The following is a 114,043-nucleotide window of genomic DNA, read 5'->3' on the forward strand; positions in this document are numbered from 1 at the left end:
GTGGGCCGGCATCATGACCGGCGACGAATCATATGCCGGTTCCCGCAGTTTCACGAAGTTGACGCAGGCCGTGCGGGACATGCTCGGCTTCGAATACGTATTGCCAACCCATCAGGGCCGGCCGGCCGAGCACTTCCTGTTTCGGACCCTCGTGCGCCCAGGCCAGGTGGTGCCATTCAACGCGCCGTTCGATTCGACCGAGGCACACGTATCGATTGCCGGCGGGACCGCGATACCGTGCGTCGCCGAAATCGGCTACCAGCCCGCTGTCGAGCACCCGTTCAAGGGCGACGTGGATGTGCAGAAGCTGCGCAACGTGATCGAAAGCGAAGGGCGCGACAATGTCCCGCTGATCATGGTCTCGCTGACGAACAACGCGGGCGGCGGCCAGCCGGTATCGATGGCGAACCTGCGCGCGGTGAGGGCGTTGGCCGATGAGTTTGCGATTCCGGTCTACTTCGATGCGGCGCGCTGCGCGGAGAATGCTTACTTCATCCAGCAGCGCGAGAGCGGCTATGCGAACCGGTCCGTGGCGGAAATTCTGAAGGAGCAGTTTTCCTATGCCGAGGGCTGCACGTTCAGCTGCAAGAAGGATGCGCTGGTCAACATCGGCGGCTTGCTCGCGACACGGTCGCGCACGCTCTATGAGCAGGTCGTGCCGTTGCTGGTGCTGTACGAAGGTTTCGTCACCTACGGAGGGATGGCGGGCCGCGATCTCGAGGCACTCGCGATCGGTCTGCGCGAGATGGTCGACGACCGATACCTGCAACACCGCGTAGGTCAGGTCGAACGGCTAGGGGACACACTGCTTGCCGGCGGCGTTCCGATACTGAGACCGACCGGTGGACACGCGGTGTACGTCGATGCGGCCGCCTTCCTGCCCCACCTGCCGCACTCGCAGTTCCCCGCCGAGGCGCTGGCTGCCGAGCTTTATCTGGAGGGCGGCGTGCGCGCCGTCGGTCTGGGCTCGTTGGCGTTCCTGAAAGAAGATCCGTCGACGGGCATGGTTAGCGCCCCGAGGCTGGAACTGCTGAGACTGGCCATTCCTCGCCGCGTCTACACCGATAGCCACCTCGCGGCGGCTGCCGCCGCGTTGATCCGGGTCTACCAACGACGCGATGCGATTCGGGGAATGCGCATCGTCTCGGCACCGTCGATGCTCAAGCACTTCACCGCGGTCCTCGCGCCGATCGAGGCCCGTGAGGGGATGCTCGCGGAGTCTCGGGAAGTTATGGTCTGAGGTGATTTCATGTCGAATGGTGTCTTCGAAACGCTCGAGCTCAAACCGCATGCTTATCCGGGGGTTCTGGTCACGTTGTGCGGTGTGGATGGGGCGGGGAAGTCGTCACTGACGGAAAGGCTCCAAAGCGCGTGCACGCGTGCGGGGCTCAACTGCGTGACGACGTTTACGCCGACCCGTAGGATCCGCAAGGATGCGCTGTTCCGGGATATGGTGGACAGCCACTGGCATACATCGAGCGCCGGTTCCGGACTCGACGTACACCGACGGCGCGTCGACATGCTGGGCATTCTGCTGTCCATCATGGGAGACCTCGTCCAGCATCTGACCGACACGGTCATACCGGCACTGGAACGCGGCGACGTCGTTTTCTGCGACCGTTACGTGTTCACCTCTCAGGCTGAAATCGGCACGCGTTCCGATCCCGCTGAGACTGCGCCGGTGCTCCGCAGCATCGCCGGTCATTTGCTGCGTCCCGACGTCGCCTTTGGTCTGAACGTTTCCGGCGCGACTTCACACCGTCGCGTGCGGGCAAGGAACGACGAGAACGACCAGCCGCCGCCGATGAGCTTTCTGACGCGTCAGGTGGCGGCCTATCGTGCCGTGTTCGAGGTCAACGGCGTTGTCGCGCTGGATGCGGAGCGCAGTCTCGACGAGACGTTCTGTCAGGCACTCAGTCATCTCGTGGCTATCGACCGTATTGCGGGGCGGTTGGGCTCTCTCGGGGCGGAATGTCCTACACGAAGCGTGGCGGCATGCTGAGGCTTCGACCTGCGCCCGGGAAGCCGGAATCGGGCATCGAGGTATGCGACAAAATGCGCGTCGACACGTTTTGATGAGCATCTATCCTTCGAGGAAGGACCATGATGCATGGAACATCAGAGCCAGGGAGACGACGATGCTTAGCCCACATGAGATCGCAACGCTCATGCTTCTCGAGACAAACCCCCGTCCAGAAAATTTCGATCCCGGCGATCTCGACGCGTTGTGCGGGCGCCAACTTGTATTTCTGGAAAAGCTCGCGTCCGGATGCGCGCGAGGGCGTCTGACCGCGCAAGGACGCTCGGTATTGCGGTCGGTCGGGAGGGTGAACTAGTGCCTCGCTCTGCATCGCCTGGGAGCTGTGACCTTCAGGAGCAATCACATGCAATACCCAGTCGCGCGGCGGGCGGTGCAGACAATGGTTCGCGAACATCAACGGCTGTCAGCGGTGGTCAACGGCATGACCCGGTTTGTCGCGTTATTGTCCGCAGGCGCGCCTGCGCCCGAACCGATGCTGATGCGGGCCATGCTTTGCTACATTCGGGAATATCCGGAGCAGGTGCATCATCCGAAGGAAGACAAATATCTGTTTGCGCGCTTGCGATCACGCACGGACGGACTGGACGACGTCATCGACGAACTGGAGGCGCAGCATGTCGCAGGCGAAGCGCGGGTACGTGATCTTGAACGCGCGCTGACCCGATATGAACTGACCGGGTATTCGGCGGCGCCAGCCTTGCGGACGTTGGTTGATGAATACGCGGCGTTTTACAGCCATCACAGGCGCCTGGAGGAGGAAGTGATTTTGCCGGCCGCGTTGCGTTTTCTTACTGCGGCCGACTGGATGGAACTGGACGAGGCGTTCGGCGCCAATCGCGATCCGTTCAGCGGCAGCGAGATCGAAGGTGAAATGGACCGTTTGTTTTCGTTGATCGTCAGTACCGTTTCCGAGTCGATTCAATAAGAGTGGGCAGCACCGGAATGTGACGGGCGACGCTCGCGCTCAGCGGGCTAGGCCGCCAACGGGACGGCGCCGGTACATTTGATTTCATCGAGGCAAACGCTGGACTTGACTCCGCTCACGCCCGGAATGCGCATCAGCGTATCCAGCAGAAACTCCGACAGCGCTTTCAGGTCTTGCGCCACGACCTTGAGCATGTAATCGATATCACCCGTTACGACGAAGCATTCCTGAACCTGGGTGAGTTCCGAGATCATTCGCTTGAACTTCGACAGGTCGCGGACATGGCCTCGCTCCATCGTCACCTGGATGAAGGCCACTACGCCAAAACCCAGCAGCTGCGCGTCGAGCCGCGTCTCGTAGCGTTTGATCACACCCATTTCCTCGAGCCGGCGATGCCGCCTCAGCGTTTGCGCGGGCGACAGTTTGATCGCCTGCGCAAGTTCGAGATTGGAGATGCGCCCCTGGGACTGAAGGATCTCCAGTAAACGCACGTCGATTCGGTCGATGTCGATTGCCTGCACTTTTATTTCCTCGTTCTCCAGTGAAATGAAATGTTAATGCACAAATCAGGGTTTGTCTGCGTCTGCAAGGAAATCCAATTGCGTCGATAAAAATTTACACTGAATACAAATGGCGCTGCGACGACGCCGGCAAATGCGTTGAGAGAGTGGTCCGAGGACGCTGCCTGCGTGGCGATTGGAGAAATTTGCTTTCATTGTTCCGACACCCGGCACCACTCGGTGCCGGGTGTCGGAACAAATCATTCACCCTCTGCTGAACCTGAGAGATCATGGCCGACCTGTTTGACAATCCAATGCAACTGATGGGCTTCGAATTCGTTGAATTTGCCTCGCCCGTACCCAATGTGCTCGAACCGCTGTTCGAGCAGATGGGCTTCACACTGGTGGCTCGCCACCGTTCGAAGGACGTGCTGCTTTACCGCCAGGGCGAAATCAACTTCATCGTCAATCGCGAGCGCAACAGTGCGGCCGCTTACTTTGCCGCCGAGCATGGCCCGAGTGCGTGCGGCATGGCATTTCGCGTGAAGGATTCGCACAAGGCCTACGCCCGCGCGCTGTCGCTAGGGGCTCAGCCGATTGAAATCGCAACCGGTCCAATGGAGCTGCGATTGCCGGCAATCAAAGGCATTGGCGGCGCACCGCTTTATCTGATCGACCGCTTCGAGGACGGCAAGTCGATCTACGACATCGATTTCGAGTTCATCGAAGGTGTCGAGCGGCGGCCGGCCGGTCATGGCTTGCGCCTCGTCGACCACCTCACGCACAACGTCTATCGCGGCCGCATGACGTATTGGGCCAACTTCTACGAGACTCTGTTCAACTTCCGTGAGCTACGCTACTTCGACATCGAGGGCGAATACACGGGTCTCACGTCGAAGGCGATGACGGCCCCGGACGGCAAGATCCGCATTCCATTGAACGAGGAATCTGGCAAGGGGAGCGGGCAGATCGAGGAATTCCTGATGGCCTTCAATGGCGAGGGCATTCAACACATCGCGTTCCTGACGGACGATCTGATCACGGTTATCGACAATCTGCAGATGGCAGGCGTGCCGCTGATGACGGGGCCCAACAGCTACTACTACGATGCGCTCGAGACGCGCTTGCCGGGCCACGGTCAACCGGTGGGCGAATTGCAATCGCGCGGCATCCTCCTCGACGGAACGACGGCAGACGGGTCGCCGCGCCTGCTGCTGCAGATTTTTTCCAAGCCGCTGCTTGGCCCTGTCTTTTTCGAATTCATCCAGCGCAAGGGTGATGAAGGTTTCGGCGAAGGCAATTTCAAGGCGCTGTTCGAGTCGCTCGAACGCGATCAGATCGAGCGGGGCACGCTGAAGGTTTGACGCGCGTACAACCCCGTTGATAGCCGCTGCAACTATACCTATTCCAGCAAGACACGGCACCGGCGCCACAAGCGCCGGCTGTGAGGCCTCGGCACGCTTCGCCTGCCCGACCAGAGCAGGCGAAAAGCGAGGCGTGGCGTCCAGAACCAACCGCAGGACACAGGAGACAACATCGTGGCACACCAGCAACAGGGCACGCTACAGCGCGGCCTGAAGAATCGTCACATTCAGTTGATCGCGCTAGGAGGCGCAATCGGCACCGGCCTCTTTCTCGGCATCGCGCAGACCATCAAGACGGCAGGACCGTCCGTGTTGCTCGGGTACGCGCTCGCGGGCATCGTCGCCTTCTTCATCATGCGGCAACTCGGCGAAATGGTCGTCGACGAGCCGGTTGCGGGATCCTTCAGCTACTTCGCAGGCAAATACTGCGGCCAATTCTCCGGCTTCGTGTCCGGCTGGAACTACTGGGTGCTGTACGTTCTCGTGTCAATGGCAGAACTGTCGGCCGTTGGCATCTACATGCAGTACTGGTGGTCCGGTCTGCCCACGTGGGTCTCCGCGCTCGTCTGCTTCTGCGTCATCAACGCGATCAACCTCACCAGCGTGAAGTCGTACGGCGAGCTCGAGTTCTGGTTTTCGATCGTCAAGGTCGCGGCGATCGTCGGCATGATCGGCTTCGGCGGCTACCTGTTGATTTCGGGCCACGCAGGCCCTGACGCGGGCGTGGCCAATCTCTGGCGCCACGGCGGCTTCTTTCCGCACGGCGTGTCGGGCCTCGTGATGGCGATGGCTGTCATCATGTTCTCGTTCGGTGGACTGGAACTCGTCGGCATTACGGCCGCCGAGGCGGAAGATCCTTCGCACACCATCCCGCGCGCGACCAACCAGGTGATCTACCGGATCCTGATTTTCTACGTCGGCGCACTCGGCGTGCTGCTGTCGCTGTATCCGTGGGAAAAAGTCGTTACGGGCGGTAGCCCGTTCGTGCTGATCTTTCACGCGATGAATAGTAACTTCGTCGCCAACGTGCTCAATGCGGTGGTGCTCACCGCCGCGCTGTCGGTGTACAACAGCGGCGTCTACTGCAACAGCCGCATGCTTTACGGCCTCGCAGGCCAGGGTAATGCGCCGCGCGCTCTGCTGAAGGTGAACGCCCGCGGGATTCCGCTCGTCGCGCTGGGTGTTTCCGCCGTGGCGACGGCTACCTGCGTGGTGATCAACTACCTGATGCCCGGCAAGGCATTTGAACTGCTGATGGGGCTCGTCGTCTCGGCGCTCATCATCAACTGGGCAATGATCAGCATCATTCATTTGCGCTTTCGCGGCGCGAAAGCGCGAGCCGGTGAGACGACCGTATTCCGCAGCCTGGGCTATCCGCTCACCAACTATCTGTGTCTGGTGTTCCTTGGCGGCATCCTGGTGGTGATGTGGCTGATACCGGATCTGCGCATGTCGGTCTACCTGATCCCCGTTTGGCTCGTTGCGCTGGGCGTCGGCTATCGCTTGCGCAATCGGCGCGCGGACGCCTCGGTACCGGTTGGTGTGCCGATGCGCTAGGCACCGCGTTTCTGCAATCATTTGGCCTAATCCAGGGAATCAGCATGTTTGAACACATCGATGCCTATGCGGGCGACCCGATCCTCACGTTGAACGAGAACTTCGCGAAGGATTCGCGCGACCATAAGGTCAATCTGAGCATCGGCATCTATTACGACGATCAAGGCCGCTTACCGGTGCTGCAAGCCGTACGCGAGGCCGAACGACAACTGCTCGCCGAGCTCGGTCCAAAGCCGTACCTGCCGATGGCGGGCTTCGCCCACTACCGCGATGCCGTGCAATCGTTGGTGTTCGGCGACGACTCGGCGGCGCGTACCGAGGGGCGCATCGCGACTGTGCAGACCTTGGGCGGCTCGGGCGCGCTCAAGGTCGGTGCGGATTTCATCAAGCGCTATTTTGCGGGCTCACGGGTATGGGTCAGCGATCCGACGTGGGAAAACCACCGTTTCATCTTCGAGCGCGCGGGATTCGAAGTCGACACATACCCGTACTACGACGAATCGAGCGGCGGGCTCAAGTTCGAAGAGATGCTATCGGCCATCGACGCGCTGTCGGCGCGCAGCATCGTCCTGTTGCACGCGTGCTGTCACAACCCGACGGGCGTCGATCTGAACGACGCGCAATGGGTGCAACTGATCGAGGTCATCAGGAAGCGGACCCTGCTGCCATTCATCGACATGGCGTATCAGGGCTTCGGCGCGGGCATCGACGCGGACGCATTTGCGATTCGTGAACTCGTGCGCCAGAACGTGCCGGCGTTGGTGGCCAATTCATTCTCGAAGAACTTCTCGCTGTATGGCGAGCGGTGCGGCGGACTGTCGGTGATTTGCGAGTCGCCGGATGTTGCCGGGCGCGTATTGGGTCAATTGACGAGCGCTGTGCGCGCGAACTACAGCAATCCGCCGACGCACGGCGCAAAGATCGTAGCGCGCGTGCTGACGACACCGGCAATGCGGCAATCATGGCAACAAGAGCTTGCATCGATGTGCCGGCGCATCATGCGTATGCGTGCGGAGATCCATGAACGCCTGCGCGGCAAGGTGCCGGACACGATGCTCGCGCGCTACCTCGAGCAGCGCGGTATGTTCACGTACACCGGGTTGTCGGCCGACCAGGTCGACACGCTGCGCGAACGGCACGGCGTCTACTTGATCCGGTCCGGGCGCATGTGCGTCGCCGCGCTCAATGACAACAACGTCGCGACGGCTGCGGAGGCCATCGCGAGGGTCATCTCGCGGGCAGGCGATTGAGACTACTGCCGCAAGCCTGGAGCCGCGGCTGGACGCGCGATCGGTCCGGCTAACGTGCGCGCGATGGCGGATCGGTTCCAGACCGACGTCGAAGCCGTCGCTAGCGCTCTCGACGCGGTGCGCGGCATGGAAATCGTCCTTTTCAGTTTCGGCGCGCGCTCGCGTTGCCGCTGTGCTTGAGCGTCGGATCGAGCAACGAACCCTTGACGTCGAGCGAAGACGCTTGCCCGAGTTTCGCGTAGTCGTTCTCGAGCCATACGTTCGCCACTTCGCGGCCACGCTCGAAGAGCGTTTTGAGCAATGACCACGACGTGCTGCTCTTGGAAACAAAACCGAACTTCGCGAGAAAATCGTCGTCGCGAATCAGGTGAAACCTGACGGGCTTGAAGCGGCTTTTGCGCGCCGCTTCCTCGCCGACCGAGTCGAGCACACGGTTGACCGCTTCGATCGCGTTGATCTCCAGTACGACGGACGCGTTGAAACCGATTTCATTGAGCCGGTCGAGAATGCCGCGCGCGTCTTTAGGCGGCATGTCGTGGCGCACGAACGGATTCGCGAGCACGAGAATCAGGTCCTGGGCATGGGCGATCAACGGTGCCAATGGTGGGTTGCCCAGATAGCCGCCATCCCAGTACGGTATGCCGCCCACGCTGACGGTGCGAAACTCGCTCGGCAGGCATGCGGATGCGCGCAACACGTCAATGGAAATCTCGGGGCGGGTGAAGATTGCGCGTTGGTTGGTTCGTACGTCGGTTGCGCAAATGAACAGTTGCGGGCCATCGCGCGTGGTATTGAGCGCGGCGAGATCCTGTTCGGGGAGGGCGGAACGAATCACCGGCCCGAGCGGATCGCGGTAAAACGGATTGCCGTAAGGCGAAGCGACGAGTCCCACGGCCTCCAGCATGATGGCGGCGGGATTCCAGTCGATATTCCAGCCGCCGAATGGGCCGGGTTCGGAAAAGCCGAGGAGCGCGTTGCCCGCCAGCGCACCGGCGCGCGATACCGCTTCCCAGAAGGCGCGCAGCATCTCGCGTGCTTTCGGTGCGCCGCTGGTTGCGAGACCCGCCGCGCACAGCGTCGCATTGATTCCGCCCGCGCTTGCGCCGCTGATCGCCGCGATATCGAGCGGGGTTGCCTGCGACGAAGCCTCCAGCAGACGGTCGAGCACACCCCACGTGAAGGCGCCGTGCGAACCGCCGCCTTGCAGGGCAAACGCGACCTTGGGGCCGTTCTGTCGCGTCGGGTTCCGGGGTTGCTCCATCGCCATGGCTCCTTCGCGTCTTCATCGCGTTCCCGGCAATCTTACGCGCACGCGAGGATACTTGCGTCGGAAACGTCGAGCCTTTAATGGTTCGTCCTGTCCCGCATGCCATGGCGGATCGCCCTGGATGCTGCGATACTATTTATAGTCGCTATAGTCGCGCGCTGCGTAACCTACTAAAACGATCCATGACAAAGAGGTTGACTGACACAAACCGGTGTGCCGGGACGGCATCGCGGGCTCACAGCTTTCGTTCGGGGGTACCTGGATGAAACGGCATCTCGATCTGGATTCCCGAGGCGCGATCACGCTAAACGGGCTGGCGCGCAGGCTGGGGCGTACCCGTGAGCAACTGATGCATCGCTGGATCGCCGAGACCTCGGAGCAGGCCGCGCACGCCGATGCGGACAGCGGGCAGGGACTCATGGGCTGTTTCGCCTATATGCTGGACGAAGTATGCGCTGCCCTGCTGGTCGCCGAGAGCGACGCGCCACTATCCGTGCATGTGGCTGTCGCGCACCCCGGCAGGTTCTGGCCAGAGGGCTGGCGGGTCACGGATCTGTTTCGCAACATCGATCTGATGCAGCGCTTTCTGAAAGACGAGATCCGCGCGTATTTCGGTCCGGTTGCGACTTCCGTCGAGGTTCACATGCGGGCACACGACATCGTCGAGCGCACATTTCGCGCGATGATCGAAAACGCCATCGAGGCGCAAATGCAACGTCAGGCCGCCGAGGTGGCGGCGGCGCAGGGCAGCCTCCACACGGCGCTGACCGCGCTGAAGCTCACCGAGGAGCGGCTGCGTGTCGCGACGAGCGCGGCCGGCATCGGCATCTTCGAGTGGTGTGGCGCCTCGCGACAAGGCGTGTGGGAAAACCGCCAGATGTACGACATCACCGGGCAGCCCGAGGAGAGGGGACCGTTGACGGAAACCGAGTTCATGACGTCGGTCGTTCATCCCGACGATGTCGAACTGCTGAAATGCCATTTTCAGTCCCGGCTGGTCTCCGGCGAGCCGGTGCATGTCGCGTTCCGGCTGCACCGCGTAACCGACCGCGCGCTCAGGACCGTCGAAATGTTCGGGTATCTGCGTCCGCCCGCTCAGCAGGACGATTACACGTTCATTGGCAGCTTGTGCGACGTGACGGAGTGGACCGACGCGGAGGCGAAATTGCAGGACGCCGATCGCCGCAAGGACATCTTTCTGGCCACGCTCGCGCACGAGCTGCGCAACCCGTTGGCGCCCGTGCGTAACGCCGCGCATCTGCTGGGCCACGGCGCGGGAGCCGATCCCGCCAAACGTGAATGGCTGCGCAATGTGATCGAACGCCAGACCGGCCACCTGTCGCATCTGATCGACGACCTGCTCGATGTATCGAGGATCACCACCGGCAAGATCGAGTTGAAGCGCGAGGTCTTCGATATCAGGCTGGCACTCGACCACGCTCTCGAGATCACGATGCCGGCTGCGTCGCAGCGGCATCACGACATCGTGCGTCTGCCGCTCGCGCACCCAGTGTACGTCCACGGTGACCCGGCGCGAATCACCCAGACATTTGCCAATCTGCTGGATAACGCGATCAAATACACCGACGACGGTGGCCGGATCGTCGTATGCGCGACGCTCGTCGGTCAGGAGGTATCCGTTACCGTGTCGGACACGGGCACGGGTATTTCGGGCGACGCACTGCCTCACGTGTTCGATCTGTTCGTACAGGGTTCCTGCCACGGCGAGCCGTCCAGGGGCGGTCTTGGGATCGGGCTCTCGGTGTGCAAGACGCTGACCGAGATGCACGGCGGGACCATTGTCGCCAGGAGCGAAGGCAAGAACAGAGGCAGTGAATTCGAAATACGTCTACCCGTTTGCCGGGGCAGCAACCAGCGGGCGAAGGACGGTGCCGAAGCAGGTCGACCGCCGTCCGATCCATTGCGTGTTCTGATCGTCGACGATAACAGCGATGCCGCGCTCTCGCTCGCAATGATTCTCGACGCGCACGATGTGCGCACCGCACACAGCGGGGAAGAAGCGCTTCAGATTGCCGCTGCCTTCGAGCCGCAGATCGTTTTCCTTGATCTTGGTCTGCCGGGAATCAGCGGCTATGAGGTTGCGCGTCGGCTGAGGGATCGTCAGGCGGCTGGCAAGCGCCTTGAAATCGTCGCCGTGTCGGGCTACGGACAGCCCGAGGACGTGGCTCGCTCAGCGGGAGCGGGGTGTGATAGTCATCTCGTCAAACCCGTCGATATCGAAGAACTGCTTGCGATCATCAGGCGAATGACCAGCGAAAATCCGTCCACCGCGTAGTTTTCGATCGACCCTCTTTGTGCGAGGCGGCGTTCTGGGGCGACGACGAAAAGCACTGTTAGGATTTCCCCGCTTATCAGTCGACTTCCCTCGCGGGAACGACGTGGTGGGCGAGGGCGTCGGCGGTTTCGCGCCCGGAGACGAGGTCAATGTGATCCCGTCGTTCTCGATGAATCGGTACTTCACCTACGGCGAAGTCATCATCGTGCCGGACCATGCAGTCGTCAGGCACCCGAAATCTCTTTCCTTCGCCGAGGCCGCGTCGGTGTGGATGATGTTCGTCACCGCATATGGCGCGCTGATCGAAGATGCGAAGGTGGGCGCCGGCGACTATGTCGTCATACCGGCCGCTTCGAGCAGCGTTGGACTGGCAGCGATCCAGCTAGCGAATTACGCGGGGGCGACGTCGATCGCGGTCACGCGCCATGCTGGCAAGCGGCAGCAGTTGTTCGACGCGGGTGCCGCACACGTGGTCGTGACGGACGAGTCGGACCTTGTCGAAGCGATCATGCGGATCACGGATGGAAAGGGGGCTCGCGTCGCTTTCGATCCGGTCGGCGGCCCGAACTTCGCGAAACTGGTCTCGGCGCTGTCCTTCCAGGGGATCGCGTATCTGTACGGCGCGCTAGACGAACGTGCCACGACGCTGCCCGTGCTGCCGATGATCGACAAAATGATTTCCGTGAAGGCGCACAACATCTGGCTGACGAGTGGCGACCCAACGCGCCGAAAGGATGCGGTGGAGTTCGTGCTCAAGGGGCTCGAAAGCGGCTCGCTGAAGCCGGTCATCGATCGCACCTTTGGGTTCGACGACATCGTCGACGCGCACCGCTACCTCGAAACCAACGGGGAGGTGAGGCAACGCGCTGCTTTTCCGCTTGATATTGTCTTTCCGCGTTCGCTCAAGCGCGGCCATCGCGAAGTGCTGAGGTCCAGTTCATGCAGCATGTGGCGGCATTGGGGTAGCGCATGACATGGCGATTCTTCGGTCGGATCGCCCATGCCGGCGTTGGTCTGGCTGTCGCGCGACCTTCATCACGGGCCCATCGGTACCGTTTCCACGCGTGCCGGACCCACGCGAGTCAGGACACCACATCGGCCAGCGGCCGCCTCGGCGCATGACTGACGCGCGGGCCGCGGCCGACGCGGAGCAGAAGCTGCGGAATCGCCTCCGTTCCCAGCAGTGTCCGGAGCCGCTCGCGCAGCGGGTCCACTTCGATCGGCTGGTTCAGGTAGGAAGCGGTCAGTCCCGCGGATGCCGCGACCAGCAGCATCCGCTCGAGCGCCTGTCCCGCCGCGAGCCATGCCTCGCGGTCGTCGCGCATCGTGGCGATGCCGACCATCAGCGGCGAGCCTTGCACGAGGTGCTGATGCGTAGCGGGCTGTCCCGCGCCCACATCGAATACGCGGACGGCCAGGCTGACGAGCGGCGCCGCGAAGTCGAGCAATGCTCCGACGGCGGTACCGTAAGCCGGCATGCCATCGTCGCGCCGGCGCGGGTGGATCCAGCTGGCGAGCTCGCGCCGGAAGCGTGGGTCCGCGAACTGCGCGTCATCGGCGTCGGCGATCAGTTGCGCAAGCGCCTCGCGCGCGGTCGTTTGCTCCACGCAACAGGCAATCGCGCCCTCGTCGTCGCAGGCGTCGCTGAGCTTGCGTTGCAGTGCCGCCGGAACGGCTTCGTCGACGAACGGCGCACGCGTCGTCACGCGCGCCGTCAGCGCGTCGAAGAGTTCGCGCAAGTGCGGGTCGCGGAGCCCGTCGCGCGACACGCGCACGAGCGCCACGATGTCGGGGTCGGCTTCCGATGGAAACAGCGTGATCGCATAAGCGAGACCGAGACGGCACAGCGCCACGCGAAGATTGAGCAACGCCGCGCCGCAGCTCATCAGAAGTTCGCGATCGAAAGGATCGACCACGGGAAGCGCGCGCATGCGGTCGGCGCAGATCTGTACGGTCTCGCCGTCGACGATGAACCGCCACGGTTGCGTGTTGTGATTCGACGGCGCGAGCACCGCATAATGCAGCGCAAAGCGCAGCTGCTGTTCCAGTGGCGTGGAGGCGTGGAAGTGCGGTTCGCCGATTTCCCACGCGTCATGTTGGGCGGCATCGTTCATCTCGAAGTCTCCTTTCGGATCGTTCCCGCGAGCACGCGGTTCGTGTCGTCATCGTGTCGCCGGGTACCGTGGCAGGTTTGTGGCAGGTCGACGTTTCAGATGTCTCGCGTACGCTTGGCGCGGGTCTCGCAGCGGAGAAGCGCTACAGGTCGTTTCCGTCGTCGAACAGCTTATGGCGGATCGCATAGCGAACCAGCCCGTTCTCGTTCGGCATCTGCATTTTTTCGAGGATGCGCGTCTTGTGCGTGCTGATCGTCTTCACGCTGACGCATAGTTCGTTGGCGATCTCGGTGATGCTCTGGCCTTCGACCAGGCGCCGGAACACGTCGAATTCGCGATCGGACAGCCGCTGGTGCGGCAGCGCGTCGGCAGGCTCGTTCAGGTTCTGGGCAAAGCGTTCGGCCATCGCGAGGCTTACATAAACGCCCCCTGACGCGACTTTCGTCACCGCGCCGACCAGTTCCGCGCTCGCGCTTTCCTTGGTCAGATAGCCGGACGCGCCCGCCTTGAACGCGCGCACCGCGTATTGCTGCTCGGCGTGCATCGTCAGCACCAGAATCCGCAGGTCGGGTTTTTCCTCCTTGATCTGCTTGATCAGTTCAATGCCATTGCGCCCCGGCATCGACAGGTCGAGCACGAGCACGTGGGCCTGCGTCGCGCGAATCAGCGCGATCGTCGTCGCGCTGTCGCAAGCTTCGCCGGCCACTTCGAAGCCGCTCGCCTGCTGCAGGATATGGCGCAGTCCGTCGCGCACGAGCGTGTGGTCGTCGGCCAGCAACACCTTGATCATGGGGTGATCTCTCCCGGTTGCATCCATTGCCAGGGAAACCTGACCGCAATCGCGAAATCGGCGCTTTGCGCTGTATCGATCCGCATGGAGTCGCCGAGCATCGGCGCGTGTTCGCGCACGCCGATCAATCCGAACGGTATTTCGTGACTGCTGGCTCCAACCGTCTCGCGATCGGCGTCTCGTTCACGATCCATTATCCGCTATCCGTGGCGGGCAGTCGGGCCGTTTGTGTGAGATGTCACTTCGGCCGTGTTTCGCCTTCGCATGGCGGCGACCTTATTCAGCGTTTCCTGAACGAGGCGGAAGGACGAGGCTTGGCCGGGATTCATTAAAAATCCGCCACATCTCAATCTAAGCTGCTGATTTGAATGCAAAATCAATCGATGGATCGAGCGGTGGGACGGAGCGCAAGAGATCCAGCAGATAGTCGCCGAACCGGTTGATGTGCTCGCGCCGGTACGGCGACAGCACCTTGAGGACCTCGGCATCGACCGGATGCCCCTTCTCCTGCAGTTCCTTCAACTTGCGCGACATCCATTGAACTGCTCGCTCTTGTTGGTCGCCGCGTGAATCGTGCGCCGCAGGTCCGGTTCGTTGAGATATTTCAGCAGGAACAGCGTCCGGATCACGCGCCCCAGTTCCCGGAATGCGAAGTAGAGCTTGTTTTTCGTGCTCTCCGATCCTGGGCGGCGCAGGATTGTCGACGGCGTCATCTTGCCTGCCTGGATCGACACTGCAACGCGCATCATGTCGGTACCGTGACGTTCGATCAGTGCCCAGTCAATCGCCTGACGGCACAAGCTGTCGATGTGCTGGTGTTTGCGCCGCCGGTCAGCCTTGTACAGCACGAGATCCTTGATGTTGCGCATGCGCGGCATCAGGTTGATACCCACCACGTACGACAGACCGAAGACCGGACCGCTTTGCGATGGGCCAGCAGGTAAAGTTGATGCCGGCGAAGTTCGTCAAGGCGTTTGATATAAGGACAGATGCAATGTGCTCGCGGACTCATTCGTCCGCCGCTGAAAAATTCTACGATCTCGCAATATAAGTACGTCGCATATCTATTCCGCTCGCTCGTTGAGTCTTACTGCAACAAAGCCATCAGAGTTTCTTGATGCACCTGTCAATTGAAATGCGCTTTTCCTGAATTTGATCTGACGTCGGGCCGGGAGCGATGACGATGATCCCCAGCCTCTGAAGCAGCCAGTAGAATCGCTTCATCGGATCGATTTCGCGGTCGATCGCCGGCGACAGTACACGCGGAAAAGCATGATGATTGTGATGCAGCGTGGCGCCAAGGGTCAGCGGAGACAGGAACGGCAAATTGGTCGACGCCCCCCCGGTCCGGAATTTGGCGGATCCGACTGCGTGACACAGACCATTGACCACAAATTCCGTGAAGAAGTACCCGATGAAAACGCGTAGTGCCCCGAAGTAGGCAAACCATTTCACCCCGAGGTCGACCCGCCAGGGATGCATCCGAGTAGGAACGGCAAAACGAAGCCGCCATATGACAGGGCAACGAAGTGCTTGTCGTACCAGCGCACGAGCGGGTCGTCCAGCAAGTCGCTCGCATAGAACCGTTTTGCCGTCAGCACTCGGTCGAACTTCCATCCCATCGACGCCCACCATAATCCGATGGTTAGCACCGTCACACGCCCGCAGCCAAATCGTCTAGGCGTATGGGGATCTTTGCCAGGAATATCGACATGACGATGGTGCCGCTTGTGATTGGCTACCCATTGCACGATCGAGTCTTGGCAAAGGAGCGTGCCGACCATGGCCAGAAAGCCGCGAACGAACGGCGTTGTCGTGAACGACCGATGCACGAAGTACATGTGATAGCCCGTGTTCGCACCGAGCGCGGTGGCGATAAACGCAACCGGTAACACGTATAGCGCGTCCCATGGCGACAGGGCGAGGCGTTGAATGGCAACGCCGGTGCCGGCCAGGACGAGTGCAATAGTCAGCCCAAAGTAGGCGATACGTCCCAGATAAGCGCGTCCACGCAGGACAATGACTTCGCCATGATCGAAGGTTGTGTCATTTGTCACAGCACGCTCCAGATCAACATGGGTAAGGTGACGGACACGGCAATGACGGACAAGATCGAAGCAGCGATCTGTAGCCAATAGACTGGCGCGGTGCCAGGTTCACTGCGGTCGTCATCCCAGGATTTGTTGAGCCATCCGCTTAGCGTGCACGCGATGAAAAAGCAGTACGCCGACAGGGCGAACGGCGCCAAGATGTAGCCGGCGTTGCCGCCGAAAAGCCGTGGTAGCGCCATCGCCAACGCAAGCACGGAAACGCCACCGACACAGGTGGACAGATGCGCGATTCGCCAAAGCTCGGTGTTCTTTGCGTCACCCCGGCGTTTCGAGCGCCCGTGGGGAATGCCCAGCAGCGTGCCTGCGCAAAAAAGCACCAGACCCGAGCTCAGGTAGATCTGTTCCGATTGAGTTATTGTCATCGAGTTGCCTAGACTGTCACGAAGTTTGGCAGACCGGCTGGGCGACAAAATCGGCGACCCGTTGCACGACACGCTCGTCCTGCAAAATGCGCATATGTCCCAAGGTTCGGGTACGGACCAACTCGGCACCGGCGATGCTGCGTGTGACTTTCTCGCCATCGGTGATGGGGATGTACTTGTCGGATTCATCGTGGATCAGCAGGCAGGGCGTCCGCAAGTCGGGGCCAATAGTATCGAAGGACAGTTCGGTCTCCGCGTAGTGATGGAGGCCTTGCATAATCGGGTACATCTTCTCGTGCGAGCGCCCCGGCAAGCGGACGAATCGGGCAAAGCCGCCAACCACGTGCCGCAGCGAAAACGGGCACGAGATCAGCACGGCCCGCTGCGCCTGAACGCCTTTTCGCATGGCGATCGCAACGGCTGCCGCGCCGAACGAATGTCCGACGATGCCATGAAGCGGACCGTATTGGCGGGCTGCGTGCTCGACGGCCTCGGAAAATTCGACTAGGGTCGTCCGCTTCTTGGCTGACGAGCCATGCGCCGGCCCGTCGAAAGTCACGACCCGGTAGCCCCTATCTAGCAGTTCGAGTGCGATTTTTCCGAGCTGGCCGCGCCGTCCTTGCCAGCCGTGAACCAGTAGCACTGTGGGACCTTTGCCTTCCCAGATCGTGGCGTCCAGCTGTTCGCCGTCGAACCGGAGACTATCCGGCTTGCCAGATGCGCTCGCCGTACTCTCCCACTTCGCTGCTGGATAACGTCGCGGCGTGTAGAAGACGGAAACAGCCAAGCGCGCGGCTAAGCGCGGAGAAAGCGCGTCGAGAAGAGCGAAAAGCAATCGGAAGAATTTGAGTTGCATTAGCGTCTCCGAAGAAACCTGGTGAATGAGTCCAGCGTGAACAGCGTCACGTTCCAAGGGCCGCCTTCCGCAGCGCAGGCCAGCGCGCAGTTGGTCGGGGGAGGCAGCGAAACCGCGAGCCAACGAGCATGTTCCACATGCACAATGTTCTCGTCGGAAGGAAGGGGCGGTAGCGTCGCCAGCCCTTGGAGCCCGGTTCCGAGCGCTTTCAGGAGCGCCTCTTTGCGCGTCCAGCACTCCCAGACTTGAAGCGGCGAAGTCAGCGCACGTTCTGACGGCTGGAAATGACGAGTCAACGCCAACGAGAAGGCAGGTGAATCTCTGATCGAATCGATATCGACGCCAATGCGCGCGGTGCGAGAAAACGCCAGCGCCACGCTGTGCACGCAATGTGAAACGCTGACATGAACGGGGTAACGGCGTTTTCCGCGCGGTCGTACCAGCCGTGGCTGGCCCGTTGCGTTTTTGCGCACTTCGATATCGCGCCCCCGCTCGCCGGTATAGTGCGATGCCAGCTTTCGACCGGCGAAGCGGGACGCAAGATATCCGGTCCGGGCGGCGGCATCCACGTAGCTGCGCGCTGTCCGTCGCTCGCTATGCGTCAGGCCATCCCTGAACATTCCCGGAAGAATGCGGCCGCGCAGCGGGACGACCCAGACATGGACGTGCCCGGGCCGCATAGGACCGAGTGATGAATGGCATTTCATCGCAGCTATCGTGCCACGCTCGGGGACGCGATCTTGCGCGCGGTCAGGCGAGCGAGATTGACTGTTCCCGTGTGAAATCCCACGACAAATATGCCCAGAAGTGCGCATGCCACAGTCCCCTGATCGTTCCCGAGAGCCCGGCGCCGTGCGTACAGGGGGAGTGGCAATCGTCCCTGGTATCGCTGAACGCGTGATGGCGGCGGTGACTCGCGACCCAGAATAGCAACGGACCTTGCGCAGCCATCATGCCCAGTATCGCCAGTACGGCTTTGACGGGCACGTTCGGCTTGAACGACTTGTGAGTGAACAGACGGTGGAATCCGACCGTCAATCCGGCTGTAGTCAGTAGATAGAGTGGAACGCAGACGGCGACGGTAGTAACGCTGATTCCGCGCGTTAATGCCCAGTAGAGAGCCGCAGCCGCGCCAAGCATCGGCACGGTGACCGTCATCAACGCGACACGTTGCTGTGAGCGCGCCAGAACGGGGTTGTCGATGAGTATCTTCGCCATGATCTTTGATTTCCCTCAGTCGAGTTTTGACGTTGTCAATGGTTGAAGCTTTCTGGCCATGTACAACTGCCGAGTTGCGGAGCGGCTGATCTTTCCGCTGCTTGTGCGCGCAAGGCTTCCAGTCTTCACAGGGACAAAATCCGACAGGCAGACGCCGTGGTGTTGTAGAACCAAGTGCGAAACGAGCTCTCGTGTCTCGCGCAAGTCCACGGAACGCAAGGTCCGGGCGCTGATTTCCTGCACCAACACCACTTCCTCGCCCGAATCGCCTTCGACGCAAAAGGCCACTGCGCATTCGTGAGCGAGCCTCTGCTCGGCCTGTTCGGCGGTCGCCTCAAATCTTCCGGAAAAATGTTTCTGCCTCTGATGACGATCAGATCGACCAATCGGCCCGTGACAAAAAGCTGGGAGTCCAGCAGGAATCCCAAATCGCCGGTGCGGATAGAGAGTGGATGACCCCCGTGCGGCGCATCGGTACGCCGGTTCCAGTAACCACTTGAAACACTGGGGCTCCGGACTACGATTTCACCGACTTCTCCGTCCTCGCTCAGATCGTCCGAGTCGATACGTGCAATACGCACATCGGTGCCCTCCGCCGCAACGCCGGACGAAACAAGCCGATCTTTCGCGGTAAGCGCGAACCTCTGCGTGCGGGAAATACGGGCGTCGGTGGGTTCGATGATCTCTGCGGGCCGCTCTCGATTCGCCGAGGCGACCAATAACGTCGCTTCTGCTAGTCCATAGCAGGGCACGAAGGCGGATCGCCTGAAACCAGCATCGGAAAAGGCAGCTGCGAATGTATCCAGAGTGTCGGCCTTGACCGGTTCGGCCCCGATGAAGGGGACAGCCCAACTACTCAAATCCAGTCCCAAGCTCTTCGCGCTGTCCGCCTTAGCGCGACAGAGGTCATAGGCAAAATTCGGCCCCCCACTCGTCGTTGAACGGTATTTGTGAATGGCCTGAAGCCATCGCAAAGGACGCTGGACGAATGAAATGGGGCTGAACAGCGTGACGGGGAAACCGACGAAAAGCGGCTGCAGTATGCCGCCGATCAATCCCATGTCGTGATAGTGCGGCAACCAGATAACGCCCGAGCTATCGCGCGTATGACCGAACGCGCGTTCGATCTGCTTCAGATTGGCGAGCAGGTTGTCATGACTGACAATAACGCCTTTCGGATTTCCGGTGCTGCCTGATGTGTATTGCAGAAATGCGACCTCAAGATCTGCTTTACACGGCGAGACAATTGTCTGCTCGCATTCAAATGCGATATCCGTGGCGACGACGGTTGCCTGCATCGGATCAGGAAGTAACGCGCGAACTTGATCAAGAGTCGCCGTTTGCGACAATATGGCCGCTGGCGCGCAGTCGCGGATGACATGCGCGAGCCGTTGCATTTTGTCGTCCGCCTTCGGCAGCGGCAGCGGCACGGCAACCACATCCGCCAAGACGCAGGCGTAGAAGGCGCAAATGAACTCGAGGCCCGCAGGGTAGATTAGCAATACGCGCTGACCAGCCGGAATGTGGCATTTTATATCTGACGCCAATTGCTGCACGCGGCGAAACAGCTGTCCATAAGTCAGGCAGAGTTCGTCTCGGTCATTGGGCAAAAACCGATATCCAATTTCGCCAGAGGCTTCGACGGCTCTTTGTTCAACAAGCTGTTTCAAGTTCACCGGCAACCCACTAATGTTAGGGTGAAATCATTTTGAAATTGGGAGCCATCGCCGATGAGACGGCCACAGACTCTGTCGTCGGTCGTCTCCAAGCAACACCCACATCAAATTGTTTGTCAGACGAAATGCGGAGGCCGAATGATAACGAGGCCAGAGGGACTTTTGTTATCTCTTTATTTGGACCGGGAAGTTGAAAACCCTGTCCGCGGCAAGATCGGCACCAGCCGGCGATCTGACCTAAAACAAATCTTCTACAAGCATTGTCAAATGTCGCCTCAATGTCCGGGGCAGATTCAACGTAGAACCGTAAGAAATCCGTGCATTTTTACCACACGGGTATCTCTTTACAACCTATCTGATTGATAGGTGTATCTTGAAAATAAATTAAGGTGAAGTAACGGGCCTTTAAAACTGATGAATCGGAGGGTGGGGAAACAATTATGGCTGTTGTTATGGCTGTTGATATGCATACGCCGTGTAACGAAAAGATGTCGGTGTTTTCGATGAATGAGGCTGTCGCACTCGACTACCGCCAGACGGATTGCTCAACCCAAGTTCTTATTTCGCCGGGAGATACGCAGGGACTCGATGCAGATTCCACACATTTCATCGTTGTGCAATCCGGTGAAGTGAATGTCTCACACGACGGAAGCGTCTATCGGTTACGGAGCGGGCAATTTGGTTGCTTTCCTGGCGCATTGTCGTTGAGGGGCAACGCCAGAACCTTAGTTACCACGAGCCTCGGTTACAAGGGCGTAACTCTGATGGGCGGACCGATCGAGGACGTTGGTCGACTGCGCTATATCGATGGCTGTACGAGTAGCGTACTAATTTCACCACCTACTCGCGGCGAACTTTGCCTGAATTTTCTGCATTTGCCACTTCAGACTTCGCAAGCGTTGCACACTCATCCGACCATACGGGTCGGGCTGATTCTTTCCGGTGACGGTCATTGCGACACACATCAGGGACTGCTGGAGTTTCGCGCTGGCACGGCTTTCGTGATTCCGCCTGGCGTTGCGCATAGCTTCCAAAGTGGAGAAGAAAACATGCGTATTGTCATATACCACCCAGATTCAGACTCGGGTCCGACGCACACTGACCATACAATGCTCAACCGGACATTCGTCGATGGTAAGACAGCAAAAGCAAGCGCGCCGATGCCGCACGCCAGTTGATGTAGGTCAAGCGCTGCCGGCCGCGCGCAAATACAGTGATAGCAGCGGACGTCGCGCCGTAGCGGTGCCTGCAGTTGCGTGCCGTCTGTGGAGGGCAACGATCACGGCCAGGGAATGTTCCGGTCAATCCGGGCGCGTCCATACCCCGGCTCGGCGTGCGCGCTTCGCGCACGCAACGAGTGACGCCCAATTGGCGGACGGAGCGCCCAGTGTCTGCTGCCGGAGAAGGAACATGACCGAGCGTTGCGGGATTCTGATCGTTTACTACTCGCGAACCGGCACCACGCGACGTGTTGCCGAACTGCTCGCGTCCGAACTCGACGCCGACATCGAACCGATCCGCGAACGCGCCGGGCCACGATCGCGTGATGGCGCACGCGGCTACGTCAGATCGGTGATCGATGCGCTGTGCCATCGGCGCGCCGCCGTGATGCCGGCGCTGCTCGACGTCGCCGCGTACGACCTGGTCGTCGTCGGCGCGCCCGTCTGGGCAGGCGGCGCGTGCGCGCCGGTTCGGGCGTGGCTGGAATCGAACGGAGGACAGATCCGTCACCTGGCGCTGTTCTGCTGCGAGGGCGCGCGCGGCAGCGGATCGGCGCTGAAGCAGATGTCGGAGGCGGCGGCCAAGACGCCGCTTGCGGCCTGCGTGATCAGAGGCAGCGATCTGTACCGCCGCAGGGACGCCGACGAACGCGACGCGTTCGCGCAGAAGATCAGGCAAAGAATGGCGGCGCGGCGGGAGACGGAGTGGCTGGTGTAGCGCGGGCGGTCGCACGCGCGCTCGGGAAGGATGCAACTAAACCCGCAGCGAACCGCGCAACGCGCCGAAGTCGGTGCGTGGATGACGGTGCACCGGCGTTGCGTCCGGTACCGTGAAAGCCGGCTTGTCGAGTTCCGGTCGAATGACATCCGCGAGGTCGAAAGGGAAACGGTGACGCGCCGCGTCGTAGCGCCGTGCCGCTTCGTCATAGCGCTCGCGCGCGGTTTGATCGTCGTCTGGAACGTGGATCGGCATTGCCGTGCGGATGTCTCCGGAGGCCGTGGCCACGCGTCGCTTGCAAGGTTTGATCCGGATCAGCTTGCATGCTGGGCGGGCCGCTATCGTGAGGGAGTTGCGGAGCCGCTCGTCGAGCGCGCGATGCACGAACGTGCGCGCGCGGCGCAAGCAGCAGGGAGTCCCGATGACCAGCAAGCTCAGTGAGATCGAAAGCCGCACCGCTTCGGCGAGGCAACTCGAAACGGTGATTGGCGCGATGCGCGGCATCGCCGCCGCGCGCGAGCGCGAGGCGCAGGCGCGGCTCGCGGGCATCCGCTCGACGGCGGCGACCGTCGGCGAGGCGATCGGGATGGTGCTGGCTGCCGCATCGTTGGCACATGCGGCGCAATACGCGCCGCCGGAAGGCACCGCGCGCATTCTGATCGTGCTATGCACCGAGCAGGGTTTCGTCGGCGGCTTCAACGAGCATCTGCTGGCGCGCGTCGAACGATTGAAGGCGGACGAGCCGGGCGAGATTTTCATCGTCGGCACGCGCGGCGTGATGCTCGCCCACGAACGCGCATTGCATTACGGCTGGTCCGTGGGAATGGCCTCGCATGCGGAGGACGTGATGCGCGTGGCCAGTCAGCTCGCGGACGCGGTGTTCGCGCGCTTTCGCGATCAGGCGTCGTCGCAGGTGTGGCTCGTGCACGCGACGCCCGGCCCCGGACTCGACGAGCGCATCGTGACGCGGCGGCTGGTGCCGTTCGATTTCACGCGCTTCCGGGTGGCGTCGCGCGGGCAGGCGCCGCTTTTGAACCTGCCGCTCGACGGCTTGCTGAGGGGCCTCACCGAGCGCTACGTGTACCTCGAACTGTGCGAAGGCCTGATGCAGTCATTCGCGGCGGAAAGCGCGGCGCGCGTCGGGGCGATGCTGGCGGCGAGCCGTCATGTGAAGGACCGGCTGCAGGAACTCACGCGCGACTATCGGATCGTCCGGCAGGACGAGATCACCGCCGAAATCGCCGAACTGGCCGCGACGGGCGCCTGCGTGCCGCCGGCTACGTCGGCACAGGGGCAGTCGTGAAGCGCGCCGCGTGCTGGCTCTGCGTGTCGCTGACCGTGTCGTCCGATCGTTCAACTGGGGTCAGCCGTGTTTCCGCCCGTTGAACAGGCACCGGCAATGAGCGCGCGCTACTTCTAAGCGCGCACCGGTATCAACGGATCGGGTAAAGCATCGGCCAGCCGTGGTCGACGCGGACGCGACCTCGATCACGCGCGCAGATCAATGACCCCGCTTCTCGTCGGAACACGATCAGCGAGTCGCAAACGGCGCTGACTGCATCAGTGCAAGCACGGGTCGCCAGAACGCGGGGGAGTCGAGCGCCGCCATCGGTACCGCGGTGTCGAATGACAAGGTCGACGCCTGTTCCGCCGGCGTCAGTGCGTCGGCGCTCGCGAGTTGACGCGCGAGCGTCGCGGTGTCGGCGTCGGATAGATCGCGCGGACCATGCCGGCGCGCTTCGATGCGTTGCGCGAGCACCGTTGGTTCGGCACGAAAGTCGAGAATGCGGGCCGGTATGCCAAGCCGTTGGGCGAGCGCGAAAAACGTGTCGCGGTGATGGAACTCGAGAAAGGTCGCGTCGACGATCGCGCTGCGGCCGCTTTGCAGCACGCGGTGCGCGAGTCGAAGAAGGTGGTCGTAGATTGCGTGACGTGCAGCTGGCGTGTAGTGTTCGGCGCCAAGCGAGGTTTGCGCGTCGGGCGCCGGCCGCGGACGCTTGCGTTCGGCATCGCTCGACACTCGCACCGCGCCGCACAGGTCCGCAAGGGCCCGGCTCGCGACCGATTTTCCCGAACCGGAGTAGCCATGACACAGCAGCAAAACGGGTCCCGGCTTCTGCGTTTGCGCGCGTGCCACCTCGAGGTAGCGCAGGGCCGGATCCGGGATGGCGACGCTGCGACCCGCTACGTATCCCGCTTTCAGGCACGCGACCCACGCCCGCACCAGCGCGCGATAGGCGACGTACAAAGGCATCAGCGACAGCGCCGCATAATCGCCCGACGTTTCCAGCCAACGGTTCAACAGTCGATTGGCCAGACGGGGCTCCGCTCGCGCGCACAGGTCCATCACGAGAAACGCGACGTCCGCTGCGACGTCGATCCAGCGGAGCGCATCGTCGAAGTCGATACAGTCGAACATCGCGATTGCGCCGCGCCAGCGAACCACGTTGTCCAGATGCAGATCGCCATGGCAGCCCCGCACGAAACCCTCGGCGCGGCGCCGCTCGATCAGCGGCGCGAGTTGGTCGAGCTGTCGCGCGCACCACGCGGCAATGCCGGGCAGCGCGGGATGGCTGCAATTGGCCAGCAGCGCCGCGTTGATCGTTTCGATCTGCGTTCGCACCAGCGTGGCGCTCCCGTAGCGCGACGACGGCGCGTTGCGGGGCGCCCTCAGGTGATAGTCGGCGAGCCGCTTCGCCGCGCCGTCGATGTCGCGCGGCGTCAGTGCTCCCTTCGCCGCGAGACTCGAAAAGAGCATCGCCTCGTCGAAGCGGCGCATCTTGACCGCGTGATCGACAGTCACGCCGCCGTCCCCGAGTGTCAGCACGCCGGCGTGGCGCGCAATCGGCAGCACGCCGGCGTAAATACCGTGCGCGAGTGGCCGGTTCAGACGGAGCTGGGCTTCGCAGCAGCGCTTGCGGGTCGCGGTGGCGGTAAAGTCCGCGAAACCCGGGGCGACGGGTTTGATGATCTTGTACGCGAAGCGCCCGGCGAGATACACGACGGATATGTGCGTTTCGACCCGGACGATCCTGCCCGCCGGATGACGGTACGTGCCCGGCCTGCGCAGCGTCGCGTCGAGTCCGCGCACGCTGCGGCGCGCGGCGCGGACCCGGTTGGCGAGATGCTGGATGCCGCGCTTGCCTGCATTGGCGCGTGGTGAAGAAAGCTTGCGGCTCCGTGGCGAACTCATGCCGGACTCCACCTCGCGGGCAGTTGCGCGCCCATTTCTTCGTGGCGACCGCTCAAGTCGACCGAGCCCGCGACAACCAGGCCGGAATTCGCGACGAGCGGCACGCCGGGCGCGCGTTCGACGATCACGCCGCGGCCGCCGAAACCACGCATGACCTTGACGGCCTCGGCGAGCGCATTGACGCCATCGAGCAGCCATTGCCGGGCGTCATGGTGAAGCACGAGCGTCTCATTCGGCACGGTTGACCTCCGCGTGGTGGGACGGCCGCGCCCGCCTTGCGCGCGAGCCGGAATCGTCTACTCATTTAAGCCATCGGGTATGGTAACCGGCTTGATCTGTATCAACGAGGCGATAGCCGGGCATCGCCAGTCGCCCGGCAACTGCCTGTACGCTTCCATACGAAATGGAGCGTGGGTCACCGATTGACCGCGGTCAAGCCGCGTGCGATCGTGGCAGCAACGCGCCGGTGGAGCAGCGGATGAAGCGATTCGATATTTTCAATGGCGATGCCGACGGCATCTGCGCGCTGCATCAGTTGCGGCTCGCCGAGCCTGCCGACACCATCCTGATCACGGGAGCCAAGCGCGAGATAACGCTTCTGCAACGCGCGAACGCGCAGCCGGGCGACAGCGTGACCGTGCTGGATATTTCGCTCGACTCGAACCGCGAGCCACTCATCGCGTTGCTGGATCTTGGTGTAAAGATCGACTATTTCGATCATCATTTCCCCGGTCCCATCCCCGCACACGCGCTGCTGACGACGCATATCGATACGTCACCGGATAGGTGCACCGCGCTGATCGTGGACCGCCATCTTCAAGGCCGGTACACGCGATGGGCGGTGGTCGCCGCCTATGGCGACAACCTGCATCGGGCAGCGCATCGGGCCGCCGCTGCGTGCGCGGTGAACTCGTCCGATGAGCGCAAACTGCGCGAACTCGGCGAAGCGATCAACTACAACGCCTACGGGGACAGCGTCGTCGATCTTGCCGTCGATCCTGTCGAGATGTATCGCGCCATTCAACCCTATTCGGACCCGCTCGAGTTCATTGCGTCGACCGGCGTGCTGCCCGAACTCCTGGCGCGACGAACGGAAGACCTCGAACTGGCCTTGGGGCTCGCGGTAATGCGGCGGGTCGCCAATGGAACGCTGCACATTCTTCCCGACGCGGCGTGGGCGCGGCGCGTGCGAGGCGATTTCGCCAATCTCCTCGCGCGACGCGACCCGGCGCGAGCGCACGCGGTGCTGACGGCCGGCGCCGATGGCCGATACACGGCGAGCGTACGGGCTCCGCTCGATTGTCCGCGAGGCGCCGACGTCCTTTGCAGGAAGTTCGGAGGAAACGGCAGGGTCGCTGCCGCCGGTATCGACGGGCTCGATCGCGCGCGGCTCGACGAATTCGTGACAGCGTTCAGCGTTGCGTTTTGACGCGACGTTCGAGGAGCGGGTGAGCGGTAATTCACCGCCGCATCGCAGTCGGCAGAGCGAATTCGCCAGGTGGCGCATCGAGCGCGAGGTAGCGGCCATGGAAGCATGCCCCTGTACCGCCATCGCCGGCGAGACCCGTGAAAACTTCTCCGTTCAGGAGGACGCTTGATGCGGCCGATTGATGGCATAGTGGGTCTGGCACCGCGCACCGACGTTGCGGGAGGAAAAGCGATGGGCAACCTGTTTCGCGACCGCGCCGACGCTGGCAGACAACTGGCCCACGCACTGCGCGACTATCAGGGTCGCGGCGATCTGGTGGTGCTGGCTCTGCCGCGCGGCGGCGTTCCTGTCGCGTTCGAAGTCGCACGGGCATTGCATGCGCAGCTCGACGTTCTCGTCGTCAGAAAACTTGGGGCGCCGCAAGACGAGGAACTGGCGATGGGCGCCATTGCGACGGGGGGCGCCCTTCATCTGGAAAGGTCGGTGCTTCGCGAACTGCAAATCAGTGACGCCCAATTGGCCGACGTGATCGCGCGCGAAACAGCCGAACTCGCGCGCAGGGAACTGGCGTACCGTGGGGAATGCCCGCCGGTGCCAGTACAGGGCAAGACGGTGATCGTGGTCGACGACGGCATCGCGACGGGGGCATCGATGCATGCGGCGCTCGACGCACTCCGCAGCAGACATCCCGCTCGGATCGTGGTGGCGGTCCCGGTGTCGCAATCCGATGCGTGCACGGCATTCGAAGGAATCGCGCACGCGTTCGTGAGCGTGCTGCAGCCGGATTGGTTGATGGGGATCGGCGGGTTCTATGTGAATTTCGACCAGACGACCGATGAAGAAGTCCGCGCCTGTCTCGCCGCCGCGCGCGGTTGGGAGCCCGAGCTGGGCTCGGACTCGGCCGGCTGACGGCGCAATGAAGGCAGACACGGGAGCGGGCCGTGTCGAACATGGGGCATCTATCGACGGCTCACGTTCCGACCGACACGTACAAGAGCACGATCGGCGCCTTCGAACCATTTGGTGTCGCCGAGCGTAATGGCGCGCCATAGGTGCAGCGCAAATCCACGAATCTCGACCATTGGACGCGCACGCCCGCGCCGGCGCCCGCGAGCAGACCGGGGTTAGTTTCGGCTGGCTGGTCGATCGTGCTCCATACGCGGCCCGCATCGAAAAACACAAAGGGTTGCACGACTGCGTTGCTCGCGCCGAGCGAAATCGCAGGCGTGCGTACCTCGGTCTGAATGTTCCAGCCGCGATCGCCGAGCGTGACGTATGGGTCGTAGCCTCGCACACTGGACTCCCCGCCGAGCCCCATCTCCTCGCTCGGTAATAACGTGTTCGGCGTCCACTGGAACGTTCCGTTCGTGATCAGCGTGAAGCCAGCCCCAAGCGTGGTGGCACGAGACGCAGTCAACTGCATATAGATGTAGCGGGCCGTCGCGCCCTGCCGCGCGGCGTTAAATGCCTCGTCCTGATTGTTGCCATCCAGTCCGCCCGGACTGGCGACGAGTGTCGCCGCGGCGTGCGCCGTGCCAGCCTCGGTCGGTTTGCTGATGTCGTAAGACAACACGAACTGATGTATGTGCGTATTCGAGTTGAAAACCTGGGAGCCGCCAAATTCCAGATCGTTGTTGCTGCGCTTGAAGTCGTATCCGATCTGGATCAACTGTGTCGTGTCCGTGATGCTCGGCAGACGCAAGTCGTAGCGAAAGCTGAGCTGCGCAGAAATGCCCGTTTGCCCATAGGTGTCGGGCAACCGTGGCGTGCTCTGCGCGTAGACGCCGAACAATTCGATACTGTCGAGCCAAGGCAGCGGCGCCGTGTAGTTCAGCGCATGCGCGGTGAAGCGGGCGCGGTTCGGGCGGCCTTCGATATTCGGATTGCCGCTGAAAAAATCGTTGCTGGCCGTGAATTGATAGGCGATCTGCTGATCGAGACCAAGCAGGTTGCCGTAGCCTATGCCTGCAAAGAACCGATCACGGCCGAGCTCCGGCACGCCTTCATTGTCGTAACCCGCGCTTACGCGAAGCGGCAGCCGGTCTTCGGTTTGCAACACGACGTCGGTCGTGTCGGCGGCCTCACCGGGCGCAAAAACAGCATCGACCCGTCGATAAGGATTCGCGTTGAGCACCGCAAGTCCCTTCGAGACCGCCGATTGCAGGACCGGTCCGCCGGGCTCGAGCGGCATTTCACGTTCGAGAAGCCTGCTCGAAAAGTAGGTGTTGCCGCTGGCATGAACCCGACCCAGTTTGAATTCGGCAATGGCGATACGCACGACACCCGAGCTCACGTCCTGTTCCGGCACGTAGACGTCGACGAGCGGCTTTCCCGCCGCCCGATAACGCGCGACCACGGCGCGGCGTATCTCGGCGAGGCGGCCGAAAGTCAGCGGCTTGTCGAGGTCCGTGGCGAAGCTCTGCAGGAAGGCGGCGTCGAGTACGGGCAATCCTTGCGCGACGATACGACCTTGCTGCCTCGGCGATGCCGCCGCGGACGCGCCGGCCGGTTCGAAGACGAGCCCGGCAAGCCGCTCGACAGCGATCCGTGCGGACTCGGCCTGCGCTTCCGGGGAGGAGGGTGACGACGCGCTTCGCGGCGCCTGCGGTGCGGGTTGCGGCGCGAGGTCGCGCCATGCCTGTGCCGCTACTGGTGAGGTCTGCATGATGCCCGCAATGCAGGTTGCGGTCGTCAGGACAGCAGTGCAGGCGGCGGATCGCGGTTTCATCGATCGCTCATATGCAAAGCGCTGTGCCTATTGGCAGCCTGGCAGCAGGGTGCGGCGACCAGCAGGCCGCCGCCCTCGACCCGATGTCGCGCATGCAATACGAGCCTTCCGTCGTTCATGGCGATACCTATTAACGGGTGTGGTGCATCGAATCCGGAGCCGCACGTCGAAATTATTCTAGTCGAAGCGCCTGCGCGAGTTTCCAAAAGCGACCCGAACCCTCTTCGCACCTCGCGAGTGGCATCGAGGAAACATTTGGCAAGGGTTTCCACCATGTGTACTGACTCGCGTCTTGTCTTTACTCTTCTAGACTTGTCATACAACAGGCGCCGTGACGATTCTCTCGTGCGCCTACAACTATTTGTCCGGAGGGGACTCGATGTCCAAGCTGTCGTGCGATCTTGATAAAAATGCGCCCGCAACGGGCGACACCTTCCGCATTTCGCGCCGTGGCTTCATTGGCCTCGGAGGCGCGCTCGCCGGCAGCGCACTCCTGCAGGCTTGCGGCGGCGGCAGCGGAGTTTCCGCTTCCGCGGCAGGCGGAAGCAGTAGTTCCACGCCAGCGACGGGAAGCACGCCGTCAACGGCTGCGGCCGACCCGATCTGGGGTCCCAACGGCTCAGCGACGAACATCATCAATGCGCTGCAGAAAATCACGCAGAGTGCGTTCCCGGCCGTCGATTTCCAGGTCGAACAGTACGGTGCGCAACCGTGCGCGGTCATTGCCCAGGCCAACCCCTACACCGGCAGTTCATCGCCCCTGAGCACGGGCGCCGGCGCGACCAACGCACCGGGATCGTTCGATTCACGTCCCGCGTTCCTCGCGGCAATCGCGGCCTGCAGTGCAGCCGGTGGCGGCCGGGTCGTGGTGCCGGCGGGCACGTGGTATTGCGCGGGTCCCATCGTGCTGCAGAGCAACGTCAACTTCCATCTGAGCGCGAACTGCACGATCTATTTCAGCCCGAATCCTGCCGACTATGCGAAGGACGGTCCGGTCAACTGCGGCGCCAACGGCAACCTTTACTACAGCCGCTGGCAGGCGAACGACTGCCTGAACTTCGGCTCGCCCGTGTACGCGCGAAATGCGAACAACATCGCGCTGACTGGCGAAGGCCCGACCTCGGTGCTGAACGGTCAAGCGATGACGCCGTTCGCCGGAAGTGGAAACACCAGCACTTGCTGGTGGACCTACAAGGGTTCCAGCGGCGCATACGGCTGCGCGGGGTCGACCACGCCGTCCCAGGCCTATACGAACCCGAACAACGTCGATCTGATGGTGGTCGCCCCCACCATTTCGGCCTCGCTCTACACGCTATTGACCAATCCGGCTACGCCGTGGCAGCAAGACCAGAACTACCTGCCGGCGCTCTCCGAAGCGCGCGTGCCGGTCGCGCAGCGAATCTTTGGTCTCGGCCACTATCTGCGGCCGTGTATGGTTGAGTTCATCGGTTGCACGAACGTGCTGATGGAAAACTACCGAACCAACAATACGCCGTTCTGGCAGCATCATCCGACGGACTGCACGAACGTCGTGATCCGTGGCGTGACAGCCGACAGTATCGGACCGAACAACGACGGCTTCGACCCCGACGCCTGCAACACGGTGCTGTGCGACGGCGTAACGTTCAACACCGGCGACGACTGCATCGCGATCAAGTCAGGCAAGGATCTCGACACGGAGTACGGACCCGCGCAGAACCATGTGATCCAGAACTGCATGATGAATAGCGGTCACGGCGGCATTACGCTCGGCAGCGAGATGGGTGGCGGCGTGCAGAACATCTACGCGCGCAATCTGACCATGCTCAATCAGTTCTGGGCAACGAATTCGTTGAACATCGCGATCCGTATCAAGACGAACATGAACCGTGGAGGCTACGTCAAGAACTTCTACGTGAATGGCGTCACGCTCCCGCACGGCGTGAGCCTGACGGGTGGAGGCTACGGCAGCAAGATGCTGACGGGCAGTCCGATCAACGGCACCGTGCCCATTGGTGTGGCCACCGCAACAGCCGCCAACCCGTCCGCGTCTCAAGGCGGCCTGATTACGTTCGATTGCGATTACCAGCCTGCCGCCGACGCGATTCGCACACGCCCCGCACTCATTGACAACGTCAACATCACGAACGTCAATGCTTCGAACGTGACATTGGGCAGTACAACCGGCTCCTGTTTCCAGGCCATCGTTGCACAAGGTCCAGTTGCGTTCGATTACAACGGTCCGGCGCCTGCGCCGAGCGTGCCGGCAATCACGGGAGTGACGATTTCCAACTGCGACTTCGGCACGCCTGTGGCCGCAGGCCCCGCGAGCGCCAGCACGCCGGGTCCGATCTACCTCTACAACGTGCACGACATTACGCTGCAGAACGTGATCATCGCTGGGCAGACGCTCAATCAGACGCTGTCGGATCCGCGTTAAATACGACGCACCAAAGAGCGGCGAGGCGCCGCTCTTTGGCGTCGCACAGACAAAGTGAAGTCGTCGCGCCGGGGGCTCTCAAGACGAGCCGCTTTGCAGCTCGCTCATCAGGCTCGCCGCGTAGGCCGGAATATTCGCCGCTGGCTGTGGCGCGGCGAAGTAGTATCCCTGAACGATCTCGCAGCCGGCCTCGGCAAGAAAAGCCAATTGTTCCGCTCGTTCGACGCCTCCCGCGACGACTTCGAAACGCAGGTTGCGGCCGAGTGCGATGATCGCACCGATAATCGTCTCATCCGCGAGACTGCTGCCAATGCCGCGGATGAACGACATGTCGATCTTCAGACGGTCCGCGTGAAAGCTGCGCAGGTAAGCCAGGCTCGAGTAACCGGCGCCAAAGTCATCGATCGCTATGGACACGCCAATGTCGTGCGGGGCGCGCAGGGTGGGCAGGGCGCCCGGTGCAACCAGGCCTCCTTCGGTAATCTCCAGTTCGAGCCGGTCCGCGGCCAATTGTGACGCGGCAAGAGCACGACGCACGACGGCGCCGAAATCACTCGAAGTAAGCTGGCTGGGCGACACGTTGACCGAGATGCGCAGCTCCGGCAGCACTTCCTCCCAGCGCTTTGCCTGTGCACAGGCAGTTTGCAGCACCCATTCTCCGATTGACGCAATCAAACCGATGTCTTCGGCCAGGGGTATAAACGTCGTTGCAGGTGTTTCGGGCCGCGCGGAATGATCTGCGATCTGCGGGCGCTCGCCACGCGACCGGCTGCACACCGCGCCGCCTGACTGGACGGAGAAGATTTGCAACGTGAGCCGCCAACAGCTTGAGATTTCACCAGGAGTTTGCGCGTAGAATCCATTCACGAATCCAATACGCCAGCGTCCGGCCAGCCATGCATGCCACGTCACGATACGACGCAGTTGCGTGTGTTATCCACTGGCTTGCCGTGTCGCGGTCGTGCCTACCGTTCGTCGATGGGCACACATCGGGAGCGCTATAGTGAAAAGCTCTGCCACACGCTACGGTTCGATTGCCCAATTCCTCCACTGGTGCACGGCAATTGTCGTGCTCGTGACGTTCATGTATGGGCCCGGCGGATCTGAACAGCGCGTCTACTCTTCGGTGCACGAGTTCGACCGGCGACTGCATGAGACTTTGGGTTTGTGCGTGTTCGCGCTCACCCTCGTCCGCCTGCTGTGGCGAGCATACGACGCGCGTCTCGAGACACCTCCAGTTTCTCGCTGGATGGCTGTGATGGCAACAACCGTTCGATGGATGCTGTATCTGCTTCTCCTCGCGCTACCGCTTACCGCCATCTCGGGCGCGTGGCTCGAAGGGCATCCGCTGACGCTGATCGGCGGTTACGATATTCCGCCTTTACTCAGTAGTTCGCATGAAGCAGGCTCAGCCCTCGCAACGCTGCACGCGTGGCTCGGCGACGCCATTATGTGGCTTGCGGGGTTGCATGCATTCGCGGCTATTTTTCATCACGCATTCCTTAAAGACGACGTCCTGATCGCGATGCTTCCACGCTGGTTTCCGGCGGGACGGGCACGTACTGATGGTCGTAGTTCGAGTAGCTAAATTGCGCGAACGCACCGATCCTGTCGGTGATCTTGCCGGCGAGGAAGATGCTGGCTGAATCGAAAATCGGCAGACCGTCTTTGGGCGAGACGATATTGCCGCTGGCATCATGGTTGAGCCTCGTCCTGGTCACGTCGAGCATCGCCATCACGGCCACTGGAATCGTACGTTTACCGAAGGTATATCCGTTCAGCTTGAACATTCGACCGTACGGCGTCAGTTCGGGAAACTGTCCGCCCGCGTGACATGCCACGCAGCTTTGCCCTGTTTGACGGGCAAATATAGGCAGCGCTCGAACTACCGCTAGATCTTCATGCGCTGCAGAACGCGGTCGCCGGCGACGAACTGATGAAACATCGCCGCTGCGATATGCAGGCAGATCACGCCGAACAGCACCCAAGCGAGGACGCCGTGAACATCGCCCATCGCATGTCCGAATGACGAACCCGGTGCCGACAGTGAGGGCAACGAAACAAGTCCGGCGAGGCGGACCGTCCACGTGCGCGACGAAGCGTTGATCCAGCCGAGCAGCGGCACCAGCACGAGCAGCACATACAGCGCGAGGTGCGTGAGCTTCGAAGCGGCGCGAAACAGCGGCGGCAGGTTGTCCGGCGGCGACCGATGAGTCACGCGCCACAGCACCCGCAACACCATCGCGGCGAGCAGTGCGGTGCCGACGCCAAGGTGCCAGGCTATTTCGCCGTCCGGCACGGTATCGCGGTGCACGTCCGGCATCGTCCAGCCGATCACGAACTGCGCGGCAACCAGCCCGACGACGAGCCAATGGAGCAAACGTGCGACGATGTCATAGTGGTGTTCAGTGGAGACTTGCATAGGGGAGCCTATGAGTTGGATTCAGTCGAAACAGATCGTACACGGCCGCGCCTTAAGGGCAGGTTAAGGGCCGGTTGCCAAGGCCGCCTGTCTGCGCCGTTCCAACGACTCGAAGACCGCCATTCCCGCGATCATCGCCGCCACGAACACCCACGCTTTCACCGACCCGAGTCCGAGCGCGACGAGCGCCGGGCCGGGACAGAACCCTGCAATTCCCCAACCGACGCCGAACGCGAGGCTGCCCAGCATCAGCCTTCGCGTGACGTGCGTTGACGCGGGAATCTGCATCGGCAATCCGAGCAGCGACTTGCCGCGGCGCTTCGCGATCGCGAAGCCGATTGCTGCGACAGCCACCGCGCCGATCATCACGAACGCGAGCGACGGGTCCCAGCGTCCTGCGAAATCGAGGAAGCCCAGCACTTTGGCGGGGTTGGCCATGCCCGACAGCAGCAGGCCGAAGCCGAACAGCAGCCCGCATACGAATGAAACGACTGTTGCCATCCTAGGCTCCGAGAAGATGTCGCATGATATAGACGGTGACGAAGCCGGCCGCCATGAACGTCGCCGTCGCTACGAGCGAGCGCGTGGCGCCGCGTGAAATGCCACACACGCCGTGTCCGCTCGTGCAACCGCTGCCATAGCGGGTGCCGATGCCGACCAGAAAGCCGGCCGCGATCACGGCCGGCCACGACGCGTCGACGGTGATCGCGACGGGCGCACCGACCGCGCGCGCGATTACCGCGGCAGCGACCAGCCCGGCAACGAAGGCGACGCGCCATGCGCCGTCTCGCCTGGTCCAGCGCAGCAGGCCGCCGACTATCCCGCTGATTCCGGCGATGCGGCCCAGCAAAAGCACCATCGCCGCAGCCACGGCGCCGATCAGCAGGCCTCCGCACAGGGACGCGAGCGGGGTGAAATGGTCGAGATCGATCATCGTTCAGGTTGACTGTCGTGTGAGTTGGAGGGAAGCGGCAGCGCTTACATCAGCGCCGCTTTGACCAGCAGGCCGAGCGCCACGCAGACGAGGATGCTCGCAAAGCCCAGTTGCACCTGACGCGCGGCGATGTGATGCGATGCAAGCCGTCCGCTGAGCATACCGGCGGCGGTGGCGCCAGTGAACCACAGCGCGACTTCGAGTGGAAGCGTTGCGCCGTGCGTGGCCGTCGCGAGAACGCCGCCACTGCCGACGAGTGCGATCACCATCAGCGAAGTCGCGACGATACCGTGCATCGACACGTCCGTCAGCTTGCGCATCATCGGCACGATGATGAAGCCGCCGCCGACACCGAGCATCCCCGTCATCAATCCCGTCAGCGAACCGGCGGCCGCGAGCGCGGCTGCGGTCGGCCAGGTCCAGCGAAAGCGGCCGGTCGCCGGGTCGACATGCGCGACGCAGATTGACGATTGTGCCTCGCGCGACGCGCGGCGCGCGAGCGTCTGACGCAACAGCCGGAGCGCGACCACCAGCATGACCGCGGCAAACAGCGCGAGCAGCACGCGTTGCGGCAACGCGTGCGCGAGACGCGCGCCGGCGGCGGTCGCGGGCACCCCCGCGGCGGCCATCAGCAGCGCGGCGCGATAACGGACGAGCCGCTTGCGGAACGCCTCGAGCGCGCCCACCGCTGCGCTGCCGGCCACCGCGACGAGCGCGACCGGCGTGGCCTGCTGCAGCGGCCAGCCCATGCCGAACACGAGCGCAGGCACGGCAAGAATGCCGCCGCCCGCGCCGGTCAGCCCGAGAATCGCGCCGACCAGCGCGCCGAGAAGAAGAGACAGCAGCATCGATGACCCCGTGAGCAGTGCGTGCAAGCGCTCAGTCCGCCAGTTGCGGGTTCGCGAGCCATTCGCGTCCCTTCAGCATGCCGCGCCAGTAGAGCGGCGGCAGGATCCGCTCTTTCAGCAGCCACGCGAGCCGCGATGGCTTTTTGCCGTCGATGAGCCACGCGGGAAACGTCGGCGCGACCTTGCCGCCGTAGAGAAACTCGGCGAGCACGATCTTCCCGCGCTCGACGGTGAGCGGGCATGAGCCGTAGCCGTCGTAGGTCGCAAGGCCGCGCGCCGCGCCCAGCGCGGCGAGCACGTTGTGCGCGACGACCGGCGCCTGCTTGCGCGCCGCGGCGGCGGTCTTCGCGTTGGAGGTGCTGGTCGCGTCGCCGAGTCCGAAGATGTTCTCGTGGCGCTTGTGCCTCAACGTGGTCTGATCGACGTCGAGCCAGCCGGCCGCATCGGCGAGCGCGCTGTCGCGGATGAAGTCGGGCGCCTTCTGCGGCGGCACGGCGTGCAGCATGTCGAAGCCGGTCTCGAACGTTTCCTTGCTGCCGTCGGCGAACGTCTGCGTGAATCTCGCCATTTTCGCGTCGCCATCGACCGCACTCAGCGTGGAGCCGAAGTTCAGCGCGATGCCGTAACGCTCTACGTATTGCATCAACGCGGGCACGTAGTCGGCGACGCCGAACAGTGCCGCGCCGGCATTGCGGAACTCGACGCCGATATGTTGTAGCCGCCCGCTGCGGCGCCAGTGATCACACGCGAGATACATCGCTTTCTGCGGCGCGCCGGCGCATTTGATCGGCATCGGCGGCTGCGTGAAAAGCGCCCGGCCTCTTTCGAGCTGCTGCGTCAGCTTCCACGTGTACGGCGCGAGGTCATACCGGTAATTGGATGTGACGCCGTTGCGACCGAGCGTGTCGGCGAGGCCGTCGATCGCGTTCCAGTCGAGTTTGAGGCCGGGGCACACCACCAACTGGCGGTATTTGACGGGGCGCGATCCGTCGAGAATCACGAGGTTTTCCGCCGGCTCGAAGCGCGTGACGGCGGCCTTGATCCGCGTCACGTTCGTGGGCAGCACGCTTGCCATCGGACGTGCTGTCGTTTCCGGCTGGAATACGCCGGCGCCGACCATCGTCCAGCCCGGCTGGTAATAGTGCGTGTCGGCGGGATCGATGACCGCGATGTCGAGATCGGGGCTGCGCGCGAGCAGGCTCGATGCCGTCGCGATGCCGGCCGCGCCCGCGCCGACGATCACCACGTCGTGCTGGTGCGCCGGCCGCATCGGTTGCGCTGCGACGGCAGGCGCATCGGCACCCGGCTTCGAAGGGGCTGTGAGTTTCGTGTTCCGCATGTCTGGTCCTCCTGTTTGCTCCAGGCCGCCGCGCTCACAGCGCATCGACCGGTACCTTGATGTATGACACGCCATCGCTTTCGGGCGGCGGCAGGTGGCCCGCCCGCATGTTGACCTGCACCGAAGGCAGGATCAGCACGGGCATTGCGAGCGTGGCGTCGCGGGCCGTGCGCATCGCGATGAATGACGCTTCGTCGACGCCGTCGTGGACGTGGATGTTCCGTTCGCGCTGCTCGGCCACCGTCGTTTCGAAAAGCAGCGGACGGCCGCCAGGCTGGTAGTCGTGGCACAGATACAAGCGGGTTTGCGGCGCGAGACCGAGGATGCGCTGGATCGAGCGGTACAGCGCCGCCGCATCGCCGCCCGGAAAGTCGCAGCGCGCCGTGCCGTAGTCGGGCGTGAAAAGCGTGTCGCCGACGAACGCGGCTTCTTCGCTGCCGTCGCTCGCGACATAGGTCACGCAGGCAGGCGTGTGGCCTGGCGTATGCATCACGCGCACTGACAGGCCGCCGACGGTGAACGTCTCGTCGTTGGCGAACAGGCGGTCGAACTGCGAGCCGTCGGTGCAAAACTCGGGACCCGCGTTGAACAGCTTGCCGAACACGGCTTGCACGCGCGTAACCCGCGCGCCGATCGCGATCTGACCGCCGAACCTCGCTTTCAGATATGGCGCGGCGGACAGGTGGTCGGCGTGGACGTGGGTTTCGAGTATCCATTGCACGCGCGCGCCGAGGGACTGCACGCGCGCGGCAAGGCGATCCGCGGTGGCGGTGCGGGTGCGTCCCGACTTCGGGTCGTAGTCGAGCACGGTGTCGATCAATGCGCAATTCCTCGTGCCTGCGTCCATCAGCAGATAGCTGACGGTCGATGTTGCAGGATCGAAGAAGCCCTCGACGGCGAGCTTGCCGGTTGCCATTTCGGTGGGTTCCTTACGATAGCGGACTAAGCCCGTCCGGGCGCCCACTAAAGCAGGAGTCGTGCCATCTAGTCGTAGCATCGCAAGACTCGCCTGTAACGCACTGATTTTTAGCGGTTTGTGACGCGCGATAGGGCGGATCGAAGATGCGTCCGCCTGACGATTGGCATGACGCGTGGCATAGGGTCGCTGCCATTTGGCAGTCGTGGCAGACATGGCAGTTCCGGCGTATAGTGCGGCACTCCCGGAGTAACGACGATGATCCTGCCCAACCTTCCGCCCGCCGCTTCGCCCGAGCTTTTGCCGCGCCCGCCAGGCGCGGCTGACGACGTGCCCGCAGTGGTACCCGACGTAAGCGCGCTGGTGTCGTATCTGGAACACGATCCGCAACCGGCGATCGTGCTCGATCCGCACTATCAGATTCTGGCCGCAAACCGCGCATATCAGCGCCAGTTCGGCGTCGAAGGTCAGGCGCACATCGGCCGCCGCTGCTATCAGGTTTCACATCACTACGACGTGCCCTGCGATCAGGCGGGCGAGCACTGTCCGATGAAGCGCGCGAGCGAAATTCGCGGTGCGGATCGCGTGCTACATGTCCATCACACACCGAGAGGCCCGGAGCACGTCGACGTCGAATTGCGGCCGATCTTCGACCGGCACGCGCGAATCGTCGCCTATGTCGAGCGTCTCGCCACGGTCAGGAGCGCGTCCGCGCGGCCTAGCTCCGAAGGTCTGGTCGGGCGCGCGCCGGCATTCAACCAGGCGATTTCCGCTTTGCAGCGCGTCGCGCCTTCGATGCTGCCGGTGCTGCTGCTCGGCGAATCGGGCACCGGCAAGGAGTTGTTCGCGCATGCGCTGCACGAGGCGAGCAGCCGCGCCCAGGGGCCATTCGTCGTGGTGGATTGCTCGGGCATCACCGAGACGCTGTTCGAAAGCGAGTTGTTCGGCTTCGAGAAGGGCTCGTTCACCGGCGCGACGAGCCGTAAGCAGGGCCTCGTCGAAACCGCGCAGGGCGGCACGCTGTTTCTCGATGAAATTGGCGACGTGCCGCTGTCCATTCAGGTGAAGCTGCTGCGGCTGATCGAAACGGGCACCTTCAGGCGCGTGGGCAGTACCGATATGCTGCGCGCCGACTTCCGGCTCGTCGCGGCCACGCACAAGCCGCTCGAGCGGATGGTCGCGGACGGCCAGTTCCGTGCCGATCTGTATTTCCGGATCAGTGCGTTTCCGATTCATTTGCCCGCGGTGCGCGAGCGTGTTGACGACATCGCGCTGCTCGCGGATTCGATCCTGCGGCGCATTGCGTCGGCGCGCGCCGGATCGTCGCATAGAGCGTCGATTTCCACGGATGCGATGGCGCAGTTGCGCGCCTATGCGTGGCCCGGCAACATCCGCGAATTGCGCAACGTGCTCGAGCGCGCCAACCTGCTCGCCGACGGTGGCGTGATCCGCGCCGAACACTTGCCGCAGGCGGTCAGCGACAGGGCTTCCGGCGGTGGTCAGGATTCGCTGGCGGTGGGCGTGGGCTTGCCGCGCAAGCTGACCGATGCGGAACTCGCGCGCGCAGCGGCGCAATTCCGCGGAAAACGCAGTGAGCTTGCCGCGCAACTGGGATTGAGCGAGCGCACGCTTTATCGCCGGCTCAAAGCGATCGCGGGCGGTGAGGGGGCCTAACGTTTCCTCGGCGTAGTGGGGGGAGCGTTCACATCTTCTCCCCCTCGCACGGTCAGTGGCTTAGCTGCAAGTGAAACTGCTTGCCGAGTTCACGTCTCCGCTGGTATAGCGGGCCACCTTCGGATACGCGCAGAGCGGACGCGTGCGCCCGGCACCCCAGCTAGTCGGCACTTCGCTATTCGGTATCGCGTTGGTCGTGTCGCGAGCCGTTGCGATGATCCGGTTCGGCGCTTGCCCTTGCTCGACCCATGCCACCATAGGCGTCAGCATGTCGAACTGATCGGCCGTCGGACCGCCGCTGCAGTGGTTCATCCCTGCTACCGTGAAGAGCCGGGCGAAATTGCTCGCGTCACCGCCACTAGCCGTGGACAAGCGCTGATACCAGTCGGTCGTATCGTTCGACGAGAACACTGGATCGCTCGTCCCGTGATAGACGATCAACTTCGCGCCCCGGCTCCTCAGACTGCTCAAATCAGTCTCGTTCGGTGGGGTCATGAACGACCACGAAGACTCGGAATAGACACCGCTCGTTGCGAAGATCTTCGGCGCATCATTGTCCATGTTGAAGTTCAGAGCGTAGGCGCCGATGGAGCTGAGCAGCGAAGCGCTCTGCGGCGGCGACGTAAATACGAAGGCCGCCGCGGCCGGGTCAAGGCTGATCGAATTGCCTTGCTTCCACGCGGCCCAGCCTGATCCGTTGACACCGACGTCATACGGAAAGCTCGCATAGAGCGCAGTGCCAGCGCTATTTTTCGCCCCAGAAAAAATATTTCCAACGGCTTGCTTTTGAGCCGCCGTAAGACAGGTGCCGTCGCGCCCATTGCTCGAACATGTCGGTACGTCCGTGGCCAGGTCGAAGCTCGCCTGGCACGCTTTGATGTCTTGTACCATCCCGTCCGCTACACCATCCAGCGAATCGCACTTCGCGATGATCTTCGACGCGATGAGCTGCCTTTCAGCAGTCGTCAAGCCGGTGGTGATATCGGCAATTCCGGCCGACGTTTTGGCGGTCGCGACGGTAGCTAGCTGTTGTGCGCTCCACATCTGCCCGATCGCCGCCTTTGGCAAATGAAAGCCGGGGTCGCCGGCAATGATGCCGTCGTAATCCGCGAAAGACCTGGCTGCCGCCACCATCGCATGACGGCCGCCGTTCGAGCAACCTTCGAAGTAGCTGCGGTCGGGGCCCTTGCCATAGGCCAACTTGATCACCTGCCTGGCCATTGGCGTGAGCGTAGCAACGGCGTTATAGCCATAATCGAGGCGCGCCTGGGGATCGAGACCAAACAGCGGGTTTTGCGACCCGGAATGACCTGCATCCGAACTGATCACGGCGAAGCCCATGTTTAGAGCGTTGTTCAGTGGACCCCCGCCACTGAGCACCCCCGTCGCCGGTGTCACATTACCGTCGAGACCACCGTTGGCCTGATAGAAAAAGCGACCATTCCACGCGATAGGTAGCCGCATTTCAAAACCAATCGCATAAGTTTGGCCGTCAACGGCGCTCGTGCGTTGATTCATTTTCCCTTCGATCACGCAATGTTCGGGCACGGACTTTCCCGCCACCGCGAGCGTTCCGGCCGGCACGTCGGTAACGGACGTGAACGTCGTGGCCGCAAACGTCAACCTGGCGGCGAGCGCGCTGCAGTTTCCTGACAGCGTCGCGGGTTGTGCTGCGGAAAGCCGAGGCAATTGTGTCGCACTGGTGGAGAGCGAGTCGGCACCGCCGCCGCAGGCCGCCAGCATCGCGGACACTGCCGATACGCTCATAGCAATTGAAGTTCGTTTCATTCTCTCCCCCCAATCAGAACATGTGTTTAATGCCGACCATCACGCCCGTTTGACCCATGCCCGCGCCTGGCGTGGTCCCACCGCCGCCACCGCTGACCGAATAGCGCGCCTTTGCGCTGTTCGCGAGATACGCAGCCTGCGCATAGACCGACGAACGCTTGCTCAGAAGATAGGTGGTGCGTAACGTTCCCATCGTGGCGCGGGTATCGTGGTCGCTATTGATGATCCGAAACATTTCGCCATCGAGGAGGAGCGCAGGCGTGACCATGTACGAAGCGCCAAGGAAGAACAGATTCGAACGGATATTCGGTACTGTCGGCGACTGGGTCACTACGCGGCGTCCAATCCAACCTGCGCCGATCTTCGCGCCTGCGTACTGCGCATAGGCGCTCAGTTGGGTACGGGCGTCCTTGTCCGCGGCGTTGATGAGAGGTGTCGGCGCAATTCCGTCGAAGAAGTTGGCGGCTGCGGTCGCGCCGCCGCGTTGCTCCTCGTACGACGCAGCCGCGCCGAAATATTGAGAGTCGTACTTGAGCATTGCGGACCAGTCGCGGCATTCCGTGGCGTGGCCTGGAACCGAGCCGGTACAGGTTCCTTGTCCCGGCGAGTTGCCGGTACCCGCCGCGTCCCGTCCGAATGAATAGCCCGCGCCCAGCGTAAAGCCCTTGTACGAGCCAAGATAGGTGATGGAGTTGTCGGCGCGTGCGTTGGGCACATAGGCATCCAGGGAGCCCATGCCGTAAATGTCCGGACCGATGATGTCGGCGCCCTGAACCGCAAGATAGGTCATCGTGTACTGACGGCCGAACGCGAGCGTTCCATACGGGCTTTTCATGCCGACGAATGCCTGACGTCCAAACAGCCTCCCGCCCTGTCCAGAACTGCCGTCGCGCACGTTAAAGCCGCTTTCGAGCGTGAAGACAGCGCTGTAGCCGCCGCCCAGATCTTCGTTGCCGCGCAGGCCCCAGCGTGATGGGAACTCTCCGGTAACGGATGGCATGCGAAAGACGCTGTCGCCCTTCGCGTTCGCGTGCGAGACATACTCGATCCCCGTGTCCACGATGCCATACAACGTGACGCTCGATTGCGCAAAGGCTCCAGTGCTCAGCGCGCATAGCGCACCGAACATGAGAACGTGAGTCGACTTCAATTGCATGGTGATGTCTCCAGACCAGTTGTATGTTTTTTTGTTGAACTGCGGTTGAGGGATCTTCGGTTTCAGGCGATTGCAGCGATGAGCGTGACGGGGATGCGGGCGCCGATCACCGTTGATGCAATATCAGGCAGGCTGATATAAAGAACAAAATAAAGCGCGTCGTGGAAGACGCGCCTGTCCGTCGTGATAGTTCCGTATTTGATATCAGGTATCCTGACAACGCAAGCATGAAATGTTCGGTAGATACCCTATGCAGCGGGATGGATGCGAGCCGAGCGTTGATCGGTGACGGCCGCCCTTCCGACGAGCAGCGCAAACTGTACGAGCTCGCCTACGCGCAGGTCCACTTCAATACGGACGCTCGCTGGCTCGCTGGTGTCGCCCACGCTGGCGCTGCGCATGCGGTGGGGCGAAGCTTGCCCGCAGGCCATCCTGCGTATCGAGCGCGATGTGCTCGAGCGTCATGCACAGCGTCATTTCGGCGACGCGGCGGGTGGGGCAATCGAATTCGAGCCAGAATTCGCACTGACGTCGGCACAGGGGTGTGCCTGATGCAGTTGCTGTCGATGCTCGCGGAAATCATGAGTACGGAGGCGCATCCGCTGCGCAATCCACTCGCATTCGAGCAGTTCGAGTCGACACTGCTGAACGCGCTTATCTACGGTCAACCGAACGGCGTACGAAGCGGCATGACGCGCGAGCGCAGACCGCTTGCGCCGTTTTATGTACGGCGGGTGGAGGAATACATCGGTGCGCATTTGCAGGAGCCGCTAACGATCGAGCGGCTTGCGCTGACGGAGTGTGGGTGACGATACATCCTGAAAAATCAAAGATTGTGTATTGCAAGGACAGAAGTCGCACCCAAACCTACCCGAATGTGACCTTCTGGAGTTGACCCGCTTTCGTGGACACCTATCCTTTGGAACAGGAGGTGTCCATCATGGGTAAACGCCTACTTCGTAAAATACTTTTTCTGAAAATGAAATAATCAGAAATTTATCGGCGCAAAATTGTTAATTGCCTATACGCCTTGAAGGGCAATCTCATGCAGGCACGGACGAAAGGGGCCGTCATCGTTAGCGCATGCGCTGAACACGTGGGCCGAGGGCAATGGGCGCGTTCGAAATTCAGTCCGCGCACCTGCTCAACACTCCACACAATCACAATCACCAGAAAGATCGGGCAGTAGCCCCACTGGGTCCGGATGCCACAACAGCCCAAAGTACTATGCGGCGGGCCTCTCCCGAGATAGGCGATGCACATCGCTCATCCTTCACGCGGATTCCGGCTTTTAAATCGGTTTTCGATATTCTGGATATCAAACAATTGATGTCTGGTCGGGCGAGTGGGTATTCGCGGTCGATGGAGCGTGGCTCGCCAGAGCGGTCCGTCACGAAGACCAATACACTGACAAGGTTATATATACAGGTCTAGAATGGAATTGGCGTTTGGCCGTTCGCGAAATACTTCTCCCGAAACGGAAAGCGATTCGCGACGTGGCCAGGAATCCCCACACAGGACAGTGTCGCTCACTCCAAACGTGCGGTTTTCGTTTCGATGTAATCTGGACCAAGAGGGTCCTGATTAGAACGGGAGATGTTCCGATGTTGCGCATGAGCAAACTTGCCGATTACGGCACGGTGATCATGACTGCGATGGCGCGCGATCCCGATGCCGTCCACAGCGCAAGCAGCATTGCTGCGGCGACCGGCGTCGCGGGGCCTACGGTGTCAAAGGTGCTGAAAGTCCTGACGCGCGGTGGTGTCGTGGAGTCGCTGCGCGGCACAAACGGCGGCTACCTGCTGCCGCGGCCGCCCGCGCGGATCACGCTGGCGGAGGTGATCGCCGTCGTCGACGGCCCGATCGGGATGACCGAATGCAGCACTACGCCAGGCCTGTGTATCCAGGAGGCGGCGTGCGCGGTGCGCGCCAACTGGCAGAAGGTCAATCGCCTGATTTACGAAGCGTTGCAGCAGGTCACGCTGGCGGACATGGCGGGCCCCACTTTGCGCGCAGTCGATATCAGCGCGATCCGCGCGCGTAGTATCTCCACCCATCGCGCGGGCTCGACGCCTGCGCCAAGTCGATTGACGGAGGCCACGCATGAGCGCATCCACAACCGGTTTCGATGAACTGATCAGCCGCGAATACCAGCACGGTTTCGTGACTGATCTGCAGGCCGATGCGCTTCCGCGCGGGCTGAGCGAGGATGTGGTCCGGCTCATTTCGGTGAAGAAAGACGAGCCGGCGTTCATGCTCGAATGGCGACTCGCGGCCTATCGCCACTGGCTCACGATGACCGAGCCGCATTGGGCGACGGTCGAACATCCGGCGATCGATTATCAGAACATCATCTATTATTCCGCGCCGATGACGCAGAAGAATCGTCCGAAGAGTCTCGATGAAGTCGATCCGGAACTGCTGCGTACCTACGAAAAGCTGGGTGTGCCGCTGAGGGAGCGCGAACTGCTGGCGGGCGTAGCGGTGGATGCGGTATTCGACAGCGTGTCGGTAGCGACTACGTTCCGCGAAAAGCTGGCGGAACTCGGCATTGTGTTCTGTTCATTCTCGGATGCCATACAGCATCATCCTGAACTGGTGCGAAAGTATCTCGGCTCGGTCGTGCCGCACACCGATAATTTCTTTGCCGCGCTTAATTCCGCCGTGTTCAGCGATGGCTCGTTCTGCTATATCCCGCCGGACGTGCGCTGCCCGATGGAACTGTCGACCTACTTTCGTATCAACGCCCAGAACACCGGGCAGTTCGAGCGCACGCTGATCGTCGCGGACAAAGGCGCGTACGTGAGCTATCTGGAAGGCTGCACCGCGCCGATGCGCGACGAAAACCAGCTGCATGCCGCTGTGGTCGAGCTGGTCGCGCTGGAAGGGGCGCAGATCCGCTATTCGACCGTGCAGAACTGGTATCCGGGCGATGCGTCGGGCAAGGGCGGCATCTACAACTTCGTGACCAAACGTGGCGACTGCCGCGAGGCCAATTCGAAGATTTCATGGACTCAGGTGGAAACCGGTTCGGCGATTACGTGGAAGTATCCGAGCGTGATCCTGCAGGGTGATAACTCGGTCGGTGAATTCTATTCGGTGGCACTGACCAACCACTATCAACAGGCCGATACCGGGACGAAGATGGTTCACCTCGGCCGCAATACGCGCAGCACGATTCTGTCGAAAGGCATTTCCGCGGGCCGCGGAAAGAACGCGTATCGCGGCCTCGTGAAGGTCGGCCGTGCGGCGGAAGGCGCGCGCAACTACACGCAGTGCGATTCGCTTTTGCTCGGAAACCGTTGCAGCGCTCACACATTCCCCTACATCGAGGTCAAGAACCCGACCGCGAAGGTCGAACACGAAGCATCGACATCACGCATCGGCGAAGACCAGTTGTTCTATTGCCGGCAGCGTGGGTTGTCGCCGGAAGATGCGGTGTCGATGATCGTGAACGGCTTCTGCAAGGAGGTCTTCAAGGAGCTGCCGATGGAGTTTGCAGTCGAGGCACAAAAGCTGCTCGGCGTCAGCCTGGAAGGCGCCGTGGGATAACCCACAGCGATTCGCGAGGGATTCGGACCATGCTTGAAATCAGCAATCTGCAGGTCGAAGTCGACGGCAAGAAAATTCTGCGTGGCATCGATCTGGATGTAAGGGCCGGCGAGGTGCACGCGATCATGGGTCCGAACGGCTCGGGCAAGAGCACGCTTGCCCAGGTGCTGGCCGGGCGCGAGGACTTTGCTGTCACGGGCGGCGAGGTCTCGTATCTCGGCCGCGACCTGCTGGCGCTCGCGCCCGAGGAGCGCGCACACCAGGGACTGTTTCTCGCGTTCCAGTATCCCGTCGAGATACCCGGCGTGAGCAACGTTTATCTGTTGAAGGCGGCGCTGAATGCGCAGCGGCGGTATCGTGGCGAGCCGGAGTTCGATGCGATGGAGTTTCTGCAACGGGTCAAGGAGAAGATGACGCTGATGCGGATGGACGAGAGTCTGCTGTATCGCGCCGTGAACGAAGGGTTTTCCGGCGGAGAGAAGAAACGCAACGAGATTCTGCAGATGGTCGTGCTGGAGCCCCGGCTCGCCATTCTCGACGAAACGGATTCCGGACTCGACATCGACGCATTGCAGATTGTCGCGCAGGGCGTCAACAGCATGCGCAGTCCGGAACGGGCGATCGTGCTCGTGACGCACTATCAGCGGCTATTGGACTACGTCGTGCCGGATCGCGTGCATGTGCTGGCGAATGGCCGGATCGTGAAGTCGGGGTCCCGTGAACTGGCGCTGGAGCTGGAGCGTAAAGGCTATGGTTGGGTCGACGATGAAGCGGTGCAACCGGAAAATCCAGCAAGCCAGGAAAGTGCGGGGCATCCATGAAAAACGAATCTCTCGACTATTTCCATCAGTTTGGGCAACTCGCGAAGACGTTGCCCGGCGTTGAGTTTCCATGGCTGCGTGCCGCGCGCCGAAGCGCGTTCGACCAGTTCGACGCGCTGGGTTTGCCGACCACGCGGCACGAGGACTGGAAATACACGAACGTGTCGGCGATTGGCAAGCGTCCCTGGCATTTCAAGGCACAACGCACGGACGATAGCGACGTGCGGCACGTCATCGATGAACTCAAGCTGGACCCTGCCGCGCATCGACTGGTCTTTGTCAACGGTCGGCATGTGCCGCGGCCGTCGAAACTGAATGGTTTGCCACACGGGGTATTTGTGGGCCCGCTCACCCGGGCGTTGAGAGAAATGCCACAACAACTGGAATCGGCATTCGCCTCGCAGGCGTATTCAGATGGCTTTGCCGCGCTAAATACGGCGTTCATGACGGATGGGTTTGCCATCGTGCTGCCGCCTGGCGAGGTCATCGATCAACCGCTGCAGATCCTGTTCCTGACCGACGAAGCGGGTCTTGCGGTGCAGCCGTTCAATGTCGTGCTTGCAGGAGCACGCTCGGGCTGCACGATCGTCGAGCATTTTGTAGGGCTGAGCGGCGACGCGTACTGGACCAACGCGGTTACCCGCATCGTCGCAGACGAGCAGGCGGACGTGCAGCACTACCGGTTGCAGCAAGAGGGCCCGAAGGCTTTTCATATCGCGTCGGTCGCCGCTGCGCAGCAACGGGGCAGCTGTTTTACCTCACATGCGTTCGCGTTCGGCGCCGCATTGTCGCGCACTGGTATCTGCACAAGCCTGAACGCCGCGAACGCGCAAGCGACGTTGAACGGTCTCTATTTCGTCGGGGGCCGGCAGCACGTCGATCACCACACGCGCATCGATCACACAGAGCCGCATGGCACGAGTCGCGAACATTACCGCGGCGTGCTCGACGGCGCTGCGCGCGGCGTGTTCAACGGGCGCGTCATCGTGCATCGCGATGCACAGCAAACGGACACGCATCAGGCGAATCACAACCTGCTGCTGTCACGCGATGCGGAAATCGACACGAAGCCGCAACTCGAGATCTACGCCGACGACGTGAAATGCACGCACGGCGCGACGGTCGGTCAACTGGACGACAACCAGCTGTTCTATTTACGTGCACGAGGTGTCGAAGAGCGCATGGCGCGGGCGCTACTGACATACGCATTTGCGCGCGACATTGTCGAAGGTGTGCGCATCGATTCGCTGCGTGGCCGGCTCGAAAACCTGCTGTTCGCGCGCACCCCGGAAGGCGAGCGCATCAGGGAGTTGCTATGAAGCCGATCGAACAGATGCAGACGCCCGATCCGCGCAATGTCGAGCACTGGCGAGCCGATTTTCCGATTCTGGGCGAGCGCGTGCATGGTCGGCCATTGGTCTATCTCGACAATGGCGCCACTACGCAAAAGCCTGCCTCGGTCATCTACGCGGAAAACGCTTACTACCGGCATAGCAACGCGAATGTGCACCGCGGCGTGCATCTGCTCTCGCAGCGCGCGACCGATTCATTCGAGGCCGCACGCGCGAAGATTGCACGCTTCATCAATGCGCAGCGTCCGGAGGAGATCGTGTTCGTGCGTGGCACGACCGAAGCGATCAATCTCGTCGCCCAGAGCTATGCTCGCCCGCAGATCAAGCCCGGCGACGAAATCCTGATTAGCGCGATGGAGCACCATTCGAACATTGTGCCGTGGCAGCTCGTCTGCGAGCAGACGGGCGCGGCGCTGAAAGTCGTGCCGATCGACGATACGGGCGCACTCGATGCCGACGCGTATGAGCGTTTGTTGAGTGAACGTACGCGGCTGGTCGCGATGACTCATCTGGCCAACGCGCTCGGCAGCATCAATCCGGTGGAGCGCATCGTTGCAGCGGCACACGCGCGGGGTGTGCCGGTGCTGCTGGATGGTGCACAGGCAATCGCGCATCTGCCGGTCGACGTCCGCGCGATAGATTGCGATTTCTACGCGTTGTCCGGGCATAAGGTGTACGGACCAACTGGCATTGGCGTGCTATACGCCAAGGCCGCACTGCTTGAAGCGATGCCGCCATGGCAGGGCGGCGGCGACATGATCCGATCGGTAACGTTCGAGAAAACCGAATACAACGCGATTCCGTGGAAGTTCGAGGCGGGTACGCCGAACATTGCCGGCGCGATTGCGCTGGGCGCGGCGCTCGACTATGTCGACAGCATCGGCATGGAAGTCATCGCCGCGCACGAGAACGAACTGCTCGCCTATGCGACGGCCGCCCTGCGGGTGCTACCGGGCTTGCGTTTTATCGGTAGCGCACGCGACAGGGCAGGCATTCTGTCGTTCGTGCTCGACGGCGTGCATGCCCATGATGTCGGCACGATTCTCGATCATCACGGCATCGCGGTGCGTGCGGGCCATCATTGCGCGATGCCGGTGATGCAGCGCTTCGGCGTACCGGCGACCGTGCGCGCGTCGCTCGCCCTCTACAACACGCACCAGGATATCGACGCGCTCATCGAAGGGCTCGGAAAGGTCAGGGAGATATTCGGAAAATGAGCGATCTGCGCGATCTGTATCAGGAAGTCATCTTCGACCACTACCGGCGGCCGCGTAACTGTCACGGACTGTCCGGCGCCAATCACACGGCTGAGGGCTATAACCCGCTGTGCGGCGACCGGATTACGCTTTATCTGCGAATCGAGGGCGGCATCGTCAAAGAAGCGAGTTTCGAAGGCGCGGGCTGTGCAATTGCGACAGCATCAGCGTCGCTGATGACCGAGGCGCTGAAAGGCAAAACGGAAGCAGAGGCCGAAGCGCTGTTCGGGCGCTTTCACGACATGGTGACAACACCCGCTGCAGGGCAGGCGACAGCCGCGCCGGAGATGGGCAAGCTGGCGGTGCTGTCCGGTGTACGTGAATTTCCCGAGCGTGTGAAGTGCGCGACGCTGGCCTGGCATACGCTGAACGCCGCGCTGCACGACGAGGATCGCCCCGTTTCGACAGAGTGAGGCAGACGATGAGCACATTCGACTGGCTGAAGCGCGCCGAGGCCGCACAACCCGGCAGTGGCACGACAAAAGAAGGTCTTGAAGAACGCGTGATCGATGCACTGCGCACCGTGTTCGACCCGGAGATTCCGGTCAACATCTACGATCTGGGGCTTGTTTATGGTCTTGACGTGGACGAAGCCGAAGGCCGCGTTGGGATCCGCATGACGCTGACCGCGCCCGGCTGCCCGGTCGCGCAGACCTTCCCGGCGACGGTGGAGGATGCGGTGTTCTCGGCGAGCGGAGTGAACGACGTGCACGTTGAACTGGTGTGGGATCCGCCGTGGTCGAGAGACCGGATGTCGGATGCGGCGCGCCTGCAATTGGGGATGCTTTGACATGTCCGACTGGGTCGATGTGGCCGCGATCGGGGATTTCCCGGCTGGGTCTGTTCGCAGCGTCGAGGTCGATGGCGCGCAGGTTGCTGTGTTCAACGTCGACGGCACCTGTTACGCAATCGAGGATGTCTGCCCGCACGACGGCGGCATCCTGACTGGCGGTGTGGTGGAAGGCGACGTGGTCGTCTGTCCGCGCCACGGTGCACGATTTTGCATCAGGACCGGAAAGGTGCTGGCGCCGCCGGCATATGAGGATGTGGTGGCGTTTCCGGTGCGGATCGAGGCGGGCGTCGTTCAGGTGCGTGACGAGCGGTGGGATTGAGGTGCGCTGTCGACCGGCTCTCGTTCTCAGTAAGCGGCTCAGCTGGGCCGTTCGTCCATTCGCGCGCGTGTGAGGCATGATGGCGAACTGGAGCTGTCGGTCAGGTGGCGGGATTCGGCGGATTGGCTCGCGTGTGCAGTTTGTTGGCCACGCACCAAGGCAGGAGCTCGTCGATGCAATTGATTTTGTGGTCGGCGATGTGGGGTAGCACGTAGTCCAGGTAGGCGCGCGGATCGATGTCATTCAGATATTTCGAGGATCGAACCTTCATCTCACGCACCGCGCGTTGTGAGGCGGCATAGCCATCCAGTGAGATGGTCTTCGGCGGCTTGCCCTGATATTTGAGAGCTTTTCTGAAAAAGGCTTTGGCCGCCTTCACGTCGCGCTTTGCACGTAGCATGAAGTCAACTGTCTGGCCGGCCCGTTCCAGCGCCCGGCAGAGCTATACCCAACTGCCGCGGATCTTCAGGTACGTTTCATCGACACGCCACGACGGCTCTCTATTCGTTCAGCAGGACACTCTAACCGATTCGGTTGCGCCGTTTGCACCAGATCCATCTGGCGACTTCCTGGGGTTACGGTTGCGCAGAATCGTCGTGCTGTGATGGTCACCGCCCTGTCATTATCCGGAGGATTTTCTGCACGATGCGCTCATGCTGCTCCAGCGCCTCATCGAGCGTACTTGCTCCGTAGCTCCTGTTGTCTTGCGCCTGCATTCCGGCGACGCGCGTCACGAACAGCAAAGCCTCCCCGGTTTTCGGTTTGGACACACCACGGAAGCGGGTTGTGACCGTTACACCGTAGTCGTCCAGCAGTGTGCGGCGGAAGACCAGTTCGTTTTCCGTCATCCAGCGCGACCACGCGCCGTGGTCGAACACCTCGACAGGCCTGTTCTTCGCATCGAGAACATAGATGCGCTCCGAGTTGGACGGGACCGGTGGCGTCTTCATATTTCAATGCAAAGGCGTGAGCAGGAAGTCGGTCGCCTCCCGCCACCAGGTTTCGTCGACGTGGCCAATCCAGTCGTTATGGTCAGCCGCCTTCACCACCACGAGTTTTCTCGGTGCGGACAGCGAGTTGTAAAGCGCCTCGCCGTAGCGCGTAGGGACGATGCTGTCGCGTTCCGCAACCACGACGAGAACCGGGCGGCCGAACGACGCCAGATGGGTCGCGCTGTCGTACTGGTCGCGCAGCAGCCACTTCACGGGCAGCCACGGATAGTGGTAAGCGGCGACGTGCTCGAGCCGATCCCATGGCGTGATCAGCATTAAACCGGCGATCTTGTCGTGTTCACGCGAGCCGGCCGCGGCCACCACGCCGCCCCCAAGCGATTCGCCGATGAGCAGCAGCGGCGCTCCAAAGAGGCGATGTGCGAGCGCGATGGTCTGTTGAGCATCGTCGACAAAACTCGCTTCGCCTAACGCCCCGGCGCGCGGTCCGTAGCCTGGATATTCGGCGAGAATCACGCGCAGCCCGAGCCGGGTGAGCGCTGCCGCATAGAACGAGCGGTGGCCGGCATGCCCCGCATTGCCATGGAAGACGATGACCGTGGCGCACGCGGAAGCGTCCGGCTCCGCCACGAGGCCCCGGTACGCCTCAGGTGTCGGCCAGGCGCGCAGTCCGCCGGAGGTGAGCTCCTCGATTGCGGCTTTCTGAGGGAAGTAGAGAAAACGATCCTGCAAGATGGCGACTCCGGCTAACACGATCATGTACGCGACGGCGAGGCCGACCATCATTCGGGTGAATTTCATCGTCTTGCGCTCGACCCACCGAACTTTTCGATGGCACACACCCAGTTTAGCGCGCGGTCGCCACCGCTCATATTCAGGCGTGTCGTCAGGATGTGGGCGTCTAAGTTATGGTACGGAGGGTGTCTCCCTGCCTTGTACCCTCGATATTTTCCGAGCGACGCGACCAGCCGCGGGGTTGGTCCCTACGAAGCAGCCCGGAACAGACTGAAATCGAGCGCGACCGACGCTAGCCGTGCGAAGCAATGCTACGTCCCCGCTCGTGCGCCCGCTTTTTGGCGCACCTCTCGTCGGGCGAATCCGGACCCCTGATCCTCGAAGCCGTCATCCGGATGGCTGTTTCTCCAGAAGACCTGCCTGATAAGCGTCGCGTACACTTCGGCCAGAGCGGTCGGTTGCCGATCGGGCAGCGTGCGGCGGCAGCAGGTCGCTTTGCTGACCTTCGCAACCCGGCGCCGGTGAATGTCAGCTCTCTCTGTCCATCAACGAGTCTTACCGACCTGATCCAGAGCTTTCACAGTCCCCGGGAATTTTCGCTTGCCGAGAAACGATGCGCACGATGATCGCCGACGGCCTCAAAGGTATGCCGTCAAAGGTGCGGCAAATCGTCAATGCATTTTTCGACATGGTCGCCAGGGACATCCGTGTCGATCCCGGCGTGTCCGTCGGTGTGAGAGACAGACACAATTTTTGGCCCGAGATACCGTGTGCCACCAAGCGTAAAAAGGGACCAAACAACATCTCCCCGACGGATCGCGGCGACGACTTCGACCACCTCCACAATCGCAGGGGGGGACAGCCATTCACGCGTCGACGGATCGACGGGAGCCCAACGCACGTGGGTAAACCTGTCGTTCGCCGGATTGATGCGAACGGCGTCGATAGCAAAAGTTGTCACATCTGCCTCCATCGTCCTGACAAAGGGATGTGTGCATTATGCGCCGCTTCTTTTGCCGGGGATCAGCAGGATCGGTCGTGAGGGCCGTTGTCAGCCCTTGCTGCACGTCTCGCTCTCGCCTGACGCGTGGCCCCGAACTGGATGTCTGGGTGGGTGCGGCGAATACTCCGGGACAGCCTGGACCTGGATAGTGAAGCCTAAGCGGAGTTCTCGTCGCACCACTGAATCGCCCAACGCTGCGCCGCCTCAATAGCATCCGCGTCGGAGGGATAATCGCCGAGGTCGCCCGAATACTTTACCTCGACGGCATCGCCACTCGCCGAGGCGCGCCGGTAGATCTTTGCGCGAGCGTAATAGCGGCCGCCTTCATCAAGAGGTGACGCGTCGATGTGGAATTGTTGGTAGTCGAAATGCATGGCTGTCTCCAAACGATTGCCCTAATCGTCATCGCGTTGGACGAGGTGGACCTCGTTGTCACCGCCAAGGTCGCTCTGTCACTCTGCCAAGATGAATTGGGGCTGCGACTCTTCGGCCCAAAACGCTTTAAGAATGATATGTACATCGTAGGCAGTAACAGCAAAGCTCGCTGACCAGCGAGAGCAGGACAGCAACGAGAATTCGCATGGGAACGCTCCATCCGAATACGGGTGCGCATCGATTGCCAACGATCCGGACGTCGCTTTTTTGGCTACCTTGATATACGTCAAGAGCGCCAGTCGCGCGCACGGCAGGATATCCGTGGGAAGTCTTCCGGCAAAGTTTGGCCGAGCAGACGCCTTGTCCGGTGACACGATGACGGCCTTGTTGGCAGGAGAGCTCCCAATGTCTCTCAGAATTCCCATCCTTGCGGTGTTGTTCATGATGCTGGCGTCTCCGCTTCAGGCTGCAAGTGAGGAGGTGCGCCCGGAAACGCCCGTCCTCCTTGAGTCGGTGCTGGAAACGGCCCCGGTCGAGATCGACGGTCAGCTCCTGTTCAGCGTCCGAGGGGTTTCGTCCTTTCCCGCCGAGCAGCGCGCCGAGGCCATTAGGGGAAGAATCGAAAAGGTAGCGGCAGACCCCTCATTCCCGAGCGACGGGTTGAGCGCCGAAGTTGTGGAGAACGTCACGATGATCATGGCCGGGCCAGCTACGCTGATGATTGTGAGCGAAGCGGATGCCCAGTTGGAACACACGAGCCGCGACCATCTCGCCACATTGCATCTGATGCGAATCCACCGGGCCATCGACGAATACCGGCAGTCCCGTAGAAGCGATGCCCTGCTCAAGGCGGGGCTGTATGGGGCCGGAGCCACGGCCCTGCTAGTGCTGGCGATCGCAGTTCTGCTCATGCTCAACCGGTGGTTGGACAAAGCGCTTTCCCGACTTCTGAAAAGTCGTGTTCACGCCGTCGGTATCCAGTCTTTTGAGATCCTCCGTTCCGAGACCATCTGGAAGGCATTTCATCGCCTGATGCTTGTGATTGGCGTCGCGACCATCATTGTGTCAGCGTATGCCTATTTGCATTACGTACTTGGGCTCTTTCCATGGACCCGCTCCCTCTCCAACAGCCTGTTCGCCCTCGCCGCTGGCGCGGTCGAGCATATGGGAAAATCCGTGGGCGCCAATATCCCGGACATTCTCATTCTGGCCATCATCTACTATCTGTCCCAGTTCGTCCTGCGCCGGATAAGGCGCTTCTTCGACGCGGTGGCGCAGAAGCGCGTCACCTTTGCCCAATTCGAGCCGGAATGGGGCCTCCCGACCTATAAGCTTGTCCGGGTTTTGATCCTGGCCTTCGCGCTTGTCGTCGCCTACCCGTACATCCCTGGCTCCGAGTCCGCCGCCTTCAAAGGGATTTCCATCTTCATCGGTCTAGTGCTCTCGCTCGGCTCCTCGACAGCGATTTCCAATCTCATTGCTGGCTACCTGATGACCTATCGAAGGGTGTTCAAGGTCGGCGACCGGGTGAAGGTGGGGGACGTGACCGGCGAGGTGATCGCCATCCGCCTCCAGGTGACCCATCTGCGGACGGTCAAGAACGAAGAGGTCACGATTCCCAATTCCCAGATCCTGAACGGCGACGTAACAAACTTCAGCTCCTTGGCCGGCACCCGAGGATTGATCCTCCATACCACGGTCGGAATCGGGTACGAGACCCCCTGGCGACAGGTGGAGGCGATGCTGCGCATGGCCGCAGAGCGAACTTCGGAGGTGCTCGGGGAGCCGCAGCCGTTCATCCTGCTAACCAAGCTGGGGGATTTTGCGGTCACTTACGAACTGAATGTCTATATCCGTGACCCGAATGTGATCGCCCGGATCTATGCGGACCTGCACCGACACATCCTCGATGTCTTCAACCAGTACGGGGTGCAGATCATGACTCCTGCCTACGAGGGCGATCCCGACGAGCCGAAGCTTGTACCGCGGGAGCAGTGGTATGCGACACCGGCATCGTCCGATCAAAGGGAAGAAACTGAGAACGCGGAAAGCGGCTCGTCATAGCGGCGCACAGGCGCGAGAACGCAGAGGTAACGAAGGCCACCCCGGCGCGACGGCTCAACCCACGGTTTTCCGTGCGGGCAAAAGGGTGGCGTTTTCTGTTGTCGAGCTACGAGGCCTGCGCGGATCCGCTCTGGCAAGCAAGTTTGCCCAGAATTGCCGTCCTACGCGAATACCGCAGGAAAGGTCAATTTAGATCGGGTACGCCGCAAGGCGCAGCATTAAAGCTACCGCCCCCTCCTGATGCCTGATCTTCGTCCCGTAATCGATCCATTGCCGCCGTGCACCGCCGCCGGCTCTGACCGACGAGCCGTCCGCAGTCTGGCGCACCGTCTGGCGCACCAAGTGACTGCTTGACTTTGATACCTGCCCTTGAATCTCATACGGCTTGACCGGCAGCAGTGGGTCGGAGCCAAAGCGTATCGGGCAGTAGACGGCCCGAACCAGTCATTCAGCATGAGGAAATACCCTGTCGTAGGGCGTCCGGTCCAGGTCAGATAACTGCCGTTCAGGAATGACCGGAAAATTTGCTATGGAGGTTGGCAGGCCAGACGGCCATGAGAGAATTCTTGCTCTTGCACTTGTCCTCATCGCCTCATGAAGATTCTCGAATACACAGGCCTCGACACCTCACGCGTCAAAGCCAGCTACGACAAGGTGTCCGCGGCCATCGCCCGCCACGACTTCCGGGCTGCCCAAGTCAAGAAGCTCGCCAATCTGAGCCACGGCAAGTTCTACAGGGCGAAGCTGGATGACGCCGACCGGCTGTTGTTCTCGCTGGTGCGCCACGGGGATGAAGTCTGCGCACTGATGCTGGAAGTGATCGCCAATCACGCCTACGATAAGTCACGTTTCCTGCGCGGCGCGGCGATTGACGAGAGCAAAATTCCAGACATCAGCGCTGATGACGCCATCAGGGAGGCGCAAGCTCTACGCTACCTTCATCCCGAGCGTACCGGCATTCACCTGCTCGACAAACCGATCTCGTTTGATGACACGCAGGAGACCATTTACCGACAGCCACCTCCCTTGGTTGTCGTCGGCAGCGCTGGCAGCGGCAAGACCGCACTGACGCTTGAAAAGCTCAAGCATGCCGAAGGTGAGGTCCTCTACGTCACTCACTCCGCCTTCCTGGCGCAGAGCGCCCGCGACCTTTATTACGCCAACGGTTTCGAGCATGGCGCTCAGGATGCCGTATTTCTGTCCTACCGGGAGTTTGTCGAGTCGATCCGCGTTCCGGCAGGACGCGAGGCTAGCTGGCGCGACTTTGCAAGCTGGTACTCGCGTATCCGGCAGAACTTCAAGGATGTCGATGCCCACCAGGCTTTCGAGGAGATTCGCGGCGTGATTGGCGCCGGGTCGGGCGGTGTCCTGTCGCGCGACGAGTATCAAGCACTGGGGGTGCGTCAATCGATCTTTCCCGTAGAACGGCGCGACCAACTCTACAATCTGTTTGAGAAGTATCGCGCCTGGCTGGCCGAGGCAAAGCTCTACGACCTGAATCTGGTCGCCCAGGACTGGCAAGCGCTGGCTGCGCCGCGCTACGACTTCGTGGTGATTGACGAGGTGCAGGACATCACCACCGTGCAACTGGCGCTCGTGCTGAAAACCATGAAGAAGCCTGGCCATTTCATGCTCTGCGGGGATTCCAACCAGATTGTCCATCCCAATTTCTTTTCCTGGAGCCAAGTCAAAAGCCTGTTCTGGAAGGACCCGAAACTGGCCGAGCGGCAGGAATTACGCGTGCTAATGGCCAACTTCCGCAACGGCCTGGAGGCCACTCGCGTCGCCAATCAGTTGCTGAAGATCAAGCAGCGGCGCTTCGGCTCCATCGACCGGGAGAGCAACTTCCTGGTCCAGGCCGTCGGCGGCGAGACCGGCCAGGTTACGCTGATACCCGACAAGGACGCCGCCAAGCGCGAACTGGACCAGAAGATTCGCCAATCCGCCCAGTTCGCCGTCCTGGTAATGCGCGATGAGGACAAGGCCGACGCCCGCAAGCACTTTGCCACGCCGCTGTTGTTCTCGATCCACGAAGCCAAGGGTCTCGAATACGAGAACATCGTGCTCTACCGTTTCATCTCGGATCACCGGGGCGAGTTCAACGACATTGTCGGGGGCATCGCCAAGACCGATCTGGCGGTCGAGACACTGGATTACAAACGCGCTAAAGACAAGAGTGACAAGTCGCTCGAAGTCTATAAATTCTTCGTCAATGCCCTGTATGTAGCGCTGACGCGCGCCATCAAGAACATCTACATGATCGAGTCGGACACAGGGCATGATCTGTTCGGGTTGCTGGATCTGATCGTCGGCCAGACCAGGATCGAGGCCAGGCAATCCACGCTCGAAGACTGGCAGAAGGAAGCACGCAAACTTGAACTGCAGGGCAAGCAGGAGCAGGCGGAGGCCATCCGCCGCACCATCTTGAAGCAGGTCCCGGTGCCGTGGCCGGTGTTCGATGAGGCCAAGGTCAGGGAACTGCTGATCAAGGTCTTCCGCGAGCAGTCTCCGGGCAACAAGGGCAAGCAGCAACTCTTTGACTATGCCACCTGCTTCGATGAACCGCAGCTCGCCGAGTGGCTGGCAGTCGAGGCGAAATTCGAGCAGGCACGAACCTTTGATCGGCAGCGCGCGGTGTTCGCCCGCAAGAGCTACGTCCCTTTCTTCGCCAACCGCTTCAAGGACATCCTCAGGCAGTGTGACCAGCATGGCGTCGATCATCGTCTGCCAATGAACCAGACGCCGCTGATGGCCGCAGCTGCTGCAGGAAATGTGGCGCTGGTGGAAGCCCTGCTGGAGCGCGGTGCCGACCGCGATGCCGTCGATCACTATGGTCACAATGCCCTGCACTGGGCTTTGCGTCAGGCATTTGGCGATGCAAAGTTCGCTGCTGGCCCGCTGGCGGCAATCTATGAATGCCTGGCTCCGCCCTGCATTGATGTCAGAGCGGGCGATCGCTTGGTGCGCATCGACCGGCATCTGTCTGAATACTTTCTGTTCCAGACCCTGTGGGTATTGTTCAAAGCACGATTCAGCAAGATACGAGGCAATACAGACAGCGCGTTCCAGACCCAAATCATCCTCGATGCCTGGCAACACTTACCCGCTAACATCGTGCGGCCAGAGCGCAACAAGCGCCAGCATCTTTCTGGCGTGCTGGCGAGGAACGAAATCGACAGAGACTATGCCTACAATAGATCCCTGTTCCTGCGCGTATCCACCGGGCGGTACCAGTTCAATCCCAAACTCGCTGTGCGTCGCCGCCAGGGCGAAGAAGAAAACTGGGTCCCGATCTACACCGCACTCAACCTCCCGTTGATTAGCGAGTTTGCCTACAACGACGGCTGGATCAGCACCTGGGACAATATCGACAAGCTTGTGGTCCTTGCTGGACTACCTGAACGAACCACACCCATCGCGGCTGAACGCTTCGCCGAACGGCAAGCGGCCAAAATGAGGGAGCTGGACGAACGCAGAGCCAATCAACTTGCTGCCAAAGCACGCATTCGTGCAGCCGCCGAAGCCACCCAGAACAGAGCGCCACGATGGGGAACAAAGGAAGCTAAACGGCTTGAAATCGAACGTGTGAAACAAGAAATCGAAAGACGAAAGAAGGGTTGACTTGCCGATATTTCTTTTGGGGCGGCTTTCGGCCCATCAACTGTCGTTCGCTCAGCGATCCGGGCGGACATTCGAAGATCCGCTTCGCTCAGTTATCGCAGCCGGCAGACTTACGCATTGGGGTGACCTGGATGGCCCTGACATCGCACTATGGGCGCTTTATCCTTCGCGGCGCTTGCTAAGCCCTCGCGTTTCCGCGTTTCTCGATCACATTAAGGAAGCATTCCCCCTGGGAAAACCCGAGGAATTGGCTGGATTTATAGGATCGGAACCGTGAGACCGGTGCGGACCACAGGTCGCTCTTACGTTGAGTGCTAACGGCTGCGCGCCACCGCGTATGACCATCTCGTGTGATCGGGAAGCGCGCGGCAAGGCATGGGCTTCCCAGGCGAATGATCACCTATCGTGGCTTCGAGATTCACGTCGAGTTGACTCTGGCTGGACTAACACGCGAACGTTGCATGGTTCATACGGCTACAGGCCGGGAGACGGCGTTCATTTCATTTCAACAGACCACAGGGCCGCTCAGGCCAGGTAGCGGCGATTGTTTTTGAATGCGAGCGTGACGCCCGGCGTCGTGGGATCATCTGATGTGGCTGCCTCGGGCCGCACGCCTTTGAGTTGCCGGCCCCAACCTCCGGGATCAGACGAACAGGATAAATATATGAAGCTTCGCGTCGGATACGAACTGTCGTACGAGTGCTCACAACCGACGCCGATGATGCTGATGCTGAACACGCACTTTTCGCATGCAAAGGATATTGTCGAGGCAGATCTGCTCGTTGCCGATCCGCCGGTGGCGACGAGGCAGTACCGCGACCTGTTCGGCAACCTGTGCACGCGGATAATCGCGCCCGCCGGGCGTGTTGGCTTGAGCACGACCGCGCTTCTGAATGTGCCAAATGCGATGGAAACGCGCCCGAAAGACGGTTGGGGCCATCCAGTCGAGCAGTTGCCCGACGATACGCTCGTTTTCCTATTGGGTAGCCGCTATTGTGAAACCGATTTGATGGTCGACGTCGCGTGGAAGGTTTTTGGACAGTGCGCGCCGGGCCGCGAGACGGTTCTCGCAATCTGCGACTTCGTGCACCGGCATATCGCATTTGATTACCGGCACGCGCGGCCGACCAAAACCGCAGCGGACGTTTACCGCGAACGCAGGGGCGTCTGCCGGGACTTCGCCCATCTGGGCATCACGCTATGCCGCGCCATGAATATTCCGGCTCGCTACTGCACCGGTTATATCAGCGATGTCGGTTTGCCCCCCGTCGCAGCGCCGATGGATTTCGCGGCGTGGTTTGAGGCCTACGTAGGGGGTAGCTGGCAAACCTTCGATCCGCGTAACAACGCACCGCGCATCGGGCGCGTTTTGATGGCATACGGTCGCGACGCCGCCGATGTTGCGATAAGCAATGCGTTTGGGGCGGCCGTGCTAACGCACTTCAAGGTGCATTGCGATCAGGAATAACCGCGCACAATTGGCCATTGCTGAGCCGACGGGGAATTTTTGAATCCCCTCCCGGTAACGTCAGCATTTGGACCGCGCTGGCCTAATTGATTGCGCGCCTGAGCGTCACCGCGTCGTGCACCCGTTCCACGCGTCAGTCGTTCGGTGGACTATGGGCGACCGGATGCGCGGCGGAGTATGTCCAGCAAAGTTACTCGGCGAATGAGCGCTGTGCTCCTGGACGGAGACGGCGAGGCCCCTCGAAACGCTTGACGGACTGACTCAGGGCGTGAAGTGGTTTAACCGGCTGGCCAGCGCCCGCAACTTCATCGCGCACATCGGCGCGTTCTATCTGGCCCTCGACACCACCGAGCCCGCTTGGGACCTGCTGCTTGTCAAGGGAATATCAAACAGTTCGATGACCCGCGTACCCACGTGCGGTTCTCCAGCGTCATGGAGATCATGGACGGCTTAGATGAAGTCGTGTGTTTCTCCATGACAGAAGCAATTGTCTGCCGTTGGCGGCGCATCGCTTAGGATTGGAGGGCGACGGAAAAATTCTGCCCTTGCCACGTCTGACTCGAGGTCCAGAAGAAGGTGAATGCAAGCGATGAACCGGCCTGGGCTGCTTGCGTGACCAGATCGACGTAGTAGATGCCGAGCGCCGTTGCGGTGGCTTCGCTGTCCTCCGACGTGGCCCAGTCGTCGATCGTCCAGCGCAGGCGGAAAGGCGCAGCCAAAGGGATCCGAATTGTCGTGGCGGCCGGAATCGACGGCAGCGGGCGGTTGAAGTTCCAGATTTCGATATTGCCGCGAGCGCGCGGCGCCTGGCCGGGCTGAGACTGATAACGATCGGCGACGACTTTCAGGTGGTTAAAGACCCGACCGTCCGAAGCGGAGCGAACGAGCTTGATGTATTCGGCGTGGGCCCACGCGAGCGGCATGGCAGAGCCAGTCGGCCCGCCAGTGACGAAGGGCGGGTTTGCCAGATCGGGCAGATCCCACACTTGCTCGGGAAGCAGAGCGCGCGTTCCGGCGAACGCCTCGAGAGCGCGGATGTAGGGGGTGGGGTCGCCACCGGCGGCCAATTCGTAATGGCCGCGTTCGCCAGTGAGCAGCGGCCAGGGGCGACCAACGCCGAAGGTAGCGCCGTCGTACCAGTCCTCGCCGAGATTGCCTTGACCATAACCGTCGTGGTTGTATCGGTAAAAGGCAGGCCCCTGCGGCAGAATTTTTCTGATTACTGCATCGACTACCTTGACCGAGTTGACGATGATCGGATCGTTCGCGGCGCGAATGCCATAGCGCACCAGTTCGAGAAAACCCGCGTCCACGATGGTGTTTGCGTTGTAGTCTTTCTTCCAGACGGTTACTTGGGCGGTATCTGGATTTTCTGGAAAATTAAAGACGCCATTGACGTGCGTCGGCAAGATTCGAATGTAGTGCTGCGTCACGCCCGGAACCGGTGAGCCTTCCGCAGCGACGCACCATGTCTCTAGATGCGATTCCAGAAAATCCGCGTATTCGAGCAGGAACTGGGCGGTGCTGGCGTCCGCCCATTTAGTAGCCGCACAGACTAGCGCCGCGATGTTCGATGCCAATGTCGAAGGGGAGTATCCTTCGAGTTCTTCCCATCGTTCCTGCTGAGTCATGGGGCCGTTCTTGATCAATGCGCCTGCTGCGGCCAGCACCATGCCGGTGGGATCGAACTGACGCAGCAGACCGGCTTCGCTCAAGTGATAGGCCAGAATGATTGGAAAGGAATATTCGTCGAGCTGCGAGGCATTGTCCCGCCAAGGCTCGCCGTCAATGAAAAACTTTTGCGGAAAGCTACCATCCGCCAATTGCGACGCAGCGAGAAACATCAGCCCGCGTAGCGGCGCATCCTGCGCGCCCGCGGCCAGCAGCGCGAGTGCGCTTTGGCACATGTCACGCGGCCAGACCATGTGGTAGCCGGCAGCGAGGTCCCGCACCGTCTGTCCCCACGGGATGCTCAATGAAGCCACCAGTGCGCCGTCGGCCGTCTTGTCCTCATGCGCGAGCAACACGTTGCGGCTCATGTTGAAAAGCGCATTGCCATCGCCCGTAATGTTCGCCTTGGGCTGGAACGGGTCGCGAACAGCGTCGTTCCAGCCCTGGATGAACGCTTGCTTGTGGCTGTACGGGTCGGCGGGTCCGTCGAAGGGGTAGGCCAGCGCCTCGGATACGGCGGTCAGCGCCTTGTTGGGCGTGCTCCGCGTAATCGGCGTCGGTTCGTCGACGCAAAACGCCAGTGCCAGAACGAATTGATTCTGCCCTGCGCGGTTGATCTCTGCCGTCACGGCGACGTATCCGTCCTTTGCTGCGTCGTAGTTCCAGACCGGCAAGCGCTTGTTTGCGATGATGTCGGTCCAGCCATCGTTCACTCCCACGAAGCCGCAACTCGTCGTGCCGAAGCCGCAGTCGGCGCCCAGCGCGAGCCAGTAATGGTCACGCGTCGCGACCAGGCGATCGCCATTTGCGGTGCTGACGCGATGCGCGGTGTTGCCAGCGCCGTATCCCGCCATGTGAGGCGTCAACAAGGCATAGACGTGCAGTTTGTTAAGGAAATCCTGGTCCCCCTGCAGTGTCGTGCGAACCAGCACGCAGGCCGAACCCTTCTCGGCGATCACGTCCTGCACGACGGTGTAGGGTTGCCCTTTCGCCTGGGATGTGAGCCGGCAGGATAAGGCGGGCGGTTCCGGCCATTCGCATCGATGGTCGAAGTCCTTCTGCGCGTCGTGATAGAAGGTCGACCCGTCGGTAATGATCAGCTGGAAGTCTCGTACCTGAGGGGTGTCGACATCCGGGAAGTAGATTTCCGTGAGGATGCCGCCTGCTGTCGTGTACCAGACCTGGCTCGACAGCGAGTACGCCGTTCCGACGGCGTCTTTGTCCGCGCGGCTCCAGTTCAGCGGATTGCCAGGTGCGCCCGGAGCCGGATTCGATTCAAGCAGATTTGCCATCGCATCTCACTCCATATCTTTGCTTCGATCGATCAGAAATCCACGTGATGAGCAGAAGAGCGGGCATGCTACGCATTGTAGCTATCGAGGATAGCGCTTTTGACGTGCATAGAGAGGCACCCGTGAGGCCGCTCAACTGCCGGAACGCCATCGCATCGTCCCGCCAACTCTCCTCGTCGAAGTCGACGGCGAGGAGGTAACAGGTACCGTCCGCCATTAGCGGGTAAAGGCCCACGGTATGATCGCCGGAAAGATGCGCATAGAAGACCTGATCGTCCAGTGACAGCTGCACCGGATGCGTGCAGTCCGCGCAGCGGATACGGGGCTTTTCGCAGATGCCCGCGCGCCACTCGTTCGCGCACGCCGGCGCGTAACCGGATTTTCCGGAATTGCGGCTTTCCCACCGAAGCGGATAGACGTCAGTGCGGCCGCGGAAAAGCCTCCGGAAAAGTTGCACTTTCTGTAGTGGGGAAGTGGGGAAAGCGACGAATGCCTGCATTTTGCGCAGCCGGCGAGGCATTACGCAGGATCGCTTGCCCGGGGTTGCCTGGTACCGGCACAGTGGCTCGCAGCATGGCCGCGAGTCGGCTGTTTTCGGCCTGCAGACGGGCGAGTTCTGCCCGCAACTCTTCGCGCGTGAGATCGTCCCACTCTGGGCGTGACAGGTTGCCGTCGTTCATCGCCTCGTCCGTTGCTGTCCGAGGGGTAAGACATGGGCGACCGGGCTCTTGGCCGTGTCAGCCGCGCGGCCAGGCGGGGCAGTTCTTGCGCAACGTGAGATCGTTTATGCAGAGGCCAGGCAGCGCAATCCACGGCGTTGGTCCCGATCGACGCGCAACTGGAAATTGAAGGATGAAGTCTGGCTCAATCCGGAGCGCATGCAACCGGAAGAACTAAAGCAGTGCGCATGAGGTGACACGACAAGTACGTTGACAACCGCCGTAACCGCCGCGCTTCAGATAGCGTTAGATGCGATCCATACCAGTAAGAAAGGTGCGGCCCAAGAAGGAGGACTCCTAATTCGATTCCGCCATCGAAAAGCTCATCTTTCAGAACTCGGTAACGCCAATGTGAAGGTGGGACATCCACGGTCATATTGCGAGTTGCCGCCTCGGCAGCGAAACAGGGTTTGACTGCATAGAAAACAGTTGGCCGGATTGGGTTGTTCGGAACTGGAGCCGAAAGCAGCTCAGCCATAGAGAAGGATTCAAGGTGACCAAGCAGATAGCCATGAAACTCGCCAGCGCTCGGCGTCCAACTACGCACTAGAGTGGCCCTTCCACTCGTTGGTAATTGCAATGCAAGCCCTCGACCTATCGAGCGCAAAACGGCTCTTACCGGAGCGAACCCCTCATGCGTCCCCCAAGCGAGTTCGGCCGACGCACATAATTCTCCTGCCAGCCCGGAAGCTGACAAAGTGTTAGAGAATTCAAATTCCGGTTGAATTCCTGTCTTGCCATGATTGGACTCCGCAGAAGACATGGACGCTCTACGACTATCGAATTCAGATATCACCAACACCTGAATGCCCAACGCCTGCACAGCTTCATAGCAAGTCGCAGTGCCTGGCGCTAACAGCGCCAGCACTTCTTTAAGAAAATGGGTTACCAAACCGGGATTAGCACCGTGCCAAAAAACGGCGGTGGCTCTGCCATGGCCCTGCCAGCGTAGGGCATGCATACGCGCTAACGCAAGACTATGTGTTTGGCCAGTCCAAGGTTCAAGATTGCTATCTATATAAACTACATCTTGCTCGCGACACCATGCCATCAGGTCAAGACTACCCACGCCGAGTGACAAATTAAGCAGGACGTCTCCACCACTGAGATGGCGCGCAAGTTTTGCCGCATAGTTCTCAGGTGTGAGCGTGCAAGTAGAAAAGTTGAGGCCATAGCGCTGCGCGAGCTTGCGTCCCCCATCATTGTCCGCGCCAAGTAGGGCTACGTGCTCCCGGCAAAGGGGTAAATATTGCGAAAGAAGTGGGAGCATGCTTTCGGCCACACATCCGGAGCCGACAATGAGCACGCGGTTAGGCAAAAAGGCGTTTCGGTGCATTAGAGCCCCTGAGTCCTACGTATCAGTTCGAAATACAGGGTGAATCATTAACATTTCTCGAAGCACCTCCATTTCGGAAAGACAACCTGAAGGACCTTAACAATCGGAAAATTATAAACAAGATTGGCGTCTATCCGGCCAACATTTAAGTGCATCGCAATCGTGCGATGCTATAGATGGAATTTTATTTGGTTCCGCGAGAAAGCGCGCTCCTTTGGCGAATAATTAATTCTTGACGTTCGCGGGCAACGGGGCCATAAATTTTCATCAAGCCCTCCTCATACCAGGAGGCATTCTGCTCAAAGTAATGGCAAAGAAACGGCGCGTCACGAAATCCATCTGCAATAAATGATTTCCATTCATCCCACGAGGGAATCTTCTGAGAGGTTAGAAGTCGCTCATGTTCTTGTATTGTTGAATAAAAGTCTAGGATGTACTCAGCTACTGCCGTGCGAGGGGAGCTGGCCGCAGACTTCCAGAAGTGTCTGCCAGTTCTTTGCGCTCGGCCTGTCATGCCGGGGAGCGTGGGTTCGAGCGCCATGAATTCTTTCGATGAATTCGGCGTAGTGCTGATAAATGGTCGGCTGTCCAAGGTAATTAAAACCCTCCGGATAATCGCTCGCGCAGATACTTCACCAGTGCGCGCACCGCACTCGGCACGATCGGGCTGTATGGCCGGATCGCGAAGATATGATCGCCAAATGCGCCCGACGGATGCCACGCGCCGAGCAGTGGCACGAGATTACCGGCGTCGATGTCGCGCTGTGCGCTGAAATCCGGCAGCAGCGCGATCCCGAGCCCGCCGAGCGCCGCTTCCCGCATCGCCTCGCTGTTGTTTGCCGCGAAGCAGCCGCCCACCGGTACGCTGACCCGGCTTTTCCGCCGGTCGCGCGGTTCGAAGCTCCATGCTGTTGGCTCGTTGCCGCGTAGATAGCACAGACAGTCGTGATTGACGAGCGCGTTCGGATGTTCGGGCGTACCGCGCCGCGCCAGATACTCCCGGCTCGCGACGAGCAGCGAGTGCGTCTCGCACAGCGTCCAGGCCACGTGCGTCTGCGGCGCGGTGGTCGTATGACGAATCGCGACGTCGAAGCCCTCTTGCGACAGCGAAAACAGCCGGTCCGACAGCTCCAGCTCGATCCGTACCCCGGGATATCGCTCGATGAACGCCGGCAGCAATGGCACGATCTGCTGCCTGCCGAGCGCAACGGGCGCCGTGACGCGCACGAGGCCACGCGGCTCGCCGGCAAGATCCTTCACGCGCGCGAAGTTCACCTCGATCGTCTCGTAGGCCTCGCGCGTACTGTCGACGAGCGTCTGCCCTGCCTCCGTGAGCCGCACGCTGCGCGTCGTCCGACGCACGAGCGGCACGCCGGCGGCCTCCTCGAGATCGGCGATGCGCTGGCTCATCGCAGCCTTGCTGATCCCCAGCCGCTGCGCGGCGGCCGTGAAACTCCCGGTCACGGCGAGCACCGTCAGCGAATGGATGTGCGGCCAAAGCGCCTGGACATTTTGTGGATTCATTCGGCCATTATTCAGTATTCTGAACAGTGAATCAATCTTATCGGTCTTCTCCTGCCTGCGTCGTTTGCCTAGACTGGGGCCTTCCCTATCAGGAGACGACACGATGAATCGAGTACCCGCCTTCACTTCGACCGACGACGTCGGCCATTACATCAACGGCGAACGACTGCCTGGCCGCAGCAGCCGCTTCCAGGACGTGTTCAATCCCGCGGCCGGCCAGGCGGCGCGTCGCGTCGCGCTCGCCGACGAAGACGAAGTGCAGCAGGCGGTTGCCGCAGCGCAAGCCGCCTTTCCTGCCTGGTCAAACACGCCGCCGATCCGACGCGCGCGCGTGATGCATCGTTTCCTGCAACTGATGAACGAGCATCGCGATACGCTTGCGGCGATCATCACCGCCGAGCATGGCAAGGTGTTCTCCGACGCGCAAGGCGAAGTCGAGCGCGGCATCGACATCGTCGAATTCGCGTGCGGGATTCCGCAGCTGCTCAAGGGCGACTACACCGATCAAGTCAGCACCGGAATGGACAACTGGACGATGCGTCAGCCGCTCGGTGTGGTGGCCGGCATCACGCCGTTCAACTTCCCGTGCATGGTGCCGTGCTGGATGTTCCCGGTCGCGATCGCGGCGGGCAATACGTTCGTGCTGAAGCCGAGCGAGCGCGATCCGTCGGCCGCGCTGTTCATCGCGGATCTGCTGACGCAGGCAGGTTTGCCCGCCGGCGTGTTCAACGTCGTGCAAGGCGGCAAGCCGGCGGTCGACGCACTGCTCGACCATCCGGACGTGCAGGCCGTCAGTTTCGTCGGGTCGACGCCGATCGCGGCTTACGTGCAGCAGCGCGGCGTGCAGCAGGGTAAGCGCGTGCAGGCGCTCGGCGGCGCGAAGAATCATCTCGTTGTGATGCCCGATGCCAATCTCGATCAGGCGGTCGATGCGCTGATCGGCGCCGCCTACGGTTCAGCCGGCGAGCGCTGCATGGCGATCAGCGTCGCCGTGCTGGTCGGCGACGTCGCTGACCGCATCGTGCCCGCACTGGCCGAACGCGCACGAAATCTCGTCATTGGTGACGGCATGTCGTCCGAAGTCGAAATGGGGCCGATTGTCACCGGCGAAGCGCTGCAGCGCATCGAGGGTTACATCGAGCAAGGCGTGAAGGAAGGCGCACAACTGGTCGTCGACGGACGCGGCATTCGCGTGCCGGGCCGCGAAACGGGCTTCTTTACCGGCGGAACGCTGTTCGATCACGTGACGCCCGGCATGCGGATCTACAAGGAAGAAATCTTCGGACCGGTGCTGGCCTGCGTTCGTGTGAAGGATTTTGGCGAGGCGGTGAACCTCATCAACGCGCATGAGTTCGGCAACGGCGTTTCCTGCTACACCAGCGACGGCGGCATCGCGCGCGAATTCGCGCGGCGTATTCAGGTCGGCATGGTCGGCATCAATGTGCCGATTCCGGTGCCGATGGCATGGCACGGGTTCGGCGGTTGGAAGAAGAGTCTGTTCGGCGATATGCACGCCTACGGCGAAGAAGGCGTGAGGTTCTATACGCGGCAGAAGTCGATCATGCAGCGTTGGTCGTCGAGCATTGGCAAGGGTGCTGAATTCGCGATGCCGACCGCCAAATAAGCAAGGTGATGTCCCGGTGCGTAGAACGTCGTTGCAGGTACTCGCCGTGCAGCGACGACCGGGCTCACCGACCTCGAACGGAGCGAGCTGGGATCGGCAGCGCTACAGTCTGCCAATCCCCCGAATGAATTGGCTTGGGGCGGGCTGCTCTCTTCAGTCGACGAGACAGCCTGCTTCTGTAAGTTGACGGAAGGATACGGTTTCGGCCTCTGCCGGTCATACCCGACGACGGTTGAACTATGGCTCCCATTCGAAGAGGCTGGTTCTACCGATTACTCGAGGTCCGCATCGATTTGTATCGGTTGCGTATCGTTCGGGCAAACGATCTTGGTCGCCATTGACGCGACCACCGCTCATTGTAGTTCGTGATCCGTGCGGTGCCCGAAAATGGCACGGCGTTGTTCAAGCGCCTGCCGCGCGGCATCGAATTGACCGAGGCAGGGCTCGCATATCTGCCGGTCGTCCACGAAGCGATCGAGCGACTCGCTGCCGCCACCGACGAAATTTTCGGGCAAGGGCACCTGAAAATACTGACCGTGCGTGTAAGCCTCGTGTTTTTCACGCACTGGCTCTCATGGCGTCTGCCGGATTTCCGCAAGCGGTATCCGAACGTCAATCTGCGCATCACGAGCAATATCTGGGGAGGCGACAGCAGTGTCACCGACGTCGAGGCCGATCTGGAGATCCGCTACGGCCACGGGAAATGGGGCGGCTTGCGTGCCGAACGACTGACCTGGGACACGCTGTTGCCAGTGTGTGCTCCCGGGTTGCCTTCTCCCAAAGCGCCTCTCTCCTCGCCGAAGGATCTCGCGTATCACGAACTTCTCCACGTGCTGGGCTACGAGGAGGGGTGGGGATACTGGCTCAAAAGAGCCGGTGCATCGAAAATCGACTCGTCGAAGGGGATGCAATTCGATACGCTGATTTCTGCACTGAAGGCCGCTGAACTCGGCCAGGGCGTTGCACTCGCGCGGTCATCTCTCGTCGAACACATGCTGGTTTCCGGACAACTGATTGCGCCGCTAAAACCCCGCCTTCCTACTAGTGAGGCGTTCTACCTAGTCTACTCCCAGCACAGCATTGTTAACCCTCATGCGGCTGCGTTCGTCGCATGGTTAAACGCACAGGCGCAGGAAGCGCACGCGCGACACTGACTTTGGGGTGGGCTCGCGTATCCGGGGCAGAGCGCGATGGCGCGGCCCGCAACCTCCTCCTCGATTGCTTTATCCATAAAAAAAATAGACCCACCATCGTTTTTTTTATTGCTTTACCCACTACGGCTTCTGGCCGAAAGTTGCCTCCACCCAGTTTGACCGCCATCCAACGCGCATCTCAACGCGTAAGGCTGGCAGTAACGGGGTTTACCCACAACATGATGATGGAAGGTCGCGCGATGCGACTAGTTTGGAGGCGACTCGGTAGATTATGGGAAAGAACAAGCAATTGCCGTTCAGCGGCGTGAAAGTTGTCGATTTCGGCCAATACATTGCGGGGCCCGCTGTCGCCATGATCCTCGCGGATCTTGGTGCCACCGTCATTCATGTTGACCCGCCTGGTGGGCCGCTTTGGGATAGTCCGGCCAATGCGGTACTGAACCGTAACAAGTATTGCTTGCGGCTCGACCTGAAGGCCGAGAAGGGGCTGGAAGAAGCTAAGAGTCTCATCCGACATGCGGACATCGTTATCGAGAATTTCCGGCCTGGCGTAATGGCGCGGCTGGGCCTCGATTTCGCGAAGCTGCGTGAAGAACGCCCACAACTGATCACGCTTTCCATGCCGGGGTTCGCGAGCAACGACTCATTGCGTCGCGAATGGCGTGCCTTCGAGCCGATTATCGCCGCCGCTTCGGGCGTCTTCTCGGACATGGGGCAGAACCGCGTACTGATGGGAATCAACCCAAGTTTCTCGCCTTTGCCGCTTGCGTCCGCCTACGGCACCATGCTGGCCGTCTCTGCAGTCGCGCTAGCGTTGCAGGCGCGGCAGCGGACTGGAATGGGCGATGAAGTCGAAGTACCTCTGGCTTCGGCGGTGATGGAAGGGCTCTCCTACAATTCGATTCATATCGACGGCTATCCCGAGCGATACAAGACGCTGCGTGAAAAGGAAATCGAGCGCCGACGCTCGAATGATCTTCCGATGGATCTGTCGTACGAAGCGCTTCAAGAGTATCTGGATCCGTTCTACCGCACATACGAGTGTGCCGACGGTCGCAAGTTTTACGCGGTGTGTCCATCGCATCGCTCGCATGCGCGGCGTTGCCTGCAGGCGATGGGGCTCTATGAGGAAATGCTGGCGGCCGGATTGCCGAGGGTCGATGATCCGTACTTGCCGATTGCCGAATGGGAGGGGGATGCATCGTTAGGGGTCTATCCGTTGCCCGAGCATTGGGCCAAGCGTATTTCTGCGCGCATGACGGAGGTCTTCCGCACGAAAACCGCAGCCGAGTGGGAAAAGATTTTTGGCGAGGGCGGCTTCCCTGGAGCAGCTCACCGTACCACGCAGGAGTGGCTGCACGATGAGCATGCCAATGCTGCTGGGTTGATCGTGAATGTCGACGATCTCGAGTACGGCACGATGAAGCAGCCCGGACCGGTTGCGTGGCTCGAAGACTGTGCAGAATCCATGCTCTCGCCGAAGTCCCGCTGTCCGGTGACCTTCCCGGATGCGCTGGCCATTCTCGATGAACAGCCGAGTGCCGAACTGCCGCCTCCGTCGCAGACGGGCGCGCAGGGCTGGCTCGACGGGGTGCGCGTTCTCGACCTGACCAACGTGATTGCCGGGCCGCATTCGACGTCGTTTCTCGGCCGGTTCGGTGCCGATGTCATCAAACTCGACCCGGTCGCGCCGAATTACGACCCGTGGAATACCGTGGTCTTCGGGATGTCTTCTGCCCGTGGAAAACGCAGCGTGCTCGTCGATCTGAATCACCCGGATGGGCGCGAGGTGTTCAATCGCGTTGCCCGGTCTGTGGACGTGATCGTGATGAACGCTCCTGATCGTCAACTGGTGCCGCTGGGGCTCGACGAAGCAAGCCTGCGTGCCGTCAATCCTGGTCTGATCTTCTGTCAGCTCGACTGCTTTGGCGGGCCGCGACGCGGGCCGCGGACCGACTATCTCGGCTACGACGATCTGATCCAGGCATGTACGGGAATCATGGTGCGATTCGGCGGCGGCATGCAGACGCCGGAGGAACATGCTCACGTCGGAACTATCGACGTCATGTGCGGATTCGCGGCGGCACTGGGTGTCGCGGCCGCACTGTATCGCAAGGCCAAAACGGGTGAAGTCGGGCGAGCCAGAACCTCCCTCGCGGCGCTTGGCAATCTGGTACAGATTCCGTTCGCGTACGACTATGCGAACCGCGGCCCGTTCGACGAGCCGTCCGGCCGTGACGTACGCGGCGCTGGCGCGCTGTCGCGCTTCTTCCGCGCCGCGGACAACTGGATCTATGTGGACACCAGCGAAAGCGAGCTGGATAAGCTGGATCGGGTAGACGGTCTGAACGGGATCGCCGCCGCCGAAGATCCGGCCGCGTTTCTTGCGTCCGTCCTCGACACCGCCTCCGCCGAAACCTGGCAAACCCGCTTGCAGGCCGCCGATATCGCTGCGGCGGTCCCGGACAACATCGTCAATTTGCGCCGGCACAATAGCAGGCCCGGCGACGATCGTCCCGGTATCGACAACGGCAGCTATTCGTTCAGCGTCTATGCGGACCATCCGAGCGGCCGCTGTGTCACGCAGCTCGATCCCTTTGCGATTCGTCCACGCAACGCACGGATTCGTGCGTTGCTACCGGCTGAGAAATTCGGTGCGTCGACCCACGCTGTCCTGCACGAGTTTGGCTATAGCGATACGGAGATCGAGATGCGCGCAGCGCGACATGCGATCGGCGATAGCTGGTCCGAAGAGTATTTGCCTAGCTAGTAGGCGGGGTTCTACGTGGGGCAGCATAAGTATATTTATCGTCTTTTCAAGTCTGCTGCTTATCACCATGGAATGGTTGCGGTCTAGATCCGTAGTAAAGCAGACATCAACCTGACGTTGTCTACATTTGCTCGCATCGGATTTACTTTCCGAGCGGCAGAGCGACCGAAACAGACAGTAATCGATATGCACGGATGCCAGGAGGCAAGATGTCGGCAGGAAAAATAAACGGAACCCGCTCGAAGCAGTCGGTGGGCGAGTTCGACTATATTGTGGTCGGGGCAGGTACAGCAGGTTGCGTGCTCGCAAGTCGTTTGAGCGAAGATGAAGACGTGTCCGTACTGCTGATCGAGGCGGGTGGAAAGGATGACTACCATTGGATTCATATCCCGGTAGGTTATCTCTACTGCATTGGAAATCCACGGACCGATTGGCTTTACAAGACGTGTGACGAGGCAGGGCTGAACGGCAGGGCGTTGGCCTATCCGCGAGGTCGAGTCCTTGGCGGCTGCTCGTCGATCAACGGCATGATCTACATGCGCGGTCAGAGTGAGGACTACGACGAATGGGCACGCATAGCGGGCGATTCGTCATGGCGGTGGGAGTCTGTCCTCGAGACGTTCAAGAAGAGCGAGGACTTCCATGGTGGTGCAAGTGGTGCTCACGGTGCTGGCGGCCCGTGGTGCGTGGAGAAGCAGCGGTTGAAATGGGACATTCTCGAGACATTTTCGCAAGCCGCGCAACAGACAGGCATACCAGCGACGGACGATTTCAATAGAGGCAACAACACCGGAGTCGGGTATTTCGACGTCAATCAAAAACACGGCGTCCGGTGGAATGCTTCGAAAGCCTATCTTCGACCTGCGGCAAAGCGCGGGAACCTGACGATTCTCACGAATGCGCAGACACGACGACTGATGTTCGAGAATAACCAGTGTACCGGAATCGAGTTCCGTCTCGGCGACGAGCCGCGTGTGGAAAGAGCCCGGCGTGAAGTGATTCTCTGTGCAGGGGCCGTCAATTCTCCCCAATTGCTGGAATTGTCGGGAATCGGAAGTGCCGATCGCTTGGCAAAGAATGGAATCGATGTGGTCAAGGATCTTCGGGGTGTTGGCGAGAATCTGCAGGATCATTTGCAGTTGCGCATGGCATTCAAGGTGGAGGGCGTACGGACATTGAACACCCTCAGCGCTCACTGGTGGGGCAAACTGAAGATCGGCCTCGAATATGGAGTATTCAGAAGTGGGCCGATGGCGATGGCGCCGTCGCAGCTCGGCGTGTTTGCAAAGTCAGATCCGAATGATGGAACGCTGACGCGACCTGACGTTCAGTACCATGTACAGCCGCTGTCACTCGAGCGGTTCGGAGAACCGTTGCATCCGTTCGACGCGTTCACCGCGTCAGTTTGTCAGTTGCGGCCGTCGTCGCGGGGCAGCGTGCACATCACGTCGAGTGATCCAGCGATGGCACCGAGAATTGCGCCCAACTATCTTTCGACCGAGGAGGACCGTCATGTCGCGGCAAACGCGCTGCGGCTGACCCGGCGCATTGTGTCGGCGTCCGCACTTGAGCGGTTTCGGCCACAGGAAATTCTCCCTGGAATTCAATTCCAGACCGAAGAAGAATTGCGGCGTGCGGCAGGCGACGTGGGAACAACAATCTTTCATCCGGTCGGAACCTGCCGAATGGGTATGGCGGACGATCCGGACTCCGTTGTCGATTCCCGTCTTCGCGTGCACGGTGTGAACGGCTTGCGGGTGGTCGATGCTTCGATCATGCCGACGATCACATCGGGTAACACCAACTCGCCAACATTGATGATCGCAGAGCGCGCTAGTGAGATGATTCGCATGGATAGAAAGCGCGCAGTTAATTAAGACGGTGAGGCATATGCATGGCGTTGTTGACGTGAGCATAAGCCCGAACGCGAATCTAACGCGATTGGAAATAGGAGGTGCGTGTGTTCAAGGGAATTCTGATTGAGAAGGATGAGGCAGGTTGCCACGCAACACTGAAGGACATCGACGAGTCGCAATTGCCCGACGGAGATGTAACCATACGCGTGAGTCATTCGACGCTCAACTATAAGGATGGGCTCGCCATAACGAGCCGCGGTCCAGTAGTACGAAAATTTCCGATGGTGCCGGGCATCGACTTGGTCGGTGTTGTGGAGCACAGCCGTCATGTCGAATATCAGGCAGGCGATCAGGTTCTACTCAACGGCTGGGGCGTCGGCGAGCAGCATTGGGGAGGTCTTGCGCAGAAGGCCTGCCTGAATGGTGACTGGCTCGTGCCGTTGCCCGCGCAATTCACACCTCAGCAGGCCATGGCGATCGGTACGGCGGGGTACACCGCAATGTTGTGCGTGCTTGCCCTGGAGCGCCTCGGAGTGACTCCCGGCAAGGGGGAGATCGTGGTGACTGCCGCTGCTGGCGGGGTAGGCAGCGTCGCGATCGCGGTGCTCTCGAAACTTGGCTATACCGTGGTTGGTGTCACGGGTCGCCTGGAGGAGGCCGACTACGTGATGCGACTAGGCGCCGCCCAGGTGCTCGATCGGCGAGAGTTCTCTTCGCCCGGCAAACCTTTGGCACGTGAGCGTTGGGCTGGCGCAGTCGATGTCGTCGGCAGCCATACCCTGGCCAACATTTGTGCCGGCACCCGGTATCGCGGAGTCGTTGCAGCCTGCGGCCTGGCTGGCGGAATGGACTTCCCGGCCACAGTGGCCCCGTTCATCCTGCGTGGCGTGACGTTGGTCGGTATTGACAGTGTTTTGTGCACACGCGCTGACCGCTTACTTGCATGGAAGCGTCTCGGGACTGACCTCGACATATCGAAGCTCTCTCTGATTTTCAATGAGATTGGCCTTGCCGAGGTAGTCCCGTTGGCCACGAAGCTGCTCGACGGTCAGTTGCGTGGGCGGGTCGTCGTCAATGTGAACGCCTGAGTACCGGAGTGTGCGACCCACCTAGTCATAAAAAAAACATACCCACCCTCGTTTTTTTTATTGCTTTACCGGTTTCTGGATCTGCCCGAAAGTGAGTCATGGAGTCACCGTCGCCGTTAAATGTGTCGCTGCATTGGTGGTCGATGGAACAGGGATAGACAGCAAAACGATCGACGGTCATGCAAAACGATGGATCGGGAGACGAGACGATAAATGATGGAACAAAGCAAAGCGCGCCCGTTGAGCGGCATCAACGTGATCGATTCTGGTCGGTACATTGCGGACCCCCGCAGTCGCCAAGATCCTTGCGGATCTTGGTGCGACCGTCGTGCATTTCGAACCTCTTGGTGGTCCGCGCTGGTCCAGTCCGGCGAATGGCGTGCGTTCGAAACGATCGTCGCGTCTGCGTCGGACATATTCACCGGTGTGAGCCAGAACTGCGTCGACGGGTATCAGCCCGAGTTCTTTGCCGTTGCCGCTTGTCCCTGCATACCCGGACGATGAGATCGACGGGCTGGTTGCATGGCGCGCAATTGGTGAGCGCTGGTCCGAAGAGTATTTGCCGAGATAGCCCCCTTTATCGTACGCGGAAATGATCCGTGTAGCTCGGAAGTGATCGCGATCAGAGGTTGTCGCGGTCCAGACCGATGCTTCGCTTTCTGATGCGCTGTACCGGTTATATGCCTCATGCGGAAGGAGAACTGGCCGCGTACAGGTTGCGCGTTAGCGAACGGTGCGTCGACATCGCCCCCTATATCAAAAGACTTGGAGACAAACATGCAGCAGACTACTTCACCCATTTCACGAGCGCGACCGAAGGCCCGTCTGACAGTCGAGCGGCGTTCAATCGATTATGTACCGTTGTCCGAACGGCATGGGAAGGTTTGGCACCTGGGGCCGATTTGGTTCTCTGGCAACGCGCAGATCGCGACGCTTGCAGTGGGAGCGATCGGCAGCGCCATGGGCGCCAACCTTCTGTGCACTGCGCTCGCGGTAGTGCTTGGTTCCGCGCTGGGTTCGTTTTTCATGGCATTCCATTCGACCCAAGGTCCGCAACTCGGCCTGCCACAGATGATCCAGTCGCGTCCCCAGTTCGGCTACATGGGGGCGCTTCTCGTGTGGGTCGTTGCGTTTATTACCTACGTTGGTTACAACGCATTCAATCAGGTGCTTGCCGGTGATACGGTTCATCACTTGATCCATGCCGGCGCCAAAGGCAGCCTGGTCATATTCACCGTGCTGGCGCTTACGGTCGCTTTCCTCGGACACGACTTGATACATAAGGCACAGCAATGGCTTGCCGCGGCGATGATCGTCGTGCTGACGGTGTTTTGTGCGGGCTTGATATTCTGCGTCCACTTCGACGCATCGCAATTCAGTCTGAGTGGTTTCAGGACGATCCCATTCTTCGCGCAACTTTTCGCAGCGGCAGCCTATCAATTGAGCTGGTCAATCTACGTGTCTGATTATTCGCGTTATTTGCCGGCGAACGTTGGTGTCCGTGCGTCGTTCTGGTGGACCTATCTCGGCGCATTCATAGGCGGCACCTGGATGATGCTCGTCGGCACGGCGGCCGCCGCGATGTATGGGAAGCTCGATATTTCAGCAGCGGTCCAAGTCGTGGGCGACTCGATCTATCCGGGGCTCGGCACGGTGACCCTCGTGTTGTCGTTGGCGACGCTGTTGACGATGACGAGCCTGAACTTCTACGGGGCGTCGCTCACGCTGCTGAGCATTGCTGATTCGTTCCGACCGTCGCGTCCCACCACAACGACCCGTTTCGTCAGCCTTGCGATTGTCGCTGTCTCGGCGACGCTCATTGCACTGGGCGCGTCGGGTGATTTCATGGCGAAATTCGGCGACTTCCTTGGCATCCTCCTGTATCTGTTCACCCCGTGGACCGCCATCAACCTTGTCGACTTCTACCTTGTGCGCAAGACCACTTATTCGGTCAGGGAAATCTTTAACTCGAATGGAATGTACGGGCGGTGGAACTGGCGCGGGCTGACGGCGTACTTCGTGGGATTTACAGCGATGATTCCGTTCTTCTCGAACGGAATCTATACCGGTCCGGTCGCACGTCTCCTTGGAGGCACGGATGTCGGCATGATCGTCGGACTTGTGGTGTCGGCGGGTATCTACTACTGGACATGCCAGTCATTGGATATGGAGTCTGAACGAATTCGAGCTCACGCGGCAGATATTGGGCTTGATGCTTATTGATATTTCCGCAAATCATGACAACCGTTGAGCGTCTCAAGGGGTAGTCGTACCTTTCGTGCAAAATCTGGCGCTTCGCTCCGAAAAGCAGTGACTTTTCAATAGTTTGCTAGATCCAGCTGGGCGTAACGGACGCGGAAACGGCAAGCCTTACTGGGCGCGACTCTCCGGGAGACTACCGCCAGATTTTGCACGGGCAGGACGAATACCCCGAAATCCGGACTTTACCCGGTTCCCGCATCCGTTATGGAAGTTCCAGTCCTGGCGTGGCTTGCAGACAAACTCCACGGCCCTCGAAAACCCGCAACCAGTTGGATATCTGACTGGTTGGCGCGGCTACTTCGGTTTCTGCGAAACGCCGAGTGTTCTTCAGCGACTGGATGAATGGGTACGTCGTCGCATCCGCTGCTTCTTCTGGAAGCAGTGGCGACGCGGCCGTACCCGCTTCCGGGAGTTGCTGGCGCGCGGTGTCGATCGGAATCTTGCCGCCCAGACTGCAGGATCCCCGCACAACGCCTGGCGGCTGAGTAATAGCCCCGCGTTGCAACGGGCACTGACCAATCGCCTTCTGCGATCGCTTGGTCTTCCATCGTTGAATATCTAAGCCGGGCAACCGATCCGAACCGCCGTGTACGGACCCGTACGCACGGTGGTGTGGGAGGGGGCGGGCCGTGAGGCCTGCCCCTATCCCGATTCCGTCTTTTGCCATCGACATCGACTGCATCTTCAGGGTAAATGGGGCAACGGTCAGCGTGGCAATGGCATACATTGAGCGCGATGCGTTAGAACCTTGCCCGTTGCGATGTTGCGGCGTTCGATCACGAACGAAGTTCTGACCTCGTTCAAGGACACAATTCGAATACCCGATACCTGCATCAGCCAGAGGCGACATTCCCGAACTGTATCAACTCTCTTCCGGTGTCATTTGGGATGTTGTATTCGCTGGGCGATGTGGCATAGTGCCGCTCATCATCTAATACAAAGGAAAGTAACCTATGGCAACGCTGGAATCCATTCAGGAAGAAATCGCAAAACTTCAGGCCCAGGCGGCAGCGGTCGCAACGAAAGATTCCGCCAAGGTTATCGCGAAGATCCGAGGTCTGATGGATCAGCACGCTTTGACCATTGCTGATATCGAAGCATCTGTGGGCAAGCGTCGCGGTCGAAAACCCGGCGTGAATTCGCCGGCGAAGCGGGAGGCATCGGCTGCGAAATACGCTGACCCAAAGACGGGCGCCACGTGGACTGGCCACGGTCGGGCACCGGCTTGGCTAGCGAACGCGAAAGACCGCAACAAGTTCCTGATTACCGGTACTGCTGCGAAGTCAGCGTCGACTGCACAGAAAGCGCCGAACGCCGGGAAGTCCGTCCGGGCGCCCCAGACTCCGATGTATCAGGATCCCAAAACAGGCGCGACGTGGAGCGGTCGGGGTCGGGCACCGGCGTGGATCGCCAGCGCAAAGGACCGGACGAAGTTCCTGATCGCGACAACCTCGAAGCCCGCAGGTGCTCCGAAGGCGAGCACAGGCAAAGCAGTCCTTTCCAGCAAGACGGCTGCGAAGAAGGCAATAGGCAGGAAGACGACAGCCACAAAGCCGGCCGCCAGGAAGGTTTCTGCAAAAAAAGCCGCTGCACCAGCGCAGAAAAGCACGCCGAAGAGTGTTGGAAAAGCCAGGCCACCTGTATCGCGAAAGCCCCTTGCGGCGAAAAGCACCGTGAAGTCGGCGGCTCCGGTCGAAGCCGTTGCACCGCAAGCGGCGCCAGAGGTCGCGGGTACGTCTGCCGAGGCATAAGTATCAGAGGACGGGCTGCAAGAACGTCTTCGCAGCCCGGTCCCGTGTTTGCGCAGCCGTGCGGCCCTTTGGCACGGCCGGCATGTCCGTCTCTGATACAACCCTGGCAGTTGCTTCCTGATGAACGATGTGGCGCGAGGCTCGCAACAGGAATGCTGAGGGCTCGCGGCCTACAGAATCCTGAGGTTGCGAATCTTTCCGATTGCCGGCGACCGCTGGATGATCAGGTTGGTGATGTACTCGGGCAGTAACGCACGCGGAACGTTGGCAGGCACATCGCTCACGAGCTGCGAGGGGACCTGAACAATGAACTGGTCCGGGGATGAAGCAAGGCTGTGTTCGTAACTGACGCGCATATCCATGTTTTTTCGTTCGGGCGACGTGTTCAACAGTGCCTTCAGCGTACACAGGCGCTGGAGGGGCAGGGCTCCGCAGGCAGTGTAACGTGGTCAGCCATTGAGAAGCCATTATTAACGGTTGCCGGTCCCGCGGTTGTGTGCGCTCCGCGCACTGCCGGCAAGCAGCGAGGTTTGACGATCGCGAGTCCTCTCCGCGGGCGGATCCGCTTACGGGCGAACCTCGCGCATGGCGCGGTCGATGTCTGTGCCCGGTGCACCTGAGCCAAAAGGTTACCGTGCCAGCTGGACGTGGCTATTGGCGGCCCGGGTGTCGCGCGCTGCTGCCTGATAGGAAAGCCTGTCCAGGTGATCACTCGCGCGGACAAGAATCTCCATACGGGTGACGCAGATCTGCCGGTCGTACTCGTTAATCACGTCAATGAGACCATCGATTAACGTTTCAGAAACATTCCAGATCCCGGTGTTATCGGCCTCGGCGAGGGCATCTTCCAGACCGCGCTTAACGGCTTCAAGGACCTCGATATCAAGCTTTCCGTGTCCTGCCTGGACGACAAACCGCACGATAAGCGTGACCTGCGAGACCAGATTGATCAGCGGTCGGTCCGCCTCGCCATTGCGCAAACGCTCCAGCGCGATGCGCGCGCGCAGCACCAGATCCGAGGCTTCCTTCCGCGGCATGGGGAGTAACCGCGCTTTTGAATGTGCTGCCGCCGACGGCTGAAGTAGTGAACGGTGTCTTTTCTTGTTCGGCATGTCCGGGATCGGGCAATTCAGTTCAACGGCACATATTGGGACGGTTTCCCTGCAATCAAGAGTCACAGGCAGATTTAACGTCCCTCATCGAACTGTTCCCTGAGGGCAGACGGCCTCAACTGAATTGCCTGTGGGCGGCGACAGTGGCTTTGTCCGGACAAAGCCACTGTCGCCGCCCATTCATACACTCAACGGGCTCTCCATTGCCGAAGCCGCATGATGTGCCGCGCATCGGCCCCCCCCCCGGGAGAAGCACACCATCCCAATTCAAGTCGCTTACAGGAGACAAAGCATGGCCCATCTCGTCGCGCTTTACAAAAAACCATCCGATGAAAAGCCGTTAGATGACTATTACGCGTCGACCCATGCTCCACTGGCGAAGACACTGCCGGGCCTGAAAAGCTATGAGATCAGCGCGGGGCCGGTGGCGATGGCGCAAGGCGACTCGCCTTACCATCTCGTCGCCATGCTTGGCTTCGATTCGATCGACGTCATCAAGTCAGCGCCTGGCTCACCCGAAGGTCAGGCGACCGCGGCGGATCTGGGAGATTTCGCGCAAGCGGGCGTCGATCTTCTGATCTTCGATACGAAAGTTGCGTAGTCCCGCCTCACTGTGCTGGCTGCGTTCTCCCGGGTAGCCAGCACAGGCGTCTCCAGGCAGCGGAGCGGACCCCTAGCCTGCATTTACGGTCGCATCCTCAAATCGATTGGCGGTGTCCCGCGCCCGGACGCCAATAAGCAATCTCATGACAGCTTGTGCTCCTCGCCCGGACGGCTCTCCCGAACGATTCCATGCCCCGGCACCTTTGCCGCGGATGAGCGCCGATGGCTGATTCGGCGCCGGCAGGGGCCGGCTATGCGCGCACGATCGTGGGCGCAACGTCGCGCAAAGCGCGCTTCAGCTAGCGTAACCGATGCAGACGACCAGTCGGGCGGCGATGCCGCGCAATTGCGCCTCAACTGTTGCGGCCGCCGACGCCTTTGGGTCTTTCATCGACAGCGCCACGCGGATGCCGTCGGAGACGGTCGCCAGTTCCCAGGGGCCGTCTGTCGATGTTAGTGACGAGTCCCAGGCGACCGTCCCGATCGACGGTAACAAGGCTGAGATGACCGATCTCGAGACCGGTACCTTCTGTCAGGTTGAGCAGGGGCGAGGCCACGCGCTGCTCCTCGATAGCGTCCTGCAGGGACAACGTGATGGCCTCGCCGATGACGCCGGCGACGCGCAGATGACGCCGAGCGTAGGCCTCAACCGGCCCGAAAGACACCCGCGTTTTGTCACGATAAGTGTCGTTCATAGGGACGGCTTATCTTGATTTCGAGCGGTGATTATCGCCTGACAGGATTTTCCGCGGCTTCCTCCTCGTCGCGCGGTCATGCTGCGCGCCAGTACCACTCCCCACTGTAGCCCGGCTCTCCCTCTCGCGGTCGCCGAGATGGCCAAAAGAAGCGGCCAAACGCGCCGCTGGAGTCAGCGGTCATGGCGTCGCATCGTAATTCCATCGAGTTTGCACACCGCCTGGGTCGTCACACGTCACCCGTGCCGGGCTGGCAGGGTAAAGCGTGGCGGGCGGCGAGAATCGGTTTCCGCCGCCGCTTTGCGCCGCAGTGACCGAGGCTGCCGGCCCTGGGTTACGGCAAACACGTGTAACTGCGAGCGCTCCATTTTGAGGACTTTCGACGGAACGTTGGTCACTAGGGGCTGTTTACATTCGATGAAATGTGTTTACATCTTGTCTTTTGCGCGAGCAGGCCAAGATGATTCGAACGTTATTGAGCGATGAAGTATGGGCACGAATCGAATCCGTCTTGCGGGGCAAGGAAGGCGATCCAGGTCGAACGGCGACCGACAATCGTTGGTTTGTCGAAGCTGTCCTCTGGATCGGCCGGACCGGCTGCCCGTGGCGCGATTTGCCGAAGGCGTTCGGCCGATGCCATACGGTGTACATGCGTTTCTCCAGGTGGCGTCGCAAGGGTGTGTGGGAACGCGTGATCCACGCCGTGGCCGACGAAACCGAGATCAAGCATGTGTTGATCGATTCGACCATCGTGCGCGCACACCAGCATTCGTCCGGAGCTCGAAAAAAAACGGTCCGCAAGCGCTCGGTCGCTCGCGAGGCGGACTGACCACCACGTTGCACCTGGCCGTTGATGACGCCGGACGCCCCCTGCGGTTGATTGCCACCGAGGGACAAGTTCCGATATTACGTGCGCGAATGAACTGGTTGAGCATTTGCGCACCGGTGCGGTCATCGCTGACAAGGGCTACGATTCGAACGCCTTTGTGGAGAACATCCGCGCTACGCGTGCGAAGGCCGTGATCCCACCGCGTTCGAATCGAAAGACCAAGCGTCGCTATAGCCGCGTGCTGTATCGGACCCGGAACATCGTCGAACGCTTTTTCAGTCGTATCAAACATTTTCGTCGTGTCGCCACTCGCTACGACAAACTGGCAGGGAACTATCTCGCCTTCGCTTCGCTTGCCTGTGCCTTTGGACCGCTCGTAAGAATGTGAACAGAACCTAGGCATTCAGCCACGCAATACCGAGGCACCCTTAGCGATGTACTCCTGCAGCAAATGATGAGCGATGGCAAACGGCTTGGGCGCCGACAGCCTGCTTGAGTGGGTTCCCGTGAGCATCGCGGCGACTTCAGCGCGGGTGAACCAGCGCGCGTCTTCGAGTTCCACCGTGTCGACAACGATGTCAGTATCGCTCGCCTGCGCAAAGCAGCCGATCATCAATGATGAAGGAAACGGCCACGGCTGCGACGCGAAGTAGGCAACCTGTGCACACTTCACACAAGCTTCCTCCAACACTTCCCGGCGCACGGCGTCTTCGAAGGTCTCGCCCGGTTCAACAAAACCAGCAAGCGCGGAGTACATTCCCGGTGCGAAATGCCGTTGGCGTCCCAGCAGACACCGTTCGCCATCGATCACCAACATGATCACGACGGGATCTACCCGCGGGAAATGGCGTGCGCCGCAAACATCGCAGATGCGTTGCCAGCCGGCCGCCACGACGCGGCTTGCGGAGCCGCAGTTTGCGCAGAAGGAGTGGCGGCGGTGCCAGTCGAGCATCGACTTCGCTTCGCCCAGTATTCCGAGCATCCCAGTGGAAACGAGGCCCTGCAGCGCGATCGAGCGAAGGTCGATGCGCTCGTGGACTACACCTCCAGATGGGTCTTCTGGCGCGAGGCCGAACGTGAAGCCGAGCGCGAAGCGTCCCCTGCCGTCGCTATCTACCCCAAGGAATACGCTACCGAGGGGCTGGCCAAAAGCAGCCGTTTCGCGCGCGAGGAACCAGGGCTCGTGCTCTCTGCCGCGCTTGAGTAGGGGGACGTCGCCGTCGAAGACGAGAAAGCGCGCTGCCGGGTCGCTGCGCAGCCGCTCGATGAGGACGCCGTCGTCCCGCTTGTCGGAGCGGCGATCGAGAGGGTTGAAGTTAAAGCCGATGGACGCGGAAGGAGCGGTCATTACGATCATTGACGCATGGGCAGAGGGTTTGCAAGTATGGCATGGCGTCCTTCCCGGTGGGATGAGCCATGCGGTCATCCGGGGGCGCGCTGATTTGCGTCGCGGCGAGCAGTGTCGTGCAGGACGCCACATGCGAGGAGCCGGATCTAATGCGAGTCGGCGCAACAACTGTCCCTCGTGTGTAAGACCTCGCTGTTGCCTGTGTTCCGGACACAGACGCGCCGGCCGAAACCGCCGGAATTCCGGTGGTGGCGCTGAGGAGTAAACTCGAGAAGGGAAATGACGCGCCGGCTAATGGCGCATAGGAGTAGCCATGAACCATGACATTCTGAGGGCGATTATTTTAATGGTGCCCGTGGTGATGTTGATTGTCGTCGTTTATACGGGATGGCATCGACGACAGTGAAGGATGCCCCGGACGCCATGGTCCGTTGGACATGCGATCCACCCTTGTGGAAATCGATTTGCGCCTGCTCTGTTGGATCCTCTGAGCCGAGCGCGGCGTTGCCGGATCGAGAAGTGTTGCTTGTCGCGTATTTCCTTCGATCTACGGGCGAGTGCGCGCGCGATCGAACAGTTCTTTGCCGCCTGGCCCGCCCCCACCGAAAAAGCCCGGGCGCTGGTGGTCGCGAGCGCGCCGGTCGTGACGCGCACGCTGGATGCGCCGAACGACTATGAGGGGCCGCAGACCTGGCTCGCGCTGCAGGAGTCGCCCGTCACCCGGCGCACCTACCGCAAGGAGGCCGAGCGCCTGATCCCGTGGGCGATCGTCGAGCGCGGCCGCGCCCTGCCGTCGCTGACGACTGAAGATGCGATCGCCTACTGCGCGTTTCTTCGCCATCCATCGCCGCGCGGACGCTGGGTCGGACCCGTGCGTCCGCGTACGTCACCTGACTGGCGGCGGTTCAACGGCAACCTGTCGAACCGCTCGGCCGCGCATGCGCTATCTCCTCTGCGCCCTGTTTCGCTGGCTCGTCGAGCAGCGCTACGTGCTCGCCATGCGTGGCGGCCATGGCGCAAACGACGCTCGATGCGTCGCATGCGTTCACGGAAGGCGAATGGGCGCTCGTACGGACCATCGCCGACGGACTTGCGTATCCGGATGCGAACGCTTCCGCCGCAATGACACACGTACGTTTTCCGAACGACTTCCGCGCTTTCAGCATGCACAAAAATCAACGCAAACTTCCGGCGTGCATGGGTCAACCGCCTCGGCACCTAGAAGGGCAAGTCCTCGGCCTTAAGGCCGATGAAGGAGCATTCGCCGCCGACAATCAGATGGCCGGTTGCGGGGTGGAACTGACGCCTGAACGGCCCACCGAAAACGCATGTGAACGGCGGCTTGCGGCCGACTACCGCCCGATGCGTGGCGCGACGCGGTCGGACGCCCTCTGGCGATCTCCCGACCTCGCCGCGAGCCGCGGCATCGGCTACTCGGCTCATACGCGCCACCCGTATCGTCTTCGTATCGGGCGTGTCAGCGTCGTACGCGCTGGCAAGCGGATTGCGGCACGTGTGCGCCGCCAAAGGGAAGAAGCTATTGCCGCTGTTTGACGGCGAAAGGCTGATGACCTTAGAGGGATGTCAGGCCACCACCGTCTCGGTGGCCGACAGTCATGGTACTCGGGGGTGAACTATGAGCGAGCGCGACGGTGGCCAAGGTGGGCAGCCAACGGGCGGGCAGTCCCGTGCAGCGGGCTCGAAGGCAGGTAGCTCTTGGCGCGGCCGAGCGCCGAACAGTTTCTACGGCGGCAACTGGCCGAGTACTACAGGCGGCACGTCTGGCGGCAACCGTGGGAGCGCAGCACGCTCCGGCGGGAAGAGGTAAGCAAAGGATTTGACGCAAATTGCCCAGTGTGGCGGGCGGGCGCTGCGATTAAGTGCGACCGACGTTTGCAGCGGAGACGCTCCTCACCAGTGCTGCGCGACACCGCATCGTCTCGGTTGTTGTATGCCGGCCAAGCGAGGTAGTACGGACGGAGCGCTGCGTGACGTCATCGACAAGCGTGCTGCATTCATCAGATGTCGAGGCAGCGCGAAGTGCCGCCGGATCAGGCCGAAGCATGAGAGGAAACCCCGTGTGCGATGTTGCGCAGCGTAGTCAAATCGGGCAGCCTTTCGGAACTTGCGGACGGGACGTTTCAGGAGGCTGGGTGAACGTGGGGGCCTGCTGCTATTTCAACGCACGACATGGCAGATGACATCCGCCGTCACGCCCCAAGCCTACATTGCGTTCGCCCGAGAGCTGTGCGATGCGGTAGGGTGCGGTTTCACTAACCGAACAGGGCAGTCCATGAAAAACAGGAACTGAATCCGGCTCGGATAATGGGGGGAAAGCAATGCGGCGGGTGGTAGTCCGGCGATCGCCGGTGCATGGGAAAGGAGTGTTCGCGCTGCGGACGCTGAAAGCGGGGGAGCGCGTGTTGGAATACAGGGGTGAGGTGATTTCCTGGCGACGGGCCGCCCGCGCAGCACCGGCGAGACGGCATCGAGGGACACACGTTCTTTTTCGGGCTGGAGGACGGCCGGGTGATCGACGGCAGCCGCGGGGGCAACAGCGCGCGCTGGCTGAATCACTGCTGCTCGGCGAACTGCGAGGCAGTTGAGGAGGCGGGGCGCGTGTTCAACCACGCGATCCGGGACATTACGGCTGGCGGCGAACTCTTTATCGATTACCGACTGGAGACGGACGAGCCACTTGATGGTGACCTGTGTCGGTACTACGCGTGCCTGTGCGGTGGTGCCGCCGCACCATGCTCGGGCCCGGGAAGCGAGCGTTACCCGGGACGGGCCGGGTCATGCAGACGCTGGCAAAGTCCCGGAGCACAGCTCGTCCGGAGTGGAGCGCAAACGGCTGGCCCCTGTCGCTTGCGCTGCCGGAATTGCCCGCAATGGGTGGACAGTCAACAAGGCAGGTGTCTGGCTGTGCTTCAAGGCCTGCGGTGCAACCAGTCCCGCATCGGATGGGTGTCCAGCCAGCGGAGTTGCCGGCTCCTGTGATGTTCACGTCGGTAGTGCTCCGTCACGAGGATGGCAGCCATGATCAGAACGATCACTCCCAGCATGATTCCCGAAATTGATTCGGCCATGGCGGCCTCCTGTCGAGTCGCAAACATGCTTACAGTTTAGGTGATGCGCCGACGCGTCGGGTACTCTACCCGTTCCTTCTTGCTGCCGCCTCCTGCCGCCTTGCGCAGCCCAAACCGGGAAGGATGCGAAGAGGCTGCCACGAGCATGGGCGCGTTGATGACCCGGGTTTAGCGCTGCTTGTCCTACTCGGCAAACGGCGGCGCGACCAGGGGCAGCCTGGTCTGCCGAACGGTGATCTTGTCATCATCGCCGATCGGTTCCACATGGCATCCTCCTCGACCGACCACATTCGGCTTCGCTCGTTACGCAGACTGAAATCTGGAGGTTCGAGTATCGATTCGGCCCTGACATGTGCGTTCGACGCTCTCATAAGGGCGAATTCCTGCCGTCCCGATGGCAGATCCGCGTGTGACTTCATAGGACCTCCGGCGCAAAGGCGCAAACGATTTGCCCGGCGCCATTACGTGCCGCCGCATCGCCAAGGCGCCCGATGCGGTTAGCGATGTCACGACGGACTGCAGGAGGAAAGCCTCAGCGTTCCAGTGTCCGCGCTCCTGCAAAAGCTCGCCTTACCGGTTCATTTAATACCGGATGACGCAACTAACCGTCATGGTCGCCTGGTCCGCCCCTCCAACGTCGAGACCGTTTCGCAATGACGGAGCCGCACACACCGACTGTTACCGCAGTGCCGCGACAGCGCTGCTGGTCGCTGGACGATTTTCCGTCTGTCACGCTCCGGCAGCCCGCGCTGGCCGGGAAAACGGAGGGGGCGGGCGCTACCTTGGGCACGTGCGTGGCGCGTTTGCGTTCGGACCGCCCGTTGCCGTACGTTGCGGGTCTGGCCAACAACAACCGATCGAACATGAATAAACAGGAACTGATTGACGCGGTCGCAGCCCGCACCGGCGACACCAGGGCCGCCACCGGCGAAGTCATCGATGCAGTGCCAGGCGCCATCACGCGCGCGGCCGCCGCCCGCAGCGTCAACGCGTTGATGACGGCGACCTACCGGGAGATTGGCCGGGTCGAAGCTCTGCTTGCGACCGCGCTTTGCTCTCTTGCGACCGCGCGGGTTTTCCGGAATGTTGGGAACCATGCCCCGGTTGAAAATGGCCTTGCGGTTGGCCCGGCAGTCGTAGACGCCGTCCAGACTGACGCGCGCGCCTTTCAGGTCCATGCCGATGGCGCGCGCCATCTGGCTCAGTCTGGGCAGCGCGTCACGCAGCAGGGGCGATTCGTTGCGGTTGCCCGCAGCGGCGACGAACGGCGCGATGACGTTGCAGCCACGATCGCAGAAGGCCACCACCTTGTCGCCTTTCAGATGTTTATGACCGCTGTAACCGAGATTGTCACCGCCTTTTTTCGCCGCCGTCGTCGTGCCATCGCCGTGAATGACGCCAGATCGAGCAACTGATCCTTATGAAGCTTGCCGACCGAGCCCGCAAAGATGGCGTCCATGCAACCCGCCGCCTGCCAGCGCCGCATCGCGCGGTAGATGCGGGTGTGGTGAATTTCAGGACGACCCAGGCAATCCTTATCGATCGGCAGTGCCTTTCACTGGCATCCCATATAAAGCACCTGCAGAACGTAGTTGAATATCCTGTGCAAACTTAGCTGCGGCGGCGGCCCGCGCCGACCACGGATCAGGTGGGGCAAGACAAATTCTTCAAACTGCGCAAGGCTCAGTCTCACCGGAATCGCTTGCCAGCGGTGCTTTCCATCCATTCAGGGCATCCATAAATCTGGACTTTAACCGATCCGGCGCCCAATAGACGATCATCCAGTTCCTGCAAGGCTCGCACACAAATTCGATCACTAGAAAAAACGCGCAACCAGTTGTTCGCCTTCGGCGCTCAAGGTCGATGTGAAGCGCGCGGCCATGAATGCGGCTTCGCGCACGGTGCTCGTGTCGGGCAGTTCGAAGTACGGGACGGTCGGGCTGTATAAGGTCGCGGCGCTCGATGCGTTCGATCTGATCGTGACCGACAACGGGCTCGCGCCGGGCGCCGCTGTTGCAATCCGGCTGGCTGGCGTCGAGCTGGCGCTCGCTCAGGACGGCTAGCGGGCGGGGCAACCAGCGCCGCGCCGGATCGATAGCATGCCGACGCCCCGCACACAGAACTCAGGATTTCCATGGCCACGTGGGATAGATACGTCGGCTGGTCTCAACGCTATCCCGGCCTTCGCCGCTTTGCTGGTCGTTGCGGCGTCATCTGCGCCGATACGTGCTAGTAGCGGCAAGCGCCCGAGCACGTCATTCGTTGCGGCAAGTTCGCGCACCGTCTTGTGTAGCCTCATGCCAAGGGTGCGTCCGATACTTCGTCGCACGCGGCGTGTTGCACCGACTGGCTCGCAACGCGCTTCCATTGCATATACCGAGCAGCTGATCGACCGCGGCGCGCTCAGCTTGCATAAATTGTGCCCACAGCGAAACGCGGGCCAGCCACTCGTTGGCACCGGTCTCTAACCGGCTGCGGATTCGAATGCGCAAGTCCTGCGGGGTGGCAGCCCGACAGCACAGCCCGCTTTCCGTTTCGCTCGTCTCGACCTGCCGCCGGCGGGCTCATGAACTGCGTGACCGTCTCCGGCGGATGTTCGGGCAGCCAGCGCGCCATCTCGATCTCCCGAGGCAGAATCTGTTCGCAACCTCACGGGTTTCAACGTGACCTACGGAATTACCCGGATGCAAAAAGTATCAGTCATTCGTTTATTTTAAGTAGTGAAAAACCGCGGATGGGACTAACGTATGTAGCAGTCGTGGCGCAGTCGGTAGCATTAAAAGAGCAAAGCCGGTTCAGGAGACAGACAGATGCAAGCCGTTCAGGGTCTCAAAGCTTGCCAATGTGGAATTTGCAACTATTGCCTTGCAATGCGAAACGAGGCTCGTCGTCTGACCATCGCCAAACCGGATCTGGAATGGGTTGCAGTGCCGCGCGATGAATCGTTCAAAGTCTGCTCGCATGGGTATCCGTACCGCACCGTGCGCTGGCATTTCCATCCTGAATACGAAATTCACCTGATCACGTCGACAGCGGGCAAGTATTTCGTCGGCGATTTCATCGGCGACTTCGAGCCCGGCAATCTCGTGATGACCGAAACAAAGCTGCCGCACAATTGGGTCAGCAATGTGCCGCCGGGCGAACGGGTCGACGAGCGCTGCCTGATCCTGCAATTCGATGCCGAATTCGTCGCGCGCGCCGTTGCCGTTTTTCCTGAGCTGAAACGGGTGGAGCCCTTGCTCGAGGCGTCATGCTGGGGCGTGCTGTTCGCACCGGAAACGGGCGCGGCTGCTGAACCCGTCATGCGCGAGATGCTCGGCGCGCAGGGTATCCGGCGCATCACGCTATTCGTCGCACTGCTCGATCTGCTCGTGCAAAGCAACGGGGCGGTGAAAGTCGCCAGCGCCGCCTACCGCGCGGATGCGGCGCACTACGCAGAGACGCGCATCAATAATGTGCTCTCGTACATCGGCAGGAATCTGTCGCAGGAACTGCGAGAAAGCGAACTGGCGCAACTCGCCGGGCAAAGCGCGAGCGCATTTTCTCGCTACTTCCGCCGGCACACCGGCGTGCCGTTCGTGCAGTACGTCAACCGGCTTCGCATCGATCTCGCGTGTCAACTGCTGATGTCGGGCGAACTGAGCATCACGGATATTTGCTATCAGGTCGGCTTCAACAATCTGTCGAATTTCAACCGACAATTCCTGCTGCCGAAAGGCATGTCACGGTCGCAATGGCGCGCCTGGCGGAAGCTCGGTACAGCGAGTGCGAACGAGCCTCGCGACGCGGTTCATGCGGTGGAAGCAGTCGGCTAGTACGGTCAAGAAGTTGGCAAAGCACGACGCGAATGCGCAGTATCACCGTGGAGATCTTGTCCTCTGATCCCGCGCAGTCGCGTTTCCGGATGGTGTTCATTTCGGAACCCACGGCGCTTGAGGCGAAACATCGATTCAACGGATTTCACCCGCACTTCAACAAGAAAGGCATGGCGCGCTGCCGAATCACGGAAGCTCCCGGACTGAAATTTTTCTAAAAACGGAGACAAGCGATGACCAGACATTCGAATCAATTGCTCTGCGCCGGCGCGCTGAGCCTCAGCCTGCTGGGCGGCACTACGGCATTTGCCGCGCCGAGCGCCACGGTTGCTTTTCTGATGCCCGACCAGGCGTCGACGCGTTACGAACAACATGACTTTCCTGGCTTCAAAGCCGAAATGGGCAAGCTCTGTCCGGACTGCAAGGTCCTTTATCAAAACGCCAACGCGGATGTGTCGACGCAGCAGCAGCAGTTCAATTCGGTGATTGCGCAAGGGGCAAAGGTGATCGTGCTCGATCCGGTGGACTCGACGGCGGCTGCCTCGCTGGTGCACATGGCACAGAGCCAGGGCATCAAGGTGATCGCCTATGACCGTCCCGTGCCCTCGACGCCCGCCGACTACTACGTGTCGTTCGACAACGAAGGCATCGGCAAGGCGATCGCCGAATCGCTCGTTCAGCACCTTAAAGAGACCAACGTGCCGACCAGCAAGGGCGGCGTGCTCGAAGTCAATGGTTCCCCAACCGACGCGGCAGCGGGCCTGATCAAGAAGGGCATCCACGCCGGCTTGCAGGGCAGCGGTTACAAGACGCTGGCCGAATACGACACGCCCGACTGGGCGCCGCCGAAAGCCCAGCAATGGGTCAGCGGGCAGATCACGCGCTTCGGGCCGCAGATCGTCGGTGTCGTGGCCGCGAACGACGGCACGGGCGGCGGCGCGATCGCAGCCTTCAAGGCAGCCGGCGTGAACCCGGTGCCGCCCGTGACGGGCAACGATGCGACGCTGGCGGGACTTCAGCTCATCATCGCGGGCGACCAGTACAACACGATCCTGAAGCCAAGCGAAATCGTGGCGGCCGCAGCGGCGAAGGTGGCCGTCGGCTTTCTCAACGGCCAGGCACCGAAAGCCGAGACGAAGCTCTTCAACACGCCGACCCAGCTCTTTAAGCCGGCGGTGATCACCGCGAAGAATCTGAAGGCCGAAGTCGTCGACAAGGGCTTTGCGAGCGGCAAGGATCTGTGCACGGGCCGCTACGCCGACGGCTGCAAGAAGCTGGGCATCGCGGACTGAAACGGCGCTGCGTCTGACGGGGTCCGGGTGCGGGTGGATCCCGCTACTCACGATGAGGTATCTGTCAAATGACTGACGACTCCACAACGCGGTCCACGCCCGGCGAGGTGGTGCTGAGCCTGCGCGGCGTCTCGAAGCACTTCGGAGCGGTTTCGGCGCTGACGGATATCGCGCTCGACGTGCGCGCGGGCGAAGTCGTTGCGCTGGTCGGCGATAACGGTGCGGGCAAATCGACGCTCGTGAAAGTGCTCGCGGGTGTCCATCAGCCGAGCACCGGCACGATCACGTTCGGCGGCCGGCAGGTGACGCTGTCCAATCCCGCCGCGGCGCTTGATCTCGGCATCGCGACGGTATTCCAGGATCTCGCGCTATGCGAAAACCTCGATGTCGTCGCGAACATCTATCTCGGGCGCGAACTGAGTCCGCTGCGTCTCGACGAAGTCGCGATGGAGGTGAAGGCCTGGACGTTGCTGAACGAATTGTCGGCCCGCATCCCGAGCGTGCGCGATGTGGTCGCGTCGCTGTCGGGCGGTCAGCGGCAGACCGTCGCGATCGCGCGCTCGCTGTTGCTAGACCCGAAGCTGATCATGCTCGATGAGCCAACGGCGGCGCTCGGCGTCGCGCAGACCGCCGAGGTGCTCAACCTGATCGAGCGCGTGCGCGACCGCGGCCACGCCGTGATCATGATCAGCCACAACATGGAAGACGTGCGCGCCGTGGCCGATCGAATCGTCGTGCTGCGGCTGGGCCGCAACAATGGCATTTTCTATCCCGATTCGTCGAATCAGGAACTGGTGGCCGCGATCACGGGTGCCACTGAGAACGCGGTCTCGCGTCGCGCGGACCGTCGCCAGGCTCAACCGCGCATCTGAACCGAGGAATCGTCATGGGAAACGATATGCGAGGCACTCCGCCGGCTGAATCGCGGGACACGCCGCAGCCATCGACACTGCTCGATCGCAGCGACGTCCGGGTCAAGCACGCGACCGGCGTCGGGGGCACGGTTTCCGCGTTTGTCGAACGGGTGAAGTCGGGCGATCTGGGATCGCTGCCGGTCATCGCGGGCCTGATCATCATCTGGACCGTCTTCACCAGCCTGAATCCCGTGTTTCTGTCGGCCAGCAATCTGGTGAACCTGCTGTTCGACTGCTCGACGGTCGGGGTGATCTCGCTCGGCATTGTGTGCGTGCTGATGGTGGGCCAGATCGACCTGTCGGTCGGTTCGATGAGCGGGTTCGCGTCGGCGCTTGTCGGGTTGCTCTGGGTCAACCATGGGTGGCCGGTGTTGCTCGCGATCATCGCGGCCATCGTTGTCGGCGCGGTAGTGGGTGCCGTGTATGCGTTGCTGCTGAACCGGCTCGGGATGCCGAGCTTTGTCGCGACGCTGGCTGGTCTGCTCGCGATACTCGGCATGCAGCTTTACGTGCTCGGTGCGGCTGGTTCGATCAATTTGCCTTACGGTTCGGCGATGGTGAACCTGGGGCAATTGATCGTCATCCCCACGATCGTGTCGCATCTGCTCGCACTGGTGCCGGGCGTCGTCATGCTGGTGGTCGGACTGCGCACGCGCCAGCGCCGCCATGCGTCGAGGCTCTCTGCGCAGTCGATCGGCAGCCTGCTCGTCCGATGCATTGCGATCACCGTGTTGCTGGAGGTCGTGGTGACCTACCTGAATCAGGGGCGTGGCGTGCCGTTGATGTTCGGCATCTTTCTCGGCCTCGCGATCGCGATGGACTACGCGCTGACGAGAACGCGCTGGGGCCGCTCGATGAGCGCCGTCGGCGGTAATCACGAAGCTGCGCGGCGAGCCGGCATCAACGTCAACGCGATCTACACCAGCGCGTTCGTGCTGTGCGCAAGTCTCGCCGCGCTAGGCGGCGTACTGACGGCGGCGCGTCTCGCATCGGCGAGCCAGCAGGCCGGCACCGGCGACGTGAATCTGAACGCGATCGCCGCGGCCGTGATCGGCGGCACCAGTCTGTTCGGCGGACGAGGTAGTGCGTATTCGGCAGTGCTCGGCATCATTGTGATCCAGTCGATTGCCAGCGGTCTGACGCTGCTGAACCTGTCGTCGTCGCTGCGCTTCATGATCACCGGCGCGGTGCTGGCGATCGCGGTGATTGTCGATTCGCTCGCCCGGCAATCCCGCGTCTCGCACGGACGCGCGTGATTTCAGCGCTATCGCTGACGTTTTGCAGGGGACCGGAGCGCGCGCCAGGATGCTGACTGCGATAGACCGTAAAGAATTTGCATGGACAAGGGCAGTGCGCTAATGCGCTAACTCGCTCGGCACACGAGAGGAGCACATGACTGAATCGGTGAAAGGAAAGGTTGCCGCCATCACGGGCGCGGCATCGGGTATCGGCCTCGCGTGTGCGCGCGCGCTGATCGGGGCGGGCGCGAAGGTCGTGCTGGTGGACCGCGCGAAGGACCGGCTCGAACAACTCTGTGGTGAACTGGGTCCGAACGCGTTGCCGCTGGTCGTGGATCTGCTCAAGCCGTCGGAGGTGTCGGCGATGCTGCCCGAGATCGTCGACCTGGCTGGCGGCCTCGATATCTTTCACGCGAATGCCGGTGCGTATATCGGCGGCGAGATCGTCGACGGCAATCCGGACGAATGGGACCGGATGTTGAATCTGAACATCAATGCCGCGTTCCGGTCGGTGCATGCCGTGCTGCCGCACATGATCGCGCAGAAATCCGGCGACATTCTTTTCACCAGTTCGATTGCCGGGATGGTGCCGGTCGTCTGGGAGCCGATCTACACGGCGTCGAAGTTCGCAGTGCAGGCCTTCGTTCACACGACGCGCCGCCAGGTCGCCAGACATGGCGTGCGTGTCGGCGCGGTGCTGCCGGGACCGGTGGTCACCGCGTTGCTCGACGACTGGCCGAAGGCGAAGATGGACGAGGCACTGGCGTCGGGCAGCCTGATGCAACCCGACGAGGTCGCCGAAGCCGTGCTCTTCATGCTGACGAGATCGCGCAACGTGACGATTCGCGATCTCGTGATCCTTCCAAATAGCGTCGATCTTTGAACGGGTAACAAACACGGACTGGATGCAGCCCGTTATAGAACGAACCGAAACGAATCCGATATGACAGGCAGCAAGCCATGACACCGGCAAATCCAGCCTCCGGCGCGAATCCCGGCCCGCGCTATGTGATCGGCGTGGACGTGGGCACCGGCAGCGCCCGGGCCGGGATTTTCGATCCCAAAGGGCGGATGAGGGCCTCGGCCAAGCGCGACATCAGCCTTTATCAGTCGAGCGGCTCGATCGTCGAGCAGTCGAGCGGCGAGATATGGAACGCCGTCTGCGATGCCGTGCAGCACGCGCTATCGGAGGCGGCGGTCTCGCCCGACCTGATCGCGGGCGTCGGCTTCGACGCGACCTGCTCGCTGGTCGTGCTGGGCGAGGGCGGGCAGCCGTTGCCGGTGGGTCCTACGGAGAAGGCCGATCGCGACATCATCGTCTGGATGGACCATCGCGCCGTGCAGCAGGCCGATCGCATCAACGCCACGAATCACGCGGTGCTGAAATTCGTCGGCGGCAAGATTTCCCCGGAGATGGAAACGCCGAAGCTGCTGTGGCTGCTCGAGCACCGCCAGCGTGTGTTCGAGGCAGCGTGGCAGTTCTTCGATCTGACCGACTTCCTCACCTGGCGCGCGACCGGCGATCTGTCCAGATCGACCTGCACGGTCACCTGCAAATGGACCTACCTCGCGCACGAGCACCGTTGGGATGAGACCTATTTTCGCACGGTAGGCCTCGGCGTGCTCGCGGACGAGGCGTTTGCCCGAATCGGACAAAGCGTCGTCGATGCGGGTACGCCGCTAGGAAACGGGCTGACCGAACGCGCCGCCGCAGAACTCGGACTGCACCCTGGCACGCCGGTGGCGGCGGGGGTGATTGATGCACATGCGGGTGGGATCGGCACGGTCGGCGCCGACGGCGAGCCGGAGTCCTGCCTCGCGTATGTCTTCGGCACCTCATCGTGCACGATGACTACGACCCAATCGCCGGTGTTTGTTCCCGGCGTCTGGGGACCGTATTTTTCAGCGATGGTGCCGGAGGTCTGGCTGAACGAAGGCGGCCAATCGGTGGCCGGCGCGGCGATCGACCGGCTCGTCTCAATGCATCCTGCGGCCCCGGACGCCAAAACTCGCGCAGAACACGCGGGCCAATCCGTGCCAGTCATGCTGGCGGGTCTCGCGGTGCAGGCGTCGCATGATCTGTCGGACGCGGTGTTGCTGGCCAGGGGCTTGCATGTCGTCCCGGAATTTTTGGGCAATCGCGCGCCGCTGGCCGATCCACACGCAAGAGCGGTGATCGCAGGGCTCGGTATGGAAGTCGACCTGCAGAGCCTGGTCGCGCTCTATGTCGCGGGTATTTGCAGCATCGGATACGGGCTTCGCCAGATCATCGAAACTCAGGCGGCGGCCGGTGCGCCGATCGAGCGCGTAATAGTCAGCGGCGGCGCAGGGCGACTTGATCTTGTCCGGCAATCGCTCGCGGACGCAACGGGTAAGACCATGCTCGCGACGGAGGCAGAAGAACCGGTGCTGCTGGGCGCCGCGATGCTGGGCAGTGTGGCCGGTAACCTCTTCGACGATGTGCGCTCAGCGATGGTCGGCATGTCGCGGATTAGCAAGACTTACGTGCCGGCTGGCGGCGACATCGCGGCGCTGCACGACGCGCGGTTTCGCGCGTTCATGAAGTTGCAGAGCGTGGCCAGAGAAATCCGGTGATCATGCGGCGAAGATGGCGCGTTGATCGGCATTGCCGATGCGTCGTGCGAAGCGCTGTTGGTCACCCGACCGGCCGACCATTGTCAGCTGACGACCCCACCAGCCGCTGATAGCTTGAGGGGCCAACGACCGCTGTGGCCGATCAGCGAGCATTGGACGACATCGCGGCTACGGGAATTGATAGGCCATTGCAGACGCTCAGCTACCGACCCTCAGCGGGCGGCTGCACGGTACTAACCGGCCGTTCGCCCGAGCCGGCTCCGGAGCGACGACTCTCACATCGGCGAACGCATACTTATGACCCACAGCCGCCCTTCGACCCCACCTGAACTCAACGGCCGCTCGCAAGGTGCTACGGCCACTTAAATAACACGTGGGGTCGGTCGTCAGATCGTTGGCTGGAGCGGACGTTCGGCGCCGTGCCTGCGCGAGCAGTGGCAACGCCTATACTCAAAGTCATGCCACCCTTCGATCGGCTCCGGAGCACCGACGCTGCACGATGACGGCCGGCGCAAGCGCACGGGGGTGGCAACATAGGCGCCAGGGTGGTAAACCGCAATCGCGCCAGCCTCGTTTTAGAGTTTCGGACACGCTTTCACAAAGGAGTGTCACCATGATGCAAGCCAGCGAAATCCAGAAGCGTTTCACGCATCTACAGCAATCCATCGAACAGGCTTCGCAAACCTGTCATGCCGACTCCACCCTCCCCAAGGACCTCATCGAGTGCGTTGATGAGCTAGATCAACAATCCGCGTCGGCAAAGAAAGTGATGGCTTCGAACGATCAGGATCGCATGCGCCAATGGGTGGACGATCTTGAGCGGATCGGCGACAGCGCGGAAAAAGCGTGCAAACGCGCTGCGAATGTCAATGCCAGGATCAGGAAAGCAGTCAGTTCGGTTCACGCCGAACTGAGCGATCTAAAGAAACAGCTACATTAATCTCATTCACGTCATGTGAGCGGTCGCCGCGTGCGTGAGCGACCTGCGGCGGGGACATTCACGCTGATCGGCCCCGCCGCCAATATTTCACGCAGTTCTTCCCCGCGTCGAACACGATGCCGATCGCGACGTTTGGCTGGTGCGAGCAGGAATGCCTTACTTGCGTATAGGCTTTCGAAGCCTGATGCCCTCCGGTGGCGCCACAAGGAATGAACGTCCGTGCTCCAATGGCCGTGCCGCAGTCTCAGCTTCCACACTACCGCCGTCGACGGGCGCTGAACGACCCGCATCAGCCGGTCATGGGGTTGCGATACTGCGATACCATCGGCCGCTTCCTGGGGCTTCAGACATCCGCCGCGCTTCACGAACAAGGTATCGTCGGCAACGCGCGAACACCTTTCTAGCGATGCGGGGCTATGCCAGCCAACGGTCGCGGAGCTTGCGCAAAATCCGTGCCGTGTCGAGCGTGCATCGTCCCGAGGCGATACGTGTCACAAATAATCAATGCGGTGGAATAATGCCGCGCCGTGGGCGTTTGTAGATTAGGCGTCGCGTGCAAGACCGCGAAGCCGCGAAACGGAATCGTCGGCCGCGCACAGCGCTTGCGTCCCCGTTTTGCAGGGGGTTTGTCTGTCCTTTTTGTAAAAGTTCACCGGCGTCGCGGCACTTGCCGCGAGCGATCCGCGACTCGCCGGCTCAACGCGTGGCCGCGCGACAAGTCAGTCGCGTTGGCCGTGCAGGAGAGTTCTACATGAAAGTATCAAGACTGCTATCGGCCGTATTCGTGATCATCGCGCTAGGAGTCGCATCGTTGTCGTTGGCCGCGTGCCAGTCCACGGGCGACACGAGCTCGTCGGGCAGCAGCAGCGGCACCAGCAGCAGCAGCGGCTATTGATGCGCGCTCGCGCGGCCGTCAGCGCCGCGTGAACTTCGAAGCGGAAGTGATATCGCGGCTCCCGCAGCCACGGCGCTATGCGCGTGCGCTGACGGGCGACTCAGTCCGGGCTGACCATCTGGTTCACGATACGGCCGAGCGGGCGCTCGCGCGCTGGAAAGGCTTTTGGCCCAACTGCAATCTGCGTGCGTGGCTGCTGACGATCCCTGCGACACATTGTCTGACAGGCTCGTGAGGAAAATGCCGACATCTTCTTCTGGGACGAATCTGGCTTTCGGGCCGCTTCTTGAGTAGAGCAGCCGGTTGAATGACCATCTAAGCGCAAGGGCGAACGACCGTAGGTGGCCGAAGACGCCCCGAGCCGCACTGGACCTTCAGACGCCTCGCACAGGCAAGCGCGATGTGTACTGGCGACAGAACACAGACGCTCTCCTGCAGCGTCAGTCATAGGTGAAGGCCCGCTGATCTCCACGTGCCCGATCGTCGCCGCCTTTCGTCACACGCCTTCAACGAGAACGGCGCGATAGCGCGCGCCCTTGAACCGGTGCTGCGCGATCTCCTGATACGCCGGGCTGTCGTACCACGCGCGCGCCGCCGCCGTCGACGGAAACTCCACGATCACGACGCCCTCTGGCGCGTCGCCCTCAAGGATCTGCTGAGGTCCGTAGGCAGCGAGAATCTTGACGGGATGACCTCTAAAGGTCTCGCCCACCTTGCTTTGATAGGTGTCGAGGCTCACCCTGATCCTGCGTGCTTTCCTTTGTGGAGACGATATAAGTCGCCATGGCGTACGCTCCTGCGGTGGTGTGAAGGTGCACTTGATGATGCCATGGAACCGCATCTGGACATCGATACGCAGCATCGGCACAAATGTCGACTCGTCGCGTCGGCGAGAGAACCCCCTGATGCTCGCAAACAACCATTCGCGAGGCGATCAAGAGAGGGAAGCCAATCTCCCTCCGCGCGTCGGACGCATATCGACCCACAAGCGCCATTAAGCTTGAGCCAATGGATGGCGGCTTTCGGCACAACATGGGACCTGGCAGTCGACGCCGGGTTTGTCGATCGAGCCTATCCGCGCATGCCTCCGGTCGCAATCACGACGTTAGCCTGGATGCTCCAGACAGGCGACTGGTGACGCCTGAGGCGCTGCAGCAACTGCCCATGAAATGTGGAAGCGCCTCGACAGGGACGTACACTTTATGCGGGAAGGATGTTGCACTTCAGATTTCGGGTGCCTACTGTTGTCAGGCGAGCTGAGTTGTCGTTTACCCTCGTGAACGACCGTGCGACAAGGTGGCGGACCGTGCGTCTGAAAATCTTCAAGCGCCTTTAATGACGGGGCGCACGCCTACATGCGTGCAGGTGGCCGCCCACCGTTCGAATGCAATCGTAAGAAAAAAGTTAATTCCCACATATTGATCGCGCGGATGGGGACACATTAAGATGACCTCCCGGGCGCGCAGTCGGCATCCGGTTAGCGTGAATCTTGCGTAAAGTCACATTTCGCGAGACGCGGTCACGGTCGTCACGCGAGATCGGTTGAGCTTTCCAGCAAATTGACACCTATCAACAGGAGACAAAGATGCTTAGTCCTCATGAGTTCGCAACCTTGATGCTGGTCAAGGACGCTCCCGGTCAACTCGGGCTGGATCGTTCAGATCTGGATATTTTGCTCGAACACCAACTCGTCGCATTGGAAACCCTCCCATCCGGCCAGCAACGCCCCCATATAACCAGCGACGGCGTTTCCGTACTCAAGGCTGTCACGCGGTTCGGCTGATGACATTCGTCAGCGGATCATTGTCCGCCCCATAAAACGCAGCACTCGCGTCCGCCGGGCAAGCAATGCAGTTCCTTATCATTGGGATAAGTGAATCAAGAACGCAATTAGGACTACTATTAATCATCCTGGCGCGTGCGATGCGCAGTTCGCATTGCACACGTGCTTTCCCGCCAGTCCATCCACACGACCGCAGCGCGCCCCCATTGCCATCCGGTTGAACGGAAAGGTGCCGGGTCGACTTCCCTGGAGTTTCGCAATGAATCTATTGACCCCGGAACAATTTGTAACAGCACAGAAGGCTAACCTCGACGCCGCTTACGGCCTGGCCAGCAATGTTGTGGCGGGGATGGAAAGGCTGGCCGAACTGAATCTGAAAACGATCCGGTCGACGCTGGCGGAAACTCAGGAGAACGCGCTGAAAGCGTGCTCCACTAAGGAACCGCAAGAGTGGCTCGCGCTGCAAACCACTTTCGCTGCACCGACGGCAGAAAAAGTGCAGTCGTACGGCCGTCAGCTGTTCGAGATCGTGTCGGCCACCCAGTCCGAATTCACACAGCTCGCGCAGACGCAATATGAAGCGTACAACCGCCGGACGCAAACGCTCGTCGAAGAGGTCGCCAAAAGCGCGCCTGCGGGTTCCGAAGCCGCCATTGCAGCGTGGAAGTCGGCGATCACCGCCACCAGTACGCTGGTCGAGACCCTGCAGAAAACCAGTCAGCAAGCGGTGCAGGTCGCCGAAAGCAACCTTGACGCCGTCGCGACGGCTGCATCGAAGACTGCCCGGCGCACTGCCGAGCGGTAATTGTCCAGGCGGCCCGGACGCCTGCATCGGCCAGTTGCGTCACACAAGGGAACCCTGTTGATGTTGGCGCATCTGGATGGTCATCGGGCGAGCATCGCTGTTCTGTATGAGCGAGGATCGCCCTCCCTTTACCGGAGACAAGTGAGATGATGAAACAGGTTGCCTTGGTCACGGGCGGAATGGGCGGACTCGGTGAAGCGATCAGCATCAAACTGCACGACGCTGGCTATACCGTCGTGGTCACCTGCTCGCCGCGGAATACCGGCGCGGACCGGTGGCTGGCCCGGATGGAAGCCGACGGGCGGCGATTCGGGGCGTATGGGGTCGACGTCGCCGACTACGACTCGTGCCAGCGATGCGCGGAGCAGATCCACGCCGAGGTCGGTCCGGTCGACATCCTGATCAATAACGCCGGCATCACACGGGATGCGGGCTTTAAAAAGCTGGACAAGATCAATTGGGATGCAGTGATCCGCACCAACCTCGACTCGGTGTTCAACATGACGAAGCCGTGGTGCGACAGCATGGTTGAACGGGGCTGGGGCCGCATCATCAACGTGGCGTCGATCATTGGCCGCAAGGGCGGTTTCGGTCAGACGAACTATGCGGCCGCCAAAGCCGGCATGCATGGCTTCACGAAGTCACTGGCGCTCGAAGTGGCGAAGAAAGGTGTCACCGTCAACACGATCTCGCCCGGCTATATCGCCACGAAGATGGTCACGGCGGTGCCCCAGGACATTCTGGACAGCAAGATCATTCCGCAGATTCCGGTCGGCCGCCTCGGGCAGCCCGAGGAAGTGGCCGCGCTTGTTCTGTACCTGTGCTCGCGTGAGGCGGCTTTCGTGACCGGAGCCAACATCGCGATCAATGGCGGCCAGCACCTGCAGTGAAACAACCAGGCTTGCAGCCGGTTCGCTGCACAACAGGGATGGCGATGGAAGCCTGCGGCCCGGATGGACGGGTTCCGGTGGATCGCCTGAGTCGGTAACGGCAACCGCGCAGGAGAGCGAAATGAGCGACTCGTGGGTAGGCATTGTGATGGGCTCGATTGTGCTGATGATCGCATCAGTGCTCGTGGCCGGCCACTATCGGCGCGAGCACCGTCGACGACAGCTCCTTCGGAACCTGGACCACCACGACTGGTGCCGCTGGACCCGGACCCGACATTGACAATGTGGCGAGCGATGAAGCGAGAAGGTGAGCCTTCTGGGCGAGGTGGCTATGTCTTGGCACGACCATGCGCAGCAGGAATTGGATCATATCGAGGCCGTGATTTCCCAGTTGGAACACCTAGGTGTCAGCCACCGGACAGAACATTCAAGTGCCGTGATGCACGTGGAATATTGGCGAACGCGCATTCGCACGGTACTGGCGCTTCCTGATGTGCCTCGTCGCGTTGTGGAACAGGGTTCGGCACTACTGGCAAGACTGGATCGGCTTCACCCTGCGCCGCGTGATACCACCATGCATGACCGAAAGTAAGCGGTACCCCAACCCACCGCCGACGTTGCCTTCGTCCAACGTTCAATCATCGCGATGAAGTACGTTTCACGGGGCAAGCGTGTCGTCTACGACCCGCTGTCTGGCGCTGAACCCTGCCATGAGCGTCTCGGCTTCCGTCGCGAAGGGCCGATGATTGTCTGCTATCAGGCGTATCGGCGCAACCGTCGGTCGACTAGCGCCAATCATTTTGATCTGCACGACGGTGATAAAACCACGCGGTGGCAGCAATGTAACGTTGCCAGACGCTTTCCACACTGGTTCAAGCTCCACCGCGATCTCGAAGCCCCTGTACGTATAGATTCTTTTCATCTGTCTATTTGAATTGCGACCCCGCTGTCTCGCACTCTACGAGATCAATTCTTCGACGTGCGGGTCCCTTCTCCCTTCCGTAACGGAGGGTTCGCGGAAAGTGTTGAGCAATTTTTTCAGGGGCCGCCATATTGACCTTTCTTTCAAAGTCGGGGCTGGTGGGCCGCACGGATGACATTATGCCCTCAATACCGCTACGGCAAATGATCGACGTCACTGGCGAGCGTTGTCGAGGCATCGCCGCGTCGAAGGGCCGCTCGCCCCTCATGAGTTGACGTTCGCGAACAGATCGTGACGGGCCGTTCCTGGCCGGTAGTACGCGTTCACACAAGTCGCCGGAAAGCCGCCGTTCAGGATTCCAACGTCGGCTCTTTAGAACGCTCATCGAACAGGTCCTATCGGCCACAAGCAGCCGGTCGAGGTCACCATCCAATCTGAATAACGAAGGGCTCGTTCGCCCTTGCTCAATGGCCGGTCTCCGGCGAGCGAATTACCGGTGGCACTGCCCCAACCCGGCCAATTTCTGCCGTTGGGTAAGCGCGTTTGGCGGTCCGTTCTTGTCCAGGGAGCGGACGATGGCACAAAAACACTGCAACTTCGCCCGTTTTAATATGACATGTACGCCTCTAGCCGGTTCAGCTGCTCCGCTCCTGTAGCAGTGCCACCATGCGTTGGGCAAGCGGAGAGAGGTAAGCCCCGGTCCGGAACACTACGCCAATACGTCGACGCAAGTCGAGTTCGTCCATGTCGAGATTGAGCGCGCGCAGCCCCTCGAGACTCTCGAACGATTCGGTGCCTGCTATGCAGAGCATCGTCGTGCCGCGCAGCAGATGTAGTAGCGAGGTGCTACCGAAATCGGTTTCCACGCGAAGCTTCGGCGGCCCGAGCCCCTGCCGCTCGAAGGCCGCGTCGACCTGCTGCCGCAGCAGAATGTTCGGTCCGGGCAGCAACCATTCCTGACCTGCCAGATCCGCTAGCCGTAGATTGCGCTTGCGATGTAGTGCATGCGCCTCATCGGCTAGCACAGAGAGCGAGTCGCGAAAGAGCTCGACGAAGGTCACGTCGCCTACGCTGCGAGTCGGCTCGGGCGCCACGACCAGATCGAGTTCGCCCGCCATGAGGAGGTCGACCAGATCGCGCGCGAGCCGGCGCCGCAGTCGCAGACGCGCGGCCGGGCGTTCGTTCAACAACTGCCGGCACGCGCCCAGTACCAGCGCGTTTGGCACCGTTGGCGAATAACCGATGCGAAGCACGCCCTGTTCGCCGCTCCGGATCGCATGCATTTCCTTCAGCGCGTCTTCGTATTCGAGCGCAATGCGCTGCGCACGTACGATGAACAGCGCCCCTGCCTGGGTCGGCACGATACCGCTGGCCGTGCGCTCGAACAGTCCCAGGCCAACCTGCGCCTCCACGCGTTGAATCGCCTTGGTCAAAGCCGGCTGGCTCATGCCTAGTGCCTCGGCGGCACGGCCAATGCCCCCGTGCTTCTCGACGGCAAGCAGATATTCTAGGTCCCGTGTCTCCATTGTCATTCCTAACGGCTATGACTTTATAGCCAACGCGTCATTGTGGTGATCCCCTGCATCTTACAGACTAAGAGCCAGATCGATAACGGGAGACACCGATTGGGCTTTGCTTATTTTCTGCGCCGCGCCGCGCGTTATTGGGGCGACACCGTAGCGGTCATGCATCGCGAGCGCGAGCTGACGTACCGCCAACTCGACGAACGCTCAAGCCGGCTCGCGAATGCATTACTCGGTCTTGGACTGACGAAAGGCGACCGGGTCGCGGTTCAGGCCCGCAACTGCACGGAACTGGTGGAGATCGAATGCGCGCTTTATAAGGCGGGGCTCGTCAAGGCCGCGTTGAATCCGCGCTTCACGGCGCACGAAGCCGCCGACGTGGTCGAGAATTGCGCACCGCGCGTGATGATCGCGGGAGCGGGATACACGACTTACGATCGCAGCTCGCCAGGTTTCGGTTCAGTCGAAACATTCATTTCTCTTGGCGAAGCGGCGAACGGCTATGCCGACTACGAAACACTGATTTCGCGGGCCAGCGCGAACCTGCCCGATGTCACGCTGTCGTCCGACGACCTCGCCGTGCTGCACTTCTCGTCCGGTTCGACCGGCAAGATCAAAGCGGCTATGCAGACCTACGGCAATCGCCTCGCGTCGCTGCGCAAAATCCTGTTGGGCATGGACCGTCCCGCGAAACCCGGCGACCGCCTGGCGCTCATCGGACCAGTCACGCACGCGTCGGGCATGTTGATGCAGCCGTACCTCTATTCGGGCGCCACACTCGTGCTGTTCGACACGTTCGAGCCAGCGCACTTTCTTTCGGAAATCGAACGACTGCGCATTACGCACGTGTTCATGGTGCCCGCGATGATCAACATGCTGCTCAACGACGCTGCGCTGGACACCGCCAATCTCAAGAGCCTGAAGATGCTCGGCTACGGCGCCGCGCCAATGGCGCCCGCGCGCATCGAGGAAGCATGGACGCGGATTGGGCCGGTGCTGTCGCAAGGTTACGGCGCGAGCGAGTCGACCTCGGGCGTCACGCGCCTGAGCATCGCCGATCATGCCGACGCAATCGCGTACCGTCCCGAAAGGCTGGCATCGTGCGGCCGGCCGGCCGGCGAGACTGAAGTCCTGGTGGTTGACGAACACGGCTGCGAGGTCATGGGCGATGCGATCGGTGAGGTCATCATTCGCGGCGCCGATGTGTTCCAAGGCTACTGGGGCGAGCCGGAACTCACGCGCGAAGTGCTCGTGGACGGCTGGCTGCGCACCGGCGATCTCGCGCGCCTCGACGAAGCGGGCTTTATCTACCTCGTCGATCGCCAGAAAGACATGATCATTTCCGGCGGCTTCAACGTGTATCCCACCGAAATCGAAGCCTCGCTGTATCAGCATTCCGATGTGATGGAAGTATGCGTGGTCGGCGTGCCCGACGAGAAGTGGGGCGAAAGTGTCAAGGCAGTCGTCGTGCTGAAGTCCGGACGCAATACGTCTGCCGAAGAAATCATCGCGCATTGCCGCGCCCGCCTTGCTGACTACAAGCTCCCTCGCACGGTGAGCTTCGTCGCCGATCTGCCCAAGAACGCGAGCGGCAAGGTCGCCCGCAAGCTGGTTCGCGAGCAGTACTGGCAAGGCATCTCGCGTCGTGTCAACTGAAGGGGACAACCATGTTCGATCACCTGAGCAATCCGGTATTCGTTGAAACGCGTGAGGGCATTCGCCGTTTCATCGCGGAAGAATTGTTGCCGCTGGAGCAGGAACTCGGCATCGGCAGCGAAGACATCTGGCCGCGCGACACGCTACGCCGTGTCTGGCGCCGCTCCGCGCAGCTCGGCTTCTACGCGGCATGTCTGCCCGTCAAGCTCGGCGGCCGGGGGCTGTCGATCATTGAACAGTGCGCACTCAAGGCAGATCTGGCCGCCTCCGGATCCGCGCTCGCGCCTCACGTGCTCGGCGACCTGGGCGGTCCGCCGCGCGTCGGCAATATGCTCAAGTACGCGACGCCGGATCAGCTCGTGCGCTATTTCGAACCGGTGGTCCGTGGGGAGAAATCGACCTGCTTCGCGCTGACCGAACCCCACTCGGGCTCGGATGCGCAGAGCATCACCACCTCGGCCGTGGTGGACGGCGACGACCTCGTGATCAACGGCGTCAAGCACTACATCAGCGGCGCGCCGTTTGCCGATTTCGCGATTGTCATGTGCGTAACCGATGCCAGCACCACGCCACCTGCCATTACCGCGGTGCTCGTCGATCTCGACCGGCCCGGCGTGACGGTCGAACAGCAATATGTGCCGATGTCTGGACAGCACATCGACGCGGACATCCGCTTCGTCGACGTGCGCGTGCCTCGCGCAAACGTGTTCGGCGGAGAGGGCAATGGCTTCAAGCTCGGCATGTCGCGTATCAACGTGAACCGCCTGCTGCATTGCCCGACGATGCTCGGCCTCGCCACGGCGGCCTACGAAGCGTCGCTCGACTATGCGCGTACGCGCCGGCAGTTCGGCGGCCCGATCGCGCGCTTTCAGGCAATCCAGCACATGCTCGCCGACATGGCCGCCGCGCTGTGGGCATGCGAAAGCATGATCGCGCAGACAGCAGCGCTCGCGGACGCCGGTGCCGATCTGCGGATGAAGGCCGCGGCCTGCAAGCTGTTCGTGTCGGAGCGTTGCTTCGAAGTCGCGGACAAGGCCGTGCAGATTCACGGCAACGTCGGCGTGACGCGCCATCACCCGATCGAGCAGACGTTCCGGAAACTGCGAATGTTCCGCATCTTCACGGGCACGAGCGAGATCCAGCGCAATACAATCGCCCGCGTCATTCTCGACCCGGCCGGCTCGCCGGCATAAAAGAAGAATGCAGCACGCACACGGCTGCCGCATACCTTGAAGAGGTACCGATGAAACCGGAATGGTCCTGCCTGAACGGCGTCAAGATTGTCGATTTGAGTCAACTGCTGCCCGGGCCACACGCCACGTCGATGCTAATGCATCTGGGGGCGGACGTGGTCAAGGTCGAGCCGCCCGGCACCGGCGATCCGGCGCGCCAACTCGGACGCGAGATATTCGCCCAGGTCAACCGGGGCAAACGGTCCATCGCGCTCGACTTGAAAAGTTCCGCGGGACAGGCTGCGATGCTCGAACTGGTGCGTGACGCGGATGCGGTGGTCGAAGGTTTCCGGCCAGGCATCATGAAACGGCTTGGACTCGACTATTCGACGCTCGCCGAAGTGAATCCGCGCATCGTGATGTGTTCGATTTCCGGATTCGGGCAGACCGGCCCGTACGCGGCCCGGCCTGGCCACGATCTCAATTACTTGGCGCTCGGCGGTTTCTGGTCGATTCCGGTTCAGGTCGACGACCGGGTCACGCGCCCACGTGTGCGGCTTGCGGACTACGCCGCGTCGAGTCACGCCGCGCTCGCGCTGGCGGTTGCTGTTATGAGCGCGCGTCAGAACGGTCGCGGCCAGCATCTTGACGTATCGATTCACGACTGTGTGTTGGCGTGGACTGCATCGGCCGCGTGGACCTCGCGGGAGTATGCGGACCGCCCGCTGGCATCGCCCAACGTCATGCCCGAGAACGATCTTTTCGCGACGCGAGACGGCCGGCATCTTGCGTTGGGGATTCTGGAGAACAAGTTCTGGTTGAACCTGTGCGAAGCGCTCGGGGCCGACTATCCCGCGTTGACTGACGATCGCTTCGCGTCGCGCCTCGGCAGGCGGCAGTTCAAGCGCGAGGTCAACTCGCTGCTCACGCAGATGTTCTTGCAGCGCACACTTGCCGAATGGCTCGACATGCTCGCGTCTTTCGATCTGCCGGTGTCGCCGCTGCTCGATGCGCATGAGCTGTTTGACGATCCGCACGTGCGTGAACGCGGCATGGTCCGTGAACTCGCTAACGGCGCAACCATGTCGGTGCGCTTTCCCGTGAAGTTTTCAGCAGGCCTGCCCGACGGCGATGACGCCGTTCCATCGCTCGGCGAGCACTACAGCTGAGGCAGCTTACTAGCGAGGACGCAAAAGACGTCCCCACCATAACGGAGACAAACCGAATGACAAGTGAACACAACCGGTACCGGCCGGCACGGGCGTGGTTTATCGCGATCATGCTTGCGCTGATGATGCTGGTGAACTTTCTGGACAAGGTCGTTCTCGGCCTCGTATCCATCCCGATGATGCGCGAGCTTCACCTCTCACCCACGCAGTTCGGGCTGATTGGCGGGAGCCTCAACTGGTTGTTTTCGATTTCCGCTGTGCTGGGCGGCCTCGCGGCGAATCGTGCTTCGACAAAATGGCTGTTGCTGCTGATGGCTGGCTCATGGGCCCTGCTGCAATTGCCGATGCTGGTCGCCAGTTCGATCTGGAGCATCATCGCGTGCCGTGTGCTGCTCGGCGCCGGCGAAGGACCGACCTCGCCGGTTGCGGTGCATGCGCTTTACAAGTGGTTTCCGGACGCAAGGCGCAACCTGCCTGTCGCCGTGCTGCATCAGGGGAGCGCGCTCGGTCTGCTGGTCGCCGGGCTGAGCATTCCGGCCATCACCGCACACTGGGGCTGGCGGGCAAACTTTCTCGTGCTTTCCGCGCTGGGCTGCCTCTGGTGCATCGCGTGGCTTGTGTTCGGCGCAGAAGGTCGTTTGTCGAGCCCCGTGCGTTCGGGTCGCACGGCGCGCGTCCCGTACGCTCTGCTGCTGACCGATCGGACCGTACTGGGCGTTTTTGCCGGGCACTTCGCCGCCAACTGGATTCTTGCCATGACACTCACCTGGACGCCAACCTGGCTGCAACTGGGAATGGGTTATGAACCGCATGTCGCGGGCAGAATGTTTGCGTTATTCGTCGCCATTACGGCGCCCCTTAGCCTCGGGCTTGCCTGGCTGTCGCAGCGCCTGTTGGCGAACGGGGTGCCGTCGAAAGTCGGGCGCGGCGGCTTACTAGCCGTGACGCTGATCGTGGCGGGCGCACTGATCGCGTTGCTTGCGTGGCCAGGCGTCTCGCCCATGGTGAAGTTCGTCCTGCTGACGCTCGGCAGTGGCATGACGCTTGCCATGTATTCGATCGGGCCTGCCATGTTGGGCGAAGTCACCCCCGATTCGCAACGGGGCGGCGTCCTCGCATTGAGCAACGGATTTTCATCGCTCGCCGGACTCGCCGCGCCGATCGTCACCGGGCTGCTGATCGACGGCGCCGGCCGGTCCACCGCGCGCGGCTTCGAGCAGGCGTGCGTCGCCTGCGGCGTGGTACTGCTGGGATGTGGCCTGCTTTGCGCATTCTGCCTCGATCCGCAGCGTTCGCAACGGCGCCTCGCCGGTGGCGTGCCCGGCGCCCCGGCGCCGCATAGCGTCGCCGATCCTGGCTGAAACACTGCGCATCACCGTCTTTGAGGGCGTTCCGCGACATGTCTGGACGGACGCCATAAATTAGTTATCCATAATAATACCAATAGAAATCAAAGGAGACGTATGAAGAAGGTTCTTGGTGCGACGCTGATAAGCCTGCTCTCGGAAGTGGCCTGTGCGCAGTCAAGCGTGACGTTGTATGGCAATGTCGGCGGCGGTCTTCGCTGGACGAACGGCGCCAAGGGCGGTAGCGTGGTCGGTTACAACAACAATATCATTGCCGGCAACCAGTTCGGTTTCACTGGCAAAGAAGAGCTGGGTGGCGGCCTGAAGGCCATCTTCAAGCTGGAGGGCGCGTTCAACAGCGGTACCGGCGCGGTGAAGACCTCGGGCACCTTGTTTTCGCAGGCTGCGTTCGTCGGTTTGACTGGCAATTTTGGCCGCCTGACCTTTGGCCGGCAACTGAACGCAAACGAAGACCTTGGCATTCTCATCGATCCGGCGGGTGGGCGCGGACAGTCCATTGCGATCGAACCAGGCGTGGTATATAGCGCTAACTATTTCACACTGGACTCGCGTTTCAATAACACTGTCAAATATATCGGACAGGTAGGCGGCTTTCGCCTGGCCGCGAGCTATTCTCCCGGCGGCGTCGCAGGCAATTCCCGCGCGGCGACGAACTTCTCGGGCGCGGCCTTGTATCAGTGGGGGCCGGCGCTCGGCGGCGTGTCGTATCAAAAGACGTGGAACGCGACGGCAACACAATGGGCGCAGACGTTCCAGACTGGCGGTACGCTCCAGATCGGACCAGCGCGCCTTTACCTGAACTATGCCGATCTCACCGTTACTGGCGCTAAGCCCACTGCACCCCGGCGTCGCGACAGAATTCCGGGCGGTGGAGTCGTCTGGTCGGTCACGCCAGCGTTACAGTTCACGGCGGCTTTCATTGATGATATTGCCAGTAATCTTGGCAATGTCGCGTCGGCCAGCGGCCATAAGGTCACAACGTTTGCAATTGCCGAGTATTTTCTGTCGAAGCAGACCGAACTCTACGCGGAGTTCGATCGGAACGGATTTTCGGGCGCCTATCGTTACGATCCCGCCAACATCACGGCACTCGGCCTGAATCCCGGTGGCCATACGATGACCGGCGTATCACTCGGTCTCATGACACGTTTCTAGAAGGGAGGTGCCAGCCTACGCCTGGCCGATCCCACCCATTCACTTTCTTGAAGAAATCGCATGACGATCCGTATTCGAATTCCCCGTGCTCTGCTCATGGCTGCGCTTATCGGCGCGTCCGCCGGCGCATTTGCCCAGTCCGGGGCCGCATCCGCGGGCGGCGCCACCACCGCCTCTGACGCGACGTCCGTCAAGGCAACGAAGGCCGCGGACAGGAAGCTCGCCCGCCGGGTATCGACTGCACTAGCTCGCACTCGAGGGCTCAACGCCGCACGCATCTTCGTGAAGGCACAAAGCGGCCACGTCACGCTTTCCGGCTCGGTGTCGGATAACGAGCAGATTCCACTGGCCGTCGAAGCGGCAAAGCAGGTCGTCGGCGTCTCAAGCGTGGAGAATTTTATCCACCTGTCCGGGCCATCTCTGTAATGCCTGCCTTCCGGGAAAAAACATGAAAAACACTCGAAATCGTGACCTCACCACTGGCCCTGTCGCGACCGCCGTGGCGCTTGTCATTGGCGCACTGCTGCCGCTGGCCACGCATGCTCAGGAGGTCGGGGTGTCTCGCGACCCCGTCGAACTCGGCATCATGCAGGGCTTTCCTCCGCCTGCGGACAAGCTTGTGACCAAGGCCAACTCGCTGCGCTACCCGAACCTTGCCTGGGCGCTCCGCAATACCCGTCTGATGACCCCTACTGCAAATGTCGAGCACGCGCACACGCCGTTGCCACTACCTGCCGGTGCCGCGCTCGACCCCGACAAGGTGCAGTTCACTGTCGACGGAACGACGCTAACCCTGACCGATTATCTGCGACGCACCTATACCGACGGTTTCATCGTCGTTCACGACGGCAAGGTGGTGCTTGAGCGCTACTTCAATTCCTTTACGCCCCGGCAGACGCACGCGTGGGCATCGATGACGAAATCCGTGACTGGGCTCGTCGCCGCGCAACTGATCGACGAAGGCCGACTGGACCCACAAGCGACACTCTCGACGTACGTTCCCGAACTGGCGGGCACGCCGTTCGGCGACGCGACGATCCAGCAAAATCTGGATATGGAGGTGCCGGTCAGCTACCCGGCCGATCTTCCACCGGATCTGGGACTCTTCGGCGCAGTGGGCATCACTCCGCGCCGCAGCGGCGCCCCGGACAGCATCTACGACTTCCTGAAAGTGGCACGCCCCACGCCCGGCGCCACGGCGGGAAACGTGTGGTTCTACCAGAATGGCTCGCCCGAAGCTGTCGCATGGGCGATACGGCGCGTATCTGGGCTGTCGTGGAGCGAACTGGTCTCCCGCACGATGTGGCAGAAGATCGCCGAAGACGACGGCGACGTCGTGGTCGATCGTTTAGGTACCGAGATGGCAAGCGGTGGCTTCAACACGACGCTTCGCGACGCCGCACGTTTCGGTGAGTTAGTGCGGTTGGGCGAAGCGGGACGGACGACTTTGCTCCCGGCTTCTACCGCTCACATCACATTGAGGCCTGCGGATAACGCCGGTGCCTTCGCGAAGGGCAATCTTGCGTCCGGCCGCCCGGGCTACTCATATCGGGACTACTGGTATCAGGTGAACGATGGGCACGGCTCGTTCGCGGCCGGCGGCCGGTTCGGGCAATCGATCCTGGTCGATCCGAAGACGAAGCTCACCATCGTCAAGTTCTCGTCATCGCCTGATCAGGCCGCGCGACCGACCAGTGCAGCAGCGGGGCGCTCGATCCCACGAGCGTCGCTCGATACTGCCGCTGCGCTTAACCAGGTCGCACGCGCCA

General features: G+C 61.3%; 102 protein-coding genes and 11 pseudogenes (2 of these 113 only partly in view). 64 read left to right on the forward strand and 49 right to left on the reverse strand.

Annotated elements, in window-relative coordinates; genetic code table 11:
- The 4 genes from HDG37_RS26220 to HDG37_RS26230 form a co-directional block, all read left to right on the forward strand.
- Positions 1 to 1,240 carry the 3' portion of a tryptophanase gene (locus tag HDG37_RS26220; RefSeq protein WP_184052679.1) on the forward strand. The gene continues 188 nt to the left of window position 1, outside the view, so the window shows 1,240 of its 1,428 coding nt (coding positions 189-1,428); the start codon falls outside the window, past its left edge; the stop codon is at positions 1,238 to 1,240.
- Between the two features lie 9 nt (positions 1,241 to 1,249).
- Entirely contained in the window at positions 1,250 to 2,002 is a 753-nt protein-coding gene (locus tag HDG37_RS26225; RefSeq protein ID WP_184052522.1) for an AAA family ATPase, read from the forward strand.
- Positions 2,003 to 2,138: 136 nt separating this feature from the next.
- Positions 2,139 to 2,336 (forward strand): hypothetical protein, encoded by a 198-nt coding sequence (locus tag HDG37_RS39490; RefSeq protein WP_260335049.1) that lies wholly within the window; start codon positions 2,139 to 2,141, stop codon positions 2,334 to 2,336.
- Between the two features lie 48 nt (positions 2,337 to 2,384).
- Positions 2,385 to 2,966 (forward strand): hemerythrin domain-containing protein, encoded by a 582-nt coding sequence (locus HDG37_RS26230; protein WP_184052524.1) that lies wholly within the window; start codon positions 2,385 to 2,387, stop codon positions 2,964 to 2,966.
- A 47-nt stretch (positions 2,967 to 3,013) separates the two neighbouring features.
- On the opposite strand, the gene HDG37_RS26235 is transcribed toward HDG37_RS26230, so the two are convergent.
- Positions 3,014 to 3,487 (reverse strand): Lrp/AsnC family transcriptional regulator, encoded by a 474-nt coding sequence (locus HDG37_RS26235; RefSeq protein WP_184052526.1) that lies wholly within the window; start codon positions 3,485 to 3,487, stop codon positions 3,014 to 3,016.
- Positions 3,488 to 3,756: 269 nt separating this feature from the next.
- Here HDG37_RS26235 and hppD point away from each other — a divergent pair, with 269 nt between their 5' ends.
- The 3 genes from hppD to HDG37_RS26250 all read left to right on the forward strand — a co-directional run bounded on the left by hppD (position 3,757) and on the right by HDG37_RS26250 (position 7,637).
- Positions 3,757 to 4,830 carry a 4-hydroxyphenylpyruvate dioxygenase gene (gene hppD, locus HDG37_RS26240; protein ID WP_184011854.1) on the forward strand — a complete coding sequence of 358 codons (1,074 nt, stop codon included), beginning with the start codon at positions 3,757 to 3,759 and terminating at the stop codon, positions 4,828 to 4,830.
- Positions 4,831 to 5,004: 174 nt separating this feature from the next.
- Complete coding sequence (locus HDG37_RS26245; RefSeq protein ID WP_409260245.1) at positions 5,005 to 6,387, forward strand: amino acid permease; 1,383 nt, start codon at positions 5,005 to 5,007, stop codon at positions 6,385 to 6,387.
- A 44-nt stretch (positions 6,388 to 6,431) separates the two neighbouring features.
- Positions 6,432 to 7,637 carry an amino acid aminotransferase gene (locus HDG37_RS26250; protein ID WP_184052528.1) on the forward strand — a complete coding sequence of 402 codons (1,206 nt, stop codon included), beginning with the start codon at positions 6,432 to 6,434 and terminating at the stop codon, positions 7,635 to 7,637.
- 142 nt (positions 7,638 to 7,779) lie between these two features.
- Here HDG37_RS26250 and HDG37_RS26255 read toward each other — a convergent pair whose 3' ends face one another.
- Positions 7,780 to 8,898, reverse strand: a complete 1,119-nt coding sequence (locus HDG37_RS26255; protein WP_184052530.1) for a patatin-like phospholipase family protein — start codon at positions 8,896 to 8,898, stop codon at positions 7,780 to 7,782.
- A 268-nt stretch (positions 8,899 to 9,166) separates the two neighbouring features.
- On the opposite strand from HDG37_RS26255, the gene HDG37_RS26260 reads away from it, so the two are divergent.
- Both HDG37_RS26260 and HDG37_RS26265 read left to right on the forward strand, forming a co-directional pair.
- Positions 9,167 to 11,200, forward strand: a complete 2,034-nt coding sequence (locus HDG37_RS26260) for an ATP-binding protein (RefSeq protein ID WP_184052532.1) — start codon at positions 9,167 to 9,169, stop codon at positions 11,198 to 11,200.
- A gap of 106 nt (positions 11,201 to 11,306) precedes the next feature.
- Positions 11,307 to 12,173 (forward strand): zinc-dependent alcohol dehydrogenase family protein, encoded by an 867-nt coding sequence (locus tag HDG37_RS26265; protein WP_311541600.1) that lies wholly within the window; start codon positions 11,307 to 11,309, stop codon positions 12,171 to 12,173.
- Between the two features lie 109 nt (positions 12,174 to 12,282).
- Here HDG37_RS26265 and HDG37_RS26270 read toward each other — a convergent pair whose 3' ends face one another.
- The 11 genes and pseudogenes from HDG37_RS26270 to HDG37_RS26320 form a co-directional block, all read right to left on the reverse strand.
- Entirely contained in the window at positions 12,283 to 13,314 is a 1,032-nt protein-coding gene (locus HDG37_RS26270) for an Acg family FMN-binding oxidoreductase (protein ID WP_184052534.1), read from the reverse strand.
- Between the two features lie 142 nt (positions 13,315 to 13,456).
- Positions 13,457 to 14,104, reverse strand: coding sequence for a response regulator transcription factor (locus tag HDG37_RS26275; protein ID WP_184052536.1), 648 nt, complete (start codon positions 14,102 to 14,104; stop codon positions 13,457 to 13,459).
- Positions 14,101 to 14,298, reverse strand: a complete 198-nt coding sequence (locus HDG37_RS26280; RefSeq protein ID WP_184052538.1) for a hypothetical protein — start codon at positions 14,296 to 14,298, stop codon at positions 14,101 to 14,103. Before HDG37_RS26280 ends, HDG37_RS26275 begins: the two co-directional genes overlap by 4 nt.
- Positions 14,299 to 14,455: 157 nt before the next feature.
- Positions 14,456 to 15,033, reverse strand: a pseudogene (locus HDG37_RS26285) (Tn3 family transposase); the annotation flags it as partial.
- Between the two features lie 175 nt (positions 15,034 to 15,208).
- A complete protein-coding gene (locus HDG37_RS26290) occupies positions 15,209 to 15,559 on the reverse strand; it encodes a hypothetical protein (protein ID WP_184052540.1) in 351 nt (116 codons plus the stop codon).
- A complete protein-coding gene (locus HDG37_RS26295) occupies positions 15,556 to 16,161 on the reverse strand; it encodes a hypothetical protein (RefSeq protein WP_184052542.1) in 606 nt (201 codons plus the stop codon). Before HDG37_RS26295 ends, HDG37_RS26290 begins: the two co-directional genes overlap by 4 nt.
- The gene (locus tag HDG37_RS26300) at positions 16,158 to 16,577 is read right to left on the reverse strand and encodes a hypothetical protein (protein WP_184052544.1); all 420 of its coding nucleotides are present in this window, start codon (positions 16,575 to 16,577) and stop codon (positions 16,158 to 16,160) included. The genes HDG37_RS26295 and HDG37_RS26300 overlap by 4 nt, the downstream gene beginning before the upstream one ends.
- A 16-nt stretch (positions 16,578 to 16,593) precedes the next feature.
- A complete protein-coding gene (locus HDG37_RS26305; RefSeq protein ID WP_184052546.1) occupies positions 16,594 to 17,433 on the reverse strand; it encodes an alpha/beta hydrolase in 840 nt (279 codons plus the stop codon).
- A complete protein-coding gene (locus tag HDG37_RS26310; RefSeq protein ID WP_184052548.1) occupies positions 17,433 to 18,140 on the reverse strand; it encodes a 4'-phosphopantetheinyl transferase superfamily protein in 708 nt (235 codons plus the stop codon). Before HDG37_RS26310 ends, HDG37_RS26305 begins: the two co-directional genes overlap by 1 nt.
- Positions 18,141 to 18,183: 43 nt before the next feature.
- Positions 18,184 to 18,651, reverse strand: a complete 468-nt coding sequence (locus HDG37_RS26315) for a hypothetical protein (RefSeq protein ID WP_260335022.1) — start codon at positions 18,649 to 18,651, stop codon at positions 18,184 to 18,186.
- Positions 18,652 to 18,776: 125 nt separating this feature from the next.
- Positions 18,777 to 20,321 carry a fatty acyl-AMP ligase gene (locus HDG37_RS26320; protein WP_184052550.1) on the reverse strand — a complete coding sequence of 515 codons (1,545 nt, stop codon included), beginning with the start codon at positions 20,319 to 20,321 and terminating at the stop codon, positions 18,777 to 18,779.
- 446 nt (positions 20,322 to 20,767) lie between these two features.
- Between HDG37_RS26320 and HDG37_RS26325 the strand changes: the two genes are divergently transcribed.
- On the forward strand, positions 20,768 to 21,505 hold the full coding sequence (locus HDG37_RS26325) for a cupin domain-containing protein (protein WP_184052552.1): 738 nt from the start codon (positions 20,768 to 20,770) through the stop codon (positions 21,503 to 21,505).
- Positions 21,506 to 21,737: 232 nt separating this feature from the next.
- Positions 21,738 to 22,265 carry a flavodoxin gene (locus HDG37_RS26330; protein ID WP_184052554.1) on the forward strand — a complete coding sequence of 176 codons (528 nt, stop codon included), beginning with the start codon at positions 21,738 to 21,740 and terminating at the stop codon, positions 22,263 to 22,265.
- A 36-nt stretch (positions 22,266 to 22,301) separates the two neighbouring features.
- Here the strand turns inward: HDG37_RS26330 and HDG37_RS26335 are convergent, their stop codons facing one another.
- The gene (locus HDG37_RS26335; protein WP_184052556.1) at positions 22,302 to 22,649 is read right to left on the reverse strand and encodes a hypothetical protein; all 348 of its coding nucleotides are present in this window, start codon (positions 22,647 to 22,649) and stop codon (positions 22,302 to 22,304) included.
- Positions 22,650 to 22,686: 37 nt separating this feature from the next.
- On the opposite strand from HDG37_RS26335, the gene HDG37_RS26340 reads away from it, so the two are divergent.
- Positions 22,687 to 23,568 carry a F0F1 ATP synthase subunit gamma gene (locus HDG37_RS26340; protein WP_184052558.1) on the forward strand — a complete coding sequence of 294 codons (882 nt, stop codon included), beginning with the start codon at positions 22,687 to 22,689 and terminating at the stop codon, positions 23,566 to 23,568.
- Positions 23,569 to 23,796: 228 nt separating this feature from the next.
- On the opposite strand, the gene HDG37_RS26345 is transcribed toward HDG37_RS26340, so the two are convergent.
- A complete protein-coding gene (locus HDG37_RS26345; RefSeq protein WP_184052559.1) occupies positions 23,797 to 25,458 on the reverse strand; it encodes a bifunctional aminoglycoside phosphotransferase/ATP-binding protein in 1,662 nt (553 codons plus the stop codon).
- Entirely contained in the window at positions 25,455 to 25,697 is a 243-nt protein-coding gene (locus tag HDG37_RS26350) for a hypothetical protein (RefSeq protein WP_184052561.1), read from the reverse strand. The genes HDG37_RS26345 and HDG37_RS26350 overlap by 4 nt, the downstream gene beginning before the upstream one ends.
- Before the next feature lie 239 nt (positions 25,698 to 25,936).
- Between HDG37_RS26350 and HDG37_RS26355 the strand changes: the two genes are divergently transcribed.
- A complete protein-coding gene (locus HDG37_RS26355; RefSeq protein WP_184052563.1) occupies positions 25,937 to 26,887 on the forward strand; it encodes an acetyltransferase in 951 nt (316 codons plus the stop codon).
- A 231-nt stretch (positions 26,888 to 27,118) separates the two neighbouring features.
- Positions 27,119 to 27,796: a phosphoribosyltransferase gene (locus HDG37_RS26360; RefSeq protein WP_184052683.1), complete on the forward strand. Its 678-nt coding sequence runs from the start codon at positions 27,119 to 27,121 to the stop codon at positions 27,794 to 27,796.
- Positions 27,797 to 27,857: 61 nt separating this feature from the next.
- Here the strand turns inward: HDG37_RS26360 and HDG37_RS26365 are convergent, their stop codons facing one another.
- Positions 27,858 to 29,615, reverse strand: a complete 1,758-nt coding sequence (locus tag HDG37_RS26365; protein ID WP_260335025.1) for a ShlB/FhaC/HecB family hemolysin secretion/activation protein — start codon at positions 29,613 to 29,615, stop codon at positions 27,858 to 27,860.
- A gap of 379 nt (positions 29,616 to 29,994) precedes the next feature.
- On the opposite strand from HDG37_RS26365, the gene HDG37_RS26370 reads away from it, so the two are divergent.
- Positions 29,995 to 32,034, forward strand: a complete 2,040-nt coding sequence (locus HDG37_RS26370; protein WP_184052565.1) for a glycoside hydrolase family 28 protein — start codon at positions 29,995 to 29,997, stop codon at positions 32,032 to 32,034.
- A gap of 78 nt (positions 32,035 to 32,112) precedes the next feature.
- Here the strand turns inward: HDG37_RS26370 and HDG37_RS26375 are convergent, their stop codons facing one another.
- On the reverse strand, positions 32,113 to 32,844 hold the full coding sequence (locus tag HDG37_RS26375; RefSeq protein ID WP_260335026.1) for an EAL domain-containing protein: 732 nt from the start codon (positions 32,842 to 32,844) through the stop codon (positions 32,113 to 32,115).
- A gap of 193 nt (positions 32,845 to 33,037) precedes the next feature.
- On the opposite strand from HDG37_RS26375, the gene HDG37_RS26380 reads away from it, so the two are divergent.
- Entirely contained in the window at positions 33,038 to 33,622 is a 585-nt protein-coding gene (locus HDG37_RS26380) for a cytochrome b/b6 domain-containing protein (protein WP_311541601.1), read from the forward strand.
- Here HDG37_RS26380 and HDG37_RS26385 read toward each other — a convergent pair.
- The 7 genes from HDG37_RS26385 to HDG37_RS26415 all read right to left on the reverse strand — a co-directional run bounded on the left by HDG37_RS26385 (position 33,537) and on the right by HDG37_RS26415 (position 38,493).
- Positions 33,537 to 33,824 carry a hypothetical protein gene (locus HDG37_RS26385; protein ID WP_260335027.1) on the reverse strand — a complete coding sequence of 96 codons (288 nt, stop codon included), beginning with the start codon at positions 33,822 to 33,824 and terminating at the stop codon, positions 33,537 to 33,539. The two genes, HDG37_RS26380 and HDG37_RS26385, sit on opposite strands and share 86 nt — an antisense overlap.
- 101 nt (positions 33,825 to 33,925) lie before the next feature.
- Positions 33,926 to 34,456 (reverse strand): cytochrome b, encoded by a 531-nt coding sequence (locus HDG37_RS26390; protein WP_184052567.1) that lies wholly within the window; start codon positions 34,454 to 34,456, stop codon positions 33,926 to 33,928.
- A gap of 63 nt (positions 34,457 to 34,519) precedes the next feature.
- Positions 34,520 to 34,957, reverse strand: a complete 438-nt coding sequence (locus tag HDG37_RS26395; RefSeq protein WP_184052569.1) for a YeeE/YedE family protein — start codon at positions 34,955 to 34,957, stop codon at positions 34,520 to 34,522.
- A 1-nt stretch (position 34,958) separates the two neighbouring features.
- Positions 34,959 to 35,390, reverse strand: coding sequence for a YeeE/YedE family protein (locus tag HDG37_RS26400; protein WP_184010771.1), 432 nt, complete (start codon positions 35,388 to 35,390; stop codon positions 34,959 to 34,961).
- A gap of 44 nt (positions 35,391 to 35,434) precedes the next feature.
- Positions 35,435 to 36,238 (reverse strand): sulfite exporter TauE/SafE family protein, encoded by an 804-nt coding sequence (locus HDG37_RS26405; protein ID WP_184052571.1) that lies wholly within the window; start codon positions 36,236 to 36,238, stop codon positions 35,435 to 35,437.
- 31 nt (positions 36,239 to 36,269) lie between these two features.
- Complete coding sequence (locus tag HDG37_RS26410) at positions 36,270 to 37,577, reverse strand: FAD/NAD(P)-binding oxidoreductase (protein ID WP_184052573.1); 1,308 nt, start codon at positions 37,575 to 37,577, stop codon at positions 36,270 to 36,272.
- A 34-nt stretch (positions 37,578 to 37,611) separates the two neighbouring features.
- Entirely contained in the window at positions 37,612 to 38,493 is an 882-nt protein-coding gene (locus tag HDG37_RS26415) for an MBL fold metallo-hydrolase (protein ID WP_184052575.1), read from the reverse strand.
- A gap of 258 nt (positions 38,494 to 38,751) precedes the next feature.
- On the opposite strand from HDG37_RS26415, the gene HDG37_RS26420 reads away from it, so the two are divergent.
- Positions 38,752 to 40,167, forward strand: coding sequence for a sigma-54-dependent Fis family transcriptional regulator (locus HDG37_RS26420; RefSeq protein WP_260335030.1), 1,416 nt, complete (start codon positions 38,752 to 38,754; stop codon positions 40,165 to 40,167).
- 60 nt (positions 40,168 to 40,227) lie between these two features.
- Here HDG37_RS26420 and HDG37_RS26425 read toward each other — a convergent pair whose 3' ends face one another.
- Positions 40,228 to 41,955, reverse strand: a complete 1,728-nt coding sequence (locus HDG37_RS26425) for a tannase/feruloyl esterase family alpha/beta hydrolase (protein ID WP_184052577.1) — start codon at positions 41,953 to 41,955, stop codon at positions 40,228 to 40,230.
- 13 nt (positions 41,956 to 41,968) lie between these two features.
- Positions 41,969 to 43,111, reverse strand: a complete 1,143-nt coding sequence (locus tag HDG37_RS26430; protein ID WP_184052579.1) for a porin — start codon at positions 43,109 to 43,111, stop codon at positions 41,969 to 41,971.
- Positions 43,112 to 43,480: 369 nt separating this feature from the next.
- On the opposite strand from HDG37_RS26430, the pseudogene HDG37_RS40085 reads away from it, so the two are divergent.
- The 9 genes and pseudogenes from HDG37_RS40085 to nirD all read left to right on the forward strand — a co-directional run.
- Positions 43,481 to 43,902 (forward strand): annotated as a pseudogene (locus HDG37_RS40085) (AraC family transcriptional regulator); the annotation flags it as partial.
- An 855-nt stretch (positions 43,903 to 44,757) separates the two neighbouring features.
- Positions 44,758 to 45,243: an SUF system Fe-S cluster assembly regulator gene (locus HDG37_RS26440; protein ID WP_409260246.1), complete on the forward strand. Its 486-nt coding sequence runs from the start codon at positions 44,758 to 44,760 to the stop codon at positions 45,241 to 45,243.
- The gene (gene sufB / locus HDG37_RS26445) at positions 45,215 to 46,663 is read left to right on the forward strand and encodes a Fe-S cluster assembly protein SufB (protein WP_184052581.1); all 1,449 of its coding nucleotides are present in this window, start codon (positions 45,215 to 45,217) and stop codon (positions 46,661 to 46,663) included. Before HDG37_RS26440 ends, sufB begins: the two co-directional genes overlap by 29 nt.
- Before the next feature lie 29 nt (positions 46,664 to 46,692).
- Entirely contained in the window at positions 46,693 to 47,484 is a 792-nt protein-coding gene (gene sufC, locus HDG37_RS26450) for a Fe-S cluster assembly ATPase SufC (protein WP_184052583.1), read from the forward strand.
- A complete protein-coding gene (gene sufD / locus HDG37_RS26455) occupies positions 47,481 to 48,803 on the forward strand; it encodes a Fe-S cluster assembly protein SufD (protein WP_184052585.1) in 1,323 nt (440 codons plus the stop codon). Before sufC ends, sufD begins: the two co-directional genes overlap by 4 nt.
- The gene (locus tag HDG37_RS26460; RefSeq protein WP_311541602.1) at positions 48,800 to 50,053 is read left to right on the forward strand and encodes a cysteine desulfurase; all 1,254 of its coding nucleotides are present in this window, start codon (positions 48,800 to 48,802) and stop codon (positions 50,051 to 50,053) included. The genes sufD and HDG37_RS26460 overlap by 4 nt, the downstream gene beginning before the upstream one ends.
- Positions 50,050 to 50,505 carry a Fe-S cluster assembly sulfur transfer protein SufU gene (sufU, locus tag HDG37_RS26465; protein ID WP_184052587.1) on the forward strand — a complete coding sequence of 152 codons (456 nt, stop codon included), beginning with the start codon at positions 50,050 to 50,052 and terminating at the stop codon, positions 50,503 to 50,505. Before HDG37_RS26460 ends, sufU begins: the two co-directional genes overlap by 4 nt.
- Positions 50,506 to 50,513: 8 nt before the next feature.
- Positions 50,514 to 50,882, forward strand: coding sequence for an SUF system Fe-S cluster assembly protein (locus HDG37_RS26470; protein ID WP_184052590.1), 369 nt, complete (start codon positions 50,514 to 50,516; stop codon positions 50,880 to 50,882).
- Between the two features lies 1 nt (position 50,883).
- Positions 50,884 to 51,204, forward strand: coding sequence for a nitrite reductase small subunit NirD (nirD, locus tag HDG37_RS26475; RefSeq protein ID WP_090811477.1), 321 nt, complete (start codon positions 50,884 to 50,886; stop codon positions 51,202 to 51,204).
- Between the two features lie 100 nt (positions 51,205 to 51,304).
- On the opposite strand, the gene HDG37_RS26480 is transcribed toward nirD, so the two are convergent.
- From HDG37_RS26480 to HDG37_RS26505, 6 genes and pseudogenes are all read right to left on the reverse strand, one after another.
- Positions 51,305 to 51,451 carry a transposase domain-containing protein gene (locus tag HDG37_RS26480; protein ID WP_409260248.1) on the reverse strand — a complete coding sequence of 49 codons (147 nt, stop codon included), beginning with the start codon at positions 51,449 to 51,451 and terminating at the stop codon, positions 51,305 to 51,307.
- Positions 51,440 to 51,697: pseudogene (locus tag HDG37_RS26485) on the reverse strand (DDE-type integrase/transposase/recombinase); the annotation flags it as partial. The gene HDG37_RS26480 and the pseudogene HDG37_RS26485, both read right to left, overlap by 12 nt.
- 115 nt (positions 51,698 to 51,812) lie before the next feature.
- Complete coding sequence (locus tag HDG37_RS26490; protein ID WP_184052592.1) at positions 51,813 to 52,154, reverse strand: hypothetical protein; 342 nt, start codon at positions 52,152 to 52,154, stop codon at positions 51,813 to 51,815.
- Between the two features lie 3 nt (positions 52,155 to 52,157).
- A complete protein-coding gene (locus tag HDG37_RS26495; RefSeq protein ID WP_184052693.1) occupies positions 52,158 to 52,955 on the reverse strand; it encodes an alpha/beta hydrolase in 798 nt (265 codons plus the stop codon).
- 586 nt (positions 52,956 to 53,541) lie between these two features.
- On the reverse strand, positions 53,542 to 53,850 hold the full coding sequence (locus HDG37_RS40090) for a hypothetical protein (RefSeq protein ID WP_311541603.1): 309 nt from the start codon (positions 53,848 to 53,850) through the stop codon (positions 53,542 to 53,544).
- Positions 53,851 to 54,047: 197 nt separating this feature from the next.
- Positions 54,048 to 54,266: a hypothetical protein gene (locus HDG37_RS26505; RefSeq protein ID WP_090811471.1), complete on the reverse strand. Its 219-nt coding sequence runs from the start codon at positions 54,264 to 54,266 to the stop codon at positions 54,048 to 54,050.
- Positions 54,267 to 54,672: 406 nt separating this feature from the next.
- Between HDG37_RS26505 and HDG37_RS26510 the strand changes: the two genes are divergently transcribed.
- The 4 genes and pseudogenes from HDG37_RS26510 (at position 54,673) to HDG37_RS26520 (ending at position 61,420) form a co-directional block, all read left to right on the forward strand.
- On the forward strand, positions 54,673 to 56,331 hold the full coding sequence (locus tag HDG37_RS26510) for a mechanosensitive ion channel family protein (protein WP_184052596.1): 1,659 nt from the start codon (positions 54,673 to 54,675) through the stop codon (positions 56,329 to 56,331).
- Between the two features lie 594 nt (positions 56,332 to 56,925).
- Complete coding sequence (locus HDG37_RS26515) at positions 56,926 to 59,952, forward strand: ankyrin repeat domain-containing protein (RefSeq protein ID WP_184052598.1); 3,027 nt, start codon at positions 56,926 to 56,928, stop codon at positions 59,950 to 59,952.
- 94 nt (positions 59,953 to 60,046) lie between these two features.
- Positions 60,047 to 60,229: pseudogene (locus HDG37_RS39505) on the forward strand (LysR family transcriptional regulator); the annotation flags it as partial.
- Positions 60,230 to 60,616: 387 nt separating this feature from the next.
- Positions 60,617 to 61,420 carry a transglutaminase family protein gene (locus HDG37_RS26520; protein ID WP_184052695.1) on the forward strand — a complete coding sequence of 268 codons (804 nt, stop codon included), beginning with the start codon at positions 60,617 to 60,619 and terminating at the stop codon, positions 61,418 to 61,420.
- A gap of 512 nt (positions 61,421 to 61,932) precedes the next feature.
- Here HDG37_RS26520 and HDG37_RS26525 read toward each other — a convergent pair.
- The 6 genes from HDG37_RS26525 to HDG37_RS26545 all read right to left on the reverse strand — a co-directional run bounded on the left by HDG37_RS26525 (position 61,933) and on the right by HDG37_RS26545 (position 67,962).
- Positions 61,933 to 64,383, reverse strand: a complete 2,451-nt coding sequence (locus HDG37_RS26525; protein ID WP_184052600.1) for a glycoside hydrolase family 15 protein — start codon at positions 64,381 to 64,383, stop codon at positions 61,933 to 61,935.
- Positions 64,367 to 64,903, reverse strand: a complete 537-nt coding sequence (locus HDG37_RS40420; RefSeq protein ID WP_409260247.1) for a TOTE conflict system archaeo-eukaryotic primase domain-containing protein — start codon at positions 64,901 to 64,903, stop codon at positions 64,367 to 64,369. The genes HDG37_RS26525 and HDG37_RS40420 overlap by 17 nt, the downstream gene beginning before the upstream one ends.
- The gene (locus HDG37_RS26530; RefSeq protein WP_184052602.1) at positions 64,803 to 65,063 is read right to left on the reverse strand and encodes a hypothetical protein; all 261 of its coding nucleotides are present in this window, start codon (positions 65,061 to 65,063) and stop codon (positions 64,803 to 64,805) included. Before HDG37_RS26530 ends, HDG37_RS40420 begins: the two co-directional genes overlap by 101 nt.
- Positions 65,064 to 65,247: 184 nt before the next feature.
- Positions 65,248 to 66,438 carry a saccharopine dehydrogenase NADP-binding domain-containing protein gene (locus tag HDG37_RS26535; RefSeq protein ID WP_260335032.1) on the reverse strand — a complete coding sequence of 397 codons (1,191 nt, stop codon included), beginning with the start codon at positions 66,436 to 66,438 and terminating at the stop codon, positions 65,248 to 65,250.
- A 184-nt stretch (positions 66,439 to 66,622) separates the two neighbouring features.
- Positions 66,623 to 66,979: a hypothetical protein gene (locus tag HDG37_RS26540; protein ID WP_184052606.1), complete on the reverse strand. Its 357-nt coding sequence runs from the start codon at positions 66,977 to 66,979 to the stop codon at positions 66,623 to 66,625.
- A 56-nt stretch (positions 66,980 to 67,035) separates the two neighbouring features.
- Positions 67,036 to 67,962, reverse strand: coding sequence for a LysR family transcriptional regulator (locus tag HDG37_RS26545; RefSeq protein ID WP_184052608.1), 927 nt, complete (start codon positions 67,960 to 67,962; stop codon positions 67,036 to 67,038).
- A gap of 103 nt (positions 67,963 to 68,065) precedes the next feature.
- Here HDG37_RS26545 and HDG37_RS26550 point away from each other — a divergent pair, with 103 nt between their 5' ends.
- From HDG37_RS26550 to HDG37_RS26585, 8 genes are all read left to right on the forward strand, one after another.
- Positions 68,066 to 69,586 (forward strand): CoA-acylating methylmalonate-semialdehyde dehydrogenase, encoded by a 1,521-nt coding sequence (locus HDG37_RS26550; protein WP_184052610.1) that lies wholly within the window; start codon positions 68,066 to 68,068, stop codon positions 69,584 to 69,586.
- A 398-nt stretch (positions 69,587 to 69,984) separates the two neighbouring features.
- Positions 69,985 to 70,740: a LysR substrate-binding domain-containing protein gene (locus HDG37_RS26555; protein WP_260335034.1), complete on the forward strand. Its 756-nt coding sequence runs from the start codon at positions 69,985 to 69,987 to the stop codon at positions 70,738 to 70,740.
- Positions 70,741 to 71,029: 289 nt separating this feature from the next.
- On the forward strand, positions 71,030 to 73,510 hold the full coding sequence (locus HDG37_RS26560; protein WP_260335035.1) for a CoA transferase: 2,481 nt from the start codon (positions 71,030 to 71,032) through the stop codon (positions 73,508 to 73,510).
- A gap of 209 nt (positions 73,511 to 73,719) precedes the next feature.
- The gene (locus tag HDG37_RS26565; protein WP_184052614.1) at positions 73,720 to 75,387 is read left to right on the forward strand and encodes a GMC family oxidoreductase; all 1,668 of its coding nucleotides are present in this window, start codon (positions 73,720 to 73,722) and stop codon (positions 75,385 to 75,387) included.
- Positions 75,388 to 75,470: 83 nt separating this feature from the next.
- A complete protein-coding gene (locus HDG37_RS26570; protein WP_184052616.1) occupies positions 75,471 to 76,454 on the forward strand; it encodes an MDR family oxidoreductase in 984 nt (327 codons plus the stop codon).
- 777 nt (positions 76,455 to 77,231) lie between these two features.
- A complete protein-coding gene (locus HDG37_RS26575) occupies positions 77,232 to 78,677 on the forward strand; it encodes a cytosine permease (RefSeq protein ID WP_184052618.1) in 1,446 nt (481 codons plus the stop codon).
- A 268-nt stretch (positions 78,678 to 78,945) separates the two neighbouring features.
- Positions 78,946 to 79,278, forward strand: coding sequence for a group II intron maturase-specific domain-containing protein (locus HDG37_RS26580; RefSeq protein ID WP_260335036.1), 333 nt, complete (start codon positions 78,946 to 78,948; stop codon positions 79,276 to 79,278).
- A gap of 391 nt (positions 79,279 to 79,669) precedes the next feature.
- Positions 79,670 to 80,467, forward strand: a complete 798-nt coding sequence (locus tag HDG37_RS26585; RefSeq protein ID WP_090812440.1) for an H-NS family nucleoid-associated regulatory protein — start codon at positions 79,670 to 79,672, stop codon at positions 80,465 to 80,467.
- A gap of 170 nt (positions 80,468 to 80,637) precedes the next feature.
- On the opposite strand, the gene HDG37_RS26590 is transcribed toward HDG37_RS26585, so the two are convergent.
- A complete protein-coding gene (locus HDG37_RS26590) occupies positions 80,638 to 80,829 on the reverse strand; it encodes a hypothetical protein (RefSeq protein ID WP_090812439.1) in 192 nt (63 codons plus the stop codon).
- A gap of 267 nt (positions 80,830 to 81,096) precedes the next feature.
- Positions 81,097 to 81,579 (reverse strand): hypothetical protein, encoded by a 483-nt coding sequence (locus HDG37_RS26595; protein ID WP_260335037.1) that lies wholly within the window; start codon positions 81,577 to 81,579, stop codon positions 81,097 to 81,099.
- A gap of 292 nt (positions 81,580 to 81,871) precedes the next feature.
- Here HDG37_RS26595 and HDG37_RS26600 point away from each other — a divergent pair, with 292 nt between their 5' ends.
- Positions 81,872 to 82,180, forward strand: a complete 309-nt coding sequence (locus tag HDG37_RS26600; RefSeq protein WP_090812437.1) for an EthD family reductase — start codon at positions 81,872 to 81,874, stop codon at positions 82,178 to 82,180.
- Positions 82,181 to 82,535: 355 nt separating this feature from the next.
- On the opposite strand, the gene HDG37_RS26605 is transcribed toward HDG37_RS26600, so the two are convergent.
- Positions 82,536 to 82,877: a hypothetical protein gene (locus tag HDG37_RS26605; protein WP_184052620.1), complete on the reverse strand. Its 342-nt coding sequence runs from the start codon at positions 82,875 to 82,877 to the stop codon at positions 82,536 to 82,538.
- 460 nt (positions 82,878 to 83,337) lie between these two features.
- On the opposite strand from HDG37_RS26605, the pseudogene HDG37_RS26610 reads away from it, so the two are divergent.
- Positions 83,338 to 84,094, forward strand: a pseudogene (locus HDG37_RS26610) (IS5 family transposase).
- Between the two features lie 15 nt (positions 84,095 to 84,109).
- Here the strand turns inward: HDG37_RS26610 and nudC are convergent.
- Positions 84,110 to 85,054: an NAD(+) diphosphatase gene (gene nudC / locus HDG37_RS26615; protein WP_090812635.1), complete on the reverse strand. Its 945-nt coding sequence runs from the start codon at positions 85,052 to 85,054 to the stop codon at positions 84,110 to 84,112.
- Between the two features lie 559 nt (positions 85,055 to 85,613).
- Here nudC and HDG37_RS26620 point away from each other — a divergent pair.
- Together HDG37_RS26620 and HDG37_RS39515 are read left to right on the forward strand one after the other, a co-directional pair.
- Positions 85,614 to 86,206 (forward strand): annotated as a pseudogene (locus tag HDG37_RS26620) (integrase); the annotation flags it as partial.
- Between the two features lie 1,187 nt (positions 86,207 to 87,393).
- Positions 87,394 to 87,811, forward strand: a pseudogene (locus HDG37_RS39515) (SET domain-containing protein); the annotation flags it as partial.
- Positions 87,812 to 87,984: 173 nt separating this feature from the next.
- Here HDG37_RS39515 and HDG37_RS26635 read toward each other — a convergent pair.
- A complete protein-coding gene (locus tag HDG37_RS26635; protein ID WP_167368858.1) occupies positions 87,985 to 88,143 on the reverse strand; it encodes a hypothetical protein in 159 nt (52 codons plus the stop codon).
- Between the two features lie 863 nt (positions 88,144 to 89,006).
- Between HDG37_RS26635 and HDG37_RS26640 the strand changes: the two are divergent.
- Positions 89,007 to 89,111, forward strand: a pseudogene (locus HDG37_RS26640) (DNA-binding protein); the annotation flags it as partial.
- 587 nt (positions 89,112 to 89,698) lie between these two features.
- Here HDG37_RS26640 and HDG37_RS39520 read toward each other — a convergent pair.
- Positions 89,699 to 89,869, reverse strand: a complete 171-nt coding sequence (locus HDG37_RS39520; RefSeq protein ID WP_167368857.1) for a hypothetical protein — start codon at positions 89,867 to 89,869, stop codon at positions 89,699 to 89,701.
- Positions 89,870 to 89,993: 124 nt separating this feature from the next.
- Here HDG37_RS39520 and HDG37_RS26650 point away from each other — a divergent pair.
- From HDG37_RS26650 to HDG37_RS26700, 11 genes and pseudogenes are all read left to right on the forward strand, one after another.
- Positions 89,994 to 90,206 (forward strand): annotated as a pseudogene (locus tag HDG37_RS26650) (DeoR/GlpR transcriptional regulator); the annotation flags it as partial.
- An 807-nt stretch (positions 90,207 to 91,013) separates the two neighbouring features.
- Positions 91,014 to 91,958, forward strand: coding sequence for an AraC family transcriptional regulator (locus HDG37_RS26655; RefSeq protein ID WP_184052622.1), 945 nt, complete (start codon positions 91,014 to 91,016; stop codon positions 91,956 to 91,958).
- A 32-nt stretch (positions 91,959 to 91,990) separates the two neighbouring features.
- Complete coding sequence (locus HDG37_RS26660) at positions 91,991 to 92,176, forward strand: hypothetical protein (protein WP_090812432.1); 186 nt, start codon at positions 91,991 to 91,993, stop codon at positions 92,174 to 92,176.
- A gap of 15 nt (positions 92,177 to 92,191) precedes the next feature.
- Positions 92,192 to 93,250 carry a sugar ABC transporter substrate-binding protein gene (locus HDG37_RS26665; protein ID WP_184052624.1) on the forward strand — a complete coding sequence of 353 codons (1,059 nt, stop codon included), beginning with the start codon at positions 92,192 to 92,194 and terminating at the stop codon, positions 93,248 to 93,250.
- A 68-nt stretch (positions 93,251 to 93,318) separates the two neighbouring features.
- Entirely contained in the window at positions 93,319 to 94,122 is an 804-nt protein-coding gene (locus HDG37_RS26670; protein WP_090812430.1) for an ATP-binding cassette domain-containing protein, read from the forward strand.
- Positions 94,123 to 94,136: 14 nt separating this feature from the next.
- Entirely contained in the window at positions 94,137 to 95,420 is a 1,284-nt protein-coding gene (locus HDG37_RS26675; protein ID WP_260335039.1) for a sugar ABC transporter permease, read from the forward strand.
- Positions 95,421 to 95,556: 136 nt separating this feature from the next.
- On the forward strand, positions 95,557 to 96,285 hold the full coding sequence (locus HDG37_RS26680) for an SDR family oxidoreductase (protein ID WP_184052626.1): 729 nt from the start codon (positions 95,557 to 95,559) through the stop codon (positions 96,283 to 96,285).
- Positions 96,286 to 96,362: 77 nt separating this feature from the next.
- The gene (locus HDG37_RS26685; protein ID WP_184052628.1) at positions 96,363 to 97,997 is read left to right on the forward strand and encodes an FGGY-family carbohydrate kinase; all 1,635 of its coding nucleotides are present in this window, start codon (positions 96,363 to 96,365) and stop codon (positions 97,995 to 97,997) included.
- A gap of 613 nt (positions 97,998 to 98,610) precedes the next feature.
- Positions 98,611 to 98,937 carry a hypothetical protein gene (locus HDG37_RS26690; RefSeq protein ID WP_090812427.1) on the forward strand — a complete coding sequence of 109 codons (327 nt, stop codon included), beginning with the start codon at positions 98,611 to 98,613 and terminating at the stop codon, positions 98,935 to 98,937.
- A gap of 751 nt (positions 98,938 to 99,688) precedes the next feature.
- On the forward strand, positions 99,689 to 99,832 hold the full coding sequence (locus tag HDG37_RS26695; RefSeq protein ID WP_184052630.1) for a hypothetical protein: 144 nt from the start codon (positions 99,689 to 99,691) through the stop codon (positions 99,830 to 99,832).
- Positions 99,833 to 99,860: 28 nt separating this feature from the next.
- Positions 99,861 to 100,037 (forward strand): annotated as a pseudogene (locus tag HDG37_RS26700) (sigma factor); the annotation flags it as partial.
- A 291-nt stretch (positions 100,038 to 100,328) separates the two neighbouring features.
- On the opposite strand, the pseudogene HDG37_RS26705 reads toward HDG37_RS26700, so the two are convergent.
- Positions 100,329 to 100,617: pseudogene (locus tag HDG37_RS26705) on the reverse strand (DUF1330 domain-containing protein).
- Positions 100,618 to 101,417: 800 nt separating this feature from the next.
- On the opposite strand from HDG37_RS26705, the gene HDG37_RS26710 reads away from it, so the two are divergent.
- The 3 genes from HDG37_RS26710 (at position 101,418) to phbB (ending at position 103,310) form a co-directional block, all read left to right on the forward strand.
- A complete protein-coding gene (locus HDG37_RS26710) occupies positions 101,418 to 101,615 on the forward strand; it encodes a hypothetical protein (RefSeq protein ID WP_133664542.1) in 198 nt (65 codons plus the stop codon).
- Between the two features lie 259 nt (positions 101,616 to 101,874).
- Complete coding sequence (locus HDG37_RS26715) at positions 101,875 to 102,420, forward strand: phasin family protein (RefSeq protein ID WP_184052632.1); 546 nt, start codon at positions 101,875 to 101,877, stop codon at positions 102,418 to 102,420.
- A gap of 146 nt (positions 102,421 to 102,566) precedes the next feature.
- Positions 102,567 to 103,310, forward strand: a complete 744-nt coding sequence (gene phbB / locus HDG37_RS26720) for an acetoacetyl-CoA reductase (RefSeq protein WP_184052634.1) — start codon at positions 102,567 to 102,569, stop codon at positions 103,308 to 103,310.
- 175 nt (positions 103,311 to 103,485) lie between these two features.
- Here the strand turns inward: phbB and HDG37_RS26725 are convergent, their stop codons facing one another.
- The 3 genes from HDG37_RS26725 to HDG37_RS26735 all read right to left on the reverse strand — a co-directional run bounded on the left by HDG37_RS26725 (position 103,486) and on the right by HDG37_RS26735 (position 105,758).
- Complete coding sequence (locus tag HDG37_RS26725) at positions 103,486 to 103,680, reverse strand: hypothetical protein (protein ID WP_184052636.1); 195 nt, start codon at positions 103,678 to 103,680, stop codon at positions 103,486 to 103,488.
- Between the two features lie 288 nt (positions 103,681 to 103,968).
- On the reverse strand, positions 103,969 to 104,232 hold the full coding sequence (locus HDG37_RS26730; RefSeq protein ID WP_184052638.1) for a hypothetical protein: 264 nt from the start codon (positions 104,230 to 104,232) through the stop codon (positions 103,969 to 103,971).
- 635 nt (positions 104,233 to 104,867) lie between these two features.
- Positions 104,868 to 105,758 (reverse strand): LysR family transcriptional regulator, encoded by an 891-nt coding sequence (locus HDG37_RS26735; RefSeq protein WP_184052640.1) that lies wholly within the window; start codon positions 105,756 to 105,758, stop codon positions 104,868 to 104,870.
- A gap of 99 nt (positions 105,759 to 105,857) precedes the next feature.
- Between HDG37_RS26735 and HDG37_RS26740 the strand changes: the two genes are divergently transcribed.
- The 7 genes from HDG37_RS26740 to HDG37_RS26770 all read left to right on the forward strand — a co-directional run.
- On the forward strand, positions 105,858 to 107,411 hold the full coding sequence (locus tag HDG37_RS26740) for an AMP-binding protein (RefSeq protein ID WP_184052642.1): 1,554 nt from the start codon (positions 105,858 to 105,860) through the stop codon (positions 107,409 to 107,411).
- 11 nt (positions 107,412 to 107,422) lie between these two features.
- Positions 107,423 to 108,604 carry an acyl-CoA dehydrogenase family protein gene (locus tag HDG37_RS26745; RefSeq protein ID WP_184052644.1) on the forward strand — a complete coding sequence of 394 codons (1,182 nt, stop codon included), beginning with the start codon at positions 107,423 to 107,425 and terminating at the stop codon, positions 108,602 to 108,604.
- Between the two features lie 50 nt (positions 108,605 to 108,654).
- Positions 108,655 to 109,752: a CaiB/BaiF CoA-transferase family protein gene (locus HDG37_RS26750; RefSeq protein WP_184052646.1), complete on the forward strand. Its 1,098-nt coding sequence runs from the start codon at positions 108,655 to 108,657 to the stop codon at positions 109,750 to 109,752.
- A 56-nt stretch (positions 109,753 to 109,808) separates the two neighbouring features.
- The gene (locus tag HDG37_RS26755; protein ID WP_184052648.1) at positions 109,809 to 111,113 is read left to right on the forward strand and encodes an MFS transporter; all 1,305 of its coding nucleotides are present in this window, start codon (positions 109,809 to 109,811) and stop codon (positions 111,111 to 111,113) included.
- A gap of 102 nt (positions 111,114 to 111,215) precedes the next feature.
- Positions 111,216 to 112,274 carry a porin gene (locus tag HDG37_RS26760; protein ID WP_184052650.1) on the forward strand — a complete coding sequence of 353 codons (1,059 nt, stop codon included), beginning with the start codon at positions 111,216 to 111,218 and terminating at the stop codon, positions 112,272 to 112,274.
- Positions 112,275 to 112,334: 60 nt separating this feature from the next.
- Positions 112,335 to 112,700 (forward strand): BON domain-containing protein, encoded by a 366-nt coding sequence (locus HDG37_RS26765; protein WP_260335045.1) that lies wholly within the window; start codon positions 112,335 to 112,337, stop codon positions 112,698 to 112,700.
- A 22-nt stretch (positions 112,701 to 112,722) separates the two neighbouring features.
- A protein-coding gene (locus HDG37_RS26770; RefSeq protein ID WP_184052652.1) for a serine hydrolase crosses the window boundary here: on the forward strand, positions 112,723 to 114,043 show its 5' portion. 20 nt of this gene lie beyond the right edge of the window; only the first 1,321 of its 1,341 coding nucleotides appear in the window; it begins with the start codon at positions 112,723 to 112,725; the stop codon falls past the right edge of the window.

The organism is Paraburkholderia sp. MM5384-R2, from assembly GCF_014201025.1.
Classification (GTDB): Bacteria; Pseudomonadota; Gammaproteobacteria; order Burkholderiales; family Burkholderiaceae; genus Paraburkholderia; species Paraburkholderia tuberum.

What these genes read in the sequence shown, in the direction of transcription:
- HDG37_RS26565 (WP_184052614.1), top strand. Translation starts at nt 73,720, where the DNA reads ATGTCGGCAGGAAAAATAAACGGAACCCGCTCGAAGCAGTCGGTGGGC.
- HDG37_RS26355 (WP_184052563.1), top strand. Translation starts at nt 25,937, where the DNA reads ATGAAGCGATTCGATATTTTCAATGGCGATGCCGACGGCATCTGCGCG.
- HDG37_RS26345 (WP_184052559.1), bottom strand. Translation starts at nt 25,458, where the DNA reads ATGAGTTCGCCACGGAGCCGCAAGCTTTCTTCACCACGCGCCAATGCA.
- HDG37_RS26530 (WP_184052602.1), bottom strand. Translation starts at nt 65,063, where the DNA reads ATGAACGACGGCAACCTGTCACGCCCAGAGTGGGACGATCTCACGCGC.
- HDG37_RS26730 (WP_184052638.1), bottom strand. Translation starts at nt 104,232, where the DNA reads ATGAAAAGAATCTATACGTACAGGGGCTTCGAGATCGCGGTGGAGCTT.
- sufD (WP_184052585.1), top strand. Translation starts at nt 47,481, where the DNA reads ATGAAAAACGAATCTCTCGACTATTTCCATCAGTTTGGGCAACTCGCG.
- HDG37_RS26260 (WP_184052532.1), top strand. Translation starts at nt 9,167, where the DNA reads ATGAAACGGCATCTCGATCTGGATTCCCGAGGCGCGATCACGCTAAAC.
- HDG37_RS26605 (WP_184052620.1), bottom strand. Translation starts at nt 82,877, where the DNA reads ATGAACGACACTTATCGTGACAAAACGCGGGTGTCTTTCGGGCCGGTT.
- HDG37_RS26460 (WP_311541602.1), top strand. Translation starts at nt 48,800, where the DNA reads ATGAAGCCGATCGAACAGATGCAGACGCCCGATCCGCGCAATGTCGAG.
- HDG37_RS26275 (WP_184052536.1), bottom strand. Translation starts at nt 14,104, where the DNA reads ATGATCAAGGTGTTGCTGGCCGACGACCACACGCTCGTGCGCGACGGA.
- HDG37_RS26420 (WP_260335030.1), top strand. Translation starts at nt 38,752, where the DNA reads ATGATCCTGCCCAACCTTCCGCCCGCCGCTTCGCCCGAGCTTTTGCCG.
- HDG37_RS26695 (WP_184052630.1), top strand. Translation starts at nt 99,689, where the DNA reads ATGAAAGTATCAAGACTGCTATCGGCCGTATTCGTGATCATCGCGCTA.
- nirD (WP_090811477.1), top strand. Translation starts at nt 50,884, where the DNA reads ATGTCCGACTGGGTCGATGTGGCCGCGATCGGGGATTTCCCGGCTGGG.
- HDG37_RS26715 (WP_184052632.1), top strand. Translation starts at nt 101,875, where the DNA reads ATGAATCTATTGACCCCGGAACAATTTGTAACAGCACAGAAGGCTAAC.
- HDG37_RS26255 (WP_184052530.1), bottom strand. Translation starts at nt 8,898, where the DNA reads ATGGAGCAACCCCGGAACCCGACGCGACAGAACGGCCCCAAGGTCGCG.
- HDG37_RS26430 (WP_184052579.1), bottom strand. Translation starts at nt 43,111, where the DNA reads ATGCAATTGAAGTCGACTCACGTTCTCATGTTCGGTGCGCTATGCGCG.
- HDG37_RS26230 (WP_184052524.1), top strand. Translation starts at nt 2,385, where the DNA reads ATGCAATACCCAGTCGCGCGGCGGGCGGTGCAGACAATGGTTCGCGAA.
- HDG37_RS26765 (WP_260335045.1), top strand. Translation starts at nt 112,335, where the DNA reads ATGACGATCCGTATTCGAATTCCCCGTGCTCTGCTCATGGCTGCGCTT.
- HDG37_RS26750 (WP_184052646.1), top strand. Translation starts at nt 108,655, where the DNA reads ATGAAACCGGAATGGTCCTGCCTGAACGGCGTCAAGATTGTCGATTTG.
- HDG37_RS26725 (WP_184052636.1), bottom strand. Translation starts at nt 103,680, where the DNA reads ATGATCCAATTCCTGCTGCGCATGGTCGTGCCAAGACATAGCCACCTC.
- HDG37_RS26680 (WP_184052626.1), top strand. Translation starts at nt 95,557, where the DNA reads ATGACTGAATCGGTGAAAGGAAAGGTTGCCGCCATCACGGGCGCGGCA.
- HDG37_RS26600 (WP_090812437.1), top strand. Translation starts at nt 81,872, where the DNA reads ATGGCCCATCTCGTCGCGCTTTACAAAAAACCATCCGATGAAAAGCCG.
- sufU (WP_184052587.1), top strand. Translation starts at nt 50,050, where the DNA reads ATGAGCGATCTGCGCGATCTGTATCAGGAAGTCATCTTCGACCACTAC.
- HDG37_RS26325 (WP_184052552.1), top strand. Translation starts at nt 20,768, where the DNA reads ATGGCTGTTGTTATGGCTGTTGATATGCATACGCCGTGTAACGAAAAG.
- nudC (WP_090812635.1), bottom strand. Translation starts at nt 85,054, where the DNA reads ATGACCGCTCCTTCCGCGTCCATCGGCTTTAACTTCAACCCTCTCGAT.
- HDG37_RS26300 (WP_184052544.1), bottom strand. Translation starts at nt 16,577, where the DNA reads ATGACAATAACTCAATCGGAACAGATCTACCTGAGCTCGGGTCTGGTG.
- HDG37_RS26635 (WP_167368858.1), bottom strand. Translation starts at nt 88,143, where the DNA reads ATGGCCGAATCAATTTCGGGAATCATGCTGGGAGTGATCGTTCTGATC.
- HDG37_RS26550 (WP_184052610.1), top strand. Translation starts at nt 68,066, where the DNA reads ATGAATCGAGTACCCGCCTTCACTTCGACCGACGACGTCGGCCATTAC.
- HDG37_RS26495 (WP_184052693.1), bottom strand. Translation starts at nt 52,955, where the DNA reads ATGAAATTCACCCGAATGATGGTCGGCCTCGCCGTCGCGTACATGATC.
- HDG37_RS26525 (WP_184052600.1), bottom strand. Translation starts at nt 64,383, where the DNA reads ATGGCAAATCTGCTTGAATCGAATCCGGCTCCGGGCGCACCTGGCAAT.
- HDG37_RS26315 (WP_260335022.1), bottom strand. Translation starts at nt 18,651, where the DNA reads ATGGCGAAGATACTCATCGACAACCCCGTTCTGGCGCGCTCACAGCAA.
- HDG37_RS26310 (WP_184052548.1), bottom strand. Translation starts at nt 18,140, where the DNA reads ATGAAATGCCATTCATCACTCGGTCCTATGCGGCCCGGGCACGTCCAT.
- HDG37_RS26595 (WP_260335037.1), bottom strand. Translation starts at nt 81,579, where the DNA reads ATGCCGAACAAGAAAAGACACCGTTCACTACTTCAGCCGTCGGCGGCA.
- HDG37_RS39490 (WP_260335049.1), top strand. Translation starts at nt 2,139, where the DNA reads ATGCTTAGCCCACATGAGATCGCAACGCTCATGCTTCTCGAGACAAAC.
- HDG37_RS26490 (WP_184052592.1), bottom strand. Translation starts at nt 52,154, where the DNA reads ATGAAGACGCCACCGGTCCCGTCCAACTCGGAGCGCATCTATGTTCTC.
- HDG37_RS26735 (WP_184052640.1), bottom strand. Translation starts at nt 105,758, where the DNA reads ATGGAGACACGGGACCTAGAATATCTGCTTGCCGTCGAGAAGCACGGG.
- HDG37_RS26440 (WP_409260246.1), top strand. Translation starts at nt 44,758, where the DNA reads ATGACTGCGATGGCGCGCGATCCCGATGCCGTCCACAGCGCAAGCAGC.
- HDG37_RS26400 (WP_184010771.1), bottom strand. Translation starts at nt 35,390, where the DNA reads ATGATCGATCTCGACCATTTCACCCCGCTCGCGTCCCTGTGCGGAGGC.
- HDG37_RS26590 (WP_090812439.1), bottom strand. Translation starts at nt 80,829, where the DNA reads ATGGATATGCGCGTCAGTTACGAACACAGCCTTGCTTCATCCCCGGAC.
- HDG37_RS26535 (WP_260335032.1), bottom strand. Translation starts at nt 66,438, where the DNA reads ATGCACCGAAACGCCTTTTTGCCTAACCGCGTGCTCATTGTCGGCTCC.
- sufC (WP_184052583.1), top strand. Translation starts at nt 46,693, where the DNA reads ATGCTTGAAATCAGCAATCTGCAGGTCGAAGTCGACGGCAAGAAAATT.
- HDG37_RS26515 (WP_184052598.1), top strand. Translation starts at nt 56,926, where the DNA reads ATGAAGATTCTCGAATACACAGGCCTCGACACCTCACGCGTCAAAGCC.
- HDG37_RS26685 (WP_184052628.1), top strand. Translation starts at nt 96,363, where the DNA reads ATGACACCGGCAAATCCAGCCTCCGGCGCGAATCCCGGCCCGCGCTAT.
- HDG37_RS26405 (WP_184052571.1), bottom strand. Translation starts at nt 36,238, where the DNA reads ATGCTGCTGTCTCTTCTTCTCGGCGCGCTGGTCGGCGCGATTCTCGGG.
- HDG37_RS26280 (WP_184052538.1), bottom strand. Translation starts at nt 14,298, where the DNA reads ATGGATCGTGAACGAGACGCCGATCGCGAGACGGTTGGAGCCAGCAGT.
- HDG37_RS26710 (WP_133664542.1), top strand. Translation starts at nt 101,418, where the DNA reads ATGCTTAGTCCTCATGAGTTCGCAACCTTGATGCTGGTCAAGGACGCT.
- HDG37_RS26270 (WP_184052534.1), bottom strand. Translation starts at nt 13,314, where the DNA reads ATGAACGATGCCGCCCAACATGACGCGTGGGAAATCGGCGAACCGCAC.
- HDG37_RS26585 (WP_090812440.1), top strand. Translation starts at nt 79,670, where the DNA reads ATGGCAACGCTGGAATCCATTCAGGAAGAAATCGCAAAACTTCAGGCC.
- HDG37_RS26250 (WP_184052528.1), top strand. Translation starts at nt 6,432, where the DNA reads ATGTTTGAACACATCGATGCCTATGCGGGCGACCCGATCCTCACGTTG.
- HDG37_RS26410 (WP_184052573.1), bottom strand. Translation starts at nt 37,577, where the DNA reads ATGCGGAACACGAAACTCACAGCCCCTTCGAAGCCGGGTGCCGATGCG.
- HDG37_RS26370 (WP_184052565.1), top strand. Translation starts at nt 29,995, where the DNA reads ATGTCCAAGCTGTCGTGCGATCTTGATAAAAATGCGCCCGCAACGGGC.
- HDG37_RS26760 (WP_184052650.1), top strand. Translation starts at nt 111,216, where the DNA reads ATGAAGAAGGTTCTTGGTGCGACGCTGATAAGCCTGCTCTCGGAAGTG.
- HDG37_RS26655 (WP_184052622.1), top strand. Translation starts at nt 91,014, where the DNA reads ATGCGAAACGAGGCTCGTCGTCTGACCATCGCCAAACCGGATCTGGAA.
- HDG37_RS26225 (WP_184052522.1), top strand. Translation starts at nt 1,250, where the DNA reads ATGTCGAATGGTGTCTTCGAAACGCTCGAGCTCAAACCGCATGCTTAT.
- HDG37_RS40420 (WP_409260247.1), bottom strand. Translation starts at nt 64,903, where the DNA reads ATGCCTCGCCGGCTGCGCAAAATGCAGGCATTCGTCGCTTTCCCCACT.
- HDG37_RS26520 (WP_184052695.1), top strand. Translation starts at nt 60,617, where the DNA reads ATGAAGCTTCGCGTCGGATACGAACTGTCGTACGAGTGCTCACAACCG.
- HDG37_RS26425 (WP_184052577.1), bottom strand. Translation starts at nt 41,955, where the DNA reads ATGAAACGAACTTCAATTGCTATGAGCGTATCGGCAGTGTCCGCGATG.
- HDG37_RS26660 (WP_090812432.1), top strand. Translation starts at nt 91,991, where the DNA reads ATGCGCAGTATCACCGTGGAGATCTTGTCCTCTGATCCCGCGCAGTCG.
- HDG37_RS26670 (WP_090812430.1), top strand. Translation starts at nt 93,319, where the DNA reads ATGACTGACGACTCCACAACGCGGTCCACGCCCGGCGAGGTGGTGCTG.
- hppD (WP_184011854.1), top strand. Translation starts at nt 3,757, where the DNA reads ATGGCCGACCTGTTTGACAATCCAATGCAACTGATGGGCTTCGAATTC.
- HDG37_RS26365 (WP_260335025.1), bottom strand. Translation starts at nt 29,615, where the DNA reads ATGAAACCGCGATCCGCCGCCTGCACTGCTGTCCTGACGACCGCAACC.
- HDG37_RS26540 (WP_184052606.1), bottom strand. Translation starts at nt 66,979, where the DNA reads ATGGCGCTCGAACCCACGCTCCCCGGCATGACAGGCCGAGCGCAAAGA.
- HDG37_RS26665 (WP_184052624.1), top strand. Translation starts at nt 92,192, where the DNA reads ATGACCAGACATTCGAATCAATTGCTCTGCGCCGGCGCGCTGAGCCTC.
- HDG37_RS26390 (WP_184052567.1), bottom strand. Translation starts at nt 34,456, where the DNA reads ATGCAAGTCTCCACTGAACACCACTATGACATCGTCGCACGTTTGCTC.
- HDG37_RS26385 (WP_260335027.1), bottom strand. Translation starts at nt 33,824, where the DNA reads ATGTTCAAGCTGAACGGATATACCTTCGGTAAACGTACGATTCCAGTG.
- HDG37_RS39520 (WP_167368857.1), bottom strand. Translation starts at nt 89,869, where the DNA reads ATGGATGGAAAGCACCGCTGGCAAGCGATTCCGGTGAGACTGAGCCTT.
- HDG37_RS26340 (WP_184052558.1), top strand. Translation starts at nt 22,687, where the DNA reads ATGACCAGCAAGCTCAGTGAGATCGAAAGCCGCACCGCTTCGGCGAGG.
- HDG37_RS26305 (WP_184052546.1), bottom strand. Translation starts at nt 17,433, where the DNA reads ATGCAACTCAAATTCTTCCGATTGCTTTTCGCTCTTCTCGACGCGCTT.
- HDG37_RS26505 (WP_090811471.1), bottom strand. Translation starts at nt 54,266, where the DNA reads ATGCATTTCGACTACCAACAATTCCACATCGACGCGTCACCTCTTGAT.
- HDG37_RS26690 (WP_090812427.1), top strand. Translation starts at nt 98,611, where the DNA reads ATGATGCAAGCCAGCGAAATCCAGAAGCGTTTCACGCATCTACAGCAA.
- HDG37_RS26470 (WP_184052590.1), top strand. Translation starts at nt 50,514, where the DNA reads ATGAGCACATTCGACTGGCTGAAGCGCGCCGAGGCCGCACAACCCGGC.
- HDG37_RS26745 (WP_184052644.1), top strand. Translation starts at nt 107,423, where the DNA reads ATGTTCGATCACCTGAGCAATCCGGTATTCGTTGAAACGCGTGAGGGC.
- HDG37_RS26510 (WP_184052596.1), top strand. Translation starts at nt 54,673, where the DNA reads ATGTCTCTCAGAATTCCCATCCTTGCGGTGTTGTTCATGATGCTGGCG.
- HDG37_RS26545 (WP_184052608.1), bottom strand. Translation starts at nt 67,962, where the DNA reads ATGAATCCACAAAATGTCCAGGCGCTTTGGCCGCACATCCATTCGCTG.
- sufB (WP_184052581.1), top strand. Translation starts at nt 45,215, where the DNA reads ATGAGCGCATCCACAACCGGTTTCGATGAACTGATCAGCCGCGAATAC.
- phbB (WP_184052634.1), top strand. Translation starts at nt 102,567, where the DNA reads ATGATGAAACAGGTTGCCTTGGTCACGGGCGGAATGGGCGGACTCGGT.
- HDG37_RS26330 (WP_184052554.1), top strand. Translation starts at nt 21,738, where the DNA reads ATGACCGAGCGTTGCGGGATTCTGATCGTTTACTACTCGCGAACCGGC.
- HDG37_RS26395 (WP_184052569.1), bottom strand. Translation starts at nt 34,957, where the DNA reads ATGGCAACAGTCGTTTCATTCGTATGCGGGCTGCTGTTCGGCTTCGGC.
- HDG37_RS26755 (WP_184052648.1), top strand. Translation starts at nt 109,809, where the DNA reads ATGACAAGTGAACACAACCGGTACCGGCCGGCACGGGCGTGGTTTATC.
- HDG37_RS26575 (WP_184052618.1), top strand. Translation starts at nt 77,232, where the DNA reads ATGCAGCAGACTACTTCACCCATTTCACGAGCGCGACCGAAGGCCCGT.
- HDG37_RS26415 (WP_184052575.1), bottom strand. Translation starts at nt 38,493, where the DNA reads ATGGCAACCGGCAAGCTCGCCGTCGAGGGCTTCTTCGATCCTGCAACA.
- HDG37_RS26675 (WP_260335039.1), top strand. Translation starts at nt 94,137, where the DNA reads ATGGGAAACGATATGCGAGGCACTCCGCCGGCTGAATCGCGGGACACG.
- HDG37_RS26360 (WP_184052683.1), top strand. Translation starts at nt 27,119, where the DNA reads ATGGGCAACCTGTTTCGCGACCGCGCCGACGCTGGCAGACAACTGGCC.